This window comes from Haliea sp. E1-2-M8 (assembly GCF_030649675.1).
Lineage (GTDB): Bacteria > Pseudomonadota > Gammaproteobacteria > Pseudomonadales > Halieaceae > Haliea.
The window spans coordinates 1-115,343 of sequence record NZ_JAUTDR010000007.1 but is presented as its reverse complement, the minus strand read 5'-3'; the positions used below and the strand labels follow the sequence as shown (position 1 = coordinate 115,343).

Sequence of the window (115,343 nt, the reverse complement as noted above, 5' to 3'; positions counted from 1 at the left end):
TCGCACTGCCAAACAACATCAGGTCGCTGCGTACAAAACTCACCATGTCGGCGGTGATCATCGGTACACCGCCGACGAAAATCCTGGCGTGGCTGCGATAGTCATCCGCGATACCACGCACCGACTGCACCAGCGCGCTCTGCGCCTCCAGTGCCTGCGCCGTGTGGGCCTTGAAGGCAGCCTCAACCTCCTCCAGCGATTGCGCCTCGGCGTCGGACAGTGTTCCCTCCGCGTCCTTCTGCCGCAGCCTGTCCCGCTTCTGCAGGAGTTCAAAGTAGCGCTCGTCCCGCTGCAGATTGACCTGCACGGCGGTGAGATCGCCTTCGCGACTGACTAACAGTTCAGCGTAAATAGGGCTGGTGGTGAATTCCTGCAGCGCCAGCTCACGGTCGATTCCCGGGTCTTTCAGGCTCGGCAGCGGCTCACCGGAGGTGATGTCGGACAGGCTGACCGGCGGGCTCTCCAGTAGCGGCACGTCCCACACGGTGACTACCGAGGACACCCCGGGCAGCTCGCGCAGTTCATCGGCCATCCGCCGCAGCGGCAGCAGTGACTCGTCGCTGAACAGGGGCGCCTGTGGCTGCCAGGTGAGCAGCATGAAATCCTCGGCGCTGTACTCCTCGGATACCTCGCGGAAAAAATCCAGGGCCGGGTCACCCTGCAACATCAAAGAGTCGGCGGAAGCGTCCAGCTTCAACTTGGGGAGCTGGCTGACACTGGCAATCAGCAGCAGCGCCACCAGCGCCAGCGAGACAAAGGGGCGCCGCAACACGAGGGCATCGTAAATTTTGAGTAAAGGGTGTGAAACCATCAGGAATTCGCCGCATTCAATTCGTCGAGCAGGATCTGGTGGATGCCACCGAAACCCCCGTTGCTCATGATGACGACCCGGTCACCGGGTCGCGCCTGTTGTGTGACCTGCCGTGCCAGCTGCCCGACATCGGTGCTGAGACTTGCCGGAACCGGACTGCCGGCAATCATCGCTTCCAGCGACCAGTTCATGCCCGCGGGCTGGAACCAGTACACCTGGTCGGCTTCACGGATGCACTCGGCCAATCGCGCCCTATGCTCACCCATACGCATGGTATTGGAGCGCGGCTCAATCAGGGCGATCACCCGCCCCTCGGGGCTGCTGGCGCGCAGGCCCTGCAGGGTCGTGGCAATCGCCGTGGGGTGGTGGGCAAAGTCGTCATAGACCGTTATCCCGCCAACCTGCCCCAGCAATTCCAGCCTGCGCTTGACGCCGCGAAACGCGCGCACTGCGGCGACCGCGTGTTCCAGCGGCACCCCCACGTGATGCGCGGCCGCGATCGCAGCCAGCGCATTCTCGGCGTTGTGCCGGCCCAGAAAGCCCCATTCGACATCACCGCTGCCACCGTCCGGCGCGGTCACAGTGAAACTGGCGGCACCGGCCGTCCGAAGTTCCCCGGCCCAGTCCGCTGCCACGCCAATACCGAAGCTCTGTGTCGGCGTCCAGCAACCCATTGCCAGGACTTCATCGATCGCCGCGACGCCCGGGGGATGAACCACCAGGCCCTCCCCCGGGACACAGCGCAGGAGATGGTGGAACTGGCGCTGGATTGCGGCCAGGTCGGGGAAGATATCCGCGTGGTCAAACTCCAGGTTGTTGACCACCAGCGTGCGCGGCCGGTAGTGGACGAACTTGGAGCGTTTGTCGAAAAAGGCCGTGTCGTACTCGTCAGCTTCCACCACAAAGAAGTCGCTGCCGCCGCGGCGGGCCGAGAGCCCGAAATTGGCCGGGACGCCACCGATCAGGAAGCCCGGGGCCATGCCGGCATACTCCAGGATCCACGCCAGCAGACTGCTGGCAGTGGTCTTGCCGTGGGTGCCGGCGACCGCCAACACCCACTTGTCCCGCAGCACGTTCTCCGCCAGCCACTGTGGGCCCGAGGTATAGGCAAGGCCGGCATTGAGCATGTATTCCACCGCCGGATTGCCGCGGGTCATGGCGTTACCCACCACCACGACGTCCGGCGCGGGCTGCAGGTGCGCGGCGACATAGCCCTCGGCCAGCGTAATACCCGCCGCCTCCAGCTGGGTGCTCATGGGCGGGTAGACGTTGGCGTCGGAGCCGGTCACCCGGTAGCCAAGCTCACGCGCCAGCAGGGCGATACCGCCCATGAAGGTACCGCAAATGCCGAGAATATGTATGTGGCCGTTCAAGGTTCGCTCCCTGTTGCGAAGGCGGCGAGTTTAGCACGCAGCTTCCGCAGGCCGCAGTAACCGGCGGTAATACTGCCCATCACCGTCTACAAGCTCGCTACTTTGACGTATCATTGTCCGCTCATAAAACGCCCCTGTGCCCAACCATCCGGGCCCCGGCCGGAGACGGACTTTTTATGCCAGCCAAAAACGCCTTTTACGCCCAGTCCGGTGGTGTCACCGCAGTTATCAATGCCTCTGCCTGTGGCGTCATTGAAACCGCCCGCGCTCACCGCGGCAAGATAGGCAAGGTCTACGCCGGCCGCAACGGCATCATCGGCGCCCTGCGCGAAGACCTGATCGACACCAGCAAGGAGAGCAAGACAGCAATTCACGGCTTGCTCAGCACCCCGGCCGGCGCCTTCGGCTCCTGTCGCCACAAGCTGAAGAACCCGCAGGAAAACCGGGCGGAATACGAGCGCCTGATCGAAGTGTTCAAAGCGCACAACATCGGCTACTTTTTCTATAACGGCGGCGGCGACTCCGCCGACACCTGCCTCAAGGTTTCCCAACTCAGTGAATCCATGGGCTATCCGCTACAGGCGATTCACATTCCCAAGACCATCGACAACGACCTGCCCCTGACCGACACCTGCCCGGGGTTTGGTTCGGTCGCCAAGTACGTTGCCATATCCACCCGGGAAGCGGCGCTGGACGTGGCGTCCATGTGCGCGACCTCGACCAAGGTGTTCATTCTCGAAGTGATGGGCCGCCACGCGGGCTGGATTGCGGCGGCAGCTGGGCTGGCCGCCGAGCAGGACGGAGATGCACCCCACATGATCCTGTTTCCGGAGGTGGCCTTTGACCGCAAGCGGTTCCTGGCCCGGGTCCAGCGCACGGTCAAACGTCACGGCTACTGCGTGATCGTCGCCTCGGAGGGGACCCAGGATGCCGAGGGCCGCTTCCTGTCCGAGTCCGGTCTCACCGACGCCTTTGGCCACAGCCAGCTCGGCGGGCTGGCCCCGGCGCTGGCCGATATGGTGAAGAGCGAACTGGGCTACAAGTACCACTGGGCGGTAGCCGACTACCTGCAGCGCTCCGCGCGCCACATCGCGTCCCAGACCGACGTCGACCAGGCCTACGCGGTCGGCAAGGCGGCGGTGGAGTTTGCCCTGCAGGGCAAGAACGCGGTCATGCCCGCGATCCAGCGCGGCAAGGGCAAGCGCTACAGCTGGCATATCGGCGAGGCGCCGCTACAGAATGTGGCCAACCGGGAGCGGAAAATGCCCCGGGATTTCATTTCCCGGGACGGGTTTGCCATCACCAAGAAAGCGCGCGACTACCTCGCGCCGCTGATCGTTGGCGAGGCCTATCCGCAGTACCGCAAGGGCCTGCCCGTCTATACCCGGCTGAAGCTGGTGGCGGTACCGCGCAAGCTGAAGACAGCGTTCAAGGTTTAGACATAGCCTGCTATACTCCGCGCCCCAAACAGCAACCCTTCATCACAGGAATACCCATGAGCCTTAACCTTGTGCCAGCCGGGAACAACATTCCCGACGAAATCAATGTCATTATCGAAGTCCCCGCCCACTCTGATCCTGTCAAGTACGAAGTGGATCACGAAAGCGGCGCCATCACCGTCGACCGCTTCATGACGGCGGCCATGTTCTATCCCTGCAACTACGGCTATATTCCCAACACCCTGGCCGACGACGGCGACCCGCTGGATGTGCTGGTGCATACTCCCCACAGGGTCATCAGCGGCTGCGTCATTCCCTGCCGCCCGGTAGGTATCCTGCACATGTCGGATGAGGCTGGCGGCGATGCCAAGCTGATCGCAGTTCCCACCAACAAGCTGAGCAAGGCCTCCAAGGACATCGTGGAAGCCACCGACCTGCCACCCCTGCTGCTGCAGCAGATCCAGCATTTCTTCGAACACTACAAGGATCTGGAACAGGGCAAGTGGGTCAAGATCGAAGGCTGGGGCACCGCCGACGAGGCGCGGCATGCCATCCTCGAAGCCGTGCGCAACTTCGACGAAACCTCCATGATCGAACGCTAGCCAGCTATCGGGGCCGGCCGCTGGTCGCGCCCCGCTCCTCAACACTCCCCGCTACTCCTCGCTACTCCTCGCTACTGCGCCGGACACCAGTCCAGCGGCACTTCCACATATTGCGCCAGCAGCTCTGGCAGCCTGACTTCCAGCTCCTTTCGCAGCAACAGCGGCTCCGAATCACAGTCCCAGCACATCCGCAGCAGATCTTCGCTTAGCCGCCCGGCGCAGGTGACCGCCAACGGTGCGTAGCTCAAGTGCCAGCGTTCAGGCGCCACCCCGCCGCGATCAACGCCATAGGGGCGGTAAAAACCGTGTGATTCTCCCGCGGCCATGCGCGCATCCAGCCAGCAATGCAGCGGGTCGAAGAGGCCGCCGGGCGCCACTTCCCGGGGGCTAAGCTGCGGCGCATAATCCGCTGCTACCGCCGCCGCATCGTAGACATCCAGATCCGTGCCCCAGTGGTGGCGGGAGGTCCCGGGCAATGCCGAGAACCGCAGTATCGCGCGAATGCGTTCGACGGCGGGCAGCGCCAGGATAGCGACCGGGTTGCCGGCATCGTTGTGCACCGGGCGCTCGCCCGCAGCCTTGCCATTCCAGATTACGCGCTGGCGCTCATAGGAGCGGTAGCTGCTGGCAACAGCCAGCTGGAATCCGGCGTCTGCGGCCGCCACCTGCAGGCGCGCGAATGCTGCCGCGGCCTCGGCTTGCAGCCGATGTCCGCCCGCCACTGCCACCAGGTGTGCAGCATCGCGGCCGGTGATCTGGTCGAGAGTCAGCATCGGCAGTATCCCGTATTCATACCGGGTCCAGGCTGAACGGCAGCGGCTGTTCCAGTACCAGTCCCGCCGGTGACACCGCAGCGCGCCAGGCCAGCACCTCGACTCCTGCAGCCTGCGCCGAGGCCAGGGCGTCGCGGTAGGCCGGGTCGATCTCCCCCGCCGCACTCACCCGGTTGATACCCGCATGCAATACACAGAAGAACAGTACACTGCGCGTCCCTGCATCCAGCACCTGCTGTAGTTCCAGCAGGTGCTTGCGCCCGCGCTCGCTGACCGCGTCCGGGAACAGTCCCTGGCCGCCTTCGCGGCACAGGGTAACCGATTTGACCTCGACGAAAACACGGCCCGCGGAACCGGTGAGCAGCAGGTCGGCGCGGCTGTTGGCGCCGTACCTGACCTCGCCGCGCAGGTCCGGGTAGCCTTCGAGGCCGGGGATACGCCCTGCCGCGAAGGCCTCGCGCACCACCTTGTTGGCCAGAGCGGAGTGAATGCAGGCCATGCCGCGGGAAGTCGCCACCAGCTCCCAGGTGTGCGCGTACTTGCGCTTCGGATCTTCCCTATGCGACAGCCAGACCGCGGCTCCCTCTTCGACACAGCCGGTCATGGCGCCGGTATTCGGGCAGTGGGCGGTGAGCACTGCGCCGTCGGCCAGCTCCACATCCGCCAGGAAACGTTTGTAGCGGCGCAGCAGGCGGCCTTCGAGCAACGGCCCGAACTGCATCAGGCCAGCACCCGGGCCAGCCGCGCCACCGCTTCCTCCAGCCGCTCCATGCTGGTGGCGTAGGAAAAGCGGATGTGCTCATTGGCGCGCACGTGGCCAAAATCGATGCCCGGCGTAAGCGCTACCCCGTGCTCCTCCAGCAGGCGCCAGCAGAATGCCTGGCTGTCGTCGGTAAAGCGGGATGCGTCGGCATAGATATAGAAGGCACCGTCCGGCCGGCAGGGAATGTCCAGCCCCAGGTTCGCCAGTGCCGGCAGCAGAAAATCCCGTCGCTGGCGGAAAATATCGCGGCGCTGGTCGAGGATCTCGCGGGTCGCCGGCTCGAAACAGGCCAGGGCGGCGTGCTGGGCCATGGTGGACATGGATATGAAGAGGTTCTGGGCCAGCTTTTCCAGCCCCGGAATCGCCGCCTCCGGTGCCACCAGCCAGCCCAGGCGCCAGCCTGTCATACCAAAATACTTGGAGAAGCTGTTGACCACAAATGCCTGCGGATCCACCTCCAGTACCGAGCGTGTGGGGCCGTCGTAGCCGAGGCCATGGTAGATCTCGTCGACGATGAGGTTACCGCCGCGGGCGCGTACCGCAGCCGCCAGCGAAGCCAACTCCGCCAGGCTGAGAGAGGTGCCGGTGGGATTGGCAGGCGAGGCCACCATGGCACCCACCGTGTTTGTGCGCCAATGCGCCGCAACCAGTTCCTCAGTAAGCTGGAACCGGGTACTGGCGTCCACCGGCACCAGCTGGCCGCGGCCTTCAACCAGGCGCATGAAATGCCGGTTGCAGGGATAGCCGGGATCCGTCAGCAGCATGCCATCGCCGGGGTTCAGCAGCAACGCGCTCAACAATAGCAGCGCACCGGAGGCGCCCGGAGTGACAAAGATACGCGAGGGCGCAATGTTCAGCCCGTATTCGGTTGCATAGTGTTGCGACAGCGCCTGCCGCAGGGCTGGCAAGCCAGCCGCCTGGGAGTAGTGGGTATGGCCGTCCGCAAGCGCCTGGCGGCCGGCCTCGACAATCGGTGCCGCAGTGGTAAAGTCGGGGGCACCCGCGGCCAGGTGGACGATGTCACGACCCGCGGCCGCCAGTTCCGTGGCCCGGTTCAGCACCTCGACCACGCGAAAGGGCTCAATGTCCGCAACCCGGTCGGCAAGGCGCAAGGCGCCCGGAGTGTCATGCATGAGAATCTTCCAGCAACAATAGTGCCGGTCATTCTAGCAACGCCCGGCCCCGCTTGTTAGCGCCAGCGCCGAGGTTACAACGGGGGCTTCGGTCGGCGTCGAATTTTGTGGCGAAGGCAGAGGATATCTGGTAGTTTCTCCGCGCTCAGCCGCAGGGCTCCGGGCCCTGCGCACTCACTCCGGTGGGTTTTTTTCATGTCACCCTATCCGTATGGGGCTACAGCGATGCCAAAAGCAGCAGAAATCAAGGCGCAAGCCAAAACCCGGGGCGCACCGCCGCCGGTTTCGACCACCGAGTTCAAGAACTTTGAGCCCTACAAGCCGAAGCGTGGCGAAGAGTACATGAGCGAAGGTCAGCGGGAGCACTTCCGCAAGATCCTGCGCAACTGGAAGTCGGAGTTGATGCAGGAAGTGGACCGGACCGTCACCCATATGAAAGACGAGGCCGCCAACTTTCCGGATCCGGCCGATCGCGCCACCCAGGAGGAAGAATTCAGCCTGGAACTGCGCACCCGTGACCGCGAACGCAAACTGATCAAGAAAATCGACGTCACCGTCGAGCGCATCAACCAGGACGATTACGGCTTCTGCGACGCCTGCGGCGTGGAGATCGGTATCAAGCGCCTGGAAGCACGCCCCACCGCCACCCTCTGCATCGACTGCAAAACACTCGATGAAATCAAGGAAAAACAGGAAAAGGGCTGAATCCCGTGGCGGCCGGTAGTGAAACCGCCCGCCTTTGCTGATGGCCCCGACCCGACCCGGAAACTACCGCGGGCGGTTTGCCCCGTCCCCCACCGGCCCGCTACACCTGGGCTCCCTGGTTGCCGCGCTGGCAAGCCTGCTCCACGCCCGCAGCGCCGGCGGTCTCTGGCTGCTGCGTATCGAGGACATCGACCCGCCCCGGGAGCAGCCCGGCGCCACCGCCGCTATCCTCCACAGCCTGGTACAGCACGGGCTGCAGTGGGATGGGGACATCCTCTGGCAGAGCCGACGCAGCGCCGCCTATGATGCCGCGCTGGCCGCACTGCGCAGTGGCGGCCACCTGTTCGCGTGTGCCTGCAGCCGGCGCGAGCTCGGGCCCGAGGGCAGCTGCCAGCGCGATTGCCGGAGTCGGCAGGCGGCCCCCGACGGCCCCAGCGCACTGCGGGTCGCGGTTCCCGCCGACTTCGAGAGCCAGTGGCTGGATCCCTGGCAGGGCCCCCAGCACTGGCCGCTGGGGCGGCAGCTCACGGATTTCGTGGTCCGCCGCAAGGACGGCCTCTACGCCTACCAACTGGCGGTCGTGGTGGACGACGCCTACCAGGAGATCACCGATGTCGTGCGCGGCGCCGACCTGCTGGATTCGACCCCGCGCCAGCACCTGTTGCAGCAGTTGCTGGGCTACCCGCGGCCACGCTACGCCCACATCCCGGTCCTTGCCGACAATGCGGGCCAGAAGCTCAGCAAGCAGAACCTGGCGCCGGCGCTGGACGATGCCGCGGCGCCGGACAATCTGCGTCTGGCCCTGCACTACCTCGGGCAGCCGGCACCGCCCGCCGGCGTCAACAACACCCGGGCACTGCTGGACTTTGCTGTGGCGCACTGGTCTCCTCTCAACCTGGTCCGGGCGCCGGCGGTGACCGCAGGGCATTGAGGCGCTTTACCCGCTGACAGTGCTTCAGTAGTATCCATGGCCACGGCAGCCGGGGGCACCCAGTATGTACATCAACCGGGCCCTGCTCCTGCTCATGGGGCTGGCCTTCATTTTTCTACCGGCGATAGAGCAGTGGCTGTGGGGGCCGGAATCGGACTGGTACCGGCCCTTCCTACTCTGGCTCGCGGCCATTTTCGCGGCCTGGTGGAACCAGTTCCGCAGGTACCCGGATGAGCTTTAGCCTGCCGGAAATCCTGCTGGCGATTGTCGCCTACCTGCTGGTGCTGTTTCTGGTTGCACACCTGGCCGAGCGCGGCATTCTCCCCCGCGCAGTCACGCATCATCCGGCTACCTATGTGCTGTCACTGGCGGTCATTGCCGGAGCCATGGCCAGCAACGCCATCTTCGAACTAGCCTATCGCTATGGCTATGGCTATCTCCTGTACTACCTCGGCGTGGTGCTCATGTTCCTGGTGGCCACCCTGCTGTTACTGCCCTTGCTCCGCCTGTGCCGGGTGTACCAACTCGCTTCCCTGGCCGACGTACTGACATTTCGGTTTCGCAGCCACCGGGTAGGGGCCGCGGTCACGCTGGCCATGTGCCTGACCCTGATGCCGCTGCTGGCCCTGCAGATCCAGGCCGTGGCGGACAGCATCCACATCCTCGCCGGCGCCCCGGACCGGCTGATGCCGGCTGCCCAGCGCCAGGACACCCTGGCACTGATATTCTGCGTGATCATTATCGTCTTCTCTATCCTGTTCGGGACCCGCAACCTGACCTCCGAGCGGCGCAACATCGGGCTGGTGACCGCGGTGGCGTTCGAATCCCTGGTCAAGCTCGCGGCCATGCTGGCGATGATGTGGATCGCGGTGAGCGAAGTCTTCGGCGGCTTTGCCGGGCTCAATGCCTGGCTGGCAGCAACTCCCGAGGCGCGCAACGTGGTGGCACAGCCGGTCGCGGGGGATGCGGCCCGGGTGCTGCTGCTGGTGTTCTTCGCCGGCGCCGTGTGCATGCCACACATTTTTCACATGGCTTTCGCCGAGAACAAGGAATCACAGGACCTGCGCGCCGCCAGCTGGGGGCTGCCGCTGTACCTGTTGTTACTGGCCCTGCCGGTGCTGCCGCTGGCCTGGGCCGGCATGCGCCTGGAGCACGATTTGCCGGCAGGCTACACCGGGCTCGCCATCGGCATTGGCCTGCAGTCCCCGGGTTTCGCCGCGCTGGCTTTTGTCGCCGGCCTGTCCGCCGCCAGCACCGCCATTATCGTAGCCACCCTGGCGCTGGCCAACATGTGCCTGAATCACCTCATCCTGCCCCGGCAGTTGCTGCAGATTCGCGCGGACCAGAGCCTCTACGACCAGCTCAAGTGGCTGCGGCGCGGCCTGATCACCCTGCTCATCGGCGCCGGCTACGGTTTTTTCATGGCGGTCAACGGCAAACAGAGCCTGGCTCAGCTCGGTCTGGTGGCCTTTGCCGGTACCCTGCAATTCTTGCCGTGCATCGTCGCCACCCCCTATTGGGCCGGCGCCAATCGCAAGGGACTTGTCAGCGGCCTGGTCGGTGGCCTGGCGGCCTGGTTCCTGCTGTTGCTACTGCCCGCGCTGGGCATCCCGCAGCCGGACTGGCTGGCACTGGCGGCCGGGCACTGGTTTACCAGCAGTGACAATGCCTGGGCAGTGGCCAGCCTGGCGGCACTGGGGGTCAACCTGGCCCTGTTCATCAGTGTGTCGCTGCTGTCCGAGACCACCGAGGAGGAACGGGTGGCGGCGGAGATCTGCTCCATGGATGTGCTCAACCGACCTGCCCGCCGCACCCTCACCGTGCACAGCGCCGGTGAATTCAGCGAGCGCCTGGCAGTGTCCCTGGGGGAAGCCACCGCTCGCTCAGAAGTCGCCCGGGCGCTGGAAGAACTCCAGTTTGACGCGCGCGAAATTCGCCCCTACGCCCTGCGCCGCCTGCGCGGCCGGATTGAGGCCAACCTATCGGGGCTGCTGGGACCGGCGGTGGCCTACAATATCGTCAACCGCTGCATCCCCTTTGCCGCCAAACCCGGCGGCAGCGCGGAGGACATTTTCCTGATTGAACGCCGGCTGGATCAGGTCGGCGGCCAGTTCACCGGCCTGGCCGCGGAGCTGGACAACCTGCGCCGGCACTATCGGCAGACCCTGGACAACCTGCCCATCGGCGTCTGTTCGCTGGCGCCCGACGGCGAGCTACTGCTGTGGAACCGCAGTATGCAGCGGATTACCGACATCCCCTCCTCCGCGGTACTGGGTTCTGTGCTCGACTCTCTGCCCTCACCCTGGCGCCAGATTATTGACGATTTCCTGCGCGAAGACGCGGACACCATATTGAAGCGGGAGGTTGCCCTGGGTGACGGGCTCTCGCGCTGGATCAGCCTGCACAAGGCCAGCGCCGGCGGCGATCCGGATGGCGACCAGCTCCTGCTGGTGGAGGATATCTCCGACTACGAGCGGCTGGAGCAGGAACTTCTGCACAGCGAACGCCTGGCCTCCATTGGCCGTCTCGCAGCCGGTGTCGCGCACGAGATTGGCAACCCGATCACCGGTATCGCCTGCCTGGCGCAAAACCTGGAGTTTGTGGAGGATCCCGCCGAGGTACAGGATACCGCCCGGGATATTCTGAAGCAGACCGGTCGCATCAGCCGGATCGTGGACTCACTGGTGAATTTCTCCCATATCGGCTCCGGCACCGGGGACGTCCACCTGGAGCCCTGCAATCTTGCGGACTGCGTGGACGAGGCCGTCCACCTGCTACAGCTGGACCATCAGGCAAGGCCACTGCAATTCGACAACCACTGCGACCGCGAGGTATTGGTACTGGCCGATGCCCAGCGTCTGCTGCAGGTCTTCGTCAACCTGCTGGGCAATGCCCGCGATGCCAGCGAACCCGGAGCCCGGGTACTGGTACGCGCCAGCAACAGCCGGGACAGGGTAGTAATTGAGGTGGAGGACGAGGGCAGCGGCATTCCCGCGGACATACAGAGCCAGGTCTTCGAGCCCTTTTTCACCACCAAGGAACCGGGCGAAGGTACCGGACTGGGCCTCGCGCTCGTCTACAGCATCATGGAAGACATGGCTGGCAGCGTCCAGATCCAGAGCCCGGTGGGACCGCCGGAGCGTCCGGGTACCCGGGTCATATTGCAACTGCCGCTGTGCAGTTACCGTAACGAGTTCCAGGTGTAACCCGGGGTGACAGGTACAAGCCCCTGTTCTGACTGGAAAAATGAGACGCACAGGAGTATGTTGGGCATCCAGCGGCCGAGAGGTAACACTGCATGCAACAGATACTGGTGGTGGAAGACGAGTCGGTCATCAGGACCGCCCTGCGGCGCCTGCTGGAGCGCCATAACTACCAGGTCGCGGAGGCCGCGTCGGTACAGGAAGCCGAATCCAAGCACAGCCTGACCGATTTCGATCTCATCATTTCCGACCTGCGCCTGCCCGGGGCACCGGGCACCGACCTGATCAAGAAAGCCGGCGACGTGCCGGTGCTGATCATGACCAGCTACGCCAGCCTGCGCTCGGCGGTGGATTCCATGCGCATGGGCGCCGTCGACTATATCGCGAAACCTTTTGACCATAGCGACATGGTCGCTGCCGTGGAGCGGATTATCGCCGACCACCCCACCCGCGGGGGCGAACCCGCTGCCAGCGGTGGTGCTGCCGACCGGGTGACCGGCATCATCGGCAATTGTTCCGCGATGGTGACCCTGTCCGAGCACATTCGCAAAGTCTCCCCCACCGATTCCACGGTGTTGGTACTGGGCGAGACCGGGACCGGCAAGGAGCTGGTTGCCCGCAGTGTCCACCAGCACAGCAAGCGTGTCGACAAGACCCTGATCTGCGTGAACTGCGCCGCGATTCCCGACACCCTGATCGAATCGGAACTTTTCGGCTACGAAAAAGGCGCCTTCACCGGCGCCAATGCCAGCCGCATGGGCCTGATCGAAGCCGCCGACGGCGGCACCCTGTTCCTGGACGAAATCGGGGAGTTGCCGATGGAGGCGCAGGCACGTCTGCTGCGCTTCATCCAGGAGGGGGAAATCCGCCGCATCGGCTCGGTGCACTCGCGCAAAGTCAATGTCCGCCTGATCTGCGCCACTCACCGCAATCTGCATGTACTGTCGGCAGAGGGCCTGTTCCGCCAGGATCTTTACTACCGGATCAATGTGCTGCGCCTGCAACTGCCGCCGCTGCGCGAGCGCGGCAAGGATATTCTGCACCTGGCGGAGAAGATGTTGCAGGTGCAGGCCGAGCGCCTGGGCAAGGGCACCATGGAGCTGTCTCCCCGGGCCATCCAGGCGATTACCACCTACCAGTGGCCGGGCAACGTACGGGAACTGGAGCATGCCATTGAGCGTGCGGTGGTGTTGTCGGAAAGCAGCGAAATTGACAACGAAGCCCTGGGGATAGACCTGGAACTGGTGAATATCAACCGGATTCGGGGACATGGCAGTCACAGCATACAGTTACCCGCGATGCATACCCCGCGCAGCATCACCTCGGATCCCGCCGAGGATCTGTCGCTGGAAGATTACTTCCAGCGCTTCGTGCTGGAACACCAGGACTCCATGAGCGAGACAGAACTGGCCCAGAAGCTGGGCATCAGTCGCAAGTGCCTCTGGGAGCGCCGTCAGCGCTTCGAAATTCCCCGCAAAAAAAGCGCGGGCAGCAGCAGCCGGCGCCGAAAAGCGGCACCCTGAGCGTTACCACTTTCGTGCGGTGTAACACCAAGCGGAGTAGAAGCGTAACAACTAATGGAAATTAGGCGTGCCCAAAACCCTCATTTTTCCGCTAACCCACTGATTGTTAAAGATTATTAGTTAATTGGCACGGGCTCTGCAGTAATACAGGTGGCAACAACAATAAAAATAACACCAAAGCCGTAATAACAATAACAGAGCAAAACTATGGACCTGGACGGGGAAGAATCCTTCCCCCTCAATTTCAGGCCTGACGGCTAACACAACAACAATAGCATTGCCCGGATAACAATAACGATCCACTGAGACCTGGATGGGGAAGACATATGTCTTCCCTGTCACTTGCTTTCAAGCTATCTCCCACCACACCGAAAACGAGCCATTGTGTTAAACTGCGCCCTGATTTTCGTTTCGCACAAGGCAAACATCGTTTGAAGGTCATCCCCAGGGATCAGCACTGCATATCCCGCAAGAACATTAGCGACGGAGCGCTCAAGGTCATGGCGCGGCTGCGCAGCAGTGATCACCAGGCCTATCTTGTCGGCGGCGCCGTACGCGACCTGCTGCTGGGCGGCCACCCCAAGGACTTCGACATCGCCACCGATGCCACGCCGGAGGAAGTACACGCCATCTTCCGCAACTCACGCATCATTGGCCGGCGCTTCCGCATCGTGCATGTGCGCTTCGGACGTGAAGTCATAGAAGTGACCACCTTCCGCGGTCACCATGACAGCGAACCGGCTTCCGGCCGCGGCAAGGCGTCGCACCAGTCCGACCAGGGCCTCTTGCTGCGCGACAACGTGTTCGGCACGCTGGAAGAAGATGCCGTGCGCCGCGATCTCACGGTCAATGCCCTCTACTACGACGCCGCAAACTTCGCCGTCTATGACCACGTTCACGGCATGCAGGACCTGGAACAGCGCAGCGTTTGCATCATCGGCGAGCCGGAGGTCCGCTTCCGCGAGGATCCCGTGCGCATGCTGCGGGCGGCGCGGTTTGCCGCCAAGCTGGAATTCACTATCGAGGACGAGACCGCAACCGCCATCCCGCGCTGCGCCCACCTGCTGCGCGAGATTCCCTCCGCGCGCCTGTTCGACGAATTCCTCAAGCTGTTCTTTTCCGGCTACGCCGAACGCACCCTGGAACAGCTCATGGAGAACGACCTGCTGCGCTATCTGTTCCCGGACAGCGACTACGAAATCCGCCAGGACAGCGTGGCCATGGCCCTGGTACAGGCCGCGATGCGCAGCACTGACCAGCGCATCCAGGAGGGCAAGCCGGTCACTCCTGCCTTCCTGCTGGCAGCCCTGCTGTGGCCGGTGACCGACCGCCTCGCGGAGCAGTTGCGCGACCGCGGCGATCCGCCCATGACAGCCATGCACAATGCCGCCCAGCAGGTTATCGCCAGCGCCCTGCAGACCCTGTCCATCCCCCGCCGCTTCAGCATGCCGATGCGCGAGATCTGGGAGTTCCAGCTGCGCCTGCAACGGGGCAACAGCCGCAAGGCCCGGGAACTGCTGCAGAACCGCCGCTTCCGCGCCGCCTACGATTTCCTGCTGCTGCGCGAGCAGGTTGGCGAGGAAACCGGGGATGTGGGCGCTTTCTGGACCGAACTCCAGACCCTGCCGGAGAACCAGAACCTGCCCATGCTTGACAGCGACAGTGAAGAGGCAGGCGATGGCGCAGGTGGCCGCCCGCGTCGGCGCCGCCCGCGCAAGCGGCGTCCCGCAACGTCCTGATGCCGGTCGCCTACATCGCGCTGGGCAGCAACCTCGAGAATCCGGCGCGTCAGCTGCAGGCTGCCGCTGACGCCATGGCTGCGGAGACGCAGATTCGGATTATCGCCGGCTCATCGGTGGTGCGCAGCGCCGCCGTCGGTCCTGGCCCGCAGCCCGACTATCTCAACGCAGTGGTGGCCATCGACACCTCGCTGCCGGCAGAGACCCTGCTGGACCGCTTGCAGGCAATCGAACACGCCCAGGGCCGGGAGCGTGCTATCCACTGGGGGCCACGCACCCTGGATCTGGACCTCCTGCTGTACGGCGACCAACAGATCTGCTCGCCCAGGCTACAGGTGCCGCACCCGGCGATGGCGCAGCGCCACTTCGTCCTTTATCCTCTCGCCGAACTCTGTGCTGCCGACTTTGTCCTCCCTTCAGGGGAGACGCTGGCGGCCCTGCTGTCCAACTGCCCCGCGGACGGGCTTGCGGACAGCGGCATCACACTCGATTATCACCCGCAGCACTGACCGGAGCTCTGGCCTTGAACGCAGACAATCAGCCCACCGGCGTTGACCTGAAAGGCCGCAGCCCGCCGCCCTATATTGCCGTGGAAGGCCCAATCGGGGTGGGCAAGACCACTCTCGCCCGCCGTCTGGCTGCCACCTTTGGCCACGACACCCTGCTGGAAGACGCGGACCACAATCCGTTCCTGGAACGCTTCTACCGCAACCGGCGCCAGGCCGCGCTGGCGACCCAGCTGTTTTTCCTGTTCCAGCGGGCGCAAAAGATTGAGGATCTGCGGCAAAAAGACATTTTCGCGCCCGTGCTGGTGGCGGATTTCCTGATCGAGAAGGATCCCCTGTTCGCCCGCGTCAACCTGGATAGCGACGAATACCGGCTCTACCAGAAGGTCTACCAGCAGTTGCTGATCGAGCCGCCACGGCCCGATCTGGTGGTGTACCTGCAGGCGCCCACCGACGTTCTCCTGGACCGGATATATGCCCGCGGAATCGCCCACGAAAAGGCCATTGAACGCGACTATCTGGAGCGCCTGAACGAAGTGTACAGTGAGTTTTTTCTGTATTACGATGATGCCCCGTTACTGATCGTCAATGCCAGCGAGATAGATCTCGCCAACGACGAGCAGGATTACCTGCATCTGGTCGACTATTTGCTGGATATCCGCAGCGGCCGCCACTACTTCAATCCCACGTTCTTTGGATAATGCGTCGCATGGGCAAAATCACCATCAGCACCCTGGACAAGTTGAAAGCGGCGGGCGAGAAGTTCGTCTGTATTACGGCTTATGATGCCACCTTTGCCCGCCTGGTCTCGGCAGCGGGCGCGGAGACCATTCTCGTCGGCGACTCTCTGGGAATGGTGCTGCAGGGCCACGACAGCACTATTCCGGTTACCGTGGATGACATGGTTTATCACACCGAGTGCGTGTGTCGCGGCGGGCCCGATTCGCTGGTAATCGCCGACCTTCCCTTCATGGGCCACGCCACCCCGGAGGTGACCATGGTCAATGCCGCGCGCCTGATGCGCGCGGGCGCGCAGATGGTCAAGATCGAGGGCGGCACCTGGCTGTCGGATACCATTTCCATGCTGGTGGAGCGCGGCATACCCGTCTGCGCCCACCTGGGTCTAACCCCGCAGTCGGTAAACGCGATCGGCGGTTTCAGGGTGCAGGGCCGCACCCCCAAGGAAGCCAAGTCAATCCTGGCTGATGCCGTGGAAATCCAGGACGCCGGCGCCAGCCTGCTGGTACTGGAGTGTGTTCCCGCGCCCCTGGCCACGGACATCAGCGAAAAGCTCGACATCCCGGTGATTGGCATCGGCGCCGGGCCCGGCACCGACGCCCAGGTCCTGGTGCTGCACGACATGCTGGGGCTGTCCAGCCACAGCGCACGTTTCGTGCAGAACTTCATGCAGGGTAATGACAGTATCCAGGCCGCGCTGCAGGCATTTGTCGCCGCAGTGAAGTCAGGCGCCTACCCGCAGGAAGAGCATACGTATAAATAGCGCCTACGGGGTTGGCGAGTACTCACACATCGTATCTGTTACCTCCATCTGCAGTGCTTCTTTCGGTAACAAATCTGACCTAAGTTTTACCGCAAATCCATTGCCCGGGGCATTTCCTTGGGGCATACTGCCCGTCCGCTCGCGCTCCGGCAACGATTCGCGGCGCCAGACGACCAGATTGTTCCGGTCTTGCGTCACCCTTACCGTTTTACGGGGGTCATGTAGATATGCGGACGTACACCAACATCGCACCATTGCAGTCAGCCCTGCGGGGCTGTCGTCAACAGGGTCAGCGCATTGCCTTCGTGCCAACGATGGGCAATCTCCATGAAGGCCATCTGCAGCTCGTGCGACGAGCCCGGCAGCTCGCCGATATCGTGGTGGTCAGCATATTTATCAATCCGCTGCAGTTTAGCCCCAATGAAGACCTGGACGCCTACCCCCGCACCCTGACCGCGGACAAGGAAAAGCTGTTCAGCGAAGGCGTACAGTACCTGTTCTTCCCCGAAGTCGGTGAGATGTATCCCGAGGGCATGGCACTGCAGACCCAGGTCCAGGTACCGGATCTGTCGGAGACCCTGTGCGGCAGCAGCCGCCCCGGCCATTTCACCGGCGTGACCACCGTGGTCAACAAACTGTTCAATATTGTGCAGCCTGATGTGGCCGTGTTTGGGGAAAAGGATTTCCAGCAGCTATCCATCATCCGCAAGATGGTGCAGGACCTGTATATGCCGATCCAAATCGAAGGCATCGCCACAGCGCGCGACACGGACGGCCTGGCAAAAAGCTCGCGCAATGGTTTTCTGTCACCGGAGCAGCGCCGGCTGGCGCCGTTGATCCACGATACCCTGGTCGGCTGCCGCGACGCCATTGCCTGCGGCTTCGACAATTTCCTGCAGCTGGAATCCCACGCCCGCATGCAGTTGCTGCAAGCCGGTTTTGAGCCGGACTACTTTGCCATCCGCGACGCCCGTACCTTGCGCGCCGTCAACGAACACACCGAGGAGGTTGCCATCCTCGCTGCTGCACGCCTCGGTTCCACTCGCCTGATCGACAACGTCAGGCTGGCCCTGAACCCGGTATCCGACTGGGGCATGCTCGCCTCGCCGTAGTACCCTGTCTCCCGGCGGCGTGGTGCCAGGGGCTCAGCCCAGCGCCAACGGTGGAATGCGGGCGTCAATCAGGTACGGCCCCCGCCCCTGCAGCGCTGCTTCCAGCTGTTGGTTGAACTCTTCCGCCGTGGCGGCGCAGCTGGCGCTGACGCCCATGCCTCGGGCCATGGCGACAAAATCCATGTCCGGGTTGCCGATATCGAGGGAGCTGGCCGCCTTCGGCCCGGGCTTGCCGCCGCGGGCGCCGGTGCGCAGAAACTCCAGCTCCAGAATGCTGTATTTGCGATTGTTGAACAGCACCACGGTAATGTCGAGGTGCTCCCGCGCCATGGTCCACAGGGCCTGGATGGTGTACATCGCGCTGCCGTCCCCTTCCAGACAGATCACCTTGCGCTCGGGGCAGGCCAGCGCCGCACCCACGGCCGCGGGCAGCCCCCAGCCAATCGAGCCGCCAGTCTGGTTCAGCCAGTCGTGAGGCTGGGCGTTGGCGGTTAACGGGAAGCAGGCCATACCTGCGGTGATCCCCTCGTCGACGACAATCGCATCCTCGGGCAAAAAATGAGCCAGTGACAGGGCCACCGCGTTGGCGTCCAGGGCGCCGACGGGGAGATCGGGCAGCTCCAGGGGATACACCTGTGGCACTGCATCCACCGCGTCCAGGGACTCCAGCAGAGTCTCCAGCGCCACCTCGATGTCTTCATCCGGCCCCGCCAGTTCCAGTTGCTCGCAGCCATCCGGGGCAATCGCACTGGCCAAATCCGGATAGGCAAAGAAGGAGACCGGGCTGTCCGCGCCGACCAGAATCAGCTGTTCCAGGTCCTTGAGACTGTCGAGAGCGAGTTCCGCGAGATAGGGCAAGCGTTCCAGCATGCCGGTGCCGGCACCCCGGCGCACGCGGGTGGGGAAGGTCTCGGTCAGTATCCGGGCCCCGGTGGCCACACCAATACGGCTGGCCAGCAAGGTCACCTCACCGCTGATCTCGCGACCCCCCAACATGATCGCCGTGCGCTTGCCCGACTGCAGCATGGCCAGTGCCTGTTGCAGGCGTTCCGCCGCGACCGGAGCAGGGCCGGCTACCGACACCGCTGCTTCGGCACCGCCGGGATTGTCGCCCCAGGATACATCCGCCGGCAGCACCAGGGTGGCTATCCGGCCTATTCCCGCCTGGCGCACCGCCTCTGCCGCATCTTTCGCAATAGCCTCCGCCGCCGCGGAAGAGTGCACCCAGTGCGATACCGGGCCGGCGATGCCGACAATGTCGGAGGTGAGGGGGGCGTCATACTGCAGATGATAGGTCGCGTGGTCGCCGACAATATTGACCATGGGCACGTGGCCCTTTTGGGCGTTGTGGATGTTGGCCAGGGCATTGCCCAGCCCGGGCCCCAGGTGCAACAGTGTTGCTGCCGGCACCCCCGTCATCCGCGCGTAACCATCCGCGGCACCGCTGACCACGCCCTCGAACAGGCACAGCACACTGCGCATGCCCTCGACCTCGTCCAGGGCGGCCACGAAATGCATCTCCGAGGTTCCGGGGTTGGTAAAACACATCCTGACGCCGTTGTTGACCAGCGTCGCAATCAGGCTCTCTGCACCGTTCATCAGTCTGTTCCCTACGGGTTGGGGTGACATGTTACAGCCGTAAATGCACAGTATACTGACACACCGATAGACGCGCACAAAAAAGGGCGCCGAAGCGCCCTGATTGTCTCTGCTGTGGGAGCGCACTCCGCTGTGGGAGCGCACTTCGTGCGCGATCGCCCGCGGAGCGGGCTCCTACCGTGCGCGGTGTGGGAGCGCACTCCGTGCGCGATTCGCCCGCGGAGCGGGCTCCTACCGTGCGCGGTGTGGGAGCGCACTTCGTGCGCGGTGTGGGAGCGCACTCCGTGCGCGATTCGCCCGCGGAGCGGGCTCCTACCGTGCGCGATGTGGGAGCGCACTCCGTGCGCGATTCGCCCGCGGAGCGGGCTCCTACGGGTGGTGTGGGAGCGCACTCCGTGCGCGATTCGCCCGCGGAGCGGGCTCCCACAAATCGCCCGCGGAGCGGGCTCCTACTCGTCGTCGGCGACGACGCCTACCGGTTCAGCGATGATGTCGTTCTCGAGCAGTTCCTTGATGGAAAGCTTGATCCGGCCACGCTGATCCACGTCCAGCACTTTCACTTCAACTTCCTGACCTTCCTTGAGGTGGTCGGACACATTTTCCACTCGCTCGTGGGCGATCTGGGAGATGTGTACCAGGCCATCCTTGCCCGGCAGGATGTTGACGAAGGCGCCGAAGTCGACGATGCGGGCTACGGTGCCTTTGTAGATCGCGCCGATCTCCGCTTCCGCGGTGATCTCCTCGATCATCGCCACCGCCTTGTCGCGGGCCATCTTGTCCTGGCCAAAGACGCGAACAGTACCGCTGTCATCGATGTCCACCGTGGCGCCAGAAGCTTCAGTGATAGCGCGGATAGTTGCGCCGCCCTTGCCGATGATGTCGCGGATCTTGTCGGCATCGACTTTCAGGCTAATCATGCTCGGCGCATTGTCGGACATGACCTTGCGCGGCTCGGCGAGCACGGCATTCATCTGGCCAAGGATATGCAGACGGGCCTGCTGGGCCTGCTGCAGGGCGATCTCCATGATCTGCTCGTTGATACCCTCGATTTTGATGTCCATCTGCAGGGCAGTCACGCCGGCCGCGGTACCGGCCACCTTGAAGTCCATGTCGCCGAGGTGGTCCTCGTCGCCCAGGATGTCGGTAAGGACGGCGAACTGGTTGCCTTCCTTGACCAGGCCCATGGCAATACCGGCCACTGGCGCGCGCAGGGGTACACCGGCAGCCATCATCGCGAGGGAGCCCACGCAGACCGAAGCCATGGAGCTGGAACCGTTGGACTCAGTAATCTCCGACACCATGCGGATGGTGTAGGGGAAATCGTCCGCGCTGGGCAGAACCGCCGCCAGGCCGCGACGTGCCAGGCGTCCGTGACCCACTTCGCGGCGGTTGGTGAAACCAACCCGACCCGCTTCGCCTACAGAGTAGGGAGGGAAATTGTAGTGCAGCATGAAGGGGTCGCGGCGCTCGCCTTCCAGGGCATCAATGATCTGGGCATCCCGGGTTGAACCCAGGGTAACCGCACCAATGGCCTGGGTCTCGCCGCGGGTAAACAGCGCCGAGCCGTGTACCTTGCCAAGGATATCCACTTCGCAGGCAATCGGGCGCACGGTACGGGTGTCGCGGCCGTCGATACGGGGTTCGCCGGACAGAATGCGCTTGCGCACCATGTTCTTTTCCACCGCCTTGAAGACGTCCTTGATCTCGTCTTCGCCAGAGCCGCCTTCCACAGCCAGCGCGGCCACACAGGCTTTGCGGACTTCCCTGACACGGTCGTAGCGCTCGGCCTTGTCGGTAATACGGTAGGCCTCACCGAGGTCGTTCCTGACCTGGGCTTCCACAGCCGCGGTCAACTCCTCGTTCACCGCTGCGGGCTCCCAGTCCCAGCGCGGTTTGCCGGCTTCCGCCGCCAGTTCCTTGATCGCCTGGATCACAACCTGCATTTCCTGGTGGGCGAACAGCACCGCACCCAGCATCTGGTCTTCAGACAGCTCCTTGGCTTCCGACTCCACCATCAATACGGCGTGCTCGGTGCCGGCAACCACCATCTCCAGCTTGCTGTCTTTGAGCTGGTCGTAGGTCGGGTTGAGGACGTAGCCGGTGCTCTCGTTGAACGCGACCCGGGCGCCGCCGATGGGGCCGTTGAACGGGCAGCCCGAAATGGCCAGCGCCGCTGAGGTGCCGATCATGGCGGGGATATCGGGATCAATGTGCTTGTCCGCCGACATGACGGTACAGATGACCTGCACCTCGTTCATGAAGCCGTTCGGGAACAGCGGGCGAATGGGACGGTCGATCAGGCGCGAGGTCAGGGTTTCTTTTTCGCTGGGGCGGCCTTCACGCTTGAAGAAGCCACCGGGGATCTTGCCGACCGCGTAGGTCTTTTCCGTGTAGTGCACGGCCAGGGGGAAGAAGGGCTGGTTCGGCTTGGCGGTCTTCTCCGCAACTACCGTAACCAGGACTGAGGTGTTTTCAACGGTAACCAGAACCGCACCGCTTGCCTGCCTGGCAATACGACCCGTTTCCAGCGTGACTGTCTGGCCACCGTACTGGAATGTTTTTTTAACTGGATTCACAATCTTTCTCCAATGCTATATATGACTACCGGGGCGCAGGGCCCCGGTATGTGGTACCGCTTAGCGACGCAGACCCAGACGCTTGATCAGCTCGAGGTAGCGCGCAGCATTCTTGCGCTTCAGGTAGTCCAGCAGCTTGCGGCGCTGGTTTACCATGCGGATCAGGCCGCGGCGTGAGTGGTGATCGTGCTTGTGAGCCTGGAAGTGGTCCTGCAGCTGGATGATGTTTGCTGTCAGCAACGCAACCTGTACTTCCGGTGACCCGGTGTCACCCTCGCTGGTCTGGTACTCTTTGACGATCTCTGCTTTCTTTACTGCTTCTAAAGCCATGTCGATTTCCTCTTGTGTAATCTGCCTGTGCCACCCCGCTGCCGCGCAGTTCGGTGGCCATCAATAAAAAGAGCCTGTCCGTGCAGATTTACAGACAGGTTCGCGTCACCTCCCGGTGACTATCAGGCGACGCGGCGCTACACGCCCATCGTCCAATATCTCTCCAATGCCCAGAAACTGTCCCGTTTCCAGGGCGACGCGCACCATACCACTGTGGGGCGCGTTTGGCACCAGAACCGGCTGGCCCTGGCGCAGATAGAACCCGCCGGACTCGGTCAGGCGCACCATAGGCAGTGCGTCCAGCGCGGTGTCGGCGGGCAGCAGCAGCGCATCCATCTGCTCCAGCTGCTCATTGTTTTTCAGCGCTTCCAGGGTCTGCAGGCTCACGCAGTGCTCCAGCGTGAACGGCCCGGCCCGGGTCCGCCGCAGGGCGCTGACATAGGCTCCGCAGCCCAGCGCTGCACCCAGGTCCTCGGCGATGGAACGCACGTAGGTGCCCTTGCTGCACTCGAGGTAGACATCCACCTCGGCGCGGGTGCCGGGCCTGAAGTCCCGCAGTTCCAGCACATGGATGCGCACCTGGCGCACCTTGCGCTCGACCTCCAGGCCCTTGCGTGCCAGCTTGTACAGCGGCTGGCCCTCGTGCTTGATGGCCGAGTACATCGACGGTACCTGGTCGATGTCGCCCCGGAATGCTGCCAGAGCGCTTTCCAGCTGCTCCCGGGTGAGCGCGCTGGCATCGCTGCTGGCGAGCACCTCGCCCTCGGCATCGCCGGTGGTCCGGCTCTCGCCGAGGACAAAGGTGCTGGCATAGGCCTTGTCCGCGTCCAGCAGGTATTGCGAAAACTTGGTCGCCTCACCAAAACACAGCGGCAGTACCCCGGTCGCCAGCGGATCCAGGCTTCCGGTATGCCCTGCCTTGGCGGCAAAGTATAGCCGCTTGGCACACTGCAGAGCCTTGTTCGAGCTCATCTCCGCAGGTTTGTCCAAAACCAGAATCCCGTCCAGTGGCCTGCCCTTGCGCTGGCCCACTAATTCTCCTCGCCGGGATCTTCATCCGTGCGCAGGCCGAGTTCGCGGTCGGCCTCCGCGGCGCGGCGAATGAGATCTTCCATCTCGCGGCCGCGACCGACACTGCTGTCAAAATAAAACCGCAGCTGCGGCACGCTGCGCATATTGCTGTCCTTGGACAGCCGGGTGCGCAGGAAACCTGCGGCCTTGTTCAATACCTCCGCGACCTCTTTCGCCTCCTCGGCGCAGTCACTCTCAAGACGGGTAAAGTAGACTTTTGCATAGCCCAGATCGCGGCTGACATCGACGCTGGTAATACTCACCATGCCGATGCGCGGATCCCGCAGTTCCAGCTGGATCTGCTGGGCCAGTTCGCGTTGCAGGTAATCCGCAACGCGCTGGGTACGACTGTATTCCTTGGCCATGGCTGTGCCGCGCCTACAAGGTGCGGGCAAACTCCTTCACTTCATAGACTTCGATCAGGTCGCCCGGCTTGACGTCATTGTAGTTTTTGACGCCAATACCGCACTCCACACCGTTGCGCACTTCGCTGGCTTCGTCCTTGAAGCGGCGCAGGGACTCCAGTTCGCCCTGGTAGATCACCACGTTGTCGCGCAGGACCCGGATCGGCCGCGAGCGATACACCGTGCCCTCGATCACCATACAGCCGGCGATGGCGCCGAACTTGGGCGAGCGGAACACATCGCGCACCTCGGCAATGCCCAGGATTTCCTCGCGCATCTCCGGTGCCAGCATGCCGGTGAGAGCCTGCTTGACGTCGTCTATCAGGTCGTAGATCACGTTGTAGTAGCGCAGATCCACACCTTCCTGCTCGACCAGCCGGCGGGCTGCGTTGTCAGCCCGCACGTTGAAGCCGAAGACCACGGCGCCGGAGGTGATCGCCAGGGTAATATCGGTCTCCGCGATCCCGCCAACCCCGCCAGAGACGATGTTGACCTGTACCTCGGTGTTGCCCAGGTCCAGCAGCGCGGTCTGGATGGCTTCCAGGGAGCCGCGCACGTCGGCCTTGACCACCACATTGAGGGTTTTCCTTTCGCCGGCGGTCATGCTCTCGAACATGTTGTCCAGCTTGGCAGCCTGCTGCCGCTGCAGCCTGCTGTCGCGGGTCTTGTCAAAGCGGTACTGGGCGATTTCACGCGCGCGCTTCTCGCTTTCGACCACCGCAAACAGGTCACCGGCATCCGGGGTGCCGTCGAGGCCCAGAATCTCCACCGGAATACTCGGGCCCGCTTCGTCGATAGGCTCACCGTTCTCATCCAGCATGGCGCGCACGCGGCCATACTGCAGGCCCGCCAGCACGATATCGCCCTGGCGCAGGGTGCCGTTCTGAATCAGCAGCGAAGCCACTGGACCGCGGCCCTTGTCGAGCCGCGACTCGATCACGATACCCTGGGCCGGCACGTCGCGCGGTGCCTTCAGTTCCAGCACTTCCGCCTGCAGCAATACGGCGTCCAGCAGGTCGTCGATGCCGTCGCCCGTGTGTGCGGAAACCTCTATGAACTGGGTGTCGCCGCCCCAGTCTTCCGGGATCACATCCTTGGCCGCGAGTTCGTTCTTGACCCGATCCGGATCCGCGCCTTCCTTGTCCATCTTGTTGATCGCGACGATCAACGGCACCTTGGCCGCGCGGGCGTGTTGCACCGCCTCTTCGGTCTGGGGCATGACGCCGTCGTCAGCCGCCACCACCAGGATCACGATGTCGGTACTCTTGGCCCCGCGGGCACGCATGGCGGTGAACGCCGCGTGGCCGGGAGTATCCAGGAAGGAGATCATGCCGTGGCCGGTCTCCACATGGTAGGCACCAATGTGCTGGGTAATGCCCCCCGCCTCGCCGGACGCCACCTTGGCCTTGCGGATATAGTCCAGCAGCGAGGTCTTGCCGTGGTCGACGTGGCCCATGACGGTGACCACCGGCGCGCGCGGCTCCGGGGTACCCTCGTGCTGGGACAGGGTCTCTTCCAGCTTTTCTTCCAGCGCATCCGCGCTGATCAGTATGGGCCTGTGGCCCATTTCCTCGACTACGAGAATGGCCGTATCCTGGTCGATCATCTGGTTGATGTTCGCCATCACCCCGAGCTTCATCAGCTCCTTGATGACTTCGCCAGCCTTGACCGACATCTGCTGGGCCAGACCACCGACGGAGGTCATGTCCGCCAGCTCGACATCGTAAACTTTTCTCTCGGTCGGCATTTCGAATCCATGTTTGGAGTGTTCGGCGTGGGAAGAACCGGAACCACGTATCTTCTTGCGCCCGCCGCGGCGGCGCATGATGCCGGACTCAGCTGCTTCCAGATCGGACAGGGACAGGTTGTGCCCGCGCTGCTTGCCGCGGCCGCCAGGAGAGTTGCGATCGATACGACCCTTGGCCGCCTTCTTGCGCTGTTCCTCGGTCTGGGCCGGAGCCGGCGCATCGTGCAGGCGCTTGGGCTGCTTGCGGGCGGCAGTCTCTTTCTCCCGTTCGACCTTGGCCGCCGCTTCCGTTTGCACGCGCTCTTCTTCGGCTTTGCGAGCTTCCAGCACCGTCTTGCGGGCCTCGGCTTCCGCAGCCTCGCGGGCCTGGCGGCGTAGCATTGCGCGCTGGCGCAGGACTTCCGGGTCCAGGTCCTTTTCGTCTTCCGGTTCCGGTTCCGGCTCTGGCTCTGGCTCCGGGATGGCAGCTACCGCGGCAGCAATGGCTTCACGCTCCGCCTCGGCCCTGGCCTCGGCGTCGGCTGCAGCCTCGGCTGCGGCCTGCGCTTCCGCCGCGGCCTGAGCCTCGATTTCGCGCGCGGCCGCTTCCGCCGCAGCTACATCCTGCATCTCGGACTCGCCGTCCGTTGCATCGCGTTTCACATAGGTGCGCTTCTTGCGCACCTCGACGTTAACCGTCTTGCGACCCTGGGAGCCGGTAGTACGCAGGGTGCTGATGGTTTTGCGCTTCAGGGTGATCCGCTTGGGCGCACCGTCAGCTTCACCATGGCTGCGCTTCAGGTATGCCAGCAGGGTCTGCTTGTCTTCTTCAGACACAGCTTCAGCGGCAGCCGCGTGAGGCAGGCCCGCTTCCTTCATCTGCGTCAGCAGACGATCTACGGGCGCACCCACTGTCTCTGCGAGTTGCTGTACTGTCACTTGCGCCATGCAATATTCTCCTTGATCCCGTGAAGCCCTGATGCCTTGAGGTGTTGTGTCCAGATCTCGCTGGCCTATTCACTCTCCTCGGCAAACCAGGGTGCGCGCGCTGTCATGATCAGCTCTCCGGCACGCTCCTCGGTCATTTCCGGAATATCCATCAGTTCGTCAACGCCCAGCTCCGCCAGGTCTTCCATGGTGATCACACCGCGACTGGACAGCACATAGGCCAGGTGACGGTCCATGCCTTCCATCTCCAGCAGGTCCTGGGCCGGCTCGGTCGCACCGAGCTGTTCTTCGGAGGCGATCGCCTGGGTCAGCAGCGCGTCCTTGGCCCGGGCCCGCAGCTCCTCGGCGATATCTTCGTCAAAGCCTTCAATCGCGGTCATTTCGTCCAGCGGCACATAGGCGACTTCCTCCAGGGTGGTGAAGCCTTCCTCGACCAGGATTTCCGCCACTTCGTCGTCAATATCCAGCTGTTCAACGAACATCTGGATCACTTCCCCGGCTTCCGTTTCATGTTTCTCGGCGGCTTCTTCCATGCTCATCACGTTGATGGTCCAACCGGTCAGCTCACTGGCCAGACGCACGTTCTGGCCGGAACGGCCAATCGCCTGGGCCAGATTGTCCGCGGCTACTGCCACTTCCATTGTGTTGCTGTCCTCATCCACCACGATGGACTCGACCTCTGCCGGGGACATGGCATTGATCACCAGCTGGGCAGGATTGTCATCCCACAGGATAATGTCCACACGCTCGTTATCCAGCTCGTTGGAAACGGCCTGGACCCGGGAGCCGCGCATGCCGACACAGGCACCTACCGGATCAATGCGCTGGTCGTTGGTCTTCACCGCAATCTTGGCGCGCGAACCCGGATCCCGGGCAGCGGCGCGGATCTGGATGACTTCCTCGGAAATCTCCGGCACCTCAATCTTGAACAGTTCGATCAGCATTTCCGGGCAGGACCGGCTCAGCATGAGCTGCGGGCCGCGGGTCTCGGCGCTGATTTCCTGCAGAATAGCGCGCACGCGGTCGTTGACCCGGAAGGTCTCGCGACCCACCAGCTGGTCGCGGGGCAACAGGCCCTCGGCATTGCTGCCGAGGTCGACGATAACGTTGTCGCGGGTCACTTTCTTGACTGTGCCTGCCACCAGTTCGCCGACCCGGTTGCGGTACTGTTCAACCACCTGGGCGCGTTCGGCGTCCCGCACCCGCTGCACGATTACCTGCTTGGCGGTCTGCGCGGCGATACGGCCGAAGCCTACGTTCTCGACTTCTTCCTCGAAGACATCGCCCGGCTTCAGGCCGGGATCCTGCTCGATAGCTTCTTCGGTAGTAAACTGGGTGCCCAGCAGCGCCATTTCATCGTCGGGCACCACCAGCCAGCGACGCAGCGTGACGTAGTCGCCGGTCTTGCGGTCAATCCTGACCTCAATATCAGCTTCCTCGTCATAGCGCTTCTTGGTCGCTGTGGCCAACGCCAGCTCGATCGCCTCGAAAATGATGTCCTCGGACACGCCCTTCTCGTTCGAGACGGCCTCAGCCACCATCAGGATCTCTTTATTCATTCGTAGCCTCGTCAGTTACACTGACCGCACCCTCGATGCGGGGATGAATACGCGCCTTGTCGACAGCGCTGTAGGGCAACAGATACTCGTGGTCGTCAATCCGCACCACCACATCCTCGCCCTCGATACCTTGCAACACGCCCTTGAAATTGCGCCGCCCATCAAAGGGCCTGCGCAGGCGCAGCTCGACCACCTCACCGGCAAATTCCGGGAACTGGTCCAGCCGGAACAGCAGCCGGTCCATGCCGGGCGACGACACCTCGAGGGTGTACTCGCCGACAATCGGATCCTCGACATCAAGCACCGCGCTGACCTGACCGCTCACTTTGGCGCAGTCGTCCACGGAGATACCCGCCTCCGCATCAATATAGATGCGCAGCACGCTGTGCTTGCCCTGTGACAGGTACTCTATACCCCAAAGCTCGTAGCCCAGGGCAGCTACTGTCGGCTCCAGTAGCTCGAGCAGTTCCTGTTGTTTGGTCGCCAATCCGACTCCACTCAAATCACAAAAATTTTCGCAAAAACCTGAAAATCCCTACGGGCTTTTTTCGCAGATACGAAAAAGCCCCATGAAGGGGCTTTTACGAAACGTGCCGCCATTTCGGAGCGGACGACACGTGTGTTGGTAGCGGGGGCCGGATTTGAACCGACGACCTTCGGGTTATGAGCCCGACGAGCTACCAGGCTGCTCCACCCCGCATCAAAACTTCCTCGACATGAAGGCCCCTTGGCGCTTCACTATGAACTGAACCAACTTAACCAGCCCAAATTCGAGGTTGGGGAGTATAGATACCAGCACGGCGCGGGTCAACTCCCTGAGCAGTTAAAACGCACTATTTTTACTTACAGCGTGTTCCCGCCAGAGAAATGGTACACCTATCCCTGCTGTTGCACCTGCTGGTCGATGGCTCCGAACAGGCTGTTGTCTGCAGCATCCAGCATTTCCAATCGCACCCGGTCACCGAACTGCATGAACGGAGTGGTCGGCTTGCCATCGCGAATTGTCTCGATCATGCGGATTTCCGCGATGCAGCTGTAGCCCATGCCCCCATCCGCCACCGGCCGCCCGGGGGAGCCGTCCTCGTCCTTGTTGGATACCGTGCCCGAGCCGATGATGGTGCCGGCGCAGAGGGGGCGGGTTTTCGCCGCGTGAGCAATCAGGGTCGGGAAATCGAAAGTCATGTCGATACCGGCGTTGGCCTTGCCGAACAGCTCGCCGTTGTAGCTGACCCGCAGGGGCAGGTGCAGCCGCCCGCCATCCCAGGCCTGGCCCAGCTCGTCGGGGGTGACACAAACCGGACTGAAGGCGCTGGAGGGCTTGGACTGGAAGAAACCAAAACCCTTGCCCAATTCGGCCGGAATCAGGTTGCGCAGGGAGACGTCGTTGACCACCATCAGCAGGCGAATCCCGGCAGCGGCCTGCTCCGGGCTCGCCCCCATGGGCAGATCGCCGGTAATCACCGCGATCTCGCCCTCAAAATCGATGCCCCAGGCGCTGTCGGCCATGACGATGGGGTCGCGAGGACCAAGAAAGCTGTCCGAGCCCCCCTGGTACATCAGCGGGTCGGTCCAGAAGCTCTCCGGCATCTCCGCACCACGGGCCTTGCGCACCAGCTCTACGTGGTTCACGTAGGCCGAGCCGTCAGCCCACTGGAAGGCCCGGGGCAGGGGTGAGGTGCAGGCGTCCTCGACAAAGGGCTCACCGGCGCCAGCGTCAACCTCCTCCGCGAGGCGCTCGAGCCCGGGCCGCCGAGCTTCCCAGTCATCCAGCGCCTGTTGCAAAGTCATTCCGGCCTGCAGGCAGCGCTGCAGGTCCCTGGATACGACTACCAGGGCGCCGTCGCGCCCGCTCTTCAGTGATGCCAGCTTCATGCCTTGTTCTCCTGTTTCCTGTTCATGAGTCCTTGCCGCCGTCCTCGGCGCCGCCGAGCACACCGCGCGCTACCTGGTCCCGCTCGATGGATTCAAACAGGGCCTTGAAATTGCCCTCGCCAAAACCATCGTCGTCCTTGCGCTGGATAAACTCGAAGAATACCGGCCCCAGCAAATTGGCCGAGAAAATCTGCAGCAGCAGGCGCGGGGCCCCGTCGCCGGTGCTGCCGTCCAGCAGGATACCGCGGGACTGCAGTTCCGTCACCGACTCGCCGTGGCCCGGCAGGCGCTCGTCCAGCATCTCATAATAGGTCGTGGGCGGTGTCGGCATGAAGGTCATACCGGCGGCCTTGAGGCGATCGTAACAGGCGAGGAGGTCATCGCAAGCGAGCGCGATGTGCTGGATGCCCTCGCCGTTGTAGGCCATCAGGAATTCCTCTATCTGGCCGCCACCCTTGGCTTCCTCATTCAGGGGAATCCTGATCTTGCCGTCCGGGGCGGTCATCGCCTTCGACAGCAGCCCGGTGTACTCGCCCTTGATGTCGAAGTAGCGGATCTCCCGGAAGTTGAACAGCTCCTCGTAATAATTCGACCAGAAACCCATGCGGCCGCGGTAGACGTTATGCGTCAGGTGATCCAGGGTGTGGAAACCGAGGCCCGGGGGCTTGCGCTCGACACCCTCCAGCCAGTGGAAATCGATATCGTAAATGCTCTGGCCTTCCTCATAGCGGTCTATCAGGTACAGGGTAGCGCCGCCAATGCCCTTGATCGCCGGTAGCCGCAGCTCCATGGGCCCGGTTTCCACTTGCACTGGCTGGGCGCCCTTCTCCAGCGCGCGATTGTAGGCCAGGGTCGCATCCCTGACCCGGAACGCCATGCCGCAGGCGGACGGGCCGTGCTCGCGGCCGTAGTACCAGGCGTGGCTCTGGGGCTCGTAGTTGCTGACGAAATTGATGTCGCCCTGGCGCCAGAGGGCGACCTCCTTGGTGCGGTGCACTGCAACGCGGGTAAAACCCATCGCCTCGAAAACGGGCTCCAGAATGCCCGGCTCCGGCGCGGTGAATTCCACGAACTCAAAACCGTCCAGCCCCATGGGATTTGCAAACAGGTCAGCCACCGGCCACCTCCTCTGTCGGGTATGGCTGCCCGGCAAGTAGCCGAAGGCAGCGAGACGGGTGAGTATAGACGCCCGCACAAAGTGGTTTCAAGTGAAACCATATGCAAATTGCACTACACTCCGCGCCTGGCAACAGGCACCGCCATACCGAAGTGCCAACAACGTCCTGTTCCGCTACCATGGACACTTTTTATAGCAGAGCCTGGGGAGGCCACCGTGAGCAGCCAACACATCACCGTTATCCGGGGCGACGGCATCGGCCCCAGTATTGTCGATGCCACCACCGCCATCCTCGACGCCGCGGGCTGCGATTTCGAATACGACTACGTTGAGGGCGGCCTGACCGCGCTCGAGAACAGCGGCGAACTCCTGCCCCAGGCAACCCTGGACGCCATCGCGCGCAACAAGGTGGCACTGAAAGGCCCACTGACCACACCCATCGGCAAGGGCTTTTCCTCCATCAATGTCGACCTGCGCCAGCGTTTCCAGCTCTACGCCAATGTGCGCCCGGTCATCTCCTTCCAGGGCACCAAGGCACGCTACGAGAATATCGACATCATCACCGTGCGCGAAAACACCGAGGGCATGTATTCCGGCAAGGGCCAGACCGTGTCCGATGACGACACGATTGCCGAAGCCCTCAGCGTTATCAGCCGCGGCGGCGCCGAGCGCATCCTGCGCTTTGCTTTCGAACTGGCACAGCGGGAAGGACGCAGAAAAGTCACCGTGGTGCACAAGGCCAATATCCTGAAATCGACCTCGGGCCTGTTCCTGCGCGTGGCGCGGGAAATTGCCAGCCACTACCCCGAAATCGAAATGGTGGAAATGATCGTCGACAACGCCTGCATGCAGCTGGTGATGAACCCGGAACAGTTTGATGTGATCGTCACTACCAACCTGTTTGGCGACATTCTCTCGGACCTCTGCGCCGGGCTGGTCGGCGGCCTCGGCATGGCCCCGGGCGCCAATATCGGCACCGACTGCGCAATCTTTGAGGCGGTCCACGGCAGCGCGCCGGACATCGCCGGCAAGAATATTGCCAACCCCACCTCCGTTATTCTCGCCGCCTGCCAGATGCTGGACTACCTCGGCATGGGGGCGAAGGCCGCAAAAATCCGCGCTGCGCTGCGCGACGTCATTGCCAAAGGCGAGCACACCACCGGCGACCTCGGCGGGTCGGCGAGTACTACTGAGTTTACCGAAGCAGTGATTGCCGCGCTCTGACCGGGCCGGCACGGCACGCACGTTCAGGGAGCGCGGTACTGGTAGTAACTGTCGATGTCCGCTTGCAGGATGATCCCTATACTGCGCCCGCTGCCATAGGAAAAGTGCTGGCAGACATACAGGGCTTCGGCCTTGGTGCTCTCGAACACGTGCAGCGCCTCCTCCAGGGTCGCCTGGTAGGGTACCGGCGCCACATCGCGACGCTTGGCGGGGATTTCCAGTAGATCGATAACGTCCGGCAACAATTCCCCATCAGAGGTATTATCCGCTGCCACCTCCTCCTGGTAACGGACCAGATCTGCCGTCAGCATCAACGCCACCGCGCTGGTGCTGCCTTCAATCAACAGCCACTTGGGCTTCGCGGCGAGCACCTGCTCCACAGCTTCCCTGTTCAGCTGACGCGGCACCGGCTGCATGCTGCGTTCCATGATTGCCGGCACCGCCACCCGCCGCAATGCCTGGGTGACCGGCGAACTCTGATAATTGAAACCCTGGGTTTTCAGAATCGCCAGGAACACCGATTTCTTGCCAAAAATTTCACTGGTGACCAGGCTGGCGACCGTGATGGCGAGCAGGCCAGGGAGGATGATATTGGGATTGTGGGTCAGTTCCAGCAGAGCCAATAAAGCGGCCAGTGGTGCCTGCAGTACCGCCCCCATCATGGCGCCCATGCCGAGCATGGCGTAAAACCCCACCGAGGATGCGGTATCGGGGGCATACCAGGCACCGACCAGCCCCATGGCACCGCCCAGGGTAGCGCCGGTCACCAGGGTCGGCCCGATAATGCTGCTGGGCATACCGAGCCCTACCGTGACCCCGGTAAGCACCAGCTTGGCAACACCCACCAGCAACAATACCCAGAGGCCGAGCTCGCCGTGGAAGGTCTGGTTCACCGTGTCATAGCCAATTCCCATCACCTCCGGCACCAGTAGTGCGAATGGCACTGCCAGGCATCCCGCCACCAGCAGCCGCAGCAATACCGGGCGACTCTCAAAACGGCTCATGCGGTCTATCAAGTGGATGAAAGCTGCGGCAGCGACGCCGATGACCGCGGCTATTACCAGAATCCAGGGCAGCTCCCAGAGAGAGTTCATGGTCAGCAGCGGCACCTGGAAAGCAGGCTCAGCACCGTACACCGTCTGACTCAGTACCGCTGCACTGACGGCAGCCAGGATGACCGGCGTAAACACCGCAATGGTGTACTCCATCATCACCACTTCCATGGCGAAAATAACGCCCGCGATGGGCGTATTGAAGGACGCAGAGATGGCGCCGGCCACGCCACAGGCCACCAGCGTGCGGATACTGTTGTTGGGCAGGCGCATCCACTGCCCCATCAGGCTGGAACAGGCAGCCCCCAGATGTACCGCCGGACCTTCGCGCCCGGCGGATTGCCCGGTCACCACTGTACCGACGCCCGCCACGAACTGGATCAGTGCGCTGCGCAGGGTGATATAGCCCTGGTGGTAGTTGAGGCGATGCATGACATGCGCCACGCCCACCCGGCGGTCGGTAACAGACAGAGTGTACAGGAACAGGCCCAGGCCGAGTGCTCCGGCCAGCGGCAGCAGCGCCCGGGCCAGGGCCCCCAGTTGCTCGAAAGCCTCGCTGTCACCACCGGGCAGAAAGTATTCCAGTGGCCATTCAATGGCGGCGCGAAATACCACAATAACGCCACCGGTGAGCAGACCTGACAGCAGGCCGAGAAGCGCCAGCTGCAACAGAGCATCGCCACGGGAGAGTCGGTTGCTGAAGCGTGCGGTCCACCTGTCCGCGGGCTTGCCGCTCAACGGCCTGGACCTGGCACGGGGTGTATAACGCCGGTAACCACTGACCGCTCAGCGCAGCGCGGCAGCCACGGCATTGAAGAACAGGTATTCGTCCACGGCGTCCTTGCCCACCGGCTTGGGTTGGGCACTCCACATCGCGATAACCAGGTCGTCATCGGGATGCACATAGACAAACTGGCCGAATATCCCGATGGCGGCATAGGCACCCTCATCCAGCAGCCACCACATGTAGCCATAGTCGACCAACTCGCCGCCGATAGTGGGCCAGGCCGTTGCCTCCTGCACCCAGCCCGGCGGCAGGATGGACTCCCCGTCTAGCTCACCGTTGTTGAGCATAAACAGGCCGAAACGTGCGTAGTCACGCAGTGTGGCCGACAGGCCGCTGCCGCCGATTTCCTGCCCATCCGGCGCATCCAGCCACCAACTGGCGTCGGTTTCCATCCCGAAGGGTTGCCAGATCTTCCGCGACAGGTAGTCCGCGACATGCTCGCCGGTGGCGGCATTCACCAGCGCACCCACCACCGAGGTTTCCCCGGTACTGTAGTTCCAGCGAGTGCCGGGGGCCGCAGCACGCTCCAGTCCGGCCATGAGCTCGAGAATGGCTCCGGGTTGCTGGGCAATCTGGGCCTCCAGCATGGCGCGGCGATCGGAGGCCGGATCGGTATAGGTTTCGTTCCAGGCAACACCGGATGCCATTTGCAGCAGTTGGCGGATGGTCACGCCGTCATAGGCCGAGCCTGCAAACTGCGGCAGATAGCGCGTTAGCGGATCGTCCAGACTGTTGATATGGCCATCCTTTATAGCGACGCCCACCAAGGTCGCAGCTATCGACTTCACCACGGACATGGACATCCAGCGCGTGTGTTCATCGTTGCCCAGCGCGTACCGCTCAAACGCAATCGCTCCATCCTTGATCACCAGCAAACCGGCAACGCGGTTCAGGGCCATAAAGTCATAGAGGTCGTAGGTATTGCCGCGGGACTCGAACTGGAAATTTTCCAGCCGGCGGTCACCTTCCGGCAGCGGGTAGGGCACGCTGCCAGCCTTGACCGTGCGGGTGGCAAACAGGCGGTCGATATTACGGAAGGTATTGACCTGCAGGTCTGGAAACAGCTGGCCGTCATAAACCTGGCGAATCGTGCCGATCGGCTCCTCGCCGTGGCGATAGGCATCCGAAGATTCCGCCATAACAACTCCCGGACCAAGCAGTACAGCGGACCATAGCAACGCACCGCAAAAGAGTGAAACTCTCATGATTTATTATCCTTATTCGAAGGCAATAACGGGCCCTCAGTCGAAGTTTGCCATCGACATCCGGGTTTGAATAGTGCGGCGTGTGTCCTGGAACTCCCTGCGCCCGTGCAGCACCCGGGTGTTATCTATCATGACCATATCACCTTCTTGCCATGGGTGCGCATAGGTGCACTCCTCCGCAAGCTCCAGCAGCTCTGCCATCATTGAGGCATCGAGCTTTGCACCGGTTTCATCATAGATAAGCGAATGAAAGCGTTTGTTCGGGAAGAATTGAATGGCGCTGTTGACAAAAGCCTCCTTTTCCGAGAGCCGGGTCCTGCGGATCGCCGGAGTAATGTATTTCACCATTAACATGCTGGGGAACACAACAGGGTCGAAGTTATCGGCACGACTGAGCAACAGGGGCCGCAAATTTTCTGCAACCGAAGCCGGATAAAAACTGGACAGATGATCCATAATCTCCGCGGTGGGGCAGCGCCGATATTCGAAAGAACTTTCAGCCTGCAGCCGGTGATTGACGTCGTCCGGAGAGAATCTGCCAAAAAAACCGGACTCGCCCTCCGGTGTAGGGTAGGTGTACATAAGCCGGCGCTGCCTGAAGAATGCCACGTGCTCCCGCGTCATTCGCGACAGCAGCTCACTGCCGTCACACAAAGTGGTTTCACCATTGGATTCCGCGGGCGTGACGCAGTAGAACCACAACAGCTGCGGGGAGACAGGGAAGTAGCTCATTTCAGAGTGCAGTATCAGGGGAAATTGGCCAATGTTGGCGAGGTTGGTGTAATTGTCCCCTTCCTTCAACTGCGGTCGATTGCTGATGCCATGCTGCAGGAACTCGCTGCTGAATCGCTCCGTGAGCGATTGAAACACCTCCGGGCTGGCAGGGAAATCGCGAAACACCAGAACACCACTATCCCTCAACAATCGGATGAGCATTTGCTCATCGAGGTCCGCAACCTGCTCTCCCGGATCGGCATGCAGCAGAGCGCCCAGCTGGGGGCTCAAGGTAGATACAACAGGCATCTATCAATCCTCCTGATTTTTTCTGCGGGGCCCTGAACCGGTTCTGCAATCAGTTGCGTCGACCTTCCAGGAAGGGAACTTCAAACACCTTTTCGTGCATGATCGGCCCGTGGCCGAAGAAACCCCCTTCTCCAAAACACTCGCCATGGTCAGCAGTGACGATGAAGTGGGTATTCGGGGGCGTCAGGTCAAACAATTTACCCAATAAACCATCCACGTATTCGACACATTTTATTTGTTGCCTGTGAAGCATTTCCATCTGCGCCATATCGAAAAACTTGTCTTCATCAGCCGCACCGAGCCCATCATCCATGCGCTTGAATACTCCATGAACGCCAGAAATGTGCGGCAATGCATCCCTTTCCAGCATATAGGGATAATGCGTCTCACCAAGATTCAGAAAGTGGAAACTGGGTTCTTCCGGATCGAAGCGCATTTGGTCAATCATTCCACTGAAGTCGTTGTGATTCGACATCAACTTGTAGTCATCAAACCCCTTGTTGATGCTGGTGAGTGGATTCAGCACCGGCAGAGAAACTCGCCCCACGGTACGGTATTCATGTTTCTGCAGCACCTTCGGCAGGTTCAATTCCGGGACGAAGGTGGCAAAGGACATGTCCGCGATGCCCAGCCGGTCCACCCATTTGGCGAATTCCTTTTTGTAGACCTCAGACGCAAAAATTCCAGGTGGACTAAGGTGGGGAGTCATGCCCATGAGATAGGCGTAGTGCGAGGGCGAGGTCCACGAGGCGTAGGAATAGCGGCGCTCCGCCACGCCGATACGATCCATGTTAGGTGTGGCAGCGGCCATCACACTATCGTAGCGACAGCTGTCCATGATTATGTAGACCAGATGGTTATGCAATTTGTGACCCCCGTATAAGAGCTATCAATAGTGGCTGCAAGTCAAATCGACGCATTTTGAAAGGCAAATTTCTGCGCCAACGCGACCAGGTCCGCCTTCAGGTCCACGCCCTGCGCTGGCAGCAGCGCCGATAGCCTGGTTTGCGGTGAAACCGTTAAATTGCCCATCGGCATGTGTTGATCGACGAAGTTGAACTCAAGGTCCGGCATCAGTTCCTTGGCGATCAACGCGATATCGAGTACGGAAAAGTTGTCGTCGACCAGGTTGTATACCCCCGGAGGCGCGGTGCCTTCCAGCAGGAAGACAAGCCCCTGCACAGCTCGGTCTACATTGACGAAAGCCCGCGCCTGATGACCGCTGCTATATATGTTCACCCGATTGAAAAAGTTGGCCTCGAACATGAGACGATTGATCACCGCATCGAAACGCATCGCAGGGCTGTAACCGTACACATTGGCACAGCGCACGGTGTAGGTACTCAAGCGGTTTCCGAGCCGCGCAATTTGCTTCTCACCCCGGTACTTGGCGATGCCGTAATGCGTAACCGGGCTGCAGCGCGAATCTTCCGTGGCAGGAGTATCAGTATAGCCGTACACTGCGGTGCTGCTTGAGAATATGAGCCGGCTTACATCGCTGGCCTCCACCGAAGTCGCGAGTTCAGCACAGCCCCAGTGGTTAATCTGTTCGAAAGAATGCGGGTCTTCAGGCTCGAACGGTGTATGGACCTTGGCGGCCAGGTGGTATACGACATCAATCCCGGCGAGCTCCGCCTTGAGACGACGCTGATCAAGAATGTCGGCGTGGACAAAACGGACGATGTGTCTTGGCAACGACCGCCCTATGAACAGGCTGTGTTTGCCGCGACTGAGATTGTCATAGACCACCACCTGCTTGACATCGGGCATCCGGACCAGCGCGTGCACCAATTCAGTGCCGAGGTATCCGGCTCCTCCGGTGACAAGAATTCTCATTGCTTTTTGCCAAGCAGATCGGTGTGCAGACCGCATTCGGTTTTCTGCAAACCAAACCAGCGCGCCAGCCGCGGATCCTGCTCCACCAACGCCAGATCTATCTTGCGGGTGCACGGCTCACAACCGACGCTCAGATAACCTTCACTTTCGAGCGGATGCCGCGGCAACCCATATTCACTGATGTAAGCCTCTATTGCCCGTTCAGTCCACCCCAGCATGGGATGGAAACGCATCGCCCGCCCGGGAGTCGGTTGCTCTACAGCGAGTGCCCGGCGATTGTCATTCTGATCAGCCCGCACCCCGGTGATCCACACATCGTATCTCTCGAGCAGCGCCTCCATAGGCTGGGTCTTGTTAAGATAACAACAGAAATCCGAGTCTGAGGCATACAAAAACCGACCCGCAGCATCGCGCTGCTGGGTTTTTGGAACCGCCGAATGCAGGTCGTGCACCTGGAGGACAAATTCTTCGGCGATGCGATCACGAAACGCCAGCGTTTCCGGGAAGAGGTACCCGGTATTCAGGAAAAATACAGGAATGTCGGGAGCGCTGCGACTCAGAATATGCAGCAACACCAGGCTATGGGTCTGAAAAGAAGATGTGACAAACATCAACCGGCCCGCATCGCGGTAACAATTCAGCTGCCTCCCGATCATTTCAGCTGTCATTAATTGATGTGGTTGGTCGCTCATTTGAACATGTTTTTATGTATCCGCTACCGCCCGGAGGGAGGCCCCTGAATCGCTTCCTGCGCCGGGCTTGGTAAACTCATACAAAGAGAATTTTGTAGGCACGGTACCAACCAGATCACCCTTGATATATTCGGACACATTACCGGTTCTGTAGTTTTCTTCGACACATTCAAATCCCAGCCTTGCAAAAAACCGCGCGGTCCTGTTTGGCGTTGACAGTCTTTCCTGAACTTCGACGTGAACAGCTTCACCGGGGTCTAATCGACCAAGGAGCTCATTGGCAATTCGTAGCCCGAGACCCTGACCACGAGATTCGATCTCCACCACAATGATCATTCTGGGGTTCTGATAAGTATCAGGGTCCCGGATCAGTGCTCCAATACCAACCAGTACCGGCTCCTGCACAGAGGCAAGCATCATTCGGGCTGATACAAACTCCGCTTTGCCATTCTCGGTCAGCGCGGTGAGCTGGGCGGAGGATAAGGGAGTGCTCCAGGGCACCTCCCCGATCCCGGTCCTGGGCATTTGACTGTCTGCAAACTCCGCCAGTTGTCGCGCATCCAGGGGGGAAGCCGACAAGTTGACTTCACAGTCGTAAAACTCCGTCACATACATGTCCAAGCTCTGAGTCATACTGGCTCCCCCCTCACGCTTCAAGCCGAAGCCGTTACATCCGATCAACCAGCCATCACCGATAGAAGAAGAATAGACGAAGAATGGAGAAAGAGTGGAAGAAAAAAGTGCCAGGGCGAGGAGGCGCTTGCCCCAGAGATTCCGCACCTGGGCAAGGTACCCGCAGGGAGGCGCAGTTCAAAATGCGGGGCGACTGGCTCCGGGACCCTGAGCCGACGTTAAATCCCTGTATAATCAGAGCCTTGAAATTTGACAGGCTTCCTGTCTACGGCTGATACCGCGCATCCTCTGTCTTGGGAGCCCTGGTGCCGACGCCCTACCGGCTGGTGCTGCCCCCGGAGGGGGTGGCAGGAAGCCCCGGTTTGGGGACGGTTTCAAAACGCAATCGTTACAATATCTGAGCAGGTTGACCTCTCGTATTCGCACATTTGGTAGCTGAAGCCACCGCCACCCATGCCACCGATTATGTCCACGAAGTTACCGGCATTGGCCACGGTTGCGATTAGCTCCCGGTCGCGATAGACATCGACCTGGGAGCTTGAACCGCCGGTCCACACCAGGTTTGCATGACGTACGCCCTCTCGCCTGAAACCACCCGCGGCAAGGGAAAGGCTTTCGGCCGGGCCGTCCGGTGTTGCCGCTGAATCCGCTTTGGACCAGACAGAGTTTCCCGCGCTATTGTAGGCAGCCACCCGGTAGCTGTAGGTGGTACCCGGGTCCAGTTCGGTGTCGGCAAAGCTGTCAGCGTTTTTTCCCAGAATCCGGTATTGATCTTCCCAGGCACCGCCGTTAACAGAGCGTTCCAGCACATAGCCGTGTTCATTGCTGGCATTGTCGCTCCAGTTGACAACATGGGTGTCACTGCTCCCCCCGGTAACAACAAGAATGGCAGGGTGGGCCGGGATTGCGCCCAGCTGGCTGGATGCACTGTGGCCGACGCTGACCGGTTCCAGTGACACCGTATTCCTCGCACCCTGGTCGTCTATTACCATGAGCGAAGGCGTGAAGTCACCGGCCGTGTTGTAGGTGTAACTCGGATCCGCCTGGCTGGAACTTCCACCATCACCAAAGTCCCAATGCCAACTGACGATTTTGCCCTCGTAGGCGTCCGGGTCGCTGGAATTCGAACCCTGGAAATCCACCACCAGCGGTGCCGCTCCATACGCGACACTTGCAGAGGCGACTGCCTCAGGCGGCTGATTAACGACAACAACCGTAACCGAGGTGCTGGCAGTAAGGCCGCTGTAATCGGTGACCTGCAAGCTAACCGTATGCTCACCGGGGGCATAGAACACCTTGCCGCTACTCCGGCCTGTCGCCCCGTTGCCGTCGCCAAAGTTCCACGCGTAAGCTCTTATACTGCCATCGGCATCGCTGGAACCGGAGCCGTCAAAACCAATGCTCAGGGGTGCGTGGCCGGACAACGAGACCGCGCTGATGCTTGCCACCGGCGCCTGCAGTTTGCTGGCGTCGGTAAAGGTGCCACTCACGATGTAAGTGCCCAGGCTGCCGTAATCAGTGTAGCCCACAGACATGGGCTCGCCGCCCCCTACCCCGTCGATAGCCAGGAAGTATTCCCCCGCAGGCAGGGCAGCGCCGCTCAGGGTGGCGCCCAGGCTGGATATGGGGTTCGAGCTCGCTACAGGATCGCCCTCGCTGTTGAACAACCGGGCCTGGATATCGAGGTTGGGACTGTAGAGGGCGGGGTCTACCGTGATGCTGTAACTTCCCGCCCCGCTGACAAAGCGGAAAACGTCTACATCATCCCGGTGGTGGATCATACCGTTGGTATAGATTGTTTTGCGGGTGCCATCACCGGTCGCGTCCAGACTGGTGGCGCTAGCGTTGCTATTGCCGTGGTCATCCTCTACCAGTGGGGCGCTGTAGGCTGGTACAAGTTGAATATCGTACTCGCTGCGGCTGGCGCTCGCATGGCCTTCACTGCCGGCGTTGTCATCGTGGTTCAGTCCCAGGTTGTGACCCGCCACATGGGTAATTGCCTCGGCGACGCCCGTCGGGGTGGTACCAAACACGAAGGCGGGCTTCCGGTAGTCCCCAATATCATCGAACACCCGCAAGTACGCGACCCCGCCACAGCCGCAGCTGAGAAACGTGTCACGGGTGATGACTACACGAGTACCGAACACCTGGTCCGTTTTGCTACCTCGCGAAATGGCGCCTTGGCCCGGCTCCTGCGTGGTGACGTTGATGTCGAAAGGCGCGAAGTCCTCAGCCACCTGGCGCCAGATGTTCTGGATAGCTTCAAGTTCGGTACTGTCGAGGCTACTTTCATAGCCGTCTATATCATAGGGTGGTGATACAACTGTCTCCTCAGCATCCCAGGTGCGACCGGAGAAGGTATGGCCATCAAAATCCAGGTAAACTACTCGGTTCGCCCCAGGCCGGCTATTGAGAAAAAAGGTCTGGCTGTCAGGATAGGGGGCTCCCCCTGGCGGTAGGTCACTCTCGTTAGCGGTCTCCGGGAAAATATCCATATAAAACAAGCGCCCCTGCCGGTCGATTGAGGCGCTGGAGTCATTGCGCAGGGTGCTGGTGAATTCCGCCGAGGTCATGCCGTACCACTGGGCGACCTCGGACAGCCGGCCCTCCAGATTCGCGATGGCCTGCTCACCCCGGGACGCGGAGGTGAAACTCAACTGCGGGAAGGCATGACGTTCCGTCGCGACCTGCGTTTGCGCAGCAGTGACGGCGGGAAATGTCAAGATAAAGGCAGTAACCAGGGAAATTCTTGAAAACAGTGCCATATCGCTTCGCTCCAGATGTTCGCAGGGCAAAGCTGATACACACGGATAGATACAATACAGCCGAGGCTGGCAAGCCTCGGTAGATTCCGGCGGTCCCGCTATCATAGGGCTGGTGGCCCCTTAGATCGTCGACTTTGCGTATCCAGGCTTTCGCCAGGACTTGCCCTTTACGTGATCGCTACAGTAAAGGGGCGTGGGGGGAATTACAATCGATGGATAGGTATTTGCGTGGATTTCCACAAAAACAGGGCGGAGATAGCCGACCCCCATTCGACCCATCAGCCAGGATAGTCGCGGGGGTTTTTCAGGGTGAGATTGAACTCAATGCGCTGCTCAGCTGCGTAGCTCCAGGGAGCGAAGCTGGCCTGTAATGTTGTCCTTCAAAGCGCCATTGATCTCCCCAATAAATACCGCCTGGGTCGCCACCGGGTCCTTGAGGTTTGGTAAATCCCTGAAATCGAATCGGCCGCAGACATAATTGAACAACAACGGCGCAGCGTCACCGCTACGTCTGAGAATGCCTTTTGCCCGAATGATTTCTTTCGGTAGCTGGGCCAAAAACGCTTTCAGTCGATCCAGGTCAAGTGGGTGGTTACAGCTAAAGGAAAAGGTATCGACATGCCCGGCACCGCGACGGTGATCGTGATGACCTCTGGCTGGCAGCTGCCCCCCTTCCGGCACCGATTGCTTCTGTTTCTTCGTGCCGGCAGTAAACAGCAACCGGGGATCAGCTCGACCGTAGTTCGTATGCACCAGGTGCGCGCGCGGATTTAGCTGAGTGATCGCACTTATAATCTCGCTCAACCTGTCTCTGTCCACACCGTCCGTTTTATTCAGGACCAGAAAATCAGCTGCCTGAATCTGGTTTTCGATGGTCCGCCTGGCTACGTCCTCACCGGGGAAGCTTATAGCGTCAACAACAGTAACGACCGATTCAATATTATAGCCAAAGGTTCGCAAACGACCCACAATCGGTCCGGGTTCTGCGATACCGGTTGTTTCAATAATGATCAGTAACGGCGAAATTTCCTCTACAATTTCATTCAACGCCTGGCCGAGCTGCAATTCAGAGATCGTACAGCACACACACCCGCTGTTGAGCTCAACCATTTTCTCTACTGACTGGAAATCAGTAATGACGTTGCCGTCGATACCAATTTCACCCAGCTCATTCATTATAATCGCCACCGGACCACCCGACAGACCTTCCAACAACACGTGCTGCAGGAGGGTGGTTTTTCCGCTACCCAGAAATCCTGTCACTATGCTACACGGCGGTTTCAGCATGGAAGCACCTCAGACGGAGCGGGGTTATCTGGTGGAATTGAACACAGTGTAGTCCACAGGTTTAATACTGACATTCGGGACCACCTGGAGGCACCTCAGCTTGGTCATCACAGCGGATTCACCCGCTCGATGCGCGACAGCAATCTTGTGTGTGGCGTTTGGTCTTAGCTGCCAGAACCGCCAACCCTCGCCCCGATCACCAGCCTCTGGCTCGACCCCAAAACCAATAGCACCCGGTGCGGACAGGTCAAATGAAAAAGAACTCAGTGGAATGGCGAGCCCCATACCACGGGCTTTTATGTAGGCTTCTTTTAGCGTCCAATGATCAAAAAACCGTTGCCGCTGTTGCGACTCTGGCAATGCCTTCAATTGCCGTGCTTCAAGAGGCGAAAAAAATCGATCGGAAAGCAGCGTGGCGTCGCATGGCCTGCGATGATACTCAACATCCACCCCAAGCTCACCGCTGTGGCAAATAGCCAAAACGGCCAGACAATGGGTGTGCGACAAGTTGAATTCCAGACCGCTCGCGACCATTCCAGGGTGGGCAAGCATCGGCCGGCCGTAGTCATTGGTGCCAAAACGCCAGGCAGCAGGTCCAGTTGACGGGAGATAGCTGGACAGTGCATAACGCACAAGCGCACGGGTCACCAAAAACTGATGGCGATGCCTGGCGAAATGAAACCGACGCAAGCGGCCCAGCTCCACTTCATCCAACCAGGTCCTATAGTGCTGAAGCAGTGCGGCATCTTTAACCTGGGTATCATCACAGCACCAAAGGTGAATCTCATCCTGCTTGAGTTGAAGCAGGCGCGGCGCGTCGTCATGACAAATACTAGACTGCACAGATTTCCCCGATCGATTGATGTGCGCAATCAGCTGCTCCAAACCCGATCATAGATGCCTTCTCTGTGCCCGGCTTTGAGTTCCTTTGAGATTGAATATAGATGCCGCTTGCCCCGAATTCAAGACACACAGGCACCCGCGGTAGAACCTACAGATTGGCAGGCTCATGGAACGCGCGTATTATTGGCGGGTCTGGAAGCGGTAACCGCTCAGAATGAAAAACTGCGGCTTCCCGGTTAATGGATTTATCCCCGTATTGGCAGCAGGTTCAGCGGTGTCCATATGAGCAGAAAGCAGACAGTCTATTCCGAACGTGGCAGTTACCTGGGCATCCCAGGGGTATCGCAGCGGGTACGAGGCGGAAAACTGCGAACGCCGCCGCCTCCGGTGCCCGTGCATGCCTTTGCCGCCGAACGCGCCCTGGCCCTCGATGCCGACACCCCCAGTGGACCGATTGCGCTGGACCTGGGCAACGAATTGGCGATCCCCTGGCGCGCGACAACGCCATCTTTTTTCGCGACCTATTTGTGCATGCAGCCTGGCGACGCGGTGGCAAGCGACTTCGTCGCGAGTGCTGAGATGTATCTTGCCATTCAAGGCGAAGGCAGTAGCACATGGGGAGACGAAACCCTTGAGTGGCAGGCCGGAGACGTATTTTTCCTGCCAGGCGGCTCTGGCGCCATTCACCGGGCCAAGGCCCAGCGGGCGATTCTATACGCCGTGAGTGATGAACCGTTGGTGAGGTTTCTCGGCCTGGAAGCTCCTTCCGGCGGCTGCAAAAACATTCCCGCGGTGCACTATCATGCTGACCATGTCATGCAGCTACAGCGAGACACTTTCGAGGCTGCCAACGCCAGCGGCGTTATCCACTTCGGCATCGATGGGGACCTGGCCTACAGTTCATTTATACCGGCGTGGAAATGGATGCGACCTGGCGAGCAGCAGGAGCCTCATTGCCACGCGGCAGTAGCGCTGCAGATTATCGTGCGTGCTGCGGATTGCCATTCCATTGTGAACGACCAGCGGATCGACTGGCAGGATTACCTGGTGATGATCACGCCAGCGGGTCACCTTCACTCCCATCACGCCAATGGTTCAGAGCCGGGGATGTACCTGATTACCCAGGACGTCCCCCTGTACAAGCATTTGCGTGGCCACTGGTACAAGGAACCGGGCACGGGCATTGTGCAGCAGGACTGGAGCGGTGGCGGCGCAGTGGCACCGTCTGCATAGACTACCTGTGTGACAGTACCGAAGCCACCGAAGCGGGTGCGTGCTGGCGAGCTAGGCCACTACGGCGCCGGCGGGCACTGCGGTGCTGCTGCTGATGAGCCTGCGCACTGCGTTAACGATCACATCGGGGTGGGATTCGACAAAGAAATGCCCGACCTGGGGGATTACCTCAATACGCGCCTGGGGCAAAACCCGGGCGAGCAGTTTTGAGGTGCCTATGTTTGGCGACAATTCCCCGTATATCCCGGCCACCGGTTTATCGATCTGAAGCAGATCGTCTGCGCTTATGTTATCTCCGTAGGTAAGCGCTTCGCGTACCCCGGGTTTCCCGATCAGGTCAAGCCACTGGCGCGCAGACGGCACGCCGCCCGAGCCGAGCAATGACACAGGCATAGCCTGGCTGAGCTTTTCACACTGCTGCGGGGATTCAACCCGTAACCGTGCCAATGCCACCAGCACGTCGACGCCGAAATCCAGGGTGCGCTCGTCGATATCGACTCCGTGCCGGTTAATCAGGTCCTTGTAGGCTGGCCAATGCTGCCACTCGCAGATGGGCATTTCCTCCTGCAATTGGCGAAGCCGGCTGTCGATAAGGGTTACAGAGCGGACACGCTCGCCATACAGGTGGGCAAATTTCATCGAAACCGCGCCACCAAAAGAATGTCCGACCAGATGCGCCTGCTCGATCCCCAACCTGTCCAGGAGCTGACAAATATCACTGGCCATGTCAGCGGGCCGATAACCCCTGGAGCTTTCCGAACTGCGACCGTGGCCGGGTAGATCAAACATGGTCACGTGGTAGTGGGCGGCCAGGCTCGGTGCCATTCGGAAATACCAGAGTGCGACATTGGACGCCAGCCCGTGCACCAGTAGGACGTGCTCGCGCGCTCCCGTCGCTGCTCTACACGCAGGTCGTTGTAGATACCGCAGGCGAACATGGCCGAGGTCTGCAAGCTGCATCACTACTCCATGTAACCGAGCATCTGGAGCTGATCAAGAATTTGCTTTCGGTACTCTTCCGAATCTTCGTCCGGCTCGGCACTGGCCTGCCCAACCCGCGCAACCCCTTTGGCTACAGGCAAGGTCGGCTCGCCAATTTCCACGGGATGCTTGCTTTTATAGTCGGGCTCAAACACAGCGAGAGGCACCTCGCCTTCGAAATCAGAAGGTATTGACAAGCCCTGGCTGTAAAGTAATGTCGCAGCGACGTCCACAATGTCGAGCCGTTCGATTTCTCCCTTTGCGGCAATGCCAGGGCCGCAGGCGAGAAACACACCGTTGGGGTGATGCGTTCCTACGGGATCCCGCTTCAGGTGCATAGGCTCCAGGTTGGCAACGGAAACAAAACCGAAATCGTGTAGCACAAGGGTCAAATCCGGTGCATTCGCCATATCCTGACCATTGAATACATCCTCTCTCTTTAGGACCTCACTGATCAGGCGTTTGCCGTTCTCGTCCTCCAGCGACTCAAGATCCCTGATCAGCTGGTCACGCAGCGATGTGTACTCTGATGGTTTGACCCCCGGCTTGCCGGGCGCGTCAGCTACACGGATGCGAATGGCATTACTGGACGGGGTGCCACAATAGGCAACCGTGCGGTCCCAGTCCAGATTGGCTGACCACATGGAGTCAGCGCCGGTCTTCTGTGTTTCTTCATCGCCCCAGAAGAGGTAACCCTTTTCCGCGAGAAACATGTTGATACGCAACACCTCGGAGGACCAGGTGAAGCCATGATCCGACCCCATGAACACCTGGCAATCCGGGCCTGCCAGAGTCACCAGCTTCTCAATGTATTGATCCAGTTCCGTGAAAAACTCCACACAGGCCTGGCGCATGCGCTTTTCCCAGGGCGAGGGATCTTTCGGAATGAGTTCAGGGTCGAGAAACTGCCAGGCCTGATGCTGGATCTTGTCCACGCCATCAAACACCACCCCAAGCATATCCGGGTCATCTTCCTTCAGCAGGTACTCGGCAACCCGGTACCACTGCTTTTCCCGGACACCATGGTAGCGCACCCAATGCTCCATTTCGGCTTCGGATAGCACCGCCACTGCTTCCTTTTCCCGGTCGAAGTCCCAGGCCAGCTCTTTGGGTTCAAAGTCGGGAATCGTGCAAATCCGGTCGAACAAGGCGGGGGGCGTTGTATTGCGACGGAGGTGCTTCCAGGATACAAATCCCGGCACGATGCTGCCGGTGCCCTCGCGCGGCGGTGCCGTCATGGTAAAATTCAACGCCACCGTGCTGCGGTTCTGGCGGTTCATGATAGACCAAATGGTTTCTGCCTTGATGTTCTTGGCGCCAAAGAGGTCGTAATAAACATAGCTGCCGCGATCATCGAGGCGAACAAAGTCATAAATCCCGTGGGTACCCGGATGGCGGCCCGTGGTAAGAGAGACCCACGCAGGGGGCGTCAGCGGATTAGCGGTGGAACGCAGCTTGGCACGTGTGCCCTTTTCCATGAATTTCTTCATGAAGGGCATTGCAACCCCTTCGCCTGTCTGGTCCGTGGTCAGATGATCCAGGACCGTAAAGGTCGCCCCATCCATCCCGATAAACAATGTCTTTGCCATCTGCTGATAGTCCTTTAGTCATGCGCCATTGAGTCGTCTATATACGAAGGCAGCCACCTGGCTCACGGAAAGATCCTCCACCAGCCGTCCGTTGTTGATGATCAAGCCGTCGAAATCCAGCTCCACCTCCGGGTAGAGATCTTCGATAGATGTCGCCAGTTCGACGAAATCCACCGATGAAAAGCCGAGATTGGCGACCAGTAGTGAATCCGGCGTCATCTGGCCGTCCAGTTCGAGATCCCAGTCCTGTACGATGTCCTTGAGGACTTCCAAAATTGCATCCTCCACCCCCTGTTGCGTTACAGTCATTCCGTATCTCTCCGCTGCAAAATTCACTTGTCCTCCTTGCCGACCCCGACACATGGCATTCAGTTTTAATTCAGCTCGACGCGCATCTAGCCTGTCTTCGAAAACTCACCCTGTCGTTGGATCACATCCGAGGCGAAGCGCTCGAGGGCTGTATCACTCAAGCCCCCGGGTTCACGGGCGATACAGGCGGCCACATGCCCAGTGCCGGAGGTGATCGCCAGGCCGGGAAAGTTGATGCCGTTGGCGAAATCACTATGCAGATACAGCCTGCCGTCCGATTTGGTGCGAATTTCGAGATCGATGGGCGCCAGTTCGATATTGTGCGCCTCCAGTAGCCACTGCCTCGCGGCGTCTTTGGCAGTGATGTATCCGAGCAGCCATTCCTCGCGCTGCGTGCCAGATTCTGGAAACGCGTACCATATTTCACGCTCTGCCGGGGTCAGTACTATGTGGGCGGCAGCCTTGAACCAGACCCCACCCGCGCCCCTCAAACAGGCACTACGTGCCGGGGTCATCCCCCGCGCGATCACTGCCGGCTCGCTATCGAGCCGCCGCTCGGAGAGATAGCTCCTGGGCGGATCCAGTCGCCAGTCGTGAAAATGCTGTGCAGTGTTGTCCAGAAAGACACGATCACTCCATCCCGACAACCGCAACAGGGGCCGCCCCTGCAGATCTGCTACTTGGATATTCGCTACCAGGGTCTGACCACTCTGCTCGCGACGGATATTGGCACGGCCAACCAGAGAAACGCCTGCTGGCGGTGGTGGAGCAAACAGCTCAAGGCGCTTGATTTGTACAGGGAACAAGTTGGCTGCAGGGTCGACCTTCTCAAAACTCCAAAAACCGAGTAGCTGGCCGCAGGCATCCAGAAGCGCAGGATCCAGCTGGAACTGAGGTGCACGGGTAAAGGCGAACAGCTTGTCCACCGGCAGGGTCACCATGTCCGCTTCAATGCGGTCCTCCGACAATCCACGTATATGCGTAACCCCCCGCAGGCGCGGGCCGTGAAACATGCTCCCCCGGTACAGATCGGCATCGGCGGTGACACTAGCCGCCAGCGGCGCGCCATCAAAAGCCATCGGCGCGGATGCGTATGGATAGGCAGGTGCAATTTCCACGCGCCCTTCGAAGGTGAGCTTGCCGGAGGTGGCTGCGGGGTGTTCCACTTGCTCAATCTGGACGCGTACTATTGATTCCTTGGCTGAAAGTGTGCTTTCCAACTCTGCTGTGATCCGCAGGTGCACCGGATCCTCGCGCTCGAGCGCTATCCAGCGATAACCGGTAACCTCATGCATTCCGCTGATTCGGCCGTGACCGCCTGTCAGACAGTGGGCGGCCTCGGCTATCGCTTCCATACTGAAAGTAAGAGGCACAACCGGTAACGCCAGCTTATCGGGTTGAAATTCGGAAATTGGCGCACCGACCCCTATAGTGTGGTCACGTAAATACAGGTCCTGTTCCGGAGTGTAGCTGCGCACAGCAACTAATCGCCCGGGCTGCTGGCTTACGATCTCGCCAAGCAGTGGGTAATGCTCACTGGACGTAATCACTGCCGGTTTCTGCGGACTTGCGGCAAGCCCTGTGCCGCCGGATATGGATTGCATCATGCGCCCCTGCTGCGCCATGAATTCATTCATGAGGCTGAAGTGACCTTGCAAGGCGACAAGGCGCGGATCTGTAGCTGGTGGTGTGGGTTTGGGTGCGGCAACGGTCGCCGCAACGACGGGTACTCCTGCTGGAACTGCCGGTTTCCCGGGGTCAGAAACAGTGGACGGATCAATGGACTGGACGTTCGCCGTAGGCATCGGACGGAGCTGGACCACTTTGGAATCATCCTCCACCGAAGGCGTGTGCCGCGCAACGTGTTCCAGCGACCAGGGCCTGGTCAACGTTAAAACCGGCAGGTCGATATTGAGCCGAATACCCTTGTTGACCGACTTGCTTGCCAGGCTGACGTCTAGTTTTTCGCAGGCACGATTGGCAAATAGCGGCGTCAAATCCTCAACCGTTCCCCGCACGAAAAGTTCGGAGAGCAGATGCTGTATTTGAAGTAGCGCAGGCAGGCGCTGGACGTTACTTGCAATGGCAACGTGTTCCCTATCCTGAAGAACATCCTTGACGAACGCGGTAAGATTGTCACGGGGCCCGACTTCGACGAAAGTGTGAACTCCCCTTTCACTCATCCTGAGCACCGTCTCACGGAAGCGCACGCAGGTCGAGAACTGCTTCGCCGCGGTGTCCCGAATCCCGGTGGAGTCTTCGGGAAACAGCTCCGCAGTACTGCAGCTGTAAAGTGGTGTGTGCGCAGATTTAACGTCGACCGTATCAAAAAATGCGCGAACTGAAGCGGCAACACCTTCGAACAAGGGGGTGTGATAGGCACGGTCAAAGGGTAGTGACAGAACGATAGCCCCCAGGGATTTAAGTCGCGCCTTTAGCGCCTCGGCCTTTTCGGTGGGCGTAAAAAGCACTGCCTGGTTGTGACAGTTATCCATGGCCAGAAACACACCTTCACCTGCTTCTGCCACTTCCTGACGAATGTGGTCATGGCCCAGTGCACCTACGGCGAGTAAGGTGCCCGTGATAATGCTGCCGTTACATTCCAGTTCCTGGTGACGTTCGTGCAACTCACGCATTTTCTGCAGTAAACCTTGCGGCCCCGCGAGTTCGTGAAAAACACCCGCGGCCACGAGTGCGGCAAACTCGCCAGTGCTGTGCCCCAGCATCACATCACAGGGCACCCCCAGCTCCCGTAACAGCTCCATCAGTGCGAGGTTGGAAATGGTGACCACCTCGGAGCCGAGATCCATTGCAAACAGTCGATTTTCAAGCGCCTGGCGCTGCTCGGTAGTAAGCCCGGTGGGTACCGGAAATATAATTGAACTTGGGGGCGTAGCGTGCTCGTTCAAAAAAGCTTCGTCGAGACGATCGAACCACCGGCGCACGCTGGGGAAGACCACACACAGATCAGCCAACATATTGGTGTACTGGGCGCCTTCGCCCGGGAACAGGAAAGCGGTTTGACCCCGGGCCTGTGGCGAGTCGTCGAAGAACAGACCGGTGCGGGCCTGCATTCGGTGTCGATCCGGGTTTTCCAGTGCCTGGCGTGCGCGGGCCAGTTTTGTTGCGAGCTCGCTGGTTGACGCTGCTACTACCACGAGGCGCTCACGAGCTGAGGGCAGGCAAGCAAGCGTGTAGGCAAGATCGCACAGGCGGGGCACGTCTGGACCAGCCAAAACTTCGAGCACCAGGTCGATGTTTCCCAGCAACACTTCGCGGGTATTGCCGCAGATGGCGACCACTTCGCTGGGCCACTGCAGGGCAGCGGCTTCCGGTGCCTCTGGATCAGCCGCTTCCTCCAGGATGACGTGCGCATTGATACCGCCAAAACCGAAGGAATTGACAGCTGCACGGCGTGGGATGTCTTTGTTACCATGTATCCAGGGGCGAGTCGCATTGTTGACGTAGAAGCGCGATGTCGCAAATGGTAACGCGGGACTGGGTTCGTCGCACAAGGTCCCTGGCAATACCTTGTGGTAGAGCGCAAGTGCCGTTTTAATGACGCCAGCCGCGCCCGCCGCGGGGAGACAATGGCCAATCATGGATTTTACTGAACCGATTGCGCATTCTGGCAGCTCGCCCCGCCGTTCACCAAACACCTGCGTCAGGGCAGCCAGTTCGGTTTGATCTCCAAGCGGTATGCCTGTGCCGTGTGCCTCGATGAGACCAATTGTCCCCGGGTCTACGCCAGAAATGCTGTAGCCATGCTCGATTGCCAGCACCTCGCCCTCAAGTCGTGGGGCGAGCAAGCCTTTTGCCTGCCCGTCACTGGCGATGCCTACCCCTTTAACGACTGCATACACACGATCGCCGTCCCGTAACGCGTCGGCGTGTCGCTTAAGCGCCACGATACCAATGCCTTCACCCAAAAGTGTGCCACCGGCGGTGGCACCAAATGGGCTGAGATCACCTCGAGAGAGAGCTCCGATCAGGCAGAACACCATCGAGATGGCGGGCGGAGATGCGGCATGCACGCCGCCGGCGAGTACGAGGTCACAGCGTCCGCTGTGCAACTCCTTGATGCCATGATCGATGGCGATAAGCGTGGAGGCACAGGCCGCGTCCACGAGATAGTTCGGCCCCATCAGATTCAACCGATTTGCCACTCTACCCGTGACCACGTTGGGTACAAGCCCGGGGATGGTTTCAGGCCCGAATGGGGGCAGGGAGCGCTTCAGATTATCGCGGACTTCAGCCAGCTTCTCGTCCGACAATTCCGGAAACATCTGCTGTAGCAACTGCACGGTCTGGTCCAGCACCAGACCATGCTGCATCAACCCGCTCTGACCTCTGTTGAGATAATTACCCCGGCCCATGATGATTCCGGCCCGGGAGCGATCAAAGTCCCGGTTCAGGTAGCCGGCGTCCGCCAGCGCATCCCGGGCAAGTCGCAAAACCAGAAAACCATCCGGGTCACTACCGTCGATGGCGTTCGGCATTATACCGAACTCTGCGGAATTGAAATCCGTGAGATCTGCGATGAAGCCACCCTTGCGGGTGTAGATTCTGGCACTGTCATCGGATTCCGGGTCATAGTAAGGATAAGACCATGAATCGGGCGCTTCTTCGATTGAACATGTTCCATCGACAATATTTTGCCAGTACTGCGCCAGGTTGCCGGCGCCGGCAAACAGCGCCGACATGCCGACGATCGCCACGTCCCTGTCGTTCGGGCTCATCCGGCTCGACCAACCTTGGCAAGGATTGATCGTCCCATCTCATCGGTATTGTCAGCCAGCCTGTTGAACCTCTCGCTACCAATGGTCTCGATATCTTCCATTGCCATGAGAACAAGGCCATCCGGGGTCGAGATCTCTGCATCAAACACCACCGCAATCGCTGTGCTCTCCGGCCGAATACGAAGACGAAGCAGAAGGGTCTCTGGCACGGCGGCCAGCTGATAGCGCCGGACGGTTCCGAAACGCGCCGGCAGAGCACTGACGCCTTTATGGACACGCCCCCAAACCAGGCACATCTGGAGACATACGTCCACAATGCCAGGGTCGAATAACCAGGCTGGCGGCGATGCCGCGTTTTTCCTGTTCAGCAGCGGATCAATCCATTGCAATGCATCACTGCCGCGAATTTCGGCGTCAATCCCTTGTTCGTTGATTGTCGTGATCGCGTTGACCAGCTGAAATCGCTGACCATGAAAGAGGTAATCGCGGTATGCCGTCATCACGCTTAACGGCTCTCCCGCTGGCAGTGGTTCCAGAGTTGCTTCCGGTGGGTCCGGTAAACGATCACGAAGCAGGACAGCCGCACGATAGGCGGTGCGCCCACTGCGGGTATCCTTCAGTTCAGTACTGACCCTGACGGCCGCGGCGTCGGCATGCGACGAAACCCGACCACGCGCCTGTAGGGAAGCGGTCTCACTATCCTCCAATTGAATTCCTTGCAGAACCCGAAGGTCCTGCACCTCAGCCACTACAAGGTCCGGCCAGCCAAGCTGTGTGGTCTCGGCCATCCATTCCGCGCAGACTGCGGCCGGGACAACAAGATCACCGTCAAGCCGATGGTCGTCCAGGTATGGATCACTGGCCAGACTGAATTCACGCGTCATCGACACCGCGCCGGTAGGCTCCATTCCTGGGCTCTTGTCTGCAAAAACAAGATTGAACCCCGACCGACTGCCGGACGTTCCAGCCCTGACTTGGGGCTCCAGCCCGGCAGCAGCCCATGGGCCCTGCCCTGCCACCACCTCAACGTCCGTTGGCAAACCCCGAAGTAGCTCATTGCGCGCAAACGCAATGCCGGCCTGCGGACTGATTGCCATGATTCCGAGCTCTGCGAACTGCTTCCTGACCGCCTCTGATACCATGCCACCACTGTCCCAGGGGCCCCAGTTCACCGCTATCACACGCGTGTTGGCCCACCGGGAATGCAGGTACCACGCCAATCGATTGAGCACCTCGTTGCCGGCGGCGTAATCACTCTGACCACGATTGCCGAACCGGCCAGCTACGGAGGTAAAAAACATCAGCCACTTTAGTGATTCTGGTCGTAAGCGCTGACTGAGCAAATAGCCGCTATCCGCTTTGGTGTCATACACCCGGTCAAACGACTCCTGGCTTTTGCCCGCAATCAGCTTGTCCTCAATGATTCCAGCACCGTGGATAACGGCGTCTATTCGCTCGAAACGTTCGTATACCGAGTCGATTGCAGCGTTGCATTGCTGCTCGTCAGCGACGTCCGCCTGAAGGTAATCGATCTTGATACCGCGTTGCCGTAGGGCGCTGAGATTAGAGCGCACTGAACGATCACGAATAATGGCGTTGACGCGGCTTTCTATGGCGACGATAGAGGGCTGCTCACCACGCGCCTTTGCGTCACTGATAATCAAGCTTCTCAGGGCCGCGCTATCCGCCGCTTCACCTAATGCGACCGGCTCGGGTTCCGGCTCCGGGCTGCGTGCAAGCAGCACGACCGTCGCGCCATCCGGTACCAGGGCGTCCAGCACGCTGAAGGTAATCCCTCGGGCGCCGCCGGTTGCCAGTACTACCCAATCTGGAGTCGGTGCGAGGTTCGTCGCCGGGGAGCTGCCTGCAAAGGGCGCCGGAACGGGCAGGAATACACGCCGGGTATTCTCGCTGCACCCTACCTCCACTGCGTCCGGCTCGCAGAGCAACTCACTGACAATGGTTTCGGCATCGGCCTCAAACCCGGCGCCGGGAGCCAGATCCAGATTCTTGATCTGCAACTGCGTCCACTCCGCCGCCGCCGACTTGAGCAGGCCGACACTACCGCCGGCGGTGGGCGAGGTGATCTGGCCATCGCGACCAAAATGACCGCCCTGGCAACTGACGCTCAACACCTGGAAAGTTTGCTCACTGCCAAAATTGCTGGCGCAGGCCTTGAGCAGGCGAAACAGCGCCTTGCTGTGCCGGTTGCCGGCCGCACGCCAGGCTTGAAGAGACTGCATTGACTCGCCGTCTGCATGGCACGCCAGGTGCACCACGCCCAGCACAGGCACTTTATCGGCTCGCAGTGCGTCCAGTGCGTCGCTAAGCAGTAACAGATCGTCGAGAATATCCTGCGTGATCACCAGGGCTTCGCCACCGCGACGCTCAAGTTCTTTGGTAACTGCGGCGGCCAAACCCTCGCCGTCGTCGCTCAGCAGGTACACTCCCTTGTCCACTTGCGGCACCGGCTCCGGGCGCGGCTGAACCCTGGAACTCATGATGAAACGCGGCAGCTCGGTCACCAGTGACGTAAGGTCGTCCGGTTTGGCAACGGGAGTCTCAGGAACCGCCCATGTGGCACTCCGGGCATTCTGCGTCGGTAGATGGGTAGCAATTCCATCGATAACCGCGGCGAGTGTCTTGGCCCGGGTCAGCGCTTCCACGTCGGCCTGCAGGGTGGCCTGCATGCTGTCGGGCAGCTCTTTGGTCAAGGCACCGACAATTTCCACACGTTTAATCGAGTCAATGCCGAGCTCCGCCTCGATATCCTGCTCCAGGGCCAACATCTCCACCGGATACCCGGTACGCTCTGCCGTCAGGCGCAGAACCATCTCCGATACATCGTCACGGCTCAGGCCCGGAGCCTCCGCAACGGCAGCAGGAATATTTGAGACCGTGGGTGTCGCTACATCCACTTGAGCGGAGCCCTGCGACGGCAGATGGGCGGCGATGCCATCGATAACCGCGGCGAGTGTCTTGGCCCGGGTCAGCGCTTCCACGTCGGCCTGCAGGGTGGCCTGCATGCTGTCGGGCAGCTCTTTGGTCAAGGCACCGACAATTTCCACACGTTTAATCGAGTCAATGCCGAGCTCCGCCTCGATATCCTGCTCCAGGGCCAACATCTCCACCGGATACCCGGTACGCTCTGCCGTCAGGCGCAGAACCATCTCCGATACATCGTCACGGCTCAGGCCCGGAGCCTCCGCAACGGCAGCAGGAATATTTGAGACCGTGGGTGTCGCTACATCCACTTGAGCGGAGCCCTGCGACGGCAGATGGGCGGCGATGCCATCGATAACCGCGGCGAGTGTCTTGGCCCGGGTCAGCGCTTCCACGTCGGCCTGCAGGGTGGCCTGCATGCTGTCGGGCAGCTCTTTGGTCAAGGCACCGACAATTTCCACACGTTTAATCGAGTCAATGCCGAGCTCCGCCTCGATATCCTGCTCCAGGGCCAACATCTCCACCGGATACCCGGTACGCTCTGCCGTCAGGCGCAGAACCATCTCCGATACATCGTCACGGCTCAGGCCCGGAGCCTCCGCAACGGCAGCAGGAATATTTGAGACCGTGGGTGTCGCTACATCCACTTGAGCGGAGCCCTGCGACGGCAGATGGGCGGCGATGCCATCGATAACCGCGGCGAGTGTCTTGGCCCGGGTCAGCGCTTCCACGTCGGCCTGCAGGGTGGCCTGCATGCTGTCGGGCAGCTCTTTGGTCAAGGCACCGACAATCTCAACGCGTTTGATCGAGTCAATACCCAGCTCCGCCTCTATATCCTGCTCCAGGGCCAGCATTTCGACCGGATAACCGGTGCGCTCGGCCGTCAGACGCAGGACCAATTCCGACAGGTCGTCGCGGCTCAGACCCGGCGCCATCGCAACGGCAGCAGGACTAACGACGTCAGCAGGTGCAGGCGAACCTGCCTGAGCGGAGCTCTGCGATGGCAGATGCGCAGCGATGCCGTCAATGACCGCGGCGAGCGTCTTGGCGCGGGTCAGCGCTTCCACGTCCGCCTGCAGTGTCGTTTGCATGCTGGCGGGAAGTTCTTTCGTCAGCGCGCCGACAATCTCGACACGTTTTATCGAGTCGATGCCCAGCTCTGCCTCTATATCCTGTTCCAGAGCCAACATCTCGACCGGATAGCCGGTACGCTCGGCCGTCAGGCGCAGGACCAATTCGGACAGGTCGTCGCGGCTCAGGCCAGGTACCGACGTGTTCGCTGACGGAGCAGCGGCAACTGTGTCAGCTGCGGCTCCTGCCGGCGCCGCAGGTGCTGTTGGCGCCTCTACCTGGGAACTCTGTGTTGGCCGATCCTCATACGACTCCGCGCTCTGCGCAACGGCAGCAGGAGCAGGAGCAGGAATGTTTGGACCCAGGGTAGAGCTAGCCTGGGTTGCATTGCCGCCGAGGAAATTCTGGATGACCCCTTCCTGCACAGCCAGAAACTGCCGCATGGTAGTGTGGTAGAGATCCAGTGCCTGAAGTTGTACCGCTGCCGCATCAGCAATGAAAGCCTGGGCGGTCTCGGATACGGCCCCTGGCACAGGGGCAGTCGGCTTCGAAACTGCGGGGGCAACAGGGGGAACATTGGCTTTGGTTTCCGGTACCGCTGCTGCGGCTGCGTAAGACGCAGTCGGCCGCGCCGCCGGGGCGCTCGCCAGTTGCTCCGCAGCAGACACTTCGCGTGTCTCCAGTGTGAGTGCCGGTTCTTTGCCAGTGCGGTGAACCGGATCGTTCTGTGGCCTGATGCCCCCTCCGTCTACCCACCAGGCAGTTGCAGGCAACGACGGTGCCTGCAAGCTCTGAGGCAGACGGCTAACAGCACGATCTTCAAACAGGGCACTCACTCGCAATTGAACGCCACAGCCTACCAGCTGGGCCAGGGCGCCCAGAATTCCGCGCAACCCTCCGTCTTTAAGGTCGGTAGCCACCGCTGTGTGGGGACGATCGCCGAGCACTGAATTGACCAATCCGGTCAAGGTATTCTTCGGGCCCACCTCGAGAAAGACGCTGGCACCGTCGCGGTACATGTTTTCGATCTGGTCGAGGAACTGTACGCTGCCAAGCATGTGGCCCTGAAGCTGGTCACAGATTGTAGCGGGATCATTGCTATACACGTTTCCAGTGGTATTGCCATAGACGGGCAATAGCGGTGGGCTGAACTCTACTTTTTTGATCGCTTCCGTCAACGGGCTCTGTGCTGCTTCCATCAGCCGTGAGTGAAACGCCCCCGCCACCGGCAGCTTGACTACCCTGACACCCTTGGCTGTCAATGCCTCCGCCACTGCCGTAACGTCGGCCGAGACGCCAGAAATCGCACACTGTGTCGGGGCGTTATGGTTAGCCAGGACCAGGCCCGGATAGTCGGCGATATAGGCTGTCACTTCTTCGCGTGTTGCCATAACCACCGCCATGGACCCCGCGTCCCCATCGGCGTTGGCTGCGCCCATCGCTCGTCCACGTATTTCCGCAAGATCGAGCAGAGCGTCACGCGACATCACGCCCGCCGCGTGTAACGCCACGTACTCTCCCAGGCTGTGACCGGCGGCCATGCGCGGCACTACGCCCACCCGGCGCAGCAGATCCATGTAACCGAGCGAAGTCGTCACTATAGCCGGCTGCGCGACATGGGTGTCGGTCAGCGCCCGATCCTGGGCAGCGCGATCCACATCGCTGAATGCTTGCGCCGGATAGATCAGCTGACTGAGTGGACTTGAGAAACACCCATTCAAGTGGGCGTCCGCATACTCTATGGCAACACGAGGCTCGCGCAAATACAGCGTCGGCTCGCGCAACATGCCGATGTACTGGGCACCCTGGCCGGGGAACAGGAACGCGACCGTGGGCGCCTCGTCATCGCTGGAACCCAGGTGCAGGCGCACGTGCAGAGGCAGACTCTTCGGGTCACCGCCATCCAGTACTTGCATCAAAGCAACCAGCGCGTCCGCCAGCCCGGCAAGGTCGTGCACCACCACTGCCGCTTGCACTCCCGGACCGGAACGCTCCGCAGCAATGGCACAGGTATAAGCGAGGTCGGCGAGGCGCGGTTGTGCGCCGGTATCGAGATTGCGGATTTGGCGAGTGAGCTGCGCCTTGAGTGCGCCGGCGTCAGCGGCACGGAACACTAACAGTTCCACAGGCCAGTCGCTGGCGCCCAGCGGTTGAGCCTTGCTGCGGAACTCGGAGCTATACTCCTCCAAAACGACGTGGAAATTGGTGCCGCCGAAACCAAATGCGCTGACCCCGGCACGGCGTGGTGTGACGCCGTCGGTTAGCCACGGCCTGGCCTCATCCAGCAGAAATACCGGGCTGTCGACGGCGGCGATAGGATCCAGAGGATTTTCGACACCGACATGTGGCGGCAATACTTTGTGGTGCAACGCCAACACAGCCTTCACCAGCCCCGCCGTGCCTGCGGTGGCCTTGGTGTGGCCCAGCTGGGCCTTGACCGAACCGATAGCAATGGACTTGGGGCGGGCGTTCTCGCTCCGCAGAGTAGCGATTATCGTCTCAAGCTCGGCCGAGTCACCGACCGCCGTACCGGTACCGTGTGCCTCGACCAGACCCAGCGAGGCAGGGCTCACGCCTGCCTTCTCATAGGCGCGCCTGAGAGCCCGCATCTGCCCGGCCGGCAACGGCGCCGTCAAACCCAGTGCCCTGCCATCACTGGAGCTGCCAATGGACTTGATCACTGAATAAATGCGATCGCCGTCGCGCTCGGCATCGGCCAGTGGCTTTAGCACCACCATGGCCAGCCCTTCGCTGATGACGATGCCGTCACCGCGTTTGTCAAACGTATTGGCCTCACCGCGCGGAGATAATGCCTGGGTCTTGCTGAAACACATGAACCCGAAGGGGCTTTGAACCGTATCCACTCCGCCGACAATCGCCACTTTGCTGCGGCCGCTTTCCAGCTCACTGACGGCTATATCAAACGCCGCCAGAGACGACGCACAGGCCGCGTCGACAATGCAGTTAGTGCCGCCGAGATCGAAGCGGTTGGCAATACGGCCTGCAACCACATTAAGCAGCAGCCCCGGGAAGGAATTCTCGGTCCACTCCGGGAGCCGCGCAAAAGCCTTTTCCAACGGAGCCTCGACGAACATGGGTAACTCGGAGCGCACTGCATATTGCATCCCCAGGTCACCTGCTCCGCCACCGGCACCGAGGATGACCGAGGTGTGCTCGCGATCGAAATCGCCATCGGCATAGCCTGCATCTTCCAGTGCGCGGCGGGCGGTCTCCAGGGCCAGGAGCTGAAGGGGCTCGATGGACCTCAGGGCGTTTGGCGGTATTCCGTAGGCAAGCGGATCAAAGGCGACCTCGTCCAGGAACCCGCCCCACTTGGAGTAGATCTTGTCCCCTGCGGTGCGGTCCGCATCGAAGTACAAACGCGAATCCCAACGATGGCGGGGAACCTCGGTAATGGCGTTGACCTTGTTGATGATGTTGAGCCAGTATTGGTTCGGGCCCTGCGCCTTGGGCAGCAGCGTCCCGATGCCAATGATGGCGATATCCGAGGGGCGCACAGCGCGTTTGGGTGCAGCCGCGCGCGCCGGGGACAAACCGAGCAGCGCAGCTGAGCCTTCGCTGACATCCCGATGCAGATCCTCTACCGCAACCACGCTGTCGCGCAGTGTCGCAGCCTGGCCCAGCATATACATGCCCTCATTGACCTGCTCTTCCTCATCCACTTCAACCAGTTCACCATCATCGAGGCGGGTAACACCCTTCGCAGCCAGGCGCAGGCGCCCGAGGTTGAGGCCCTCGAGATGGTCGCGAACCTCGTCAGCAGATTTTTTCGCCGCCCTTGCCCGGGCGCGCTCCTGATAAAAGTGACGTGAAAACGGACCCACCGCGCAGCGGCTCGCGTGCCCCGGACCAGTCTCCAGGTTGATCGTGGCGCGGCAGGCGATCGCTTCGTCCTGATAGCGCTGCTTGACCGCACCGCTGCTGACTATTTCCTCAGTGAATAGATAGGCACTCCCCATCAAGACGCCAATACGGAAACCTCGATGTACCAGCTGAGCCGCCATCACGGAGACCAGCGCCGCAGAGCGAGCGTCATGGATTCCGCCGGCGAACAGCACGTGTATTTTGGATTCCTGACCGCGCGGAACGTTCTCGAGCAGCACATCGATCATCGTTTCCCAGAGAATCAAGCTCGACAGGGGACCGACGTGACCTCCACATTCCCGCCCCTCGAACACGAAGCGTGTGGCACCCTGCTCCAGGAACATCTTCAGCAGTTCTGGCGCAGGGACATGAATATATGCCGGAATTCCATTACGTTCGAATTCAGCGGCCTGATCGGGGCGGCCTCCGGCAATTAACGCAAATGGCGGCTTTACTTCGAATACGGCCTTGATCTGCGCGTCGCGAAGTTGCTGTGGCACAAAACCCAGCAGCCCCACGCCCCAGGCTTTGTGCCCGAGCAACTTGTGGGTCTCCAACAGCATGGAGTGCACTTGCTCGCCGCTCATTAACGCCAGCGCCATGAACGGCAGCGCGCCCGCGTCGGCTACCTTGTCGGCGAATTCCGGGCAATCCGACACTCGGGTCATGGGGCCTTGAACAATGGGGTAACGCGTTCCATGGGAACGGGCCAGCGGTGCGCCCTCGGCGAGCGGTGGTGTATCCCGGCAGATTGCAGGGTATTCGTTGGCGGCGGCGAAAATCGCTTTCACCAGCCGGCCAGTGGTCTTGTAAAGATCGCGGTAGCGCTGCGCCAGCCCAAGTTCCTGGCCCACAGGCCAGGCGCTGAAGCCTGGCGCACCCCAGCCAACCAGGGGCAGTGCCCGACCGAGCCATTGCTCAGGGGAAGCGCCGCAGGCCAACAATTCCTCCTCGAGCTGGAGTAGCGATGCGGTAACCTTGTAACCCGGGCGGGTGAGGACTCTGACAGGAAAACCGAGACGTTCGCCAAACTGCCGCGCCTCCATTCCGGCCAGCCCGCTCAACTCGTCCTGCCACGCTTGCGGTAGAGGCGATTCCGGCATCATTAGCAGCTGCGCGCCGAGCACAACGCCGGCGGCGCCTGTGCTGTAGCAGGCCGCGGCGGCGTTGACACCGATCCCTCCCTCCACGTAGATGGGCAGGTGTGTTGTGGCCAACAGCTTCTGTAGCAGTATCAGGCTGCTGTCTTCACCGACCCGGCCCCCCGCTTCGTTGCCACGAGCCACAATGGCAGTGACTGGCAGTGTCCTGTCGAGATGGAGTTCCGCCGCATCGGTGACTTCGAGCACGAGCTCGCGATGGTCGCTTGCCGGCAGCTGTTCGCAGCGTTCGGCCAGGCTGATGGCGCCCGTCTGACTTACGACCAGCCAATGCTGTCGCTCGGAGAGCTCATCCAGCAAAGCCGAAAACTCATGCGGCGCACGTGCGCCGAGACGAACCCCTACCCGGCCCCGGGTGGAGCGCAGTAACTCGCGCAACGTCACCAGCCCGTGCTGAGGCTCACTGAATTCGAGGTCCAGCACTCCGATGCCGCCCGTGCGAGCGATGGCCACGGGTAAACTGATCGATCCCATTTCGGCGGGGGTGTAGCCCACCACCTGAATTGGTTGACGATTACTGACTTCCATTTCATCCCCCCAGGGAATACTGCGTAGCAAGTCGTAGCAACGACCAAAGCGGCGTTAAAGGAACCCAGACCATCGGCAAACACGACGCCATCCCGGGTGGGGCCAGGGCGCCTCCTTGATCTGACTTCTCTATGCTTGGAAGCCTTTGTGAGCCGACGGTAACCAACTGGCAAAGCGATATATGGTCCGCCTGCTCAATTCAAGCACCGTTTCTAATACAGCCTACAAAATATATAGTCGCGACCTGACCTCTGCGCAACGCAGATCCTGAAAATAGTTTCCCTGATACCAATTCCAGTCACGCAAACGGCAAGAGTGTAAAAAAACCTGACACCAGAGCTATTTATTTTTCCGGGGCCCGCTTGCGCATGCCGAATTCCTAACCTACCTTCATTTAGCGTCCCCGAGTTTTCACATTTGCCTGAGATCAGGAAGTGTTCGGAACACTGCGGGAAAACCCGGGGGCTCTGTACCAGGCCGGATGCACGAATTCCCTGCAAGGATTGCCCAAGACGTATGTTCCTGTTTTCAACATTTGTAAAATGGGGCGATATACTATGGCTATAAAATTTTTAAAGTCTCTCGCAATCGCGGCACTCGGTACTTGCCTGCTTCCCTTCACCGCCTCAGGCGCCCAGGCATCCCTCGGCCTCCAGTGTGCGCTACCTTATACCCAGGGCCACCCGGGCAATGATTGTGTCGGCAAGCACCGTATCAGGATTGAACTGACCGGAGACAGCGGCGCCGCCGTGCTCCAGGCGAGAATGCTCGCGCTGGATAGCGAGGGCAACATCCTTGGTACGCTGCCGGTGCAGGATGGCGACCTGGCTCATATAAAAAGCCGCGTATCCCCGAGCGATTACCGCCTGCAGCCTGCTAACCGGGGTTTACAGATAAGCGCCCCGGTTCCACTGCTCTCGGTCACGGCGACGGAAGGCGACGACGTAGTGCATGCCTACTGCTCCAACATACCCTACATGCGCCTTTACCAGCCCACAGGCCAGGTATCTAACAGCGGCGATACCGTTGAAGTGCTGATGGCGGCCACGGGACTCGATCCCGCCTCCCTGGAAATACTCGTGGATGGCATGGATATCCTCGACGAACTGGGCATCAACCCGGCCAGCGAGCTCCCCGGCAGCTTTCCGGGCGACCTGGGCACAGTAGTCATAGGCGGTGAAAACGTTACCGTTTCGGACCTGGTAGTCGATATCGCCAGCGTGGAGCAGTTCGCTTCCAACACGATCTCCTTCGCTCTGGACGGACTGCCCGCGGGCGGCCACATCATCTACGTCGACGGCGAACGGGTGCAACACGCCCCGATACCCGGCCCACCCGGAAGCGACCAGTGCTACATCGACAACATGGAAGACCTAGGCCAGTTTGCGATATTCGGGGTAGATATAACCTCTCCAGCAGACCAGGAGATTGTCAGTGCGGTGCCGACCCCGGTACAGGGCGCGGTCAAGCACGGCCTGCCCATCGCCGCGGTCAAGCTGAACGGAGCGCCGCTGGACCTGTCCAGCATGACCTTCGTCCCCGGCAACGGCATGACCACCGCTGACCAGTACGAGTACATCATCGACGAACTGCTTCCCCAGACCGACCTTCGCGCAGACCTGGACAGTGGGAACCAGCCGCTGGGCACCCTCGACCGCGGCGCCAACGACATGACCGCGGACGCCCTGGACGAACAGGGTAATCGCGCCTTCGACAACGTGATCTTCGCCGTGGGCGGAGTGCAGTCGCCCGCCGTCTCGCTGGCGGCAATGTCGGCCAGCCAGGCGGCAGGCGTATTCGACCATAACGCCCGGGGGGAATTGGCGCCGGCGATCGCTGAAGCGATGGAGTTGACAGCTGACTCGATCGAAAATTCATTTGTGGTGGGCCTCACACCGCAGGCGGTACAGACGCTGATCAACCAGAAATGCCCGGCGGTAGGTGAGCAGTTTGCCACCGCCGTGAAGGACGCAATAGGTCCTCTGCCGCAATTTGTCACCACGCTCAATATCGACCCCGGCCCCTGCGCCTGTACGGCAAACGCACCGGTCAACATTACCCAGGTCAATATCGATCCAACCGACGTCAGTTGCCCGGTGACCTTTGTCAACGACAAAATCGAGGTTGCCGTCACGTTGCCCGACATAGAAGTGGTCTCCACCGCCAAAGACAGTTGCGGGGAGTGCGTACTTGGAGTTGGCAACTCGACCGATGTTGATGTCATAGCCAATACCAAAATCAAGGACCTGAGTTTCAGCTTTGACATTACCGAGGGGCAGTTCTTCGGCGGGCCGGTGCCGGAGCCGAGCTTTAGCTCCACCACGGATGTGACATTCCCCAAAGCCGATTTCGACCAATGCACATTCGCTGCACTTTGCAACTTTACGCTCAACGCGCTGGTCACGATCTTCACCTTCGGCCAGGCTGATCTCGGTATCGATACTTCCGTCGACCCGACCCAGTTCGACAACGTCGGGGACGCTGTCGGCGCCTCGGAACCCGACCCGATCGAACTCGGCGACATCAAGGTCGACGAGACCAAGGTGGAGGAGTTCGGGCAGGCATCATTGTCCGGCAGCCTGGCTTCGGTGGAGATTACCCCACAGGGTTTCCTGGCAGCGTTGAGTGGTGACTTCGAGACCCTGACACTAGACCCTGACGTCGAACAGAGCCCGGGCGCGGTTATCCAGCAACCTTCGGCGCCTGCGATGCAGATCGCCAATGCCAGCGATGCGACTGTGCTGCTGTCGGTAGACACGATCAACCAGCTGTTCGCGAGCATGTCGGCATCCGGTGGCCTGAAAACGCAGTGCATGAGTTCCGGGACGACCGTCAATGATGTACTGGCCGTGAACTGCGACGACCTGGACGGCGCTCTCGCCAGCGGCTACTGCCACGGCGTACGCAACGAAACCGATTGCGAGTCCATCTTCCAGGGCACCGGACTTGGTGACGCCATCAAGCAGGGCGTCTGCCACGGCGTGCGTGCTGACGATTGCTCCACTATCCCGGTCGACCTCGAACTGGAGCGGACAACCTGTAATGGAACGCCTCCGCTCAACATTACCGGTCAGGACGAAGTGCTGTTCTGCTCCCAGCAGAATCTCCCGCCGCAGTTCCTGCTGGTGGACGATTCCGCGACGCTCGATGCGGTCGAGACTGCGGTACGCCTGAACGACCTGTCGGTATCCATCGTGGTTGACCGGGGCGACGACGGCAGTACCGGCGACGGCAACGCCGACCTGCCGAATACCCCCAATTGTTTCGGCAGTGACTCCTCGGTCAACGGCGACTGCGCACTGTACTCGACCTGCCTTGACCTGAACCTGAAGACCACCAGCAGCATCACGAGTGTGGGTGAAGACGTGAAAGAGTGTCCAGCTGGTGCACCGGGCTTCGTTACCTCAGTGGACAGCTTCTCGCTACTGGTGCGCCAGGAGGGTGTAGTCTGTGGAGCAGCGCAGGAAACTGCCGATGATGAACTGGTGGGCACCAGCAGGGAGGACCAGACGGTGGAGCTGATTCGCGACAACGCCGACACATTCACACCGCCGGTGTGTATCGAAGGACTCGACCTGGGTGGCTTTGTGACCCTGCAGAATCCGTCGATTATCGCGGTGGAAACCGATGGCGATACGGATACCCAGGAGTACATCGGTATTACCGGTGCGGTAGCGCCGCCCACGAGTCCCTGACCCCAGACCACCACGTCCGAAACCGAAAGCGGTGGCGATTGGCCACCGCTTTTTTCTGATCCTCTCCCGGCGAACCGGGAAGCTAGGTTTTTGAGCCCCAGTGCCCGCGCTTCTCGCCGGCAGCCCCCGACTTGTCACGCAGGCGCTGTGCTATTCGGCCCATCGCCGTCTTGGCTGCAGTGGATGCGAGAAACTCTCGAACTTTCCTGGCCTGCTCAGGGCTCATCGGCTTGGGCGGCTCGGCGTCTATTTCACGAAAACGCTGGGCCAGCTCTTTGGCAACTGACTCGGGGTCCTGCACATCCTGGAATTTAGCCCGTAAATCGGGATAATTTTTCAGCAGATTACGGTCATAACGCAGCGCAGCTCGGTAAGATCGGAGCGCCGCATCGTAGTTGCCCTGCAGCGTTTGAATAATACCGATTCGTTGATGGGCAGAATTGGCACGCATTGATCGACGCGCAATGCCCTGCAGAATGCTCAATGCCTCATCCAGCCTGCCCATTTGGACCAGGGTGTCGGCCAGACGGTATTGTACGGGATTCAGGAACTTGAAGCGCTTGAGCACTTCCCTGAATTGTTCCTCCGCCTCTTTGTACTCCCCCAGCTTGTAATGAGTATTGCCGAGTTCATAGCGGATCGTAGGGTGTTCCGATGCGATCTCCACGGCTTCCTGGAAGACGGCCCTGGCTTGTTCCAGGTTGCCTGCGCGGACGTGCAGTTTACCCAACATCTGACGGACGATGTGAAGCTCGGAATTTTCCCGAACCAGCTCTTCCAGTCTTTTAACGGCCACGTCGAGCCGATCAAGCTTGGTCAGTACGTTTACCAGCATAAGATGGGCAGCAAGATTCTGGGGATTGGTCTCGACCAGACTCAGCAGACGCTCTTCCGCTTCGGCAAGCTGGCCGGAATCGATTAGCGTCAGGTTCAGTGCGACCTGTGCAGGTAGAAAATCCGCCGACAGGCTCACCGAGGATTCGAAGGCCCTGCGGGCGGCGTCCTGATCATCCCCTTGCTTATGAATGATGCCGATCATGAATGGCGCCGGGGCCATATTCGGGTTTAGCTCCAGCGCGCGCTCGTAGGCTTCGATCGCGAGCGCCATGCGCTTTTCCTGATAGTAGGTGTTACCGATGAGGATATGGCCCAGAGCGAAATCAGGCCGCTGCAGCAACACACCCTCCATAACATTCCGGGCGTCGCCCGACCGCTGTTCGCGCATAAACTCCAGGTACTCTTTGAGACCGCCTTCGGCATCAATATCGACACGACGTATCTCGGGGTTGAAGTCCTTCATGATAAAGGCCTATTATCAGGTGATAGAGATATTGTGTTCTTCGCAGGCGAGCCAGCGTGCGGAATCAAGCCCTCTTCCAGAATAGTATACTCCCGGGTTTGCACATTCCGAAATCCCGGCTATTCATTAAGCAATGAAAATCGGCGGGCCAGCCAGGCCTTTGCTAACCCGGAGTCACGTCAATGCGCAGATTATCTTCGAAACTCATTTTGCCGAACATCACCCTTGGCGTCTCGGTGCTACTTTTCATTCTTGGTTGCGCCAACACCTCCGCGGAAAGTTCTGCAGAGGAAACCCGGACACAGGGGGGAGAGGAGATGACCGAGGTCTCCCAAGGTGTGCACAGACAGACGATGACGGTCGATGGAAATGAGCGCGAATTCAGCTACTACGTACCCGGAAACTCCGCGAGCAAGCAGCTGCCGATCGTGATCTATTTACACGGCTATGGCGATAATATGCGGCACATCCTGGGTGAAGGTCTCGTCAGCTCGGCGTCTTCCAAGTGGATGGATGTGGCGGAGCGCGAAGGCTTTCTCGTTGTCTACCCCCTGGGTATGGAGGCTGAAGGTTGGCGGTCCAAACCTGCCTGGAACGACTGCCGTCGGGATGCCAAAAACAACCCCAAGGTAGACGATGTGGCGTTCGTCAGGCAACTGATCAACTACACGGTCGAAAACCTCAACGGGGATCGCAAGCGTGTCTACGTGACGGGCATGTCCAATGGCGGTCATATGGCAATGAGGGTAGCGATGGAGATGTCCTCGGAAGTAGCTGCCGTCGCTCCCGTTGTGGCGCTGTTACCCAGGGCCAACAAATGCTCTCCACCTTCGGAACCCGTTCCCATTCTGATGATGCACGGCACCGCGGACCCCATTGCACCGTTTGAGGGCGGCGCCATGAAAGGAGGCCGCGGTGACGTTTTGTCCGCGCGTGAAACAGCAAATACCTGGGTAAAGTGGAACAAATTGGAGAGCGCGCCGGAAAGAACTTCCGAAGTGGAGGACAAAAACAAGTCTGACGATTCCAGAATCGTCAAGCGCATTCGAGAAGGCTCTCCTGCCGGGAACGCCGTAATAGCCTATGAAGTCCAGGGCGCCGGCCATACCGAACCAAGTCGGGCAGCGAAAATGAGCGGCGTGCTCCAGGCTGCCCAAGGCAACCAGAACAACGACATCGAGATGGCCGAGACCATCTGGGAGTTCTTCAGGACCCGCTCGCGCTAGGCGGGCCAATGTCATTGAATGGACCCTTGTGCACCAGGCTCAAGGGTCGATTCACGGACCAGGGAAAGGTCAAATTTGCATAAGGCGACATGCGCTATATTTCTGAAGTGTGTCCACCCGCCAAACAATTTTATCAATTCGCATATCAAACTTTTTTTCTTCTGCTAATATAAATCAAAAGGCAATGAACCGGTGTCAAGTGTGGCGTTTCTCCGGATGTTGTACCTGGCAACACCTGACTGAATATAAAGGGGTGAAGTAAAGCGGTTTAATTATTGGACGAAACGCTCAAACGGGTATAACCCACCGCGTTGCCTTAGACTGCGGTGGGCTGTCTCAGCGTGCTTAATACAGGCAGGCAGCGCAAGATGAGTGATGGATCACCCGGCCCAGAGTTACGCCAGGAGCATTTTGTGCCCCTCGGCCTGAACGGTTACGGCGACGGCTGGAATGCCTACACCCACGCGCTGGAGTACTACGAGGGATGTCTCTACTGCGGCACGATGCGCGCCAACCTTGCCTTCAAGCGGCGCCAGGTTCATGCAGCCGCGCGCTGGAATCCCTGGCCAATCAAAACACCGGAAAACCCGGACGATGTTTTCACCGACGTTGACATACGTGCTCGAATCTATCGCTACGACCTGAGCACGGGACTGTGCAGTGAAGTCTATGTCTCGCCCATGCTGATGGGACGCAACGGTCAGCCAATGCCCAAAGAAATAGGCTTTCGCGGCATGGCCGTTTTTCGAGGGATCAGCGACTCAAAGCCAGTTCTCTACTGTAGCCCGTTCAGCAATACCTACAGCTGGGGGCCGGTTATCCTGCGCACCGAGGACGGCATCCATTTCGAATCCGTATCGGAGCCCGGTTTCGGCTACGAGGGGATCTCCTCCTTCCGCGCGCTACTGCCTTTCAAGGGTCGCCTTTACACCTCGCCCATTGGTTCCACCAACAACGTCGCCAACACAACCCTGTACCCCATCATTTTTGAGAGTGCTGATCCGCGCAACGGGGTGTGGCGCGAAGTGAGCAAACCCGGGTTTGGCGATCCAGACAACGTAGTCGTGTTCTTTATCTGCGTGTTCGACGATCATCTGTACGCTGGCACGGGAAACGTCCGCTCCGGTTTTCAGCTGTGGAAAACCAAAGGCGAGGGTGAAGCCCCTTACACCTGGGAGAAAGTGCTGGAGTACGGCGCCTTCCGCGGCGGCCTGAACCAGGCGGTCGGCGCGATGGCCGAATTTCGTGGCGCACTTTACATCGGCACCGGCATCCAGGATGGCGGCTACGATCGGGTCAACCAGGTGGGCCCTGCCGCCGGTGAGGTGCTGCGAGTGTTTCCCGATGGCAGCTGGGAGATTTGCGTGGGCGTACCCCGTATGACGCCCGAAGGCATACGCCTGCCGACCAGTGGGTACTTTCCCGGCTGGAACAACTTCTTCAACGGCTATATCTGGCGCATGGGCGTGCACGATGGAAGGCTCTATGTTGGAACCGCGGATTGGTCCACCTACTTGCGCTTCATCAACCTGGACCTGTGGCCAGGGCCCGTCGCGGCCGTGGTGCGAGAGATCGGTATTGAAAAGATCATTGAGCACCAGTCCGGGTTCGACTTGTGGAGCACAGCAGACGGAGACCACTGGACACCAGTGACCAAAACCGGTTTCGGTAATCCCTATAATATCGGCTGTCGAAACATCGTCACTACACCCTACGGGGTGGCGATCGGCACGGTGAATGTATTCGGCCCCGAAGTCGCCCACTTTGACGGCACCCGCTTTGAATACCGCCACAATCCCCGCGGCGGCACAGAGATCTGGCTGGGCTCGGCTACCCTCACTGATACCATCCGCAATTCAACGCCTGCTGGTGCGCCGCCTGGCCGAACCGCCGAAAGCTATCGGCTGGGGCCGGTAAAAGCGACCTTCAACTCCAGGCCCGCCTCCGAGCTTATGCCAATAAAGGTGCCTTTGCGGCGCAGCGAATCCGGGGAGCTGGAGTTTGAGATGTCACAGGACGAGCTGCGCCTGCGGGGTGGGCAGATTGACCTGGAGTCCCTGTGTGGCCAGGCGATGGCCATAGCCAAAGAACTGTACGACCTGAGTGCCCGCGGTGCGGAGAACGTACCGAAATCGGGGCCAGTGCTGTTCATGGGCAACAACCCCTCCATCCCCTTCTTTCTTGACAGCATTTTAGTGTCCGCCAATGCACTCTACACCTTGAACGTTATCGCCGAGGCAACCGGCCGCACGCCCCGATTGCTCACGGGTTGCGCCTATTTCGAGCTGTCCAAAACGCTGCCCTCTCTCGGCAGGTTGGTAGAGCGCCTGGGTTTCGTACCCCTGTCCACGGGTAATACCCGCCGTTTGCTGGAGCTTGGCGAGGCAGTGCTGTGTTATCCGGAAGAGCAATCATCCCTTCCCCCGTATCAAACGCGGAGCTTTGAACCGGATTTCGCCCGCATGGCGTGGTCCACCGACGCAGCCATTGTACCGGTGGTTTTTCTTGGCACCCATGAAAGCCACATGTTGCTGGACTTCAAGAATCACCAGGTTCGCGCCAATAGACGCGACGAGATGGCAGCCACATACCTGGTTCAGTTTCTGCCAAAGGTATCAATCCGCGACCATGTCGATGACCCGGATAACCCGGAACAGCTTGCTGCGTTTAGCGAGTTTTTGCGCACGCAAATACAGGTGGCAATTGAACAGGAATCGGACAATCGTCCACTGGTAGGCATCGCAAGAACTCTGCAGAGTACTTTCGGCAAAGTGCAAGAGCCCGAACTGCAGTCACAGGAACCTGCGGCTGGCACCGTGGCAGAGGACAGGAGCTGACGAATATCCATGGACGCAATGACACAGCCACTAAGCGGAATCAAGGTAGTCGACTTCACCCACGAAAGAGCGGGGCCCTACTGCACCCGGCTGCTCGCCGGCTACGGCGCCCAGGTACTGAAAATCGAGAGGCCGGCCACCGGGGATTTGCTGCGACATGTGGCTCCCTTTGTGAACAACCAGGGCGGCCTGGAGCGCGGCCTGGCGTTTCATTGGCTGAACGCTGGCAAACAAAGCCTCACCCTGGATTTGAAAAGTGAGCAAGGTTTGGACATTGCACGGCGGCTCGTGGCGGAAGCGGATGTCGTTGTGGAAAGTTTTTCCCCGGGCACCCTGCAACGCCTCGGCCTGGCCCCTGCAGAGATGCGGGCCAGCAATCCAGGACTGGTAGTGACGTCGATCTCCAATTTCGGACAAACGGGGCCTTACCGGGATTTCCGCGCAGACGAGACAGTACTGTATGCAATGAGTGGCTGCATGGTAGCCACCGGCGACCCTGACCGCCCTCCCCTGGACTCCGGGCCTGCCATCGCACTATATACCGGTGGCCTGCACGCCTACATCGCCACCCTTATGGCGCTTTTCCGCACAGGCTTCACCGGTCGTGGGGAACACGTCGATGTGTCACTGCAGGAAAGCAGCATCGAAAATATCGAGCTTCAGCTTGCCGTGTTCCTGAGCACCGGAAAGGTGGCTCGGCGTAACGGCGACGATCATCCATTTGTCCCCTGGCGTTGCTACCCGTGCAAAGACGGTTACGCTGCGGTAATCGGCGGCCCCATGCGTCACTGGCACAAAGCGGCCGACCTGTTTGAAGAACCGGAGTTGGCCGATCCGGAGCTGGCTCACGTGTATGGACGGGTCGCGCGGCGCGAGCGGGTAGAAAACCTCATAAAGCCCTGGCTAATGGCCACTACCGGCAAGGAAATCTACCATAAAGGGCAGGCACTGGGGCTGGCGTTTGGCTATCTTGCAAGTATGGCAGATGCGCTGGAGTCACCACAGCATGCAGCACGCGAGTTCTTGCGAGAGTGCGACGAACATCCAGAAGTGGGCAGGCTGAGCATGTGCGCAGCTCCATTTCGAATAGAAGGTACCGACTGGACCATGGGCCGCGCGCCAATACTCGGAGAACACACGGCAGCAGCACTGGGCGACTGGCTGGCGATGGATGCCGCCGATGTCGCCGCTCTGCGCGATCAGGGAGTCGTTTAGGTGAATAACAAGCAACCGCTGGATGGCGTAAGAATTGTTGACCTTACGCATGAATGGGCCGGGCCTCACGCAGCCCGTTTAATGGCCGATTTTGGCGCCGAGGTTATCAAGGTTGAGTACTTCAGGCGTATGGATGTCATGCGTGGCCATGTGGCCAGTGAGGAAGGCTTCAACTCAAGCATCCGGCTCCGCCAGCTTGCTCGCAACAAGCGCTCAATGATCCTCGATCTGCACGACACCCGGGATGCGAGCGTGTTCGCAGATCTGGTCAGTCACAGCGACGCCGTGATCTCCAACTCGCGGCCGGGGGTTCTCACGCGACTGGGTTTTGACTACCCGCGGCTAAAAGCAATTCGTGAGGATATCATCCTCATCTCCTTGAGCTCCAATGGCGCGACCGGCCCTGAAGCGAGCTACGCCGGTTATGGCGGTGGCATCGAAGCCACCAGCGGCCTGCAATCGCTCACCGGCTACGACGCTGATAGCGAGCCCCGTCGGGTACGGGAGATGGACGTTACCAACGGCATTGTCGCCGCCGCGTCACTGATGACAGCTCTGGTCAGGCGCCAACGCGAGGGTACCGGTAGTTGGATAGATCTCTCCGAAATTGAAGCCTGCAGCCACGCACTCGCCGGCGAGCACCTGCTGGCCTTCGCCAGCAACGCAGGCGTTGTCACACCGCGTGGGAACCGGCATCCCAATCACGCTCCGCATGGCTGCTATAAATGTCGGGGAGAGGATGAGTGGGTGGTCATCTCCATCGACTCGGATTCCGCCTGGAAGAACTGGTGCGAGGCAGCCTGTATGCCTGAACTCGCAGCTGACGAACTGCTCGCGAATGTCGAAGGCCGCCGTGCCCTGCATGACGAGCTGGACAGTTTGATTGGCCAGTGGACCGCGGACCTGGACAAGCTGGAAGTAATGAACAAGTTGCAAGCGGTGGGGGTCATCGCGGGTCCAGTGATGTCTGTGCAGGATCTCCATGGTGACAGGCACCTGGCGGCGCGCGACTTCTTCATTCCATCGAACCGCGGCACCGGGGACCCGGTGTTCCCCGGCGTGCCGTTTCGGCTCTCGCCCGGCATAAGCGAGTGCCGTCCCGGCCCGGCACTTGGAGAAGCAAACCAGGATGTGACGGTCAACCTGCTTGGCAGACCCGAACCCGATGTCCGGCACGTGCGTGACGAAGCCGTCGGCACTGATTTCGACGTTGATTTCCATGAGTAACATTTACCGGCTGACGTTCACCAGGAAGCGCGAGATCTTCCAGGGCAAGGAGCCAGCCGTTCTGCTGACAGCGGCGCACGGCGGCACTTACTCGTTTACCGCCGACGAGTACGATTTGATGGTGTTGTTCGACGGCAAGCGGACATTCGATCAAATACTCTCGGATTTCTACAAGCGCAAGAACGTTTCCTTTGAGCGTGATAAGCTCGAATTGTTCAGCGAGCGCTTACTGGAAGAGGGGCTTCTCGCGCGCGAAGGCGAGGATCGACTCGCCGATGATCCCGCTGAAGCGGATCCTGATGAGGAGGTCATCAACGAAACAGTACGGGAAGTTGCCGGAGCCGGCCGCGCGGCCCGCCCAGTGGTTCGCGACAACACTGTTCGTGGACTGCGCCCGGATGTTCGCCCGGCTCCCCCGCCGCCCAACCGCGACGACCAGCCGGCTCATGCCCGGCCGATTGAAGAGCTGCGACAGGAGCTCGAGCGCAAGCGGCCGAAGATCCGTATCCCGCTGTGGAGTCAGCCGCTGTCTCCCTTGGGGTACTTGATAAGCCTGCCTGCACGCAATACATATCTGTTGCTCGCCCTGTTGTTCGCCTTCGCTGGCGCGCTGTACGGCGTCCTGTCCAATTGGGACACCTTTTATCGGGACGTGGTTCGATTGCTGGGACATACCAATCTGATCCAGGCGATGTTGATCAGTCTGGTGGTGGTCAACCTGTCCACGCAACTATCCAAGGCGTCAATTTTCAAGAGCGAAACTGGAGTAGACGCACCGTTCGGGATCGCGTTCTTCGCCTGGATTCTGCCGCGATTCTATGCCGATACAGTGGATTCCCAGTTCATTCGTAACCGTCACAAGCGGATGCGATTGCGGGGATCCGACCTGACCACCCTGCTATTTATCCTGGTGTTATCGGTAGCGGGCTGGATAGCCAGTCGATCAAACGGCACCTTTCTCCCTCTTATCTTCGCATGGACCACTGTCGTGTCAGCAATCACATTCCTGATCCAACTCAATCCTCTGGTAAAGGGCGCCGGGTACGACATCCTCGCCGCGGCCCTGCGCACGGGCGATCTACGCGAACGTGCGCTCACCTCGGCATTCAGTCTGCGCGAGCAACCGCGCGGCTGGGGTAACCGGGGCGAGAAACCCTATCCGTGGGCGGTACGCGTTTACGGTATTTGTATTGTCGCTTTCCTGCTGTTCGTCTGCTACCTCCTCTTCGCCCTGCTGGGTCCGTGGCTGGAGCAACGCATGGGGGGCGCCGGGGTTCTCATTTTGCTGACCATAGTGACGCTGGGGCTGGTTAGCCCGGTGTGGTCAGCGTGGCAACGTGTGAAGCGGATCGATAAGGCCTCCAAGGCGTTGAGCTCACCGCAAAGCCGCTATTCTGCCAAAAAATCACCCTTCTATCCCAAGCTCCGTACCCTGCTCATCCTGGGGGGGCTGATTCTCATTGGCTTGCTGCCCTGGCCGTACGAGCCAGGTGGCGAGTTCGTAATACTGCCGGCGGAGCGCGTTGATGTGCGTGCATTGATTCCCGGCGAGGTGCGACAAATCCTGATCAAGGAGGGTGACCTCGTGGAACCAGGGCAGGTCATCGCAAAGCTATCAGACGATGAAGCCCGCAGCGCAGTGAGCGTCGGCGAGGCGAAGCTCAGGGAGCTCAATGCGCAGCTCCGCTTGCTGCTTGACGGCGCACCCATGGAGGAAAGGGAGGTCGCCCGGCAGCGTGTTAAAACTGCGACGACCAGACTGCAGTATAGCGACAAGAAGGCTGCTCGCTACTCAACACTGGTGGAAACCGGGCAAGTGTCCCTTAGCCTGTATGAAACCGCGATCTCCGATGCGGCAGTCGACCAGGAGAAGCTGGAGGAAGCCCAACTCAATCTCGCCAGGCTGGAAGCGGCAGCGCGGCCCGATGAGATTGCCGTGCTGGAGTCAAAAATCGAGCAGCAGGAGACGGAGCTGGCCTATTACCGGGTACAGCTGGCCTACACGACTCTGAAGTCGCCTATCCAGGGACGCATTGTCTCAGGTAGCCTCGAGTTTTCCGTCGGCGACTATCTACGAGAGGGCGACTTGCTCGTGGTCGTGGAGAAGACGAGCAGTGTGAAGGCAGAAATCAGTGTTCCGGAGGTGGACATCGCCGAGGTCAGGCTGGGTGAACGCGTTCGCCTCAAATCCTGGGCTTACCCTCACCAGATGTTTTACGGTGAAGTGACCCGCATCGCCCCGGCAGCAGATGTCAAGGAATATGGGAAAGTGGTGAGAGTAATCACCACCCTGGAGAACGAAGCAGGGCTGCTGAAATCTGAAATGACCGGGCATGCCAAAATACGCGACGAGACCGTGCCACTGGCGCTGGCCTTTACCCGGATGCTGCAACGCTTCGTGGTAATAGAAATCTGGTCCTGGCTACCCTGAAGGAGGCGTAAAAAACTACGCAAAATCAGAATAGCCGTCTACATTTCAGGTAATGGTGAATTACTCCGCCTGAAAAGCAAGTGCCCAGACTTCATGTTGTCGATCGACGATGCCAGGGGGCGCAGATGGCCAGGAATCTTTCCATTGATAAAAGCGTGGCGATGGCGACGCGCCATCCGCAAACCTGCGCGCGGTTACTCGGGAATAATCTCTATCCACTGCTCGAGCATGAACCCTGGTTCAACAAGCAGTGGCGAGCTCAGTTTTGCGCCTACTACCTGCAGAACCTGGCGGACAACAGCATCGAGCAGGAAGTCGACCCGGAGTTGATGGAGCGGCTGAAGAAATTGCCCCTGCAGCGAACTTTTCCGATGATCGCCGATTCCCCCTGCGCAGGCGTGAAAATGCTGGTGGCTATCCTCTCCCAGCGCCTGCGGCAGGAGCAGAAACTCGGCATAAAGGAACAGTACGAGTTCTATGACGTGTTGTTCGGTCGGTTTTTTCCGGAAGCGCGAAGGTAGGTCACAAACACCCGGGCGCTCCCCGTATCAGCTGTGGACTTGGGAAACCAGGCCCGTTACCCTGCACGCAACATGCCCCCTCAGCACGAATTTTTGCGCCCGGGGGCATTTTCGCATCTGGCGCGGCCACAGCGCCCCGCCTGGCTGTTTTACCTCCAAATTCAACCCCGGAGGTCCGCCTGTTGCCGACGACGGAGCCCCCGGCCGGACACCGAGGAGACCCCATGCATAACAAACTGTTCGTATTTATCTGCGCCGCCCTGTGCTCGCTCTCTGTTTCTGCGGTCCATGCCGCGGAACTTACCGCTTTACTGCCGAAATCCGCAGCGGGCTTCGAAACCGAGCGGGAGCCGCGTCTGCGCACCCTCACCAGTGGCGCCGAGCGCGCCATGCTCAGCTACTACGGCGAGCCCGGCAGTCTTCGCCTCTGGATTACCGATGTCGGCGCCGTCGCCCCCGATGTTGTCCAGGGATTTCAATCCCGGGTCGCCGCTGGCGACCTTGAGCGGCACGAATGGCAGGGGCTGCCCCTGTTTACCGAGACGACCAAAATGCGGCGTGACCAGTTCCTCGATGCCTTCCTGCCGGCGGGAAGGCTGGTTGTCTGGCTACGGCTCACCAGGGACAACGAGAAGGGTGATTTGAGCGCCGACGACGTCATGCCGGTGCTGGAGGTCCTGGGTGCGGAGACACTGCGCAGCTACGGAACCGGGACCGAGCCGCTGCGGGTACTCTATGATCCTTTCGCCCGGGTCGAGCCCCAACCGCCCGTGGATGCGGCCACGCTCGCCAGCTTCCTGCCCGCAGAGGCGGCCGGCACGCCCCGTGGCGAGGTGGAACAGAAGGCGTCCGGCTACGGCAAGAAAGCCCGTGCCATGGCCACCGCCGGCTACGGCGACGGCGCTGCCATCATCATCGTCGACCAGGGCGGCATACCCACCGGCTTGCTTCCGCTACTGCGCGAAGCGGTCCACAAAGGCACGCTGGCAGAGGATACGCTGGCGAGCCAGCCGCTGTTCGTCCGTATCGGGCCCGGCGACCTGCCCCGGGGTATCGAGGTACCCGGAGCACTGGTGGTGACGGAGGAGCGCTTCCTCGTCATGGCGGATACACCGGGCGATGAACCGCAAACGGCACAGTCCCGGGCGCTGGCGGCCGCGGTGGACCTGAAAGGGCTGGCGGCCTTGCGCAAATCCCTGGTAGACCGCGACACCTTCCGCGAGCGCTTCCGCACCTGCGAACCGGCCAATTTCGTTACCGCCCCGGCATACAACGCCGGCTACAGGTACGAGATACTCGGACCCGTCGATGGCGGCTGCCAGGTGCGCGGCCAGTACACCCGCACTCCCAACAGCGATCTGGTGGGCCCCACCATGACCTGCACCTGGGATAACCGCCGACCCTTTGACGAGGTAATGAAAAACATCGACGCCTGCGAAGGGCCGTTGCGCCAGCAGATGGCGCATTGATCCGGCAGGCCTGGATGAAGAAACCGCAAGCTTGCCTGTGTAAAGTCCTTGCGCTGGAATCCATGCGCTGATTTTTCGATATGACGCCCAAAAACTGCTAAATAGCGTCAACCCCCACCTTCGACTTCGCGTGGCGAATCGGGGGTGAGAGGTATCGCCAAGTTCCCCGCATAACGCTTTCCCCCCTTCGTAAAAGCACAACACCCTCAAGTTGTAATGTCATCGCCGCCCCGAGTGCCGCGGTGAGCTTTGTGTGCCCGCCTGGGGAAAAAAACCAGCGCGTTTGTAACCCCGTTTTGCAGGAAGCCACGTTTTTAAGGTTCCCAAAAGGAACCAAGCCACGGCGCCCCAGCCGAACTACGGGCGAGGTGAGGTTTCGCGTTGCTGAAATCCCCGGTGCACTGCGGCAGGAACGTCAGGGCGGAATTTCTCAATACGATGCCACGCGCAAAACAAACTTGCAGGACGCAAACAAGTGGCTATATTTAGATGTGAGTCATCTATAAAGGTAGTAAAGAGCATCATGAAAAAACGTGTCGGAATCTTGGTTTTTCGGAGGTTCTACCAGCCGTGAATGAAATAATTTCTTGTCTCAGGAGAGATATCCATGAACAGCATAAAAGATAGCCGCACTGGTCTAGCTGCAGGTCTCAAAGCAACTGGATCAGCGCTATGTCTGGGCATTTTTGCGCTAGTGTCCACCGCCTCAGCAGGAGATGCCAACCTGACCCGCTTCGGGCCGAAGATCTACGAGCGCGAGCGAGGAGCACCGACGAGCGACTCGGCTGAATTCAGGGCCATCGGAGGCCCTGCGGAACTGGTGCTTCAGGACGATGGCATCATCAACGCGAGAATCAAGGTCAACGGTGTCGACGTTGTCGGGCCAGAGGACTTCCGCGGAGACGGCGAGATCGTCGTGCCGCTGGACCTCTATCCGGAGAATACAATCGAGGTGAGCGTTCGCGGCAAGCCAGGCGGGACCCTCGGCGTTCGCGTGACCCAGTTCACCGAGTCCGATGTCAATGTCAGGGCCAAAATGTACTTCGGACTCAACACCAGCGATTTTTTTGAGCAGCTAGCTTTCTACGATACGTTGGGATTCGCACCTGACATCTATCCGGCAGGTCCGGAGCAGTGCAAAAGCTTTGCGCAGTCGCTTGGGTTTCCGGACAACTACCTGATCCGCGTCGCGCTGACAAGCCTTGACGGTGCCCCACCGTGGATCGACACGGTGGGATTCAGGGAGGAGTTCTATCGCGATGATCCCCCCTACGCCAACCTGAACCACATCGGGATGGCCTACGCCACCTACGCCACCACCGACCTCAATGGTGACTACGACTACCTCGTGGACCAAGGCATCGAATTCGTTTCGCCGCCGACTACAGCGCCGAACGGTGAGCGGTTCGTGTTCCTGAAGGATCAGGATGGCACCTTCTTCAAGTTGATCGAGGAGAGTGGCAACACAACCGCCGGGCCAGACCTGGTACGCCTGGTGAACACGAACATGAACGTGGCTGATCTTGAAAGGTCACGCGAGTTCTACCGGCTACTGGGGTTTACCCAAGAGGAGGACGGCTCGCAGTATGGCGCCGGCCCCTTCGCCGAAGCCCACGGGTTTGACGATCCGATCGAGTTCGAAGGCGTGGACGTAAGCCTCCCAGGCGACCCTGCTCCGCTCGGTGACAATGAGGCTACACTCCAGCTACGCCAGTGGAAGACTCCCTTCAACTTCGCGCCGCCTTACTCACCACCGGTGAATCACCTCGGCATCGACAGGATCGCATTCTACGTAGACGATCTGAACGCGACCATAGAGGAGATGAACAGGCTCGGTTTTGAGCAAGCGTGGCCGATCGGCGGCGGCGCCACCGTCGGTAGTGTCGGCATCGTGTTCTTCTTCGATCCCGACGGGATCAAAGTCGAGTTTTGGGGGCCGGTAAGCGAGCCGAACCCTAATTCAAGCTGCATTTAGCGCCGCGCAGCAACGCATAACACCTGAAGAGCCCAGCCTGTTTCGGCAGGCCGGGCTCTTCAAACCGAAACGAAAAGATGCCTCACAACTTCAGCTTAAACCACATAAGGAAGCAGCACGATGACTCCAACTATGCTTGAAAGGCCAACATCACGATTCCTGCCCCGGGCCTGGCTCTCGGTCGTGCTGGGATTGGCGATCGGATTGTCCCCAGCGGTCGCTTCGGCGGGGGAAAACCTGCAGGTCAAGAACGAGGTCATTGATCTCATGCTCTGTTACGGAGAGGGCACCGACGCCTTTGGCGAACCGGGCAACCCGGACGCGTTCATTGACGGACTGGAAATCTACCAGGAGTGTTTTACCGAGGACGCAATTTTCAACCTCTGGCCGGCGGGTACGGACTTCAATGATGCTCCTCTGGTAAGCGTCGTGGGCCCGCTCGCCTGGGCCGAAAATATCGTCGATCCTGCAGTGCCGCGGAACCCCGTTACGGGGCTTTCCATCTCCCGCGGTCAGCACATGCTCACTAACTTCAAGGTTGAAACGAAAGGCAGGACAGGAACACTCTCGGCCTACCTGAGCGCCACGCGAACGATCTTCGATCCTGACCCTGTCAACCCTGCAACCGGAGCTGTCACCAATGTGTCGGTTGCCAATGGCACTTATACGCTTTACGTGGAAAAGGTCCAGGGGAAATGGATGGTAAACCAGCTGGACCTGAAGCTGATAAGCCTTGCTGATTACTTCACTGCGGATTGAGAATGGCGAGAACTGCTCAGGGGGTGCCAAAAACCCGGCGGCGGATCCGACGCTCTTCGTCCGCCGTGATAATGCCCTCGTCGAACAGTTCCTGCAGCACCCGCAACTGACGCAGTTTTTTCTCGGACATGGTCTCATCCGCGGAAATCGGAGTAGAGGAAACTCTCGAACCAGATTCCTGCGGTGACTCGAGGCTGGCAGTCACCGTGCCCGGCCGGCAGTCCAGGCTGATGCTCAAGCCATTTCTGATATCGGTTTCATTGACGCGATACAATTGGGTGTCGCAGTCGTCCCGGCGCAAGGTGATCGTACCGTACAGATGAGCCTTGTCGTCGGGAAAATCATTGGGATAGATGGTTCGCTCTCTGAGTTGCAACGGCGTGGTACCCACCTTCTCGCCCATCACCCACACAGCGGCGCCCGATGGGTCTGTGGCGACAGAAAAGTTCCGGGTGGTATCGTCGTCTCCCCTACAGGGCGCAATCGCAAGTGCAGCGATCAGTATCGGCCACCATGCAAGGGGTGGCCTAAAACGCGGCATCGAAGCCCACCAGGATGTAGTTCTCGCGGGTAAGATGACCCGTCCAGTACTCACCGGTCTTGTTTTCCTCGTCGAGCATATCCAGGTTCACCTCGATGACGCCTTTCAGGTTGCGCATGAAGTAATAGGAGGTGGTGAAGCTCAGGCTGTTGATTTCGATACCCTCGTATATCGTGTCCGTGTCGGCCAGGTCGCCGGCATCAGCATAGTTGTACAACAGGGAGAAGGCCCACAGATCGCTGGGTATATAGTCGACCCCCAAAAACCCTCCATGCCAGCGGTAGTCCTTGCCAGGGTCCGCGTCGAGAAACCCATCCCAGGAATTCCAGAGATATTGCGCATACCAGTGGGTCTGGGAGCCGAATTGCCCCGACAGGTCCACACCCAGCGCCCGCTTGTCCGTCTCGCGGTTACTGTCGATCAGGCCGGCATCGCCCTCAGCGACCGCCTGCTGCTTGCCGGACAAGGCAAAGAGCCCCGCCGCCACAGGCCCTATTTCCGTGCCCACGCGGCCGAAGACGGATTTGGAGGTGTCGTTGTCGAACATGTTGTCGGGACGGCGATACCCGGGACTGTTGATATCGAGGTTCTCCTCGATGCCGTTGCCATTGACCAGGCCGATGCCAAGATCCAGCCCGCCGATCGCCCGGTCGAAGAGCACACCGCGGTCGTAGGTGACGCCAGCCATGCGGTAGACCATGAAGTCCTGGAAGGGCAGCCGAACCTCCCTGGGGAACATCAGATCGGACAGCTGGAACTGGCCGAGCTGCATCCCGATGCCCGTCCCGAAGATGTCGCGGTGGCGAAACCAGGCGTCCTCGATCAGGACCTCCCCGTTGCCGCCCTTCTCGGCAAAGATGGCATAGAAATAATAGGAGATGTTCTCGCTGAGAGGGGCGCTGGAGAGCAACTTGATCAGGTAGGGGGACTGGAAGTCGGTGGACGCGGACTCGGTCTCGCCGGTCAGCGGATCGACGGATTCACCCTCCCTCGCCTGGACATATCCCTGCATCCGGATAGCCAGGGGGGGATAGCGCGGCAGAGCCAGGCGCTCATCCCCGAGGTCCAGTGCCGTTTCCCGCCAGTTGGGCTGCTGCAGGTTATTGGAGGCGAAGATCTCACCGAATTTGTTCAGCTTCGGCACCGCCGAGTGACAGGCGGCACAACTCATGTTGTTGCGACGAGCGAACTCCGGCATCGCCTGGACGGGAATAGCAATGACCAGAAAAAGGACCCCGATCCGTGCCGCGGTGGACATCGATTTTACGCAATTGATAATCATTGCCATATCCTGATTTCTGGTTGACCGAAATAAAGCTGATCTATGAAAAAGCCTGTGTAAGTTCGCACAATCAGTATAGAACAGGGATGCGGAATCGCGAGTGGGGTTGGCTTTCCATTGGCCCCCGGGCAGTAATGTCCCTTTCAACCGGAACGACGGCTTGCCGCCTGTTGTCTACCATTCACCGATGGCCCCGTGACGGTTGGTGATCCGGGCCACAGGAGAGCATCGCGCCATCGAACTGGCGCACAATCAACTCAATGAAATACAAGGAGCAATCCATGTCTGACTCAAAAAAACTCGCTGGCAAGAGGGTCGCGATTCTGGCGGCAGACGGTTTCGAACAGAGTGAACTGTTCAAGCCCCGGCAGGCACTCATCGATGCCGGAGCCACCGTCGATGTCGTGTCACTTGCAAGCGGCAGCATCAAGGGCTGGAATTCCGACAATTGGGGCGACTCCATCGCTGTCGACAAGGTCGTGACCGATGTGTCGGCAAGTGACTACAGCGCACTGGTGCTGCCAGGCGGCCTGTTTAATCCGGACGCCCTTCGCGCCAACAAGGATGCGGTGAATTTTGTGCAGGGCTTTTTCAATGAGGACAGCGTCAAGCCGGTCGCCGCGATCTGCCACGGCCCATGGGTGCTAGTGGAAGCCGGCGTCGTCAAGGGCCGTACAATGACGTCCTATCCCAGCATTCAGACAGATCTGAAAAACGCCGGTGTGAACTGGGTAGACGAAGAGGTTGTCGTCGATAATGGCTTGGTCACCAGCCGCAACCCGGACGACATTCCGGCATTTAATCGCAAGATGATCGAAGAGTTCTGTGAAGGGCGGCATACCGAAACCGCATGAGCAACGGGTGATCATGCCCCTGAGCCAGATTGTCGCGGGCGTTACGAATATCCGAGCTTTGCTCGTCTGGACAAATAGTTGGTTTAAAACGTACATCTAGATCTTCAGGGACTGTGCGCTTGCAGTTCGATTTCGATCATGAAATCAGGAAGCGCCAGCCCATCCACCTGCAGCCAGGAACCCGTTGGGAACTCCCCTCCATAGATCTCGTTGCGATAGCTGCCTGGAAGGGCTTCGCGGTCACTCGCTGGAGTCGCAGGAACGCCGACGGCGAGTGGCATGACGTCACGCAAGGGGCCGGACTCGATCCAGGCGAGCGGGTTCCGGGGCTCGTCGATCTCCCCTGTGGCGGACTCGCGGGCCCAGTGGCTGGTTTCCATCAGCGCCGTCAACAGCGACCAGTTCAGGCTAAGGCCGAATAGCGGGAGGTCTTTCACCGTCAGGGCGCCTTGCGCTTCGAGCCCGGCATGGTCGGAGTAAAGGTCGAAAGCCCTATGGACCTATTGTTATTTGTGTCAGTTTAGTCCTAGGTTTACGCGATGATCAATAGTGTTTCACTCGGCATCTGGGGCAGGTGTCTGGCGGTTCACCAGTGGCATGGCGGAGATGGTGTCGACAGGCACCAACGGGCCTGGGAGGCCGATGGCAAGGGTCTGGTATCGAAGCCAGAAAGAAAAAAGCTGCACCGTTTCCGGCACAGCATCACTTCAAATTTGGCCCTTCTCAGCGATGGGGTACACGCCATCCGTACCCACGATTATGGGGTCTAGGACCCGGACATCGACAAGCTTCAGTGCTTCCTGTAGGCGGATGGTGGTCCTGAATCCGACAGCAGGGGCGCGACGGCCCGAAGGAAATCGGGCCGTGCGGAAGAGTCAAAACCAGGAAAAACTGCTGCGGTTAATCCTGCCCCAGCAATGCGGCAGGATCCGCGGGCGATCAGGCGCTGCCAAAACGGCCTCGGTGGAAGTACACGAGGAGGCCCATCAGCAGCGACAGCACGACCAGCAGCCAGGACGGCAGAGAGGGTATCGGCACGGAGGAGCCGGAATGTCCGATCGGCGGCACCGCGGTTGAGATGGGGTCGACTATGATGCCGTTGGCCATTCCATCAACGTCTAGCGCCCCACCGTCGGTGATCGAGTAGGTGATTACCGACCCATTGATGACGGCATTGATAGGAGCACTCCAGCCCTCTTCCATGGTGACCTTGTGCACCCGGGACCCCTCGGGGAACGGCTGGCCAAAATCGATGGATATCTCGACGGTCTCGCCAGCATTGCATCCGGCAAGTTCAAAGCCCACCGCCCTGCCCAGCGAGATGAGATCGTTCGGCTCGGGATGCGGCGCGTCCGAATCAAACTTGGTCTCGTCGATTGAACAACTCGAATTGACCGACTCTGGCGTGATGCTCATGGACACCGGCTCACCTTCGGTACCGCCACCAGTGTCGGTGATTGCCTTCGGGAACGGATCCTCGTCATTCGGAAGCCCATCGCCGTCGCTGTCGCCTGCAGCAACGACAAGGATTTCCCGAAGAGCCTTGGAAGGCCAACCACCACTGTTGGTCGCGGTCGCCTTGGCAGTGAAGGCACCCTCCCCGAGCGCCCTGCCCTGGAGATTGAGAGTCCAATTGTCGCCGTCGCTGGTCAGTTGCGAGCTGCCGGCCAGTGAGTAGTTGATGCCCCCCAATTCGATTGTGAAGGTCGCCGTTGCGCTCGACTCGAAGGTTCCCTGGATTATGAGCGTATCGTCTGTGGTGATGAAATCTCCACCGGTGCCGGTGTCTTCGGTGACCGACACGAAGGTTGGCAAGGCGGGGGCTTCGACGACTTCGATTGCCTGCGTGGCGGTGAACGTCTCGCCTCCTTCGACCGCCGTGGCTGTCACCGTATACATGCCAGTTTCGAGGGTTGTGCCGGTGACGTCCAACACCCAGTCATCACCGGAATTCGTCAGCAGAGCGTCCTGGGGCGCGACTCCGCCCAGAGTGTGGAGCACGCCGTTGAATTCGACCGTGAAACTGGAAGCGGAGGAGGCCGAGAGCAGCCCGTGGATCAGCAGCGTTGTATCACTGGTGCGGAAATCGTTTTGCGACAGACCGTCGTCCTCGGCAATGCTTTCTATTGAGGCAGCCACGATCTTCAGGGTAATCGTATCGCTGACGACAACTCCGTTGTTGTTCTGCACGGTTGCGGTCACCTCGTGGTTGCCCGCATCGATAGGTCCGGGCAGCGCCAGGACCCAGTCATCGCCGTTGATTTCGAGTTCAGGATCGCTCAGCGTAAAGGGAGTTGCGCTGAAGGTGACCGTAAGGGTGCTGGCGTCGGAGTTGGCGCTGTCCACGGTACCCGTGATCGCCCCCGAGCGCGGAGAGGCCACAAAATCGTTTGTGGAGAAGCCATTGTCGCCCACGAAAGATTCGATCAGGATGGTCGGCACGGCGCCGAAGAACACCCGGCAGCCACTAGCCACCGTGATCAGGCCTTGCTGAATCGCAGGTTCAGGCTCGAAGGTGGCTGTGATCGTGGGGGTGCTGTTCGGGGGCTGCACCGCGTCCCAGGCCCCGACTCCGTCGTAGAAGCCACGGTAGGTTCCCGACTGGACAGTCGCGACGGTCGCGGACTGGTGTGAATAGGTTACGTTGTTCTGCCCGCTAATATCCGTCAGCGTGGCCCCACCATCGTCAGTAAAGAAATAGTTGACGCCGGGCTGAAAACCGGCGTCCGCGATGTCGGTATTGGCGTTGCCATCCTGTTGGTAGAACACAGTGGAACCCAGTTCGATGTCACTGGGCAGCGTGATGTTTGCGGTGTCCTTGCCCGGCCAGGTGAAAAAGTTGGTTTCGTTGCGAATCTCACCACCGGTGCCGTAGGCCTCGACAGTATAGGCGTCTACATCTGCGGGATCTCCACCCGCCTCAAGGGTGTACAGTGAGAATGCGCCCTGAGGCGAAAGCGCTCGAGAATGCCAGGAACCGTAGTACCACTCGAGGGTGCAGCTCCCGTCGCCCTCGTCGACGAGATCAAAACCGACGGAGTTGGTATGGGCGTAAGCCGAAGTGGTTGCAACAAAGAGTAAGAGAAAGGCCGTCACCAGGGAGACGGCTTTTGACAAGACTGGCATGGGTTGCCCTTTTATTCGAGATTGCAGTTCGAGACGGTGAGGATCGCGAGCCGCTAGTTCCTATATGGAGCGGCCAGAACCCTGACATTCCGAGAGAGTATCGAGTTTGACCCACTTATTTCTGGGCAGTGTACGGAGCCCAACGCAAACGGGTCAACCTATCTTGCGGATTTTTCTGATATTCAGGAACCGGGTCACAGGAAAAGCCCAGTGCACGGCCACGCCGCCAGTTCGTTTGTACATCGCTAATCGACCTGGCTCTTCATCATTAACGGGGGCATCCACAACCAGCTGGAAATGATCTCGAAGATGGCCTATGGCTTCAGGAACTTTGAGAATTGTCGCTTGAGGGTGCTGACCCGACAAGATGTTGATATGGCGATCACGGGACACCAATCCCGGTCGACCTGAATGTGTCTGGCCATAGACAGCACGGTGTGTTTTCGGCAGAAAACTGGCCCGTGCAAACCAACGGTTAGCCAGCCCAAGGCTGGGTAGAGTGGCCTCCTGAGTGAAAGGGGCAGAACACACTGACCGTCAGTGCGCGCTGCGAGGTGGGAAGATGGACCCCGGTCGAAAAAACCTGACCGTGGCGTTGGCTGGGCCCCGAGGAACGCCGTCGACAGTCCCGGTACTGCTGGTGACTGTCTATCCTGTTTGCCAAAGGCGGGAAGTGTTGGTCTTCAGTCATGCCTCAGTCCTCGTCCACCGCCGGCTCGTGCAGCAGGATGAAGTGTTCAATCAATCGGATCATCAAAGTTTTCTGGTCCGGCAGGCTCTCCGCCACCAGCAAGGCAAGGGCCACCAGGGTATTGTCGTTGATCAACTGCTCTACCGGCTTCGCCAGCAACGCCTGATTGCGGCGCAGGTACCACAGGAACAGGAAGGAGCCGCAGCGCTTGTTGCCGTCGGCCAGCGGGTGGTTCTTGATCACGAAGTACAGCAGGTGCGCGGCACGGGTGGCTACGTTGGGATAGAACAGCTCGTCACCGAAGCCCTGCTCAATCGTAGCCAAGGCCGACGCCAGACCCTCACCACGCACCTGGCCGAACAGTTCCGGGTGGCCCACTGTCGAAATTGTACACCGCGCTGAGACTTGACCCGGTAACCTACGGAAATGATGACATCGAGGTTGTAGTAGTCGATCTGATAGGTCTTGCCGTCTGCAGCAGTTGTTGCATTTTTTGCAACAACTGCCTCCCGCTGGAGTTCGCCCTCGGTGAACACATTGCGAAGATGGCGGGAGATGACCGACTTGTCGCGCTGGAACAATGCAGTCATCTGGTCCAAGCTCAGCCACGCCGTATCCCGCTCCAGCGCCACCTCCAACTGAGCGCTGCCATCCTGGCTGGTGAATATCTGTACTTGTAGATCACTCATGGCTTCGCCACCTCACTGAGCCCGCTGCCGTCAGCCTGTGCCCGGCTTCCCGTACCAAAGCTGCCCGGCACCACATTGGAGCGCCCACTGCGCAACTGATCCAGGTAATTCCCCCACCACTGCATCATCTCCCGCCGCTCATCGAGGTAGCGGGCATGGTGGGTATAGGCGGCGCGCACGCCGTTGCGCTCCATGTGGGACAGCTGGCGTTCGATCGCGTCCGGGTTGAAGCCGGTCTCGTTGAGGATGGAGGCCGCGGTGGCGCGGAAGCCGTGGGGGACGGCCTTGCTCTTGCCGGGCACGGTGCCGTCGTAGCCCAGCTTGAAGATCGCCCGGCGCATGGTGTTGTCGCTCATCGGTTCCTGCCGGTTGCGCTCGGAGGGGAAGACGAGGGCAAAGCGCGCGGTAATGGGCTGGACCCGGGCAATCACGGCGACGGCCTGCAGTGACAGGGGCACCAGGTGATCCGAGCGCATCTTCATCCGCGACGCGGGAATGCGCCACAGCCGGTCGCCCAGGTTGAACTCCTCCCAGCGGGCACCGCGCAGCTCGCCGGAGCGGACGAAGGTGAGTACCAGCAGCTGGATTGCCAGCTGGGTCAGCAGGCGTCCCCGGTCCCCGTACTCCTCCAGGGCCTGCAGGAACCCGGGCAGTTCCTCCCGGGGCAGGGAGTGGCGGTGGTTGGAGATACGGGTCTTGAGGATGCCGGTGAGTTCGGTCGCCGGGTTCTGGGTCAGGCGGCCGGTCTGCACGGCGTAGCGGCAGACCCGGCGGATATCCTGCAGCACGCGGGAGGCGACATCCAGCGCGTCCCGCTGCTCGATCTTGCGCACCACCGCAATGACGTCCTGGGGCTGGATGCCCAGGATCGGCTCGCTACCCAGCGTCGGCAGCACGTCGCTTTCCAGCCGGCCCCAGACCCGGGCGGAGTGATCCGCGGTCCATGTACCCCGCTGTTGCTCCCACCACTCCCGGGCCAGGACGCCGAAGGTATTGCCGGTGTCGAGCAGCCGCTGGCGCTTCTCCTGCTTCTTGGCCTGCCCGGGATCGACGCCGTTGGCGAGCTGACGCCGGGCGTCCAGCACCGCCTCACGTGCCGCTTTCAGCGACACTTCCGGGTACACCCCCAGGGCCAGGGTCTTCTGCTTGTCCAGGTAGCGGTATTTGAGGCGCCAGTATTTGGCGCCATTGGATTTCAGGAGCAACCGCAACCCCTTCTCGTCCGTCAGCCAGACGTCTTTCTCCTGCGGTTTCAGCTGCCTGATCTGGGTATCTGTGAGCGCCATTTTTGGTGCTACCTCGGAAAAATTGAACCGGGATAGCACTAAATATAGCACCGTCCTTTCCAGGCAGCCAATGGACGCCCTCGGCGGCGCCTGGAACAGCCACAACGAAAAAAGCCCTGTATAAACAGGGCTTTATCGGACAATTCAGGACTTTCTGGGACGTTCCTGGATGACTCAAATGGTGCCGAAGGCGGGACTCGAACCCGCACAGGCAATGCCCACTACCCCCTCAAGATAGCGTGTCTACCAATTCCACCACTTCGGCAAAAAAACGAGGTTACTTACCTCAAAACTACAGCTCCGGCACATCGGCACCCGAGGGCACCGCGGCGGGATCGGCATTATCCACGGTTGGCAGGTCGGAATCCAGTACCGGCACCATACGTTCCTCTGCAGCCGGAATCACCAGGTCCAGTTCGTCTACCACCGCGGTCTTCTGGGAGGCCAACATCGCCAGACCGAAGCTGGTAACAAAGAACAACACCACCAGCCAGGCTGTGGCTTTGGTCAACGCATTGGAACTGCCGCCACTGCCAAACAGCGTCTGGGAAGCGCCTGCTCCAAAGGAAGCACCGACGTCCGCTCCCTTGCCCTGCTGCAGCATGATGAGGCCGATGATGGCCAGTGCGATCAGCAGATGCACTATAAGAATAATCTGTTCCATAACACCTTCGCCCGCAAGGGCTTCCTGATCAATTTGCCAACCTACTGTGGCCCACCCGCGGCGGCCACAATCTGCCGGAATTCATTGGCATCCAGGGATGCCCCGCCAACCAGGGCGCCGTCAATATCCGGCTGCCCGAACAACTCTGCCGCATTCGCGGCCTTGACACTGCCGCCATACAAAACACGCATGGCGTCCGGGTCGGCCCCGGCAATCTCGCCCAGCTGCGCGCGAATAAATGCGTGCATGTCCTGGGCCTCTGCTGGCGTCGCCGTGAGGCCGGTGCCAATCGCCCACACCGGTTCGTAGGCGACCACCACCTGCTGCAGCCCCGCCTGAGCCTCCAACGCGCCGCGCAACTGTCGCGACACCACGTATTCCGCCTCGCCAGCCTCGCGCTCTTCCTGGGTTTCACCAACACAGACCACCGGCAGCAGGCGTGCCTGCAGCGCGGCGGCAAGCTTGGCAGCGACCAGGTCGTCGGATTCACCGTGATACTGGCGCCGCTCGGAATGACCGAGAATGACCCAGCGACAGCCGAGGTCCAGCAACATTTCCGCGGAAACTTCCCCGGTGAACGCCCCTGCAGTCATATGGCTGCAATCCTGGGCGCCAACGCTGACGGCGGTGCCTTCGCACAGGTTCAACGCCTGCTGCAGGTGCACAAACGCGGGGCAAACCACGACCTCGGCGGCCTGGGATTCGCCAGCAACGGCGATCTCCTTGAGCAGCCGCCTGACGCTGCCCCGGGTGCCATGCATCTTCCAGTTGCCCATCACTAGCGGTCGACGCATTGAGTGCCCCCGGCGGCAAATCGGGCCGCAATGTTACCCAAGTTGGTGACCTCTTACAAGGCAGCCCGCAGAGCTGCCGCAACGTCGATCGCGAGCCCCTCGCAGAGGCGCTCTACTTCGACGGCATCCTCACCCTCCACCATCACTCGCACCAGTGGCTCGGTGCCAGAGGGCCGCAGCAGCACCCGGCCGCGGCTGGACAGGGCCTGCTCGGTGGCCTTGACCGCGGCCGCGACCGCGGGCAGCTCGGCGAGTACAAAGCGGCCGTTGACCGGTACATTAATCATGGCCTGGGGGCATTTGCGCATGCCGGAGCGCAGTTCTGCCAGGCTGCGCCCGGATTCCCTGAGCGCTACCAGCACCTGCAAGGCCGCCACAATGCCGTCGCCGGTAGTGGTGTGGTCGGCGCAGATGATATGGCCCGAGGACTCACCGCCCAGGCGCCAGCCGTGGGCTTCCATCAGTTCTTTCACGTAGCGGTCGCCGACCCGGGCGCGGACGAACTCCAGACCGAGGTCGCGCAGGGCCAGCTCCAGACCCAGGTTGGACATCAGGGTACCGACCACGCCGGACTCGGAAGTGCCATTGACCGCCCGGTGGGTTGCGATGATATAGAGCAATTCGTCGCCGTCCACCAAACTGCCATCGACGTCAATAAAGAGCACGCGATCGCCGTCGCCGTCGAAAGCAATACCGATATCGGCGCCGGTGTCCCGCACCAGGGCGGAGAGCTGGGCGGTATCCGTTGAGCCCACGCCTTCGTTGATGTTAAAACCGTCGGGTTGCACGCCCATACTGACCACCTCGGCGCCAAGCTCCACCAGCACATTGGGTGCTATGTGGTAGGTCGCGCCATGCGCACAGTCGACAGCGATCTTCAAGCCGCGCAGGGTGAAGCTGTCGGGGACGGTGGCCTTGCAGAACTCGATATAGCGGCCCGCGGCATCCGCCACCCGCACTACCTTGCCGATATCCCGCGACGGCACTACCTCCAGAGCGCACTCCAGTTCGCGCTCTATGGCGTGCTCGATGTCGTCGGGGAGCTTTGAGCCCTGGGAGGAAAAGAATTTGATGCCGTTGTCGTAGTAGGGATTGTGCGACGCGCTGATGACAATACCCGCGACTGCGTTCTGGGTGCGGGTCATCAGGGCCACCGCCGGGGTCGGCATCGGGCCCAGCAGTTTCACGTCCACGCCAGCGGCCACCAGGCCCGCCTCCAGGGCGGACTCGAACATGTACCCGGAGACCCGGGTGTCCTTGCCGATAATGACGGTATTGTGGGCGCCATTGCGCGCCAGGCGGGCAAAAACCCGGCCGCAGGCCCAGCCCAGCTTGAGCATGAAATCCGGGGTAATCGGGGCTTCACCCACTCTGCCGCGAATGCCGTCTGTGCCGAAGTACTGTCTACTCAATGCCGCCCCCACTCTCTCATAGCTGCACACATGGCCAGCGCATCCACTGTCGCCGCCACATCGTGAGCACGCACTATAGCTGCACCGCGCTCAACTGCAAGCACGGCCAGCGCCAGGCTGGCCGCCAGGCGGTCCCGGGGCAGCCCCCCCTGAGGCGGGCCCCCCTGAGGCGGGCCCCCCTGAGGCGGGCCCCCCTGAGCATCCCGCGCCAGCACTTTGCCTATCAGCGACTTGCGCGACAACCCCACCAGCAGCGGCAGCCCTTCAAGCGCCAGCTCCGGCAGGCGATCGAGCAGCTGCAGATTGTGGGCCACGGTCTTGCCGAAGCCAAAGCCGGGATCCAGCAGCAGACGCTGACGGTCGATCCCGGCGCCGACACAGGCTGCGATGCGCCCGGTCAGAAAGTCGCGCACCTCGGCGACAACGTCCGCGTAGAGCGGCTCGGCCTGCATGGTGTCGGGCTGCCCCTGCATGTGCATCAGGCACACGGGCAAGCCGGTCGCGGCAGCAGCCTCCAGGGCACCATCGCGGCCCAGCGCGCGCACATCGTTGATCAAACCCGCACCCAGGGTGGCGGCGTCGCGGATGACGGCGGCGCTGCTGGTATCCACGGAAATAATGACGTCCAGCTCCGCCGCGATGCGCTCCACCAGCGGCAGGACCCGGTCCTGTTCCTGCTGCAGGGACACGGGGGCCGCACCGGGGCGGGTGGATTCGCCACCGATGTCGAGGATGGCTGCACCCTCCTCACAGAGCCTGCGCGCATGGGCGAAGGCCTGTTCCAGGTCGAGGGCGCCGTTGCGGTAGAGGGCGCCGCCGTCGGAGAAGGAGTCGGGGGTTGTATTGACGATGCCCATGACCACCGGCCGGGACAGATCAAGCAAACGCCCGGCGCAATCAAGGGCCGGGCGCTGGGAAGTGCTCACAGGGGTTGCGCGTCAGTGTTCGCCGGCGGGGCCGCCAATGGGGCTGCCGGCTTCGCCTTCCTGCCCCTTGCTGGCGCGGGTATCGGGCTTGTCCGGCTTGCTGCCGCCGGCGGTGCCGCCCCAGTCACTGGGCTCACGCGGGGTGCGCCCTTCCATGATGTCGCCGATCTGGTCGGCATCAATGGTTTCGTACAGCATCAGGGCATCGGCCATGGCGTGCAGCTTGTCGATATTTTCCTCGAGTATCCGCTGGGCGGTGGCGTAGCACTCGTCGATGATGCTGCGCACCTCCTCATCGATCGCCTTGGCGGTCTCGCCAGAGATGGACTTGTTCTGATGCCCGGCGGAGCGCCCGAGGAAGATCTCCTCTTCGGCTTCGTCGTACATCAGCGGCCCCAGTTTTTCCGACAGGCCCCACTTGGTGACCATCTTGCGCGCGATCTCGGTCGCCCGCTGGATATCGTTGGAGGCACCGGTGGTAACACCGTCCTTGCCCAGCGTCATCTCCTCGGCGATACGGCCACCGAACAGGCTGCAGATCTGGCTGATAATATGACGCCGGCTGTGGCTGTAGCGGTCCTCTTCCGGCAGGAACATGGTTACGCCAAGGGCGCGACCGCGAGGAATGATACTGACCTTGTAGACCGGGTCGTGCTCCGGCACCAGGCGCCCGACAATGGCGTGCCCCGCCTCGTGGTAAGCGGTATTGCGCTTCTCTTTCTCCGACATGACCATGGATTTGCGCTCCGCGCCCATCATGATCTTGTCCTTGGCCATCTCGAACTGGGTCATGCCCACGGTGCGCACCCCGGTACGGGCTGCAAACAGGGCGGCTTCGTTCACCAGGTTGGCGAGGTCGGCACCGGAGAATCCGGGTGTGCCGCGGGCGATCTTGGAGGGCGCCACGTCTTCCCCCAGTGGCACCTTGCGCATGTGAACCTTGAGAATCTGCTCGCGGCCGCGGATATCGGGCAGGCCCACCACGACCTGGCGGTCGAAGCGGCCGGGGCGCAGCAAAGCCGGGTCCAGGACGTCGGGGCGGTTGGTGGCGGCAATGACGATAACGCCGTCGTTGACCTCGAAGCCGTCCATTTCCACCAGTAACTGGTTCAGGGTTTGCTCGCGTTCGTCGTGACCGCCACCGAGGCCGGCACCACGATGGCGGCCGACAGCATCGATCTCATCGATGAAAATGATGCAGGGGGCCTGTTTCTTGGCCTGGTCGAACATGTCCCGCACCCGGGACGCACCGACGCCGACGAACATTTCCACGAAATCGGAACCCGAGATCGAGAAGAACGGCACCTTGGCTTCGCCTGCGATCGCCTTGGCGAGCAGGGTCTTGCCGGTACCGGGCTGGCCGACCATCAACACGCCGCGGGGAATGCGGCCACCCAGTTTCTGGAATCGACCGGGATCGCGCAGGAACTCGACCAGCTCCTGCACGTCTTCCTTGGCTTCGTCGACACCGGCCACGTCGGCAAACGTCGTGGTGATCTGGTCTTCACCGAGCAGGCGCGCCTTGCTCTTGCCGAAACTCATGGGGCCGCCGCGGCCGCCCGCACCGCCCTGCATCTGGCGCATGAAGAACATGAATACGGCGATGATGATCAGGATCGGGAAACTGGCTACCAGCAGCTGGGTCCAGACGCTCTGCGTCTCGGGCTTGCGACCGATAACCTCGACATTGTGCTGCAACAGGTCGTCGATCAGCTTGGGATCTTCGACCATCGGGCGGATAGTCTCGAAGCGCGTGCCGTCGAAGCGCTCACCATTGATGGTGAGGCCGTCCACCACGACCTTCTTGATCTGCTCGTTCTGGATTTCCTGGATGAAATCCGAGTAGCCGACCTGCTGGGTCGGGCTCTGCATGTTGAAATTATTGAATACCGACAGTAGAACCGCAGCAATCACCAGCCATAAGAGTAAATTTTTCGCCATATCATTCAACGCTGTGTCCTCACCAAAAAACCACCCCGCAGGGCGGACGTGACAGCCTGTTTCTCCCTGATTATAGCCGGTTATACGGATGCGCCCGGAAAGGGGCTCATTGCAACGGCAGACAAAGACTTCCAATGTACACTACATGGGTCCGCGACTCCACGTTTCAACCCTCGCCAGCCCAGCCCCGAAACTCCTTTGCCACGAGGTAGACCTCGCGGGACCGGGGCCGGGACGCCTTGGGCTTGCGCGTCAGCACCTTGCCAAACAGCGCCTTGGTATCGCGAAAAATCTCGTCGAACCCCTCGCCCTGGAACACTTTGGCCACAAAGGACCCACCCGGGGCCAGCACCTGCCGCGACATATCCAGAGCCAACTCAACCAGATACATAGACCGCGGCTGGTCGACAGCGTTCACTCCGCTCATGTTGGGCGCCATGTCGGAGATCACCACCTCCACCGGCGCAGCGCCCAGTGCCGTGAGCACCTGCGCGAACACTGCGTCTTCGGTGAAATCACCGAGGATGAATTCAACGCCGGCGATGCTGTCCATGGGCAGTATGTCCGAAGCCACCACGCGGCCGTGGTGGCCGACCAGCTGCGCCGCCACCTGGGACCAGCCGCCGGGGGCACTGCCCAGGTCCAGCACGGTCATGCCGGGCTTCAGCAGGCGGTCTTTTTCCTGTATTTCCAACAACTTGAAGCAGGCCCGGGAGCGATAACCCTCGCGCTGGGCGCGCTGCACGTAGGGGTCGTTGCGGTGCTCCCGGAGCCACGCCTTGCTGGAGGATGTCTTCCTGGCCATGAATGCCCTTGCTGCGCCGACCGCTGCCGGTGATGGTGAATGCGGGAACTAGGCGTCAGGCCACTGCTTGTGTAGACTGTTCGCCCCCAAAACTCGCCATTGTAGCGCGGAAACCCCATGAGCAAGAAAGCCAGTCTGGACCAAAAACAATTGCGCGCCATAGGCCACAAGCTGAAGCCGGTGGTCACAGTTGCGGGTAATGGCCTGAGCGACAACGTCCTGCAGGAAGTCCAACGGGCGCTGGACGACCACGAACTGATCAAGGTGAAGATCGCGGTCGGCGACCGGGAGGCCCGCAGTGCCGCAGCCGCCGCCCTCTGCGCCGAGACTGGCGCCACTTTGGTGCAAAGCGTCGGCAATATCGTGCTATTGCTGAAGCGGGCGAAAAAGCCGGATCCGCGGCTGTCCAATCTGATTCGGGTGCTGTAGCCAGGCTCTCGCCGGATCCTCCGCAGCGCCACTGTCCAGTAACCTGGACACGCACCCCGAAAAGGTCGACTAACACCGCAGGGGCACTTCCCATCGGGACAGACCGGGGCTAGGATTGAGCGACAACAGGAACGCGGACACCGATCCATGGGAGACATACTTGATTTCCCCTCCCAGCGCGCCCAGGGCATGGCGTGGCTGGACCGAGAACTGCGCAAGCTACTGGCTTCGCGCGGCGCGGACCAGGCATTGATCGACTTCGCCGCCACCCAGCTCAGCAACATCTACAGCGAACTCGGCGACTCCGAACAGCAGAGCATCAGCGTCACCCTGCCGCCGGGCCTGACCGATGCCGAGCGCGAGCAGCTGTATCGTGATATCGATGAAGGGCTGGCCAACATGCGCCGGGAGAATCACGCCCTGCTGGTGCGGCTGATGGCGCGTCTGGTACTGACCGAGCTGAAACTGTTCCAGCGCGAGCGGGGGTAATGAGAGGCCATGGGGACAGGTCTCGCAGGCGAGACTTGGATGAAGCTATGGGGACAGGTCTCGCAGGCGAGACCTGGATGAGGCTATGGGGACAGGTCTCGCAGGCGAGACCTGTCCCCATCCTCTTTTAGATGTGCAGCACCTCGCCGATCTCGTATTCGATATCCCCGGCGGGAGCCCTGACCACCACAATGTCACCCTCCTCCTTGCCAATCAGGGCGCGGGCAATGGGGGAGCCCACTGAGATCAGGTTGTTTTTGACGTCGGCTTCGTCTTCGCCAACGATGCGGTAGGTCACCGTCGCATCGGTGTCGACATTGATCAGCTCTACCGTAGTGCCAAAAATAACCTTGCCGGTACGCGGGATCGTGGTGACATCAATCACCTGGGCGTTGCCGAGCTTGCCCTCGATATCCTGGATCCGTCCCTCGGCAAAGCTCTGCTGCTCGCGGGCGGCGTGGTACTCGGCATTTTCCTTCAGGTCGCCGTGCTCCCGGGCCTCGGCGATGGCCTGGGTGATGCGCGGGCGCTCGATCCGTTTGAGCCGGTCCAGCTCTTCCCGCAGGCGACGCTCACCGCTGACTGTCATGGGTACCTTGCTCATACACCGATACTCCTGTGCAGGTCCTGCAGCCTGCGCACCGTCTTGTCTGTCTCCAGTTTCAACGACATGCACATGGCCTCGGCCGCGGCCAGAGTCGTAGTGTAGAACACCCGGTGCTGCTCCGCACTGGCGCGAATGGGCGCCGAATCCGCGGTGGCGCGCCGACCTTCCGTGGTGTTGATGATCAGGTCCGCCTCGTCGTTCTTGATCATGTCAACGATGTGCGGACGCCCTTCGAGTACCTTGTTGACCCGGCGCACTTCCAGCCCCGCCGCTTCCAGCGCGTTGGCGGTGCCACTGGTCGCCGCCAACTTGAAGCCCAGGGACACCAGTTGGCGGGCCACCTGAACCGCGCCGGGCTTGTCCACGTCGCGCACGCTGATCAACGCGGTACCGCTGCGCGGTGGTGGTTCGCCGGCACCGAGCTGGGCCTTGGCGAATGCGCCGGCAAAGGTGTCGCCGGTGCCCATCACCTCACCGGTGGAGCGCATCTCCGGCCCCAGGATCGGGTCCACCCCCGGGAACTTGTTGAACGGCATTACCGCTTCCTTCACCGAGTAATAGGGCGGAATGATCTCTTGGGTGAAGCCCTGGGACGCCAGGCTCTGGCCCGCCATGCAGCGCGCTGCGACCTTGGCCAGGGACACGCCGATGCACTTGGACACAAAGGGCACCGTGCGCGAGGCCCGGGGGTTGACCTCGATCACGTAGATTTCGTCGTCCTGCCAGGCCAGCTGCACGTTCATCAGGCCTTTCACCCCCAGCTCCAGCGCCATTTGCCGGACCTGCTCGCGCATCGCGTCCTGCACTTCCGGGGCCAGGTTGTAGGGGGGCAGGGAGCAGGCGGAGTCACCGGAGTGCACGCCCGCCTGCTCGATGTGCTGCATGATGGCGCCGATCACCACGTGTTCGCCGTCGCTGACCGCGTCGATATCCACTTCGATCGCGGCGCTGAGGAAGGAGTCCAGCAGCACCGGTGCGTCGTTGGATACCTGCACCGCGTCGCGCATGTAGCGCAACAGGTCTTCCTCGCGGTAGACAATTTCCATGGCGCGCCCGCCCAGCACATAGGAGGGCCGCACCACCAGCGGGTAGCCGATGCGATTGGCGGCTTCCAGCGCCTCGTCGACGCTGCGCACGGTGGTATTGGCGGGCTGCTTGAGGCCCAGCTTCTGGATCATCTTCTGGAAGCGCTCGCGGTCCTCGGCGCGGTCGATGGCATCCGGGGAGGTACCGATAATGGGCACCCCCTGGGCCTCGAGGTCGCGGGCCAGCTTCAGCGGGGTCTGGCCGCCGAACTGCACGATCACGCCGACCGGTTGCTCCAGGTCGATGATTTCCAGCACATCCTCCAGGGTCACCGGCTCGAAGTACAGGCGGTCCGAGGTGTCATAGTCGGTGGAGACGGTTTCCGGGTTGCAGTTGACCATGATGGCCTCGTAACCATCCTCGCGCATGGCCAGGGCTGCGTGCACGCAGCAGTAGTCGAACTCGATACCCTGGCCAATGCGGTTGGGACCGCCACCGAGCACCAGGATCTTGTCGCGCGCGGTGGGATTGGCCTCGCACTCTTCCTCGTAGGTTGAGTACATGTAGGCGGTGGCGGTGGCGAATTCCGCGGCGCAGGTATCCACCCGCTTGTATACCGGGCGCACGCCCAGCTGCTGGCGGTGCCTGCGGATCGAGCGCTCACTGACCCCAAGCAGTACCGCCAGGCGCGCATCGGAGAAGCCCTTGCGCTTGAGGCGGAAGATGGCATCGCGGTCCAGCTCGTTGAGGGAAACGGTCTTGAGGCTGTTTTCGGTGCGCACGAGGTCCTCGATCTGCACCAGGAACCAGGGATCCACCCCGGAGAACTGGTAGACCTCGTCCACCGTCATCCCGGCGCGGAAGGAGTCACCGATGTACCAGATGCGATCCGCACCCGGGATAGTGAGCTCGCTGATAAGGATTTCGCGGGCATCCTCGGCATCCAGGTCCACCATGTGTTCGAAGCCGGCGGAGCCCACCTCCAGCCCGCGCAGGGCCTTCTGCAGCGACTCCTGGAAGGTGCGCCCGATGGCCATCACCTCGCCCACGGATTTCATCTGCGTGGTCAGGCGGGGGTCGGCGGCAATGAATTTCTCGAAGGCAAAGCGCGGGATCTTGGTGACCACGTAATCGATGGCGGGCTCAAAGGATGCCGGGGTCGCGCCGCCGGTAATATCGTTCTGCAGCTCGTCCAGGGTATAGCCGACAGCCAGCTTGGCGGCGATCTTGGCAATGGGGAAGCCGGTGGCCTTGGAGGCCAGGGCGGAAGAGCGGGACACCCGCGGGTTCATCTCGATAATGACCATGCGCCCGGTTTTCGGGTCCATGCCGAACTGCACGTTGGAGCCGCCGGTCTCGACGCCGATTTCACGCAGCACCGCCAGCGAGGCGTTGCGCATGATCTGGTATTCCTTGTCGGTGAGGGTCTGGGCCGGGGCCACGGTGATGGAATCGCCGGTGTGCACCCCCATGGCGTCAAAGTTCTCGATCGCGCAGACAATGATGCAGTTGTCGTTCTTGTCCCGCACCACCTCCATCTCGAACTCTTTCCAGCCGATCAGGGATTCGTCGATCAGCAGTTCGTTGGTGGGCGACAGGTCCAGGCCGCGGGTGCAGATCTGCTCGAACTCGTCGCGGTTGTAGGCGATACCGCCGCCGGAGCCGCCCATGGTGAAGGAGGGGCGGATGATGCAGGGGAAACCGATCTGGTCCAGGACCTGAAACGCCTCTTCCATGCTGTGGGCCAGCGCCGCGCGCGGCGTTTCCAGACCAATGCGCTTCATCGCCTTGTCGAACAGCTGGCGGTCTTCCGCCATGTCGATGGATTCCTTGGTGGCGCCGATCATCTCGACGCCATATTTCTCCAGCACGCCCTCCCGGTCCAGGTCCAGGGCGCAGTTGAGCGCGGTCTGGCCACCCATGGTGGGCAGCAGGGCGTCCGGGCGTTCCTCTTCGATAATGCGGGCGACCGTCGACCAGGTAATGGGCTCGATGTAGGTGGCATCCGCCATGGCCGGGTCGGTCATGATGGTGGCGGGATTGGAGTTCACCAGGATCACCCGGAAGCCCTCTTCCCGCAGCGCCTTGCAGGCCTGGGCGCCGGAGTAGTCGAACTCGCAGGCCTGGCCGATGACGATGGGCCCGGCGCCGAGGATCAGGATACTTTGGATATCAGTTCTTTTAGGCATGGCGAATCAGCGGTTTCCTGCTCTTGCGACAATGAGCTCAATGAAATGGTCAAACAGCGGCGCCGCGTCGTGGGGACCCGGGCTCGCTTCCGGATGGCCCTGGAAGCTGAAGGCCGCCTTGTCGGTGCGGTGGATACCCTGCAGCGTGCCGTCGAACAGGGACACGTGGGTCACCCGCAGATTGTCCGGCAGCCCGGCCTCATCGACGGCGAAGCCGTGGTTCTGGCTGGTTATCAGCACGGTGCCGTCGTCCAGGTTCTTGACCGGATGGTTGGCGCCGTGGTGGCCGAGGCTCATCTTGACGGTACGGCCACCGCTGGCCAAAGCCAGCAGCTGGTGGCCCAGGCAGATGCCGAACACCGGGATGTCGGTCTCCAGGATTGCGCGGATGGCGCGGATCGCGTAGTCGCAGGGCTCCGGGTCGCCGGGGCCATTGGCCAGAAACACCCCGTCCGGGGCCAGTGCCAGTACTTCGGCGGCAGGCGTTTTGGCCGGCACCACGGTAAGGCGGCAGCCGCGGTCCACCAGCATCCGCAGGATGTTGCGCTTGGTGCCGTAATCGTAAGCTACCACGTGCCAGGGCAGTTCCGCCTCGGGGCGCTCGCTGTGACCGACGCCGTGCTGCCAGCTGCCCTCACGCCAGGAGTAAGGTTCCGCAACGGACACCTCCTGGGCCAGGTCCATGCCCTTGAGGCCGGCGAAGCCGCGGGCCTGGGCCAGGGCGGCTTCCTCATCGAGGTCGGCACCGGCCATGATGCAGCCGTTCTGGGCGCCCTTGTCGCGCAGGATCCGGGTCAGGCGGCGGGTGTCGATATCGGCGATAGCGACAATATTGCGCCGCTGCAGATAGCTCTGCAGGTCTTCCTGGTTGCGGTAGTTGCTGGCCATCAGTGGCAAGTCGCGGATCACCAGCCCCGCGGCCCAGATGTTCGCGGACTCCTCGTCCTCGTCATTGGTGCCGGTATTGCCGATGTGGGGATAGGTCAGGGTAATGATCTGCCGGGCATAGGAGGGATCGGTGAGGATCTCCTGGTAGCCGGTCATCGCGGTATTGAACACCACTTCGCCGACCGAGGCGCCTTCAGCACCTATCGCCACGCCTCTGAAAACAGTGCCATCTTCAAGGGCTAACAGGGCTGGACTGGACAAGAACACCTCCAAGATTCAGCGGCAAACCTTTGCTGCGGGCGCCCGAAAAAAAGCGAGATGGGAAGACCACATCTCGCTTTTTCTCATAGAATCAGCTCTGGTTATTCACAGGTGCAAACGAAGTCCGGGGCGCAGTCCGGACTCGGGAAATCTGGGCGCAGATTGTAGGGGATACCCCCAGCAGTGTCCAGCGCGGATAGCCGGGTCTTGAGGGACGTATCCTGGCGCTTATTGAGCCGCGGCCAGAGAAAACGGTTGCGTCGCGCAGGCGGTTTCCTATGATGTGGGACCAGTCCGACAACAGGGAAGTTTCCACTCCATGGCTTACAGCACAGGTAAATCCGCCGTTATCACCGGCGCCGGTTCCGGCATCGGCCGCGCCCTGGCGCAACAGTTGAACCGCGAGGGCTGTGCCCTGTTCCTCGGCGATGTCGATACCGGCGGCCTGGCGGAAACCGTAGCCAGCCTGGAGCACAAGGACGCACCGGTAGTCCAGCAGCAGGTGGACGTATCCGACAAGGCGGCCGTGGACCGCTGGGCAGCCACCATCGCGGAACAGCAGTTGGCGGTGGACATCGTGGTCAACAACGCGGGGGTGGCCTATAGCGCCCGGGTGGATGAGTGCAACTACGATGACGTGCAGTGGCTGATGGGGGTCAATTTCTGGGGCGTGGTGCACGGCACCATGGCCTTCCTGCCCCTGCTGAAGGCCGCGCCACAGGGCCACCTGGTCAATATTTCCTCCATTTTCGGCATGATCGGGGTGCCCACCCAGTCCGCCTACAACGCCGCCAAGTTCGCGGTGCGCGGCTACACCGAGGCCCTGCGCATGGAGATGGCTGGCAGCAACGTGCATATCTGCTGTGTCCACCCCGGTGGCGTGGGCACCAATATCGCTCGTCGCAGTCGCGGCGGGCCGGCGGATGTCAGCGCCGATGAAAAAGCCGCCCTGTTCGACCAGCATGTGCGCACCAGCGCGGAATCCGCCGCCGCCCAGATCATTGCCGCCGTGGCGAAGCGCAAACCGCGCCTGATCCTGGGGCCGGACGCGAAATTCATCAACCTGCTGAGCCGCCTGTTCCCGGTGAGCTATCCGCGGTTCATGCCCGGCCTGGGCAAAGTGGGCCGGGACGAGCCCGCGTGACCCGGGGCGCCAGCCACGTCAGCCCATGATGACCAATAGCAAACTGGCGACGGGGCAGCTGACGGTACTGATCCTGGCCCTGATGGCCACCGGGATCGGTCAGTCACTGGTGTTTGCCATCCTCGCCCCGCTGGGGCGGGAAGTGGCGATGAGTGAGTTGCAGATCACTTCGATTATCGCCGTTTCGGCTCTGGTCTTTGCCCTGGCGTCGCCCCACTGGGGCCGGCTCAGTGACCGGGTCGGACGCAAGCCCATCATCATCACCGGCCTGCTGGGGTATACCGTGGGCACCCTGGTGTTCACCAGCGTGTTCTACGCCGGCCTGGCGGGCTTGCTGGGCGGCACCCTGCTGTACGGGGTGGCGCTGCTGGCGCGCTGCGGCCAGGCGGTGATCATGTCGGCCACCAGCCCGGCCACCACGGCCTATGCGGCCGACAACAGCAGTACCGAACACCGCACCCGGACCATGGCCAAGCTGGGCACCGCCAACAGCATGGGCACCATCCTCGGGCCCGCGGTGAGCGGCGCGCTGGCGACCTTTGGCCTGCTTGCTCCGCTCTATTTTGCCGCGGCGCTGGCGGCCTCCGCTGCCCTGCTGATCTGGCGCCAATTGCCGCTTACGCCGCAACGGGACCTGGTACCGCGCCATCTGCGGGTGCGGCTGCGGTTTTCCGACCGCCGGGTCCGGCACCTGCTGGCAACCACGGTGGGGCTGTTCGTGGGGTTCTCGGGTATCCAGCAGACCCTGGGTTTTACCCTGCAGGACAAGCTGGACCTGAGCGGCATCCAGACCGCGCAAATGACCGGCGCGGCACTGATGGTCTCCGCCGCCTTCACCTTTCTGGTGCAGATCACGGTGATGCAGCGGGTCAAGCTGGAACCCGGGCAGTTCATTCGCCTGGGGCTGCTGGCCATGCTGTTCGGCGCCGTCCTTCTCGCCAGCGCGGACCGCTTCCCACTGCTGGCGGTCGGCATGGCCTTCATCGGCACCGGGCTGGGGCTGACCATGCCCTCCATCGCTGCCAGCGCCTCACTGGCGGTGGCGCCCGAGGAACAGGGCGCCGTTGCCGGCCTGGTCGCCGCCTGCCCGGCTATTGGCTTTGTCGTGGGGCCAATCTCCGCCGGCGCCCTGTACCAGGTGCACCCGGCGCTGGCGCCCGTGTTCAGCGCCACCGTGTTCTTTATCGTGCTGGTGCTATTGGTGCTGCGGGAACGGCGCTGACCGAAGCGGGCCAGGCCGCGGTGCAGGCGCTGGCTAACCGACAGGCGCCCGGCTACCATTCACCGCATGACAACTATTCAAACCAGACAGCGCGGTATCACCTGCGGCGAGTACCTGGCACAGATGCTGGCGGCCTGCGGCATTGAGCTGGCCTTCGGCATTCCGGGCACCCACACCATTGAGCTGTATCGGGGCCTGCCCGGCAGCGGCATCCGCCACATCACCCCCCGCCACGAGCAGGGGGCCGGCTTCATGGCCGACGGCTATGCCCGGGTGACCGGCAAACCCGCCGCCTGCCTGACCGTATCCGGCCCCGGCGCACTCAATATTGCCACCGCCATGGGCCAGGCCCTGCAGGACTCGGTACCAATGCTGGTGATCTCGGCGGACAACAGCCGCCACCAGCTCGGCCTCGGCGAGGGCCGCCTGCACGAGACCCGCAACCTGCAGGCGGCGATGGCGGAGTGCAGCGTCTGGAGCCACCGTCTAATGCGCGCGGACGAGCTGCCGCGGGTGCTGGCCCGGGCCTTCGCCATCTTCGCCAGTGAGCGCCCGGGGCCGGTACACATCAGCATTCCCCAGGACGTGATCAGCGCCGATGCCAGCCACCTGGAGCTTGCACCCTGGCCACTGCCCTCGCGGCCGGGTCCGGACCCGGCGGCAATTGCGCGGGCGGCAGCGCTGCTCAACGGCGCCGAGCGCCCGGTCATCGCCCTCGGTGGCGGCAGCGCCGATGCCGCCGCCCAGGTGCGGGACCTGGCGGCGTTGCTGGATGCGCCGGTCACCTGCACCCACAACGCTCGCGGCATCCTGCCCCCGGAGCACCCGCTGCTGGTGGCCAGCAGCCCCTCGCTGCCGGCGGTGCGCGCGCTGTACGCAAGCGCGGACGTAGTGCTGGCCATCGGCACCGAGTTCAGCGAGACCGACTACGATTTCTTCTTCGATGGCGGCTTTACTCTCGGCGGCAAGCTGGTGCGCATCGACATCGACAGCGCCCAGCTCTGCCGCAATGTTCGTCCCGACGTGGCGATTCGCGCCGACAGCACTCTCGCCCTGGCGGCGCTGCTGCCCCTGCTGGAGAAACGCGCCCGCGACGGTGCCAGTCGCACCGCAGCCGTCATGGACGCGACCACCGGGCACCGGCCCGACTACCAGGCGTTTCTGGACTGCCTGCAGCGGGCCCTGCCGGGCGCGGTCCTGATGGCTGATTCGACCCAGCCGGCCTACTTCGCCGCCGCCCAGTATCACCCGCCGGCTCCACGGAGCTTCGCCAGCGCAGCCACCGGCTACGGCACCCTGGGCTACGCCCTGCCCGCAGCCATCGGCGCCCGGCTGGCGCACCCCGAGCGGCCGGTCATCGCGCTGATCGGTGACGGCGGGCTGCAATTCACCCTGCCGGAACTGGCCAGCGCCGTTGAGGCCGCTGTCGGCATCGCCGTGGTGGTCTGGAACAACTGTCGCTACGACATGATCGCGCAGAACTTTGTCGACGCGGGCATGGAGCCCATCGCCTGCGACCTGTATACCCCTGACTTTGTTGCCACCGCCCGGGCCATGGGCTGCGTGGCGGAGCGCGCCGCCAACCTGGCGCAGCTGGAGCAGCTGTTGCGCGCCAGTACCGGGCGCGGCGTACCCACCCTGATCGAATTGCAGGAGCGCGACTTCCTGCATCTGGATCCATAATTGTGAGCAAACGCATGAACGCCATAGCCAAGGCTCCTTTCACCGGCCGCATCAGCCAGCTCGCGCAACGCCTGGCAGGCGCCGACGGCGGGGGGGTGTGGGAAGTACACGAACGCGCCTGCGAGATGGCCGCCCGCGGCGAGCCCGTGTGCCTGCTGTCGATCGGCGACCCGGACCTGCCCACTCTGCCCTCCACCATTGCCGCCGCTATCGACAGCCTGGAGCGGGGCCGCACCCATTACGCCCCGGGGCGCGGCGAGCTGAGCCTGCGCCGGACTATCGCCGATATCGAAACCCGTTCTTCGGGCAAGCCCTGCGACCCCGACGAGATCGTGATCTTCCCCGGCGCCACCAACGCCATCTACTCGGTGCTGGCCTGCCTGCTGGATGCGGGGGAGGAGGTGGTGGTCGCGGAACCCATGTACGTCGGTTACCAGGGCCTGTTCGACGCTCTCGGCGTCCGCGGCGTCAGCTTTGCGCTGGACCCGGCCCGCGGCTTTGCCCTGGATACCGCTCTGGTGCAGGCCGCCGTCACCGCACAGACCCGGGTAATCATGCTCAATACGCCCGGCAATCCCGCGGGCAACATGATCGGGGCCGGGCAACTGCGGGAGCTGGCTGACTGGTGCCTGGCCCGGGATATCTGGCTGGTCTGCGATGAGGTGTACTCCATGATCACCTTCGAGGAGGCCCACACCTCCCTGCGCAAGGCGGCCACCGTGCTGGACAACATCGTGCTGGTGGACGGGCTGTCCAAGTCCCACGCCATGACCGGCTGGCGGCTGGGCTGGACCGTCAGCGCGAGGCCCCTCGCCGACCGCCTGCTGGACTTCACCTCGTCGACCATTTTTGGCTGCTGCCAGTTCGTGCAGGATGCAGCGGCCCACGCCCTGACCAATGACGAGGACTATATTGCCGGGGTACGGGATGAGTATCGCCGGCGCCGGGACTATGTCTGCCAGCGGGTTGCCGCGATTCGTGGCCTGGACTGTGAAGTACCGGCCGCGGGCATGTTCGTGATGGTTCACGTCGCGGATACCGGCCTCGACGGGCTGGCCTTCGCCGAAGCCCTGCTGGCCCAGGGCCAGGTATCGGTGCTGCCCGGGGTGGGCTTCGGCGCGAGCTGCCGCGACTATGTAAGAATTTCCCTGACCCAGTCCGTGGCGGCGATGGCCCCCGCCTTTGACCGGATTGAGACTTTTGTCGCCACGCTGGAGAATGAACTCCATGACTGATGCTGCAAGCTCACCCCGGATCAACTCCGATCGCCTGTGGGAGCGGCTGCAGGCCATGGCCGCCCACGGCGCTACCGCCAACGGCGGCTGTAACCGGCAGGCACTGACCGACACCGATCGGGCGGGCCGCGACCTGTTCCTCGACTGGTGCCGGGAGGCGGGCTGCGAAGTCCGCATCGACGCCATTGGCAACATTTTTGCCCGCCGCCCCGGCAGCGAGGCCGAGGCGGCGCCGGTCCTTGCCGGCAGCCACCTCGATACCCAGCCCACCGGCGGCAAGTACGACGGGGTCTACGGGGTACTGGCGGGGCTGGAGGTGATCGAGACCCTCAATGACGGGGATATCCACACCCGGCACCCGCTGGAGGTGGTGGTCTGGACCAACGAGGAAGGCTGCCGCTTTGACACTGCGATGATGGGCTCCGCAGTGTGGTCCGGCGCCATGCCCCTGGCCGAGGCCCGCGCGCTGACTGACCGCGACGGCCACAGTGTCGGCGACGAGCTGCAGCGCATTGGCTATCAGGGCGAGCAGCCGGCGCAGCCCTTTCCGGTGCATGCCGCCTTTGAGCTGCATATCGAGCAGGGGCCGGTGCTGGAGGCGGAGGAACTGGCCATCGGCGTGGTCACCGGGGTGCAGCACATGAGCCGGCACCGGGTGATCATCGACGGCGTCGCCACCCACGCCGGCCCGACCCCCATGGCCATGCGCCGGGACCCGATGATGGCGCTGGCGGCGCTGCTGCCGGCACTGTTTGCGCTGGCCACCGAGCAGGGGCCCGACGCCCGGGTCACCTGCGGCTTCGTGCAGGCGCGGCCCGGCTCCAGCAATACCGTTCCGGAACAGGTGGAGCTGACCGTGGATATTCGCCATCCGGAGCTGGCGCGCTATCAGGCGCTGGAGGCCGGGCTGGAAGCGGCGGTGGCGGCTGCCAGCGCCCGCTATCAGCTTGACGGAAGGGTGAGCTGCTTCTGGGAGGCGCCTGGCGTTACCTTTGACCCGGACTGCGTAGCGGCGGTGGCACAGGCCGTCCAGACCCTGGGCTACAGCCACCGCAAAATGGTGTCCGGGGCCGGCCACGATGCCTGCAACCTGGCCGGCGTCGTGCCTACCAGCATGATCTTCATCCCCTGCGAGGGCGGCATCAGCCACAACGAGGCGGAGGCCATCACCCGGGACCAGGCGGAACAGGGCGCGAACGTGCTGCTGCTGGCCATGTTGGAACGGGCGGGGGTGGCGGCATGAACATTGGGCAGCGCAAGGCGGGCGGCGGCAGCGAGGTGCTGTCACGCTGGGGCATGGACTCCGAGTACGGCATCCTGCGGGATGTGCTGATCGGCCCGGTGGATCACTACAGCTGGCAGCCGGGCAATGCCATGGCCCGCCGCTCCCGGCGCCTGGGCCGGGAATTCGACCCCGAGCTGGCGCGCAGCCAGTACCGGGAGATGCTCGACGCCTACCGGCAGGCCGGTGTCACCACCCACATCCTCACGCCCGACCCCGCCCTGCCCTACCAGATCTATGCCCGCGATTCCTCGGTGATGACGCCCTGGGGGCCGATCATCACCCAGATGTACAGCCCCTGGCGGCGCGGGGAATGGAAGGCGGTACTGGAGTTCTACCTGGCCCGGGATATCCCCATCTACGACATCATTACTGCCGGCAGCCTCGAAGGCGGCGATTTCATGGTGCTGGAACCGGGGGTGATCGTCTGCGGCAGCAGCGGCGAGCGTACCGGCCCCGAGGGCCTGGCCCAGCTGCAGGCCTGGGTGGAAGCGGAGGGCTGGGAATTTCGCAGCTACAGCTTTGACCCCTACTTCCTGCACCTGGACGTCAAGTTGGCGATGCTGTCGGACAAGCTGGCGGCGGTCTGCGGCCAGGCCCTGGAGCAGGAGTTCCTGGACTGGCTGCAGGGGCGCGGTATCGAACTGATCGACATTTCCTATCGGGCGATGCTGGAGCTGGGCTGCAACGTGGTTGCCCTGGGCAATGACCGGGTGCTGATGCCCAGTGACAACGCGGAACTGCGGGACAAGTGCCGGGCGCGGGGGCTGGAAGTCATCGACCCCGACGTCAGCCTGTTCACCGCCGGCGGCGGTGGCGTGCACTGCATGTGTCAGCCCCTGCGACGGGACCCCGCCTAAGCGGCCCGACTTCCGCGGCCCCACCTGCGCGGCCCGACCCGACCTATATCTCTGCGGGCAGGAAGGCATCCCCCAGCACGGTCTTGCCGTCAAGGCTGTGCACCGACAGAGCCTGCCCCAGCACCCACTGCCGGCTGTAGGCCATCTGGCCCACGTAGCGTCCGGAACACAGGGACAGAGCCGCCTCCGCCATCATCTCGATCGGCTCGGCCCAGTCCGGGTGGCGACGGGCTATATCGCGCACGTACTCGGCGCCCGGGGTCAGCACAATGCTCTCCGGCGCCAGCGTATTGACGTAGATATGCTCCGGCGCCAGTTCGTGGGCCAGGCCCTCGCTGTAGCGGTTCAGGGCCGCCTTGCTGGCACCGTAGGCGGCAATCACCAGCGCCGCCTCTCGGCTGGCCCGGTACGGCGGCAGCGGCTGGTTGACGGTGGCGCTGCTGATGCTGAGGATCCAGCCCGTGCCGCGTTCACGCATCCCCGCCAGCGCCTGCTCCGCCAGCTCCATCGGCACGTTCAGGTTCAGGTCCACCATCATGTTGCGCTTTGCGGTCGTGACTCTGCTGGGCAGGTCCATGCTGGAGCCCGCGGCATTGTTGACCAGGATATCAATGGGGCCGAAGTGTGCCGCGGCCCGCGCTATCAGGTCAGCGCGCGCCGCCGGGTCCAGCAGGTCGCAGACCTCCGCCGCCGCGCGGCCGCCATTGCCGTTGATCGCCGCCACCGCCTCCTCCAGCGTGCCCGGCAGGTTGCCGTGGGCGCCCAGGCGCGATGCGCACAGCACCACCGCCGCGCCTTCGGCGGCAAAGCGGGTGGCAATGGCGTGGCCGATGCCGCGACTGGCACCGGTAATCAGAGCGGTCTTGCCCTGCAGTTGTCCCATGGTCTTCTCCTTGTTATGAATCAATACTGCCGATATCGGCGCTGTACATGGCGATGGCGCAGCAGGCGCTCGGCGGCGCGCTCTTCCGGAGTCACGGTGCGCGCGTGGGGCATATGCGCACGGATCTCGTCGAAGGCCACTTTGGTCGCGGTCAGCGTTGGCCACTGCTCCTGCGGCGGCTGTTCCGGATAGGTCCAGCGCATGCTGGTGTAGCCGTGGGGCACGCCGGTGGTGCTCACCCAGTTGGCGATACCCGGGTCGCGGTGGCAGACCACCCAGCGCCGGGCACCGTCGGGGTCGGTTTCCACAAAGTGCGCGTTGATGTTGCTGGGGTAGCTCTCGAAGTCCAGCGACTCCCCCCACAGGTTGGCCAGGTGAAAGCCGAGGAAGTGCGGCTCCACCGGAGTGCGGGTCTCGATCACCAGCGCCTCGTCATCTTCCAGCAGATAGGTACCGCCGGCGTAAATGTTGCTGCTCTGGCCGCCGCCGGTGGCGATGCCCAGCACATTCGGCGGGTTCATGTCGTTCACCGGCATGAACGGCTTGTCCAGGCCCATGCGCTCGCTGATGCCGCCGGGCACCTGGCCGTAGGTTTCCAGGGTGATGGTGTTGAAGGCGTTCCAGAAATGTACCTGGTTGCGGGCGATGCGGCCGATCTCCCGCAGCATGTGCTCTGCACCTTCCGGATCAATGGGCGGGCGCGGCTCCTGCTCGCAGCCGAGGCGCAGGATCTCCAGGTCGAGCAGGTCCTGGCTGGCCCAGTCGTGGAACAGCTCGCGGCAGGTCAGGAAACGGCCCACGTGCTCTACCCCGCGGCTGTTGCGCTTGCTGAGCATGAAGTTGCCGCTGTAGCCCTCGGGCTTCTCCGGCGCGACCAGGATTTCGAAGCTGCCGTCAGCCTCCACCTGCAGCTTGCTGCTGTCCAGGGTGCTGGTATTGATGCGGGTGCCCGGCTGCATTTCGGACAGTTTGCCGCTGTCGCCCGAGTAGCCGCTGGCCAGTTCGAAGATCACGTACTGGGGCGCGGTGGTTCCCGCCGCCGGCGCCTCGCCGCGCCAGTGCCGGGTGTCGGCGGCGCGACCACGAATGCGGTAGCTGTGGTTGCCGTCGATCTCCACCCCCAGGTACACCGCGTCGGCGTTGTCGATAGTGGAGCGGTTCATGGGCTGGATCGCGCGCCGAAAGCGGGGATAGAGCGGATCCGCCAGTGCCCGTTCAATGGCGTTGAGCATGAAGCCGACCACATAGCGGTAGCCCTCCGCCAGGTTGCGGTTCGTGGGTGGCGGCGGGTACAGGGCCGGGTCGTCGATGGCGTTCCGGGCTTCCTGGAAGCACTGGATCATGTCGTCGAAGGCCGCGCGCAGGGACTCGCGGGTGGCGGCGGTACTCTCGGGGTGGGGCATGCGCAAGATCCTCTAAGTCAGCTTGTTATTTTGCGGTAGCGGTAGCCGGTGGCGATGTGTCTTCAGCATCGGTCGCAGCCGGCAGCCGTTCACCAGCGCGGGGCTCAGCCGCCCGCGGCTCGCCCGCGCGCGGCCAACCATAACGCTCATAGAACGGGCCCAGCCGCCGCTCCAGCAGTTCGGCGGACAGGTCGTATTCGCCCAGACTGTACTCAAACTTCGAGTGGTGGCTTTTCTCCCGCTCGGCATTGGCCTGCAGGTAGTGGTCGAAGGCCTCGCTCACGGTCATGCCCAGGGCGTCGTAGACCGCGTGTACAGTCTCCCGCGGTCGCGCCGTGAGTTCGCGGTAGTCGACGAAGGCATGCGGCGTTTCCGGGTGACGGGCGAGCTGATCCGCCGGGTTGTGGAAGCTCTCGAAAGAGGTTTCCAACAGCATTTCCAGGGAGTGGGCGTAATCGGCCTTCTGCCAGCCGCAGCTCCGCCAGGAGATTTCCACCAGTTTCAGCAGGCTGGGCACGCACTCGGCAGGGTCCCGCACCATAACCACAATGCGCGCGTCCGGGAAAAATTCAATCAGCGAGCCCACCCAGCCGCTCATCACCGGGTTCTTGCTCAGGTGGATACGGTCACCGCCGTTCAGCAGCAGCTGGCGTTTTACCAGCTCCCGGTAATGGTGCAGCCAGCGTCGGCGCTTGGCGGGCATCTGGTCCAGGTGGAACAGGTCCAGCACATCCATCACCGGCAGGTCCGTCGCCCACTGCTGGGTGACAAAGGCGGCGCGCATGGCGAACTGGTCCTCCTCGGAGGTCCAGAGGCTCATGTTGTGGATATGGCGGAAGGGGCCGAAGGTCCGGTCATCCCAGGCTTTCAATTTGCGGTGAATGAAACCGCGCAGCAGCCGGCTGTCCACCCGCCCCAGCCAGCGGATAACTTTTTTCTGCAGCAGCGAGGGGAACAGGGTTTCCCAGTACAGAAAGTAACTGAAGCGCTCACCGTCCGCCGCCAGCAAGCGGTGCATCAGGGTGGTGCCGCTGCGGGCGTGGCCGACGATAAACACCGGGGTTCTGACCTGCAAGGTCCACAGCCGCGGGAAGAATACGTAGTCGAGCAGGAAGCAGAGACTGTGGAATATCGTCGCCAGCGGCGTGATTACCAGCAAGCGCAGCAACAAGCGCCGCCGACCGGGCCAGTGCTTCAGGCCCCAGACGTGGCGCAGCAGACGGAAGTAGTAGTCAAAGTCGAAATACATGGCGCTCGCAGGCTTTGTCATTTCAGGGCAATACCGTACTCTAGCCATCTTAACGACCCTGGCAACTGCGGTTTTGGCTTCCGTGCTGCCTTTCGTATCACTCTGTTTTTATTGACCTTTATTGGACGCTGTTGGCCGTGAACCGCCCCGCCTTACATTTTCAGCCCTGCTGGCATGCGCGGTGAGCGAAAGTCGGCTGCCACAGCCCCGCAAGCGCCCCCGTCAGCAGCGCTCCCGCGCGCTGGTCGCAGCCATCCGCGAGGCCTGCCTGAAAATCCTCGAGCAGGAGGGGCCGGACAGGCTCACCACTGAGCGTATAGCAGAAGTGGCCGGCGTGAATATCGCGTCCCTGTACCAGTACTTCCCCAACAAGGAAGCCGTGCTGGCGGATGTCTACGAAGAGCGCATGGCGGCACTGGTGGCACAGACGGCAAGCGAATTCACCCGGATCCACGCCCTGACGGACCAGGGCCTGGAAGCGACCCTGGCGGCGATCATCGACCTGGAAATCGGGCTCCTGTTGCAGCTGTACCAGATGTATCCGGACTTCTATCTGCAGTACCAACAGAGCCTGGACATCCGCGGCCGGGTCAACGAGCTGACCCAGTCCCTTGCCAATCCTTCGTGGGAGCAGTGGTTCCCGGGCTTCCTGCGCCATCACCGGGCACAGTTGCACCAGGGCGATATTGACACCATGGCCTTTATCGCCCGCCGCAGCCTCGACGCCTGCCTGCAGTCCGCGCTCGCCGAGCGGCCGCAGGCGCTGGAAGATCCCGGCTTCAGGGAGGAACTGCTGAACCTGTTGCTACGCTATTTGCTGAGGTAACAGCTTGGGGTGACAGGGCTGCCCCCGATCAATTTTGCTGAGTAGATTTCTTGGCAGTTGCCTGCAGGAGATCCTGGGCAACTGCATGCCTTGCTTGCGTTCCGCATTGGCCACGGCTCGCGCCAGCTCGCTCTGCAAAGCACGCCGGTTTGGAGAGGGTAATCATGAGCGTGTCGCGCGAATGTGGCTGAATTTGATGAAACGCGGTTCTTGGGGTAGTGGCGCGGCTCGGCTAGAATACTGGTTATACATACAGCATTGGAGCCTTCTCATGGGCATGCCAGCGATTGTGGAAGATTGGCCCCAACGGCTGACTGGGGCGCAGCTCGGTCAGGCGATAACTCTTCTCTCGGCGCAGATCAATGCAGCGAATCACCGCTTGTTGCGGATGATCGCCGAGTTCGATCGCTGTGGTGGTTGGCGGGAACAGGGAACGATGCGTTCCTGCGCCCACTGGCTGGTGGCCAATTGCGGCATCACGCTGGGCGCTGCGCGGGAGAAGGTGCGGGTGGCGCGACAACTGGAAGTGCTGCCGGAGGTCAATGAAGCCTTCTCGGAGGGCGGCGTCTCCTATTCCAAGGTGCGCGCCATCACCCGTGCGGCCTGCGATCAGGTGGCCACGCCGGAGAACGAGGGCTTTATGGTGCACCTGGCGCAGCAGAACAGCGCCGGGCATCTGGAAAGGCTGGTGAGCAGGTACGAACCAGTAGCGGAACCAGGGCTGGCGGCGTTGTTGGAATGGGGGCCTGAAGCGGCTGCAGCTGCAGCTGCTGGTGTCTCGGGCGATGTCGCTGAGCGTGGTGCCGCGCCCGAGCTGGATGCCGAAGCAATGCGCGAACTGGCCCGCGAGCTGTACTGGTTTCAGGACGAAGACGGCATGTGGATTATTCATGCCAAATT

At 61.4% G+C, this 115,343-nt stretch carries 86 protein-coding genes, 2 tRNA genes, 1 pseudogene and 1 riboswitch (1 of these 90 running past the window's edge); of the genes and pseudogenes, 36 read left to right on the top strand and 53 right to left on the bottom strand.

The genetic code is table 11. The annotated features are described in order from the left end of the window. Positions 1–811: the 5' portion of an RND family transporter gene (locus tag Q6D67_RS07750; RefSeq protein ID WP_304705022.1), read on the bottom strand. The gene continues 1,835 nt to the left of window position 1, outside the view; the window shows 811 of its 2,646 coding nt (coding positions 1–811); the start codon lies at positions 809–811; the stop codon falls past the left edge of the window. Continuing rightward, the gene (gene mpl, locus Q6D67_RS07745; protein WP_370551939.1) at positions 811–2,142 is read right to left on the bottom strand and encodes a UDP-N-acetylmuramate:L-alanyl-gamma-D-glutamyl-meso-diaminopimelate ligase; all 1,332 of its coding nucleotides are present in this window, start codon (positions 2,140–2,142) and stop codon (positions 811–813) included. Before mpl ends, Q6D67_RS07750 begins: the two co-directional genes overlap by 1 nt. 218 nt (positions 2,143–2,360) lie before the next feature. Between mpl and Q6D67_RS07740 the strand changes: the two genes are divergently transcribed. Both Q6D67_RS07740 and ppa read left to right on the top strand, forming a co-directional pair. After that, positions 2,361–3,623 carry a 6-phosphofructokinase gene (locus tag Q6D67_RS07740; RefSeq protein ID WP_304705020.1) on the top strand — a complete coding sequence of 421 codons (1,263 nt, stop codon included), beginning with the start codon at positions 2,361–2,363 and terminating at the stop codon, positions 3,621–3,623. A 56-nt stretch (positions 3,624–3,679) separates the two neighbouring features. Next, the gene (gene ppa / locus Q6D67_RS07735) at positions 3,680–4,225 is read left to right on the top strand and encodes an inorganic diphosphatase (RefSeq protein ID WP_304705019.1); all 546 of its coding nucleotides are present in this window, start codon (positions 3,680–3,682) and stop codon (positions 4,223–4,225) included. A 71-nt stretch (positions 4,226–4,296) separates the two neighbouring features. Here the strand turns inward: ppa and Q6D67_RS07730 are convergent, their stop codons facing one another. Genes Q6D67_RS07730 through Q6D67_RS07720 form a run of 3 tightly spaced genes read right to left on the bottom strand, consistent with a single transcriptional unit; the run spans position 4,297 to position 6,894 of the window. Next, positions 4,297–4,998 (bottom strand): M15 family metallopeptidase, encoded by a 702-nt coding sequence (locus Q6D67_RS07730; protein ID WP_304705018.1) that lies wholly within the window; start codon positions 4,996–4,998, stop codon positions 4,297–4,299. Positions 4,999–5,014: 16 nt separating this feature from the next. After that, positions 5,015–5,719, bottom strand: a complete 705-nt coding sequence (gene sfsA, locus Q6D67_RS07725) for a DNA/RNA nuclease SfsA (protein ID WP_370551933.1) — start codon at positions 5,717–5,719, stop codon at positions 5,015–5,017. Further along, entirely contained in the window at positions 5,719–6,894 is a 1,176-nt protein-coding gene (locus tag Q6D67_RS07720; RefSeq protein ID WP_304705017.1) for a pyridoxal phosphate-dependent aminotransferase, read from the bottom strand. Before Q6D67_RS07720 ends, sfsA begins: the two co-directional genes overlap by 1 nt. 225 nt (positions 6,895–7,119) lie before the next feature. Between Q6D67_RS07720 and dksA the strand changes: the two genes are divergently transcribed. The 10 genes from dksA (at position 7,120) to panC (ending at position 18,114) form a co-directional block, all read left to right on the top strand. After that, complete coding sequence (gene dksA, locus Q6D67_RS07715; RefSeq protein ID WP_304705016.1) at positions 7,120–7,599, top strand: RNA polymerase-binding protein DksA; 480 nt, start codon at positions 7,120–7,122, stop codon at positions 7,597–7,599. A 40-nt stretch (positions 7,600–7,639) separates the two neighbouring features. Continuing rightward, positions 7,640–8,530, top strand: a complete 891-nt coding sequence (gene gluQRS, locus Q6D67_RS07710; protein WP_304705015.1) for a tRNA glutamyl-Q(34) synthetase GluQRS — start codon at positions 7,640–7,642, stop codon at positions 8,528–8,530. Positions 8,531–8,594: 64 nt separating this feature from the next. Continuing rightward, a complete protein-coding gene (locus Q6D67_RS07705; protein ID WP_304705014.1) occupies positions 8,595–8,771 on the top strand; it encodes a hypothetical protein in 177 nt (58 codons plus the stop codon). Then, positions 8,761–11,736: an ATP-binding protein gene (locus Q6D67_RS07700; RefSeq protein ID WP_304705013.1), complete on the top strand. Its 2,976-nt coding sequence runs from the start codon at positions 8,761–8,763 to the stop codon at positions 11,734–11,736. Before Q6D67_RS07705 ends, Q6D67_RS07700 begins: the two co-directional genes overlap by 11 nt. Positions 11,737–11,828: 92 nt before the next feature. After that, entirely contained in the window at positions 11,829–13,256 is a 1,428-nt protein-coding gene (locus Q6D67_RS07695; protein ID WP_304705012.1) for a sigma-54 dependent transcriptional regulator, read from the top strand. 431 nt (positions 13,257–13,687) lie between these two features. Further along, positions 13,688–14,995 carry a polynucleotide adenylyltransferase PcnB gene (gene pcnB / locus Q6D67_RS07690; RefSeq protein WP_304705011.1) on the top strand — a complete coding sequence of 436 codons (1,308 nt, stop codon included), beginning with the start codon at positions 13,688–13,690 and terminating at the stop codon, positions 14,993–14,995. Continuing rightward, positions 14,995–15,504, top strand: coding sequence for a 2-amino-4-hydroxy-6-hydroxymethyldihydropteridine diphosphokinase (gene folK, locus Q6D67_RS07685; protein WP_304705010.1), 510 nt, complete (start codon positions 14,995–14,997; stop codon positions 15,502–15,504). The genes pcnB and folK overlap by 1 nt, the downstream gene beginning before the upstream one ends. A 14-nt stretch (positions 15,505–15,518) precedes the next feature. Then, positions 15,519–16,202 carry a deoxynucleoside kinase gene (locus Q6D67_RS07680; RefSeq protein ID WP_304705009.1) on the top strand — a complete coding sequence of 228 codons (684 nt, stop codon included), beginning with the start codon at positions 15,519–15,521 and terminating at the stop codon, positions 16,200–16,202. A gap of 8 nt (positions 16,203–16,210) precedes the next feature. Beyond that, entirely contained in the window at positions 16,211–17,002 is a 792-nt protein-coding gene (gene panB, locus Q6D67_RS07675) for a 3-methyl-2-oxobutanoate hydroxymethyltransferase (RefSeq protein ID WP_304705008.1), read from the top strand. Between the two features lie 227 nt (positions 17,003–17,229). Then, on the top strand, positions 17,230–18,114 hold the full coding sequence (panC, locus tag Q6D67_RS07670; protein WP_304705007.1) for a pantoate--beta-alanine ligase: 885 nt from the start codon (positions 17,230–17,232) through the stop codon (positions 18,112–18,114). A 33-nt stretch (positions 18,115–18,147) separates the two neighbouring features. On the opposite strand, the gene Q6D67_RS07665 is transcribed toward panC, so the two are convergent. From Q6D67_RS07665 to hppD, 11 genes are all read right to left on the bottom strand, one after another. Then, positions 18,148–19,713, bottom strand: a complete 1,566-nt coding sequence (locus Q6D67_RS07665; RefSeq protein WP_304705006.1) for an acetolactate synthase large subunit — start codon at positions 19,711–19,713, stop codon at positions 18,148–18,150. A 449-nt stretch (positions 19,714–20,162) separates the two neighbouring features. Next, positions 20,163–22,289 carry a polyribonucleotide nucleotidyltransferase gene (gene pnp / locus Q6D67_RS07660; protein ID WP_304705005.1) on the bottom strand — a complete coding sequence of 709 codons (2,127 nt, stop codon included), beginning with the start codon at positions 22,287–22,289 and terminating at the stop codon, positions 20,163–20,165. A 60-nt stretch (positions 22,290–22,349) separates the two neighbouring features. After that, entirely contained in the window at positions 22,350–22,619 is a 270-nt protein-coding gene (rpsO, locus tag Q6D67_RS07655) for a 30S ribosomal protein S15 (RefSeq protein ID WP_304705004.1), read from the bottom strand. Positions 22,620–22,724: 105 nt separating this feature from the next. Then, entirely contained in the window at positions 22,725–23,651 is a 927-nt protein-coding gene (truB, locus tag Q6D67_RS07650) for a tRNA pseudouridine(55) synthase TruB (protein WP_304705003.1), read from the bottom strand. Continuing rightward, positions 23,651–24,055 carry a 30S ribosome-binding factor RbfA gene (gene rbfA / locus Q6D67_RS07645; protein WP_304705002.1) on the bottom strand — a complete coding sequence of 135 codons (405 nt, stop codon included), beginning with the start codon at positions 24,053–24,055 and terminating at the stop codon, positions 23,651–23,653. Before rbfA ends, truB begins: the two co-directional genes overlap by 1 nt. 13 nt (positions 24,056–24,068) lie before the next feature. Further along, on the bottom strand, positions 24,069–26,768 hold the full coding sequence (gene infB / locus Q6D67_RS07640; protein ID WP_304705001.1) for a translation initiation factor IF-2: 2,700 nt from the start codon (positions 26,766–26,768) through the stop codon (positions 24,069–24,071). Positions 26,769–26,833: 65 nt separating this feature from the next. Then, positions 26,834–28,327, bottom strand: coding sequence for a transcription termination factor NusA (gene nusA, locus Q6D67_RS07635; protein WP_304705000.1), 1,494 nt, complete (start codon positions 28,325–28,327; stop codon positions 26,834–26,836). Further along, positions 28,320–28,814, bottom strand: coding sequence for a ribosome maturation factor RimP (gene rimP / locus Q6D67_RS07630; RefSeq protein ID WP_304704999.1), 495 nt, complete (start codon positions 28,812–28,814; stop codon positions 28,320–28,322). Before rimP ends, nusA begins: the two co-directional genes overlap by 8 nt. Positions 28,815–28,950: 136 nt before the next feature. Then, positions 28,951–29,027: transfer RNA gene (locus tag Q6D67_RS07625), tRNA-Met, on the bottom strand. 176 nt (positions 29,028–29,203) lie between these two features. Continuing rightward, the gene (locus Q6D67_RS07620; RefSeq protein WP_304704998.1) at positions 29,204–30,199 is read right to left on the bottom strand and encodes a fumarylacetoacetate hydrolase family protein; all 996 of its coding nucleotides are present in this window, start codon (positions 30,197–30,199) and stop codon (positions 29,204–29,206) included. Positions 30,200–30,221: 22 nt separating this feature from the next. Continuing rightward, a complete protein-coding gene (gene hppD, locus Q6D67_RS07615) occupies positions 30,222–31,316 on the bottom strand; it encodes a 4-hydroxyphenylpyruvate dioxygenase (protein ID WP_370551932.1) in 1,095 nt (364 codons plus the stop codon). Between the two features lie 216 nt (positions 31,317–31,532). Here hppD and Q6D67_RS07610 point away from each other — a divergent pair, with 216 nt between their 5' ends. Continuing rightward, the gene (locus Q6D67_RS07610) at positions 31,533–32,540 is read left to right on the top strand and encodes an isocitrate dehydrogenase (protein ID WP_304704997.1); all 1,008 of its coding nucleotides are present in this window, start codon (positions 31,533–31,535) and stop codon (positions 32,538–32,540) included. A gap of 23 nt (positions 32,541–32,563) precedes the next feature. On the opposite strand, the gene Q6D67_RS07605 is transcribed toward Q6D67_RS07610, so the two are convergent. The 10 genes from Q6D67_RS07605 to Q6D67_RS07560 all read right to left on the bottom strand — a co-directional run bounded on the left by Q6D67_RS07605 (position 32,564) and on the right by Q6D67_RS07560 (position 44,705). After that, positions 32,564–34,330 (bottom strand): chloride channel protein, encoded by a 1,767-nt coding sequence (locus Q6D67_RS07605; protein WP_304704996.1) that lies wholly within the window; start codon positions 34,328–34,330, stop codon positions 32,564–32,566. 48 nt (positions 34,331–34,378) lie between these two features. Further along, positions 34,379–35,518 (bottom strand): serine hydrolase, encoded by a 1,140-nt coding sequence (locus Q6D67_RS07600; protein WP_304704995.1) that lies wholly within the window; start codon positions 35,516–35,518, stop codon positions 34,379–34,381. A gap of 102 nt (positions 35,519–35,620) precedes the next feature. Next, positions 35,621–36,607: a TauD/TfdA family dioxygenase gene (locus Q6D67_RS07595; RefSeq protein WP_304704994.1), complete on the bottom strand. Its 987-nt coding sequence runs from the start codon at positions 36,605–36,607 to the stop codon at positions 35,621–35,623. A 49-nt stretch (positions 36,608–36,656) separates the two neighbouring features. Then, positions 36,657–37,445 carry a sulfatase-like hydrolase/transferase gene (locus Q6D67_RS07590; protein WP_370551931.1) on the bottom strand — a complete coding sequence of 263 codons (789 nt, stop codon included), beginning with the start codon at positions 37,443–37,445 and terminating at the stop codon, positions 36,657–36,659. A 68-nt stretch (positions 37,446–37,513) separates the two neighbouring features. Then, positions 37,514–38,443 (bottom strand): NAD(P)-dependent oxidoreductase, encoded by a 930-nt coding sequence (locus tag Q6D67_RS07585; RefSeq protein WP_304704992.1) that lies wholly within the window; start codon positions 38,441–38,443, stop codon positions 37,514–37,516. Beyond that, the gene (locus tag Q6D67_RS07580) at positions 38,440–39,135 is read right to left on the bottom strand and encodes a phosphoadenylyl-sulfate reductase (RefSeq protein ID WP_304704991.1); all 696 of its coding nucleotides are present in this window, start codon (positions 39,133–39,135) and stop codon (positions 38,440–38,442) included. The genes Q6D67_RS07585 and Q6D67_RS07580 overlap by 4 nt, the downstream gene beginning before the upstream one ends. Before the next feature lie 12 nt (positions 39,136–39,147). Beyond that, the gene (locus tag Q6D67_RS07575; protein ID WP_304704990.1) at positions 39,148–39,915 is read right to left on the bottom strand and encodes a GNAT family N-acetyltransferase; all 768 of its coding nucleotides are present in this window, start codon (positions 39,913–39,915) and stop codon (positions 39,148–39,150) included. Positions 39,916–40,142: 227 nt separating this feature from the next. Beyond that, positions 40,143–42,533 (bottom strand): PKD domain-containing protein, encoded by a 2,391-nt coding sequence (locus tag Q6D67_RS07570; protein WP_304704989.1) that lies wholly within the window; start codon positions 42,531–42,533, stop codon positions 40,143–40,145. Between the two features lie 85 nt (positions 42,534–42,618). After that, a riboswitch (cyclic di-GMP riboswitch) is annotated at positions 42,619–42,708 on the bottom strand. 158 nt (positions 42,709–42,866) lie between these two features. After that, complete coding sequence (locus tag Q6D67_RS07565) at positions 42,867–43,820, bottom strand: GTP-binding protein (protein ID WP_304704988.1); 954 nt, start codon at positions 43,818–43,820, stop codon at positions 42,867–42,869. Between the two features lie 24 nt (positions 43,821–43,844). Next, a complete protein-coding gene (locus tag Q6D67_RS07560; RefSeq protein WP_304704987.1) occupies positions 43,845–44,705 on the bottom strand; it encodes a 4'-phosphopantetheinyl transferase superfamily protein in 861 nt (286 codons plus the stop codon). Positions 44,706–44,945: 240 nt separating this feature from the next. Here Q6D67_RS07560 and Q6D67_RS07555 point away from each other — a divergent pair, with 240 nt between their 5' ends. Further along, positions 44,946–45,896: a hypothetical protein gene (locus Q6D67_RS07555; RefSeq protein ID WP_304704986.1), complete on the top strand. Its 951-nt coding sequence runs from the start codon at positions 44,946–44,948 to the stop codon at positions 45,894–45,896. 51 nt (positions 45,897–45,947) lie between these two features. Here Q6D67_RS07555 and Q6D67_RS07550 read toward each other — a convergent pair whose 3' ends face one another. The 5 genes from Q6D67_RS07550 to Q6D67_RS07530 all read right to left on the bottom strand — a co-directional run bounded on the left by Q6D67_RS07550 (position 45,948) and on the right by Q6D67_RS07530 (position 63,101). Further along, positions 45,948–46,856, bottom strand: coding sequence for an alpha/beta fold hydrolase (locus Q6D67_RS07550; RefSeq protein ID WP_304704985.1), 909 nt, complete (start codon positions 46,854–46,856; stop codon positions 45,948–45,950). Positions 46,857–46,858: 2 nt separating this feature from the next. Further along, complete coding sequence (locus Q6D67_RS07545) at positions 46,859–48,466, bottom strand: alkaline phosphatase family protein (RefSeq protein WP_304704984.1); 1,608 nt, start codon at positions 48,464–48,466, stop codon at positions 46,859–46,861. 18 nt (positions 48,467–48,484) lie between these two features. Continuing rightward, a complete protein-coding gene (locus Q6D67_RS07540) occupies positions 48,485–48,775 on the bottom strand; it encodes an acyl carrier protein (protein ID WP_304704983.1) in 291 nt (96 codons plus the stop codon). Between the two features lie 86 nt (positions 48,776–48,861). Continuing rightward, the gene (locus tag Q6D67_RS07535) at positions 48,862–53,514 is read right to left on the bottom strand and encodes a type I polyketide synthase (RefSeq protein WP_304704982.1); all 4,653 of its coding nucleotides are present in this window, start codon (positions 53,512–53,514) and stop codon (positions 48,862–48,864) included. Next, positions 53,511–63,101, bottom strand: a complete 9,591-nt coding sequence (locus tag Q6D67_RS07530) for a type I polyketide synthase (protein WP_304704981.1) — start codon at positions 63,099–63,101, stop codon at positions 53,511–53,513. The genes Q6D67_RS07535 and Q6D67_RS07530 overlap by 4 nt, the downstream gene beginning before the upstream one ends. 557 nt (positions 63,102–63,658) lie before the next feature. Between Q6D67_RS07530 and Q6D67_RS07525 the strand changes: the two genes are divergently transcribed. Beyond that, complete coding sequence (locus Q6D67_RS07525; protein ID WP_304704980.1) at positions 63,659–66,796, top strand: hypothetical protein; 3,138 nt, start codon at positions 63,659–63,661, stop codon at positions 66,794–66,796. Positions 66,797–66,878: 82 nt separating this feature from the next. On the opposite strand, the gene Q6D67_RS07520 is transcribed toward Q6D67_RS07525, so the two are convergent. Further along, entirely contained in the window at positions 66,879–68,096 is a 1,218-nt protein-coding gene (locus tag Q6D67_RS07520) for a lipopolysaccharide assembly protein LapB (protein WP_304704979.1), read from the bottom strand. Positions 68,097–68,278: 182 nt separating this feature from the next. Between Q6D67_RS07520 and Q6D67_RS07515 the strand changes: the two genes are divergently transcribed. From Q6D67_RS07515 to Q6D67_RS07475, 9 genes are all read left to right on the top strand, one after another. Further along, the gene (locus tag Q6D67_RS07515; RefSeq protein ID WP_304704978.1) at positions 68,279–69,322 is read left to right on the top strand and encodes a PHB depolymerase family esterase; all 1,044 of its coding nucleotides are present in this window, start codon (positions 68,279–68,281) and stop codon (positions 69,320–69,322) included. 413 nt (positions 69,323–69,735) lie between these two features. Continuing rightward, positions 69,736–72,159: a hypothetical protein gene (locus tag Q6D67_RS07510; RefSeq protein ID WP_304704977.1), complete on the top strand. Its 2,424-nt coding sequence runs from the start codon at positions 69,736–69,738 to the stop codon at positions 72,157–72,159. 9 nt (positions 72,160–72,168) lie between these two features. Then, complete coding sequence (locus tag Q6D67_RS07505; protein ID WP_304704976.1) at positions 72,169–73,374, top strand: CaiB/BaiF CoA-transferase family protein; 1,206 nt, start codon at positions 72,169–72,171, stop codon at positions 73,372–73,374. Beyond that, on the top strand, positions 73,375–74,601 hold the full coding sequence (locus Q6D67_RS07500; protein ID WP_304704975.1) for a CaiB/BaiF CoA-transferase family protein: 1,227 nt from the start codon (positions 73,375–73,377) through the stop codon (positions 74,599–74,601). After that, positions 74,555–77,032, top strand: a complete 2,478-nt coding sequence (locus Q6D67_RS07495; RefSeq protein ID WP_304704974.1) for an HlyD family secretion protein — start codon at positions 74,555–74,557, stop codon at positions 77,030–77,032. Before Q6D67_RS07500 ends, Q6D67_RS07495 begins: the two co-directional genes overlap by 47 nt. A gap of 125 nt (positions 77,033–77,157) precedes the next feature. After that, entirely contained in the window at positions 77,158–77,553 is a 396-nt protein-coding gene (locus Q6D67_RS07490; RefSeq protein WP_304704973.1) for a hypothetical protein, read from the top strand. A 224-nt stretch (positions 77,554–77,777) separates the two neighbouring features. Then, positions 77,778–79,022: a hypothetical protein gene (locus Q6D67_RS07485; protein ID WP_304704972.1), complete on the top strand. Its 1,245-nt coding sequence runs from the start codon at positions 77,778–77,780 to the stop codon at positions 79,020–79,022. Between the two features lie 607 nt (positions 79,023–79,629). Then, on the top strand, positions 79,630–80,997 hold the full coding sequence (locus tag Q6D67_RS07480) for a VOC family protein (protein ID WP_304704971.1): 1,368 nt from the start codon (positions 79,630–79,632) through the stop codon (positions 80,995–80,997). A 120-nt stretch (positions 80,998–81,117) separates the two neighbouring features. Next, positions 81,118–81,756: a nuclear transport factor 2 family protein gene (locus Q6D67_RS07475; protein ID WP_304704970.1), complete on the top strand. Its 639-nt coding sequence runs from the start codon at positions 81,118–81,120 to the stop codon at positions 81,754–81,756. 16 nt (positions 81,757–81,772) lie between these two features. Here Q6D67_RS07475 and Q6D67_RS07470 read toward each other — a convergent pair whose 3' ends face one another. Together Q6D67_RS07470 and Q6D67_RS07465 are read right to left on the bottom strand one after the other, a co-directional pair. Continuing rightward, positions 81,773–82,159 (bottom strand): hypothetical protein, encoded by a 387-nt coding sequence (locus Q6D67_RS07470; protein WP_304704969.1) that lies wholly within the window; start codon positions 82,157–82,159, stop codon positions 81,773–81,775. Positions 82,160–82,283: 124 nt separating this feature from the next. After that, positions 82,284–83,579, bottom strand: coding sequence for a hypothetical protein (locus tag Q6D67_RS07465; RefSeq protein ID WP_304704968.1), 1,296 nt, complete (start codon positions 83,577–83,579; stop codon positions 82,284–82,286). Positions 83,580–83,860: 281 nt separating this feature from the next. Between Q6D67_RS07465 and Q6D67_RS07460 the strand changes: the two genes are divergently transcribed. Beyond that, positions 83,861–84,433: a type 1 glutamine amidotransferase domain-containing protein gene (locus tag Q6D67_RS07460; protein WP_304704967.1), complete on the top strand. Its 573-nt coding sequence runs from the start codon at positions 83,861–83,863 to the stop codon at positions 84,431–84,433. Positions 84,434–84,537: 104 nt separating this feature from the next. Here Q6D67_RS07460 and Q6D67_RS07455 read toward each other — a convergent pair whose 3' ends face one another. The 3 genes from Q6D67_RS07455 to Q6D67_RS07450 all read right to left on the bottom strand — a co-directional run bounded on the left by Q6D67_RS07455 (position 84,538) and on the right by Q6D67_RS07450 (position 87,559). Continuing rightward, positions 84,538–84,870: a hypothetical protein gene (locus Q6D67_RS07455; protein ID WP_304704966.1), complete on the bottom strand. Its 333-nt coding sequence runs from the start codon at positions 84,868–84,870 to the stop codon at positions 84,538–84,540. A gap of 270 nt (positions 84,871–85,140) precedes the next feature. Further along, a complete protein-coding gene (locus Q6D67_RS21760) occupies positions 85,141–85,245 on the bottom strand; it encodes a JAB domain-containing protein (protein ID WP_370551938.1) in 105 nt (34 codons plus the stop codon). Positions 85,246–85,372: 127 nt separating this feature from the next. After that, entirely contained in the window at positions 85,373–87,559 is a 2,187-nt protein-coding gene (locus Q6D67_RS07450) for a choice-of-anchor U domain-containing protein (RefSeq protein WP_304704965.1), read from the bottom strand. A 255-nt stretch (positions 87,560–87,814) separates the two neighbouring features. On the opposite strand from Q6D67_RS07450, the pseudogene Q6D67_RS21755 reads away from it, so the two are divergent. After that, positions 87,815–87,970, top strand: a pseudogene (locus Q6D67_RS21755) (transposase); the annotation flags it as partial. Between the two features lie 283 nt (positions 87,971–88,253). On the opposite strand, the gene Q6D67_RS07440 reads toward Q6D67_RS21755, so the two are convergent. The 10 genes from Q6D67_RS07440 to rlmE all read right to left on the bottom strand — a co-directional run bounded on the left by Q6D67_RS07440 (position 88,254) and on the right by rlmE (position 96,767). After that, positions 88,254–88,574 (bottom strand): type II toxin-antitoxin system death-on-curing family toxin, encoded by a 321-nt coding sequence (locus Q6D67_RS07440; protein ID WP_304704963.1) that lies wholly within the window; start codon positions 88,572–88,574, stop codon positions 88,254–88,256. Then, the gene (locus tag Q6D67_RS07435; protein WP_304704962.1) at positions 88,523–88,939 is read right to left on the bottom strand and encodes a virulence RhuM family protein; all 417 of its coding nucleotides are present in this window, start codon (positions 88,937–88,939) and stop codon (positions 88,523–88,525) included. The genes Q6D67_RS07440 and Q6D67_RS07435 overlap by 52 nt, the downstream gene beginning before the upstream one ends. Further along, positions 88,936–90,225 (bottom strand): integrase arm-type DNA-binding domain-containing protein, encoded by a 1,290-nt coding sequence (locus Q6D67_RS07430; RefSeq protein WP_304704961.1) that lies wholly within the window; start codon positions 90,223–90,225, stop codon positions 88,936–88,938. The genes Q6D67_RS07435 and Q6D67_RS07430 overlap by 4 nt, the downstream gene beginning before the upstream one ends. Before the next feature lie 179 nt (positions 90,226–90,404). Continuing rightward, positions 90,405–90,490 (bottom strand) — tRNA-Leu (locus tag Q6D67_RS07425). A gap of 27 nt (positions 90,491–90,517) precedes the next feature. Next, entirely contained in the window at positions 90,518–90,889 is a 372-nt protein-coding gene (secG, locus tag Q6D67_RS07420) for a preprotein translocase subunit SecG (RefSeq protein WP_304704960.1), read from the bottom strand. Between the two features lie 41 nt (positions 90,890–90,930). Then, on the bottom strand, positions 90,931–91,683 hold the full coding sequence (gene tpiA, locus Q6D67_RS07415) for a triose-phosphate isomerase (protein WP_304704959.1): 753 nt from the start codon (positions 91,681–91,683) through the stop codon (positions 90,931–90,933). A gap of 53 nt (positions 91,684–91,736) precedes the next feature. Further along, entirely contained in the window at positions 91,737–93,095 is a 1,359-nt protein-coding gene (gene glmM, locus Q6D67_RS07410; RefSeq protein ID WP_304704958.1) for a phosphoglucosamine mutase, read from the bottom strand. Then, positions 93,092–93,952 carry a dihydropteroate synthase gene (folP, locus tag Q6D67_RS07405; RefSeq protein ID WP_304705096.1) on the bottom strand — a complete coding sequence of 287 codons (861 nt, stop codon included), beginning with the start codon at positions 93,950–93,952 and terminating at the stop codon, positions 93,092–93,094. Before folP ends, glmM begins: the two co-directional genes overlap by 4 nt. Before the next feature lie 81 nt (positions 93,953–94,033). After that, positions 94,034–95,962: an ATP-dependent zinc metalloprotease FtsH gene (ftsH, locus tag Q6D67_RS07400; protein WP_304705095.1), complete on the bottom strand. Its 1,929-nt coding sequence runs from the start codon at positions 95,960–95,962 to the stop codon at positions 94,034–94,036. A gap of 166 nt (positions 95,963–96,128) precedes the next feature. Next, on the bottom strand, positions 96,129–96,767 hold the full coding sequence (gene rlmE / locus Q6D67_RS07395) for a 23S rRNA (uridine(2552)-2'-O)-methyltransferase RlmE (RefSeq protein ID WP_304704957.1): 639 nt from the start codon (positions 96,765–96,767) through the stop codon (positions 96,129–96,131). A 117-nt stretch (positions 96,768–96,884) separates the two neighbouring features. On the opposite strand from rlmE, the gene yhbY reads away from it, so the two are divergent. Beyond that, a complete protein-coding gene (yhbY, locus tag Q6D67_RS07390) occupies positions 96,885–97,196 on the top strand; it encodes a ribosome assembly RNA-binding protein YhbY (protein WP_304704956.1) in 312 nt (103 codons plus the stop codon). Between the two features lie 147 nt (positions 97,197–97,343). After that, positions 97,344–97,685: a hypothetical protein gene (locus Q6D67_RS07385; protein ID WP_304704955.1), complete on the top strand. Its 342-nt coding sequence runs from the start codon at positions 97,344–97,346 to the stop codon at positions 97,683–97,685. A 127-nt stretch (positions 97,686–97,812) separates the two neighbouring features. On the opposite strand, the gene greA is transcribed toward Q6D67_RS07385, so the two are convergent. Genes greA through carA form a run of 3 tightly spaced genes read right to left on the bottom strand, consistent with a single transcriptional unit; the run spans position 97,813 to position 102,656 of the window. Further along, positions 97,813–98,289: a transcription elongation factor GreA gene (gene greA / locus Q6D67_RS07380; protein WP_304704954.1), complete on the bottom strand. Its 477-nt coding sequence runs from the start codon at positions 98,287–98,289 to the stop codon at positions 97,813–97,815. Next, a complete protein-coding gene (gene carB / locus Q6D67_RS07375; protein WP_304704953.1) occupies positions 98,286–101,507 on the bottom strand; it encodes a carbamoyl-phosphate synthase large subunit in 3,222 nt (1,073 codons plus the stop codon). The genes greA and carB overlap by 4 nt, the downstream gene beginning before the upstream one ends. 6 nt (positions 101,508–101,513) lie before the next feature. After that, positions 101,514–102,656, bottom strand: a complete 1,143-nt coding sequence (gene carA / locus Q6D67_RS07370; protein ID WP_304704952.1) for a glutamine-hydrolyzing carbamoyl-phosphate synthase small subunit — start codon at positions 102,654–102,656, stop codon at positions 101,514–101,516. Between the two features lie 319 nt (positions 102,657–102,975). Between carA and Q6D67_RS07365 the strand changes: the two genes are divergently transcribed. From Q6D67_RS07365 to Q6D67_RS07340, 6 genes are all read left to right on the top strand, one after another. After that, complete coding sequence (locus tag Q6D67_RS07365; protein ID WP_304704951.1) at positions 102,976–103,800, top strand: SDR family oxidoreductase; 825 nt, start codon at positions 102,976–102,978, stop codon at positions 103,798–103,800. A gap of 25 nt (positions 103,801–103,825) precedes the next feature. Then, positions 103,826–105,022, top strand: coding sequence for an MFS transporter (locus Q6D67_RS07360; protein ID WP_304704950.1), 1,197 nt, complete (start codon positions 103,826–103,828; stop codon positions 105,020–105,022). Positions 105,023–105,088: 66 nt separating this feature from the next. Next, positions 105,089–106,705 carry a 5-guanidino-2-oxopentanoate decarboxylase gene (locus Q6D67_RS07355; RefSeq protein WP_304704949.1) on the top strand — a complete coding sequence of 539 codons (1,617 nt, stop codon included), beginning with the start codon at positions 105,089–105,091 and terminating at the stop codon, positions 106,703–106,705. Positions 106,706–106,707: 2 nt separating this feature from the next. Next, positions 106,708–107,940 (top strand): pyridoxal phosphate-dependent aminotransferase, encoded by a 1,233-nt coding sequence (locus Q6D67_RS07350; RefSeq protein WP_304704948.1) that lies wholly within the window; start codon positions 106,708–106,710, stop codon positions 107,938–107,940. Beyond that, positions 107,933–109,183 (top strand): Zn-dependent hydrolase, encoded by a 1,251-nt coding sequence (locus tag Q6D67_RS07345; RefSeq protein ID WP_304704947.1) that lies wholly within the window; start codon positions 107,933–107,935, stop codon positions 109,181–109,183. The genes Q6D67_RS07350 and Q6D67_RS07345 overlap by 8 nt, the downstream gene beginning before the upstream one ends. Beyond that, positions 109,180–110,082 (top strand): dimethylarginine dimethylaminohydrolase family protein, encoded by a 903-nt coding sequence (locus Q6D67_RS07340; protein WP_304704946.1) that lies wholly within the window; start codon positions 109,180–109,182, stop codon positions 110,080–110,082. The genes Q6D67_RS07345 and Q6D67_RS07340 overlap by 4 nt, the downstream gene beginning before the upstream one ends. A gap of 43 nt (positions 110,083–110,125) precedes the next feature. Here the strand turns inward: Q6D67_RS07340 and Q6D67_RS07335 are convergent, their stop codons facing one another. From Q6D67_RS07335 to Q6D67_RS07325, 3 genes are read right to left on the bottom strand one after another with little or no spacing between them, the layout of a single operon-like run. Beyond that, entirely contained in the window at positions 110,126–110,965 is an 840-nt protein-coding gene (locus tag Q6D67_RS07335; protein ID WP_304704945.1) for an SDR family NAD(P)-dependent oxidoreductase, read from the bottom strand. 20 nt (positions 110,966–110,985) lie between these two features. Then, positions 110,986–112,368 (bottom strand): hypothetical protein, encoded by a 1,383-nt coding sequence (locus Q6D67_RS07330; protein ID WP_304704944.1) that lies wholly within the window; start codon positions 112,366–112,368, stop codon positions 110,986–110,988. Between the two features lie 25 nt (positions 112,369–112,393). Continuing rightward, positions 112,394–113,638, bottom strand: coding sequence for a sulfotransferase (locus Q6D67_RS07325; protein WP_304704943.1), 1,245 nt, complete (start codon positions 113,636–113,638; stop codon positions 112,394–112,396). A gap of 160 nt (positions 113,639–113,798) precedes the next feature. Between Q6D67_RS07325 and Q6D67_RS07320 the strand changes: the two genes are divergently transcribed. Together Q6D67_RS07320 and Q6D67_RS07315 are read left to right on the top strand one after the other, a co-directional pair. Continuing rightward, on the top strand, positions 113,799–114,443 hold the full coding sequence (locus tag Q6D67_RS07320) for a TetR/AcrR family transcriptional regulator (protein ID WP_304704942.1): 645 nt from the start codon (positions 113,799–113,801) through the stop codon (positions 114,441–114,443). Positions 114,444–114,714: 271 nt separating this feature from the next. Then, positions 114,715–115,343 (top strand): DUF222 domain-containing protein (locus tag Q6D67_RS07315; RefSeq protein WP_304704941.1); only part of this gene is annotated, 629 nt, incomplete at its 3' end.

Excerpts from the sequence above, each read along its gene's own strand:
- mpl (WP_370551939.1), bottom strand. The coding sequence starts at position 2,142 with ATGGGCGGTATCGCCCTGCTGGCGCGTGAGCTTGGCTACCGGGTGACC.
- Q6D67_RS07740 (WP_304705020.1), top strand. The coding sequence starts at position 2,361 with ATGCCAGCCAAAAACGCCTTTTACGCCCAGTCCGGTGGTGTCACCGCA.
- ppa (WP_304705019.1), top strand. The coding sequence starts at position 3,680 with ATGAGCCTTAACCTTGTGCCAGCCGGGAACAACATTCCCGACGAAATC.
- Q6D67_RS07730 (WP_304705018.1), bottom strand. The coding sequence starts at position 4,998 with ATGCTGACTCTCGACCAGATCACCGGCCGCGATGCTGCACACCTGGTG.
- sfsA (WP_370551933.1), bottom strand. The coding sequence starts at position 5,719 with ATGCAGTTCGGGCCGTTGCTCGAAGGCCGCCTGCTGCGCCGCTACAAA.
- Q6D67_RS07720 (WP_304705017.1), bottom strand. The coding sequence starts at position 6,894 with ATGCATGACACTCCGGGCGCCTTGCGCCTTGCCGACCGGGTTGCGGAC.
- dksA (WP_304705016.1), top strand. The coding sequence starts at position 7,120 with ATGCCAAAAGCAGCAGAAATCAAGGCGCAAGCCAAAACCCGGGGCGCA.
- gluQRS (WP_304705015.1), top strand. The coding sequence starts at position 7,640 with ATGGCCCCGACCCGACCCGGAAACTACCGCGGGCGGTTTGCCCCGTCC.
- Q6D67_RS07705 (WP_304705014.1), top strand. The coding sequence starts at position 8,595 with ATGTACATCAACCGGGCCCTGCTCCTGCTCATGGGGCTGGCCTTCATT.
- Q6D67_RS07700 (WP_304705013.1), top strand. The coding sequence starts at position 8,761 with ATGAGCTTTAGCCTGCCGGAAATCCTGCTGGCGATTGTCGCCTACCTG.
- Q6D67_RS07695 (WP_304705012.1), top strand. The coding sequence starts at position 11,829 with ATGCAACAGATACTGGTGGTGGAAGACGAGTCGGTCATCAGGACCGCC.
- folK (WP_304705010.1), top strand. The coding sequence starts at position 14,995 with ATGCCGGTCGCCTACATCGCGCTGGGCAGCAACCTCGAGAATCCGGCG.
- panB (WP_304705008.1), top strand. The coding sequence starts at position 16,211 with ATGGGCAAAATCACCATCAGCACCCTGGACAAGTTGAAAGCGGCGGGC.
- panC (WP_304705007.1), top strand. The coding sequence starts at position 17,230 with ATGCGGACGTACACCAACATCGCACCATTGCAGTCAGCCCTGCGGGGC.
- Q6D67_RS07665 (WP_304705006.1), bottom strand. The coding sequence starts at position 19,713 with ATGAACGGTGCAGAGAGCCTGATTGCGACGCTGGTCAACAACGGCGTC.
- rpsO (WP_304705004.1), bottom strand. The coding sequence starts at position 22,619 with ATGGCTTTAGAAGCAGTAAAGAAAGCAGAGATCGTCAAAGAGTACCAG.
- rbfA (WP_304705002.1), bottom strand. The coding sequence starts at position 24,055 with ATGGCCAAGGAATACAGTCGTACCCAGCGCGTTGCGGATTACCTGCAA.
- infB (WP_304705001.1), bottom strand. The coding sequence starts at position 26,768 with ATGGCGCAAGTGACAGTACAGCAACTCGCAGAGACAGTGGGTGCGCCC.
- nusA (WP_304705000.1), bottom strand. The coding sequence starts at position 28,327 with ATGAATAAAGAGATCCTGATGGTGGCTGAGGCCGTCTCGAACGAGAAG.
- Q6D67_RS07620 (WP_304704998.1), bottom strand. The coding sequence starts at position 30,199 with ATGAAGCTGGCATCACTGAAGAGCGGGCGCGACGGCGCCCTGGTAGTC.
- Q6D67_RS07600 (WP_304704995.1), bottom strand. The coding sequence starts at position 35,518 with ATGGCGGAATCTTCGGATGCCTATCGCCACGGCGAGGAGCCGATCGGC.
- Q6D67_RS07595 (WP_304704994.1), bottom strand. The coding sequence starts at position 36,607 with ATGCCTGTTGTATCTACCTTGAGCCCCCAGCTGGGCGCTCTGCTGCAT.
- Q6D67_RS07590 (WP_370551931.1), bottom strand. The coding sequence starts at position 37,445 with ATGGACAGCTGTCGCTACGATAGTGTGATGGCCGCTGCCACACCTAAC.
- Q6D67_RS07585 (WP_304704992.1), bottom strand. The coding sequence starts at position 38,443 with ATGAGAATTCTTGTCACCGGAGGAGCCGGATACCTCGGCACTGAATTG.
- Q6D67_RS07580 (WP_304704991.1), bottom strand. The coding sequence starts at position 39,135 with ATGAGCGACCAACCACATCAATTAATGACAGCTGAAATGATCGGGAGG.
- Q6D67_RS07570 (WP_304704989.1), bottom strand. The coding sequence starts at position 42,533 with ATGGCACTGTTTTCAAGAATTTCCCTGGTTACTGCCTTTATCTTGACA.
- Q6D67_RS07565 (WP_304704988.1), bottom strand. The coding sequence starts at position 43,820 with ATGCTGAAACCGCCGTGTAGCATAGTGACAGGATTTCTGGGTAGCGGA.
- Q6D67_RS07555 (WP_304704986.1), top strand. The coding sequence starts at position 44,946 with ATGAGCAGAAAGCAGACAGTCTATTCCGAACGTGGCAGTTACCTGGGC.
- Q6D67_RS07550 (WP_304704985.1), bottom strand. The coding sequence starts at position 46,856 with ATGCAGCTTGCAGACCTCGGCCATGTTCGCCTGCGGTATCTACAACGA.
- Q6D67_RS07545 (WP_304704984.1), bottom strand. The coding sequence starts at position 48,466 with ATGGCAAAGACATTGTTTATCGGGATGGATGGGGCGACCTTTACGGTC.
- Q6D67_RS07540 (WP_304704983.1), bottom strand. The coding sequence starts at position 48,775 with ATGACTGTAACGCAACAGGGGGTGGAGGATGCAATTTTGGAAGTCCTC.
- Q6D67_RS07535 (WP_304704982.1), bottom strand. The coding sequence starts at position 53,514 with ATGAGCCCGAACGACAGGGACGTGGCGATCGTCGGCATGTCGGCGCTG.
- Q6D67_RS07530 (WP_304704981.1), bottom strand. The coding sequence starts at position 63,101 with ATGGAAGTCAGTAATCGTCAACCAATTCAGGTGGTGGGCTACACCCCC.
- Q6D67_RS07525 (WP_304704980.1), top strand. The coding sequence starts at position 63,659 with ATGGCTATAAAATTTTTAAAGTCTCTCGCAATCGCGGCACTCGGTACT.
- Q6D67_RS07520 (WP_304704979.1), bottom strand. The coding sequence starts at position 68,096 with ATGAAGGACTTCAACCCCGAGATACGTCGTGTCGATATTGATGCCGAA.
- Q6D67_RS07515 (WP_304704978.1), top strand. The coding sequence starts at position 68,279 with ATGCGCAGATTATCTTCGAAACTCATTTTGCCGAACATCACCCTTGGC.
- Q6D67_RS07505 (WP_304704976.1), top strand. The coding sequence starts at position 72,169 with ATGGACGCAATGACACAGCCACTAAGCGGAATCAAGGTAGTCGACTTC.
- Q6D67_RS07490 (WP_304704973.1), top strand. The coding sequence starts at position 77,158 with ATGGCCAGGAATCTTTCCATTGATAAAAGCGTGGCGATGGCGACGCGC.
- Q6D67_RS07485 (WP_304704972.1), top strand. The coding sequence starts at position 77,778 with ATGCATAACAAACTGTTCGTATTTATCTGCGCCGCCCTGTGCTCGCTC.
- Q6D67_RS07480 (WP_304704971.1), top strand. The coding sequence starts at position 79,630 with ATGAACAGCATAAAAGATAGCCGCACTGGTCTAGCTGCAGGTCTCAAA.
- Q6D67_RS07475 (WP_304704970.1), top strand. The coding sequence starts at position 81,118 with ATGACTCCAACTATGCTTGAAAGGCCAACATCACGATTCCTGCCCCGG.
- Q6D67_RS07470 (WP_304704969.1), bottom strand. The coding sequence starts at position 82,159 with ATGGGCGAGAAGGTGGGTACCACGCCGTTGCAACTCAGAGAGCGAACC.
- Q6D67_RS07465 (WP_304704968.1), bottom strand. The coding sequence starts at position 83,579 with ATGATTATCAATTGCGTAAAATCGATGTCCACCGCGGCACGGATCGGG.
- Q6D67_RS07460 (WP_304704967.1), top strand. The coding sequence starts at position 83,861 with ATGTCTGACTCAAAAAAACTCGCTGGCAAGAGGGTCGCGATTCTGGCG.
- Q6D67_RS07450 (WP_304704965.1), bottom strand. The coding sequence starts at position 87,559 with ATGCCAGTCTTGTCAAAAGCCGTCTCCCTGGTGACGGCCTTTCTCTTA.
- Q6D67_RS07435 (WP_304704962.1), bottom strand. The coding sequence starts at position 88,939 with ATGAGTGATCTACAAGTACAGATATTCACCAGCCAGGATGGCAGCGCT.
- Q6D67_RS07430 (WP_304704961.1), bottom strand. The coding sequence starts at position 90,225 with ATGGCGCTCACAGATACCCAGATCAGGCAGCTGAAACCGCAGGAGAAA.
- secG (WP_304704960.1), bottom strand. The coding sequence starts at position 90,889 with ATGGAACAGATTATTCTTATAGTGCATCTGCTGATCGCACTGGCCATC.
- tpiA (WP_304704959.1), bottom strand. The coding sequence starts at position 91,683 with ATGCGTCGACCGCTAGTGATGGGCAACTGGAAGATGCATGGCACCCGG.
- folP (WP_304705096.1), bottom strand. The coding sequence starts at position 93,952 with ATGGGCATCGTCAATACAACCCCCGACTCCTTCTCCGACGGCGGCGCC.
- ftsH (WP_304705095.1), bottom strand. The coding sequence starts at position 95,962 with ATGGCGAAAAATTTACTCTTATGGCTGGTGATTGCTGCGGTTCTACTG.
- rlmE (WP_304704957.1), bottom strand. The coding sequence starts at position 96,767 with ATGGCCAGGAAGACATCCTCCAGCAAGGCGTGGCTCCGGGAGCACCGC.
- yhbY (WP_304704956.1), top strand. The coding sequence starts at position 96,885 with ATGAGCAAGAAAGCCAGTCTGGACCAAAAACAATTGCGCGCCATAGGC.
- Q6D67_RS07385 (WP_304704955.1), top strand. The coding sequence starts at position 97,344 with ATGGGAGACATACTTGATTTCCCCTCCCAGCGCGCCCAGGGCATGGCG.
- greA (WP_304704954.1), bottom strand. The coding sequence starts at position 98,289 with ATGAGCAAGGTACCCATGACAGTCAGCGGTGAGCGTCGCCTGCGGGAA.
- carB (WP_304704953.1), bottom strand. The coding sequence starts at position 101,507 with ATGCCTAAAAGAACTGATATCCAAAGTATCCTGATCCTCGGCGCCGGG.
- Q6D67_RS07365 (WP_304704951.1), top strand. The coding sequence starts at position 102,976 with ATGGCTTACAGCACAGGTAAATCCGCCGTTATCACCGGCGCCGGTTCC.
- Q6D67_RS07360 (WP_304704950.1), top strand. The coding sequence starts at position 103,826 with ATGATGACCAATAGCAAACTGGCGACGGGGCAGCTGACGGTACTGATC.
- Q6D67_RS07355 (WP_304704949.1), top strand. The coding sequence starts at position 105,089 with ATGACAACTATTCAAACCAGACAGCGCGGTATCACCTGCGGCGAGTAC.
- Q6D67_RS07345 (WP_304704947.1), top strand. The coding sequence starts at position 107,933 with ATGACTGATGCTGCAAGCTCACCCCGGATCAACTCCGATCGCCTGTGG.
- Q6D67_RS07340 (WP_304704946.1), top strand. The coding sequence starts at position 109,180 with ATGAACATTGGGCAGCGCAAGGCGGGCGGCGGCAGCGAGGTGCTGTCA.
- Q6D67_RS07335 (WP_304704945.1), bottom strand. The coding sequence starts at position 110,965 with ATGGGACAACTGCAGGGCAAGACCGCTCTGATTACCGGTGCCAGTCGC.
- Q6D67_RS07330 (WP_304704944.1), bottom strand. The coding sequence starts at position 112,368 with ATGCCCCACCCCGAGAGTACCGCCGCCACCCGCGAGTCCCTGCGCGCG.
- Q6D67_RS07325 (WP_304704943.1), bottom strand. The coding sequence starts at position 113,638 with ATGACAAAGCCTGCGAGCGCCATGTATTTCGACTTTGACTACTACTTC.